The sequence below is a fragment of the Halosimplex yunnanense genome (assembly GCF_054504345.1).
This window is the reverse complement of the sequence record NZ_JBTJEL010000031.1, coordinates 1-110855: the sequence shown is the minus strand read 5'-3', so window position 1 is coordinate 110855 and position 110855 is coordinate 1. Positions and strand designations below refer to the sequence as shown.

The 110855-nt window shown below is 66.0% G+C and carries 120 protein-coding genes; 74 read left to right on the top strand and 46 right to left on the bottom strand.

What is annotated here, in order from left to right; all coding sequences use genetic code 11:
• Nucleotides 1–52 precede the first annotated feature (52 nt).
• The 3 genes from AB2U09_RS06310 to AB2U09_RS06300 form a co-directional block, all read right to left on the bottom strand.
• Nucleotides 53–349, bottom strand: coding sequence for a DUF7410 domain-containing protein (locus AB2U09_RS06310; RefSeq protein ID WP_459191852.1), 297 nt, complete (start codon nt 347–349; stop codon nt 53–55).
• A 19-nt stretch (nt 350–368) separates the two neighbouring features.
• Nucleotides 369–1802: a hypothetical protein gene (locus AB2U09_RS06305; protein WP_459191851.1), complete on the bottom strand. Its 1434-nt coding sequence runs from the start codon at nt 1800–1802 to the stop codon at nt 369–371.
• Nucleotides 1803–1883: 81 nt separating this feature from the next.
• Entirely contained in the window at nt 1884–2579 is a 696-nt protein-coding gene (locus AB2U09_RS06300; RefSeq protein WP_459191850.1) for an SDR family oxidoreductase, read from the bottom strand.
• A 147-nt stretch (nt 2580–2726) separates the two neighbouring features.
• Here AB2U09_RS06300 and AB2U09_RS06295 point away from each other — a divergent pair, with 147 nt between their 5' ends.
• Nucleotides 2727–3821: a phosphotransferase family protein gene (locus tag AB2U09_RS06295; protein WP_459191849.1), complete on the top strand. Its 1095-nt coding sequence runs from the start codon at nt 2727–2729 to the stop codon at nt 3819–3821.
• A gap of 87 nt (nt 3822–3908) precedes the next feature.
• Nucleotides 3909–4172 (top strand): DUF8142 family protein, encoded by a 264-nt coding sequence (locus AB2U09_RS06290; RefSeq protein ID WP_459191848.1) that lies wholly within the window; start codon nt 3909–3911, stop codon nt 4170–4172.
• Nucleotides 4173–4360: 188 nt separating this feature from the next.
• On the opposite strand, the gene AB2U09_RS06285 is transcribed toward AB2U09_RS06290, so the two are convergent.
• On the bottom strand, nt 4361–4654 hold the full coding sequence (locus AB2U09_RS06285) for a DUF3194 domain-containing protein (protein WP_459191847.1): 294 nt from the start codon (nt 4652–4654) through the stop codon (nt 4361–4363).
• Nucleotides 4655–5047 carry a prefoldin subunit beta gene (locus AB2U09_RS06280; protein ID WP_459191846.1) on the bottom strand — a complete coding sequence of 131 codons (393 nt, stop codon included), beginning with the start codon at nt 5045–5047 and terminating at the stop codon, nt 4655–4657.
• A 154-nt stretch (nt 5048–5201) separates the two neighbouring features.
• On the opposite strand from AB2U09_RS06280, the gene AB2U09_RS06275 reads away from it, so the two are divergent.
• The 4 genes from AB2U09_RS06275 to AB2U09_RS06260 all read left to right on the top strand — a co-directional run bounded on the left by AB2U09_RS06275 (nt 5202) and on the right by AB2U09_RS06260 (nt 10468).
• Nucleotides 5202–5417, top strand: a complete 216-nt coding sequence (locus AB2U09_RS06275; protein WP_459191845.1) for a hypothetical protein — start codon at nt 5202–5204, stop codon at nt 5415–5417.
• Nucleotides 5414–5776 carry a hypothetical protein gene (locus AB2U09_RS06270; RefSeq protein ID WP_459191844.1) on the top strand — a complete coding sequence of 121 codons (363 nt, stop codon included), beginning with the start codon at nt 5414–5416 and terminating at the stop codon, nt 5774–5776. The genes AB2U09_RS06275 and AB2U09_RS06270 overlap by 4 nt, the downstream gene beginning before the upstream one ends.
• The gene (locus AB2U09_RS06265; RefSeq protein WP_459191843.1) at nt 5773–9822 is read left to right on the top strand and encodes a MarR family transcriptional regulator; all 4050 of its coding nucleotides are present in this window, start codon (nt 5773–5775) and stop codon (nt 9820–9822) included. The genes AB2U09_RS06270 and AB2U09_RS06265 overlap by 4 nt, the downstream gene beginning before the upstream one ends.
• Nucleotides 9823–9922: 100 nt before the next feature.
• On the top strand, nt 9923–10468 hold the full coding sequence (locus AB2U09_RS06260; RefSeq protein WP_459191842.1) for a hypothetical protein: 546 nt from the start codon (nt 9923–9925) through the stop codon (nt 10466–10468).
• Nucleotides 10469–10474: 6 nt separating this feature from the next.
• Here AB2U09_RS06260 and AB2U09_RS06255 read toward each other — a convergent pair whose 3' ends face one another.
• Nucleotides 10475–10975 (bottom strand): hypothetical protein, encoded by a 501-nt coding sequence (locus AB2U09_RS06255; protein ID WP_459191841.1) that lies wholly within the window; start codon nt 10973–10975, stop codon nt 10475–10477.
• Nucleotides 10976–11451: 476 nt separating this feature from the next.
• On the opposite strand from AB2U09_RS06255, the gene AB2U09_RS06250 reads away from it, so the two are divergent.
• The 30 genes from AB2U09_RS06250 to AB2U09_RS06105 all read left to right on the top strand — a co-directional run bounded on the left by AB2U09_RS06250 (nt 11452) and on the right by AB2U09_RS06105 (nt 35547).
• On the top strand, nt 11452–11640 hold the full coding sequence (locus AB2U09_RS06250) for a hypothetical protein (RefSeq protein WP_459191840.1): 189 nt from the start codon (nt 11452–11454) through the stop codon (nt 11638–11640).
• A 2-nt stretch (nt 11641–11642) separates the two neighbouring features.
• Complete coding sequence (locus tag AB2U09_RS06245; RefSeq protein ID WP_459191839.1) at nt 11643–11915, top strand: hypothetical protein; 273 nt, start codon at nt 11643–11645, stop codon at nt 11913–11915.
• Nucleotides 11912–12307: a hypothetical protein gene (locus AB2U09_RS06240; protein ID WP_459191838.1), complete on the top strand. Its 396-nt coding sequence runs from the start codon at nt 11912–11914 to the stop codon at nt 12305–12307. Before AB2U09_RS06245 ends, AB2U09_RS06240 begins: the two co-directional genes overlap by 4 nt.
• A gap of 15 nt (nt 12308–12322) precedes the next feature.
• On the top strand, nt 12323–13054 hold the full coding sequence (locus AB2U09_RS06235) for a hypothetical protein (protein ID WP_459191837.1): 732 nt from the start codon (nt 12323–12325) through the stop codon (nt 13052–13054).
• A 112-nt stretch (nt 13055–13166) separates the two neighbouring features.
• A complete protein-coding gene (locus AB2U09_RS06230; protein ID WP_459191836.1) occupies nt 13167–14690 on the top strand; it encodes a hypothetical protein in 1524 nt (507 codons plus the stop codon).
• A 9-nt stretch (nt 14691–14699) separates the two neighbouring features.
• On the top strand, nt 14700–16262 hold the full coding sequence (locus AB2U09_RS06225; RefSeq protein ID WP_459191835.1) for an anti-CBASS protein Acb1 family protein: 1563 nt from the start codon (nt 14700–14702) through the stop codon (nt 16260–16262).
• A complete protein-coding gene (locus tag AB2U09_RS06220) occupies nt 16262–17239 on the top strand; it encodes a putative phage head morphogenesis protein (protein ID WP_459191834.1) in 978 nt (325 codons plus the stop codon). The genes AB2U09_RS06225 and AB2U09_RS06220 overlap by 1 nt, the downstream gene beginning before the upstream one ends.
• 49 nt (nt 17240–17288) lie before the next feature.
• A complete protein-coding gene (locus tag AB2U09_RS06215) occupies nt 17289–17663 on the top strand; it encodes a hypothetical protein (protein WP_459191833.1) in 375 nt (124 codons plus the stop codon).
• 2 nt (nt 17664–17665) lie between these two features.
• The gene (locus AB2U09_RS06210) at nt 17666–18262 is read left to right on the top strand and encodes a hypothetical protein (RefSeq protein WP_459191832.1); all 597 of its coding nucleotides are present in this window, start codon (nt 17666–17668) and stop codon (nt 18260–18262) included.
• Between the two features lie 148 nt (nt 18263–18410).
• The gene (locus tag AB2U09_RS06205) at nt 18411–20048 is read left to right on the top strand and encodes a DUF7282 domain-containing protein (protein WP_459191831.1); all 1638 of its coding nucleotides are present in this window, start codon (nt 18411–18413) and stop codon (nt 20046–20048) included.
• A gap of 3 nt (nt 20049–20051) precedes the next feature.
• Nucleotides 20052–20534 carry a hypothetical protein gene (locus tag AB2U09_RS06200; RefSeq protein WP_459191830.1) on the top strand — a complete coding sequence of 161 codons (483 nt, stop codon included), beginning with the start codon at nt 20052–20054 and terminating at the stop codon, nt 20532–20534.
• Between the two features lie 10 nt (nt 20535–20544).
• The gene (locus tag AB2U09_RS06195; RefSeq protein WP_459191829.1) at nt 20545–21699 is read left to right on the top strand and encodes a bacteriocin; all 1155 of its coding nucleotides are present in this window, start codon (nt 20545–20547) and stop codon (nt 21697–21699) included.
• A gap of 5 nt (nt 21700–21704) precedes the next feature.
• The gene (locus AB2U09_RS06190) at nt 21705–22094 is read left to right on the top strand and encodes a hypothetical protein (protein WP_459191828.1); all 390 of its coding nucleotides are present in this window, start codon (nt 21705–21707) and stop codon (nt 22092–22094) included.
• 3 nt (nt 22095–22097) lie between these two features.
• On the top strand, nt 22098–22496 hold the full coding sequence (locus AB2U09_RS06185; protein ID WP_459191827.1) for a hypothetical protein: 399 nt from the start codon (nt 22098–22100) through the stop codon (nt 22494–22496).
• A complete protein-coding gene (locus AB2U09_RS06180) occupies nt 22493–22870 on the top strand; it encodes an HK97-gp10 family putative phage morphogenesis protein (protein WP_459191826.1) in 378 nt (125 codons plus the stop codon). Before AB2U09_RS06185 ends, AB2U09_RS06180 begins: the two co-directional genes overlap by 4 nt.
• Before the next feature lie 2 nt (nt 22871–22872).
• Complete coding sequence (locus AB2U09_RS06175) at nt 22873–23220, top strand: hypothetical protein (RefSeq protein ID WP_459191825.1); 348 nt, start codon at nt 22873–22875, stop codon at nt 23218–23220.
• Nucleotides 23220–23711, top strand: coding sequence for a hypothetical protein (locus AB2U09_RS06170; RefSeq protein ID WP_459191824.1), 492 nt, complete (start codon nt 23220–23222; stop codon nt 23709–23711). The genes AB2U09_RS06175 and AB2U09_RS06170 overlap by 1 nt, the downstream gene beginning before the upstream one ends.
• Nucleotides 23712–23767: 56 nt before the next feature.
• Entirely contained in the window at nt 23768–23890 is a 123-nt protein-coding gene (locus AB2U09_RS06165) for a hypothetical protein (protein WP_459191823.1), read from the top strand.
• Between the two features lie 3 nt (nt 23891–23893).
• The gene (locus tag AB2U09_RS06160; RefSeq protein WP_459191822.1) at nt 23894–25135 is read left to right on the top strand and encodes a hypothetical protein; all 1242 of its coding nucleotides are present in this window, start codon (nt 23894–23896) and stop codon (nt 25133–25135) included.
• 4 nt (nt 25136–25139) lie between these two features.
• Nucleotides 25140–25484 carry a hypothetical protein gene (locus AB2U09_RS06155; protein ID WP_459191821.1) on the top strand — a complete coding sequence of 115 codons (345 nt, stop codon included), beginning with the start codon at nt 25140–25142 and terminating at the stop codon, nt 25482–25484.
• Between the two features lie 86 nt (nt 25485–25570).
• Nucleotides 25571–25738: a hypothetical protein gene (locus AB2U09_RS06150; RefSeq protein WP_459191820.1), complete on the top strand. Its 168-nt coding sequence runs from the start codon at nt 25571–25573 to the stop codon at nt 25736–25738.
• A 24-nt stretch (nt 25739–25762) separates the two neighbouring features.
• Nucleotides 25763–28309 (top strand): phage tail tape measure protein, encoded by a 2547-nt coding sequence (locus AB2U09_RS06145; protein WP_459191819.1) that lies wholly within the window; start codon nt 25763–25765, stop codon nt 28307–28309.
• 2 nt (nt 28310–28311) lie between these two features.
• On the top strand, nt 28312–29757 hold the full coding sequence (locus AB2U09_RS06140; protein ID WP_459191818.1) for a hypothetical protein: 1446 nt from the start codon (nt 28312–28314) through the stop codon (nt 29755–29757).
• The gene (locus tag AB2U09_RS06135; protein WP_459191817.1) at nt 29754–29975 is read left to right on the top strand and encodes a hypothetical protein; all 222 of its coding nucleotides are present in this window, start codon (nt 29754–29756) and stop codon (nt 29973–29975) included. Before AB2U09_RS06140 ends, AB2U09_RS06135 begins: the two co-directional genes overlap by 4 nt.
• Nucleotides 29972–30571 (top strand): hypothetical protein, encoded by a 600-nt coding sequence (locus AB2U09_RS06130; RefSeq protein WP_459191816.1) that lies wholly within the window; start codon nt 29972–29974, stop codon nt 30569–30571. The genes AB2U09_RS06135 and AB2U09_RS06130 overlap by 4 nt, the downstream gene beginning before the upstream one ends.
• 3 nt (nt 30572–30574) lie before the next feature.
• Nucleotides 30575–31798, top strand: coding sequence for a hypothetical protein (locus AB2U09_RS06125; RefSeq protein ID WP_459191815.1), 1224 nt, complete (start codon nt 30575–30577; stop codon nt 31796–31798).
• 44 nt (nt 31799–31842) lie between these two features.
• Entirely contained in the window at nt 31843–32013 is a 171-nt protein-coding gene (locus AB2U09_RS06120) for a hypothetical protein (RefSeq protein ID WP_459191814.1), read from the top strand.
• Nucleotides 32014–32124: 111 nt separating this feature from the next.
• Nucleotides 32125–33684, top strand: coding sequence for a hypothetical protein (locus AB2U09_RS06115; RefSeq protein WP_459191813.1), 1560 nt, complete (start codon nt 32125–32127; stop codon nt 33682–33684).
• Nucleotides 33685–33766: 82 nt separating this feature from the next.
• Nucleotides 33767–34543: an O-methyltransferase gene (locus AB2U09_RS06110; protein WP_459191812.1), complete on the top strand. Its 777-nt coding sequence runs from the start codon at nt 33767–33769 to the stop codon at nt 34541–34543.
• A 530-nt stretch (nt 34544–35073) separates the two neighbouring features.
• Nucleotides 35074–35547: a hypothetical protein gene (locus AB2U09_RS06105; RefSeq protein WP_459191811.1), complete on the top strand. Its 474-nt coding sequence runs from the start codon at nt 35074–35076 to the stop codon at nt 35545–35547.
• Nucleotides 35548–35571: 24 nt separating this feature from the next.
• On the opposite strand, the gene AB2U09_RS06100 is transcribed toward AB2U09_RS06105, so the two are convergent.
• The 3 genes from AB2U09_RS06100 to AB2U09_RS06090 all read right to left on the bottom strand — a co-directional run bounded on the left by AB2U09_RS06100 (nt 35572) and on the right by AB2U09_RS06090 (nt 37932).
• Nucleotides 35572–37356: an ATP-binding protein gene (locus AB2U09_RS06100; RefSeq protein ID WP_459191810.1), complete on the bottom strand. Its 1785-nt coding sequence runs from the start codon at nt 37354–37356 to the stop codon at nt 35572–35574.
• A gap of 83 nt (nt 37357–37439) precedes the next feature.
• Nucleotides 37440–37661, bottom strand: coding sequence for a hypothetical protein (locus tag AB2U09_RS06095; RefSeq protein WP_459191809.1), 222 nt, complete (start codon nt 37659–37661; stop codon nt 37440–37442).
• Nucleotides 37654–37932: a hypothetical protein gene (locus tag AB2U09_RS06090; protein WP_459191808.1), complete on the bottom strand. Its 279-nt coding sequence runs from the start codon at nt 37930–37932 to the stop codon at nt 37654–37656. Before AB2U09_RS06090 ends, AB2U09_RS06095 begins: the two co-directional genes overlap by 8 nt.
• Before the next feature lie 393 nt (nt 37933–38325).
• On the opposite strand from AB2U09_RS06090, the gene AB2U09_RS06085 reads away from it, so the two are divergent.
• Genes AB2U09_RS06085 through AB2U09_RS06065 form a run of 5 tightly spaced genes read left to right on the top strand, consistent with a single transcriptional unit; the run spans nt 38326 to nt 39629 of the window.
• Nucleotides 38326–38514 carry a hypothetical protein gene (locus AB2U09_RS06085; protein ID WP_459191807.1) on the top strand — a complete coding sequence of 63 codons (189 nt, stop codon included), beginning with the start codon at nt 38326–38328 and terminating at the stop codon, nt 38512–38514.
• Nucleotides 38514–38783, top strand: coding sequence for a hypothetical protein (locus AB2U09_RS06080; protein ID WP_459191806.1), 270 nt, complete (start codon nt 38514–38516; stop codon nt 38781–38783). Before AB2U09_RS06085 ends, AB2U09_RS06080 begins: the two co-directional genes overlap by 1 nt.
• Nucleotides 38783–38911: a hypothetical protein gene (locus AB2U09_RS06075; RefSeq protein ID WP_459191805.1), complete on the top strand. Its 129-nt coding sequence runs from the start codon at nt 38783–38785 to the stop codon at nt 38909–38911. The genes AB2U09_RS06080 and AB2U09_RS06075 overlap by 1 nt, the downstream gene beginning before the upstream one ends.
• Nucleotides 38908–39171: a hypothetical protein gene (locus tag AB2U09_RS06070; RefSeq protein ID WP_459191804.1), complete on the top strand. Its 264-nt coding sequence runs from the start codon at nt 38908–38910 to the stop codon at nt 39169–39171. The genes AB2U09_RS06075 and AB2U09_RS06070 overlap by 4 nt, the downstream gene beginning before the upstream one ends.
• Complete coding sequence (locus AB2U09_RS06065) at nt 39168–39629, top strand: hypothetical protein (protein ID WP_459191803.1); 462 nt, start codon at nt 39168–39170, stop codon at nt 39627–39629. Before AB2U09_RS06070 ends, AB2U09_RS06065 begins: the two co-directional genes overlap by 4 nt.
• Before the next feature lie 10 nt (nt 39630–39639).
• Here the strand turns inward: AB2U09_RS06065 and AB2U09_RS06060 are convergent, their stop codons facing one another.
• Nucleotides 39640–40122, bottom strand: coding sequence for a hypothetical protein (locus AB2U09_RS06060; RefSeq protein ID WP_459191802.1), 483 nt, complete (start codon nt 40120–40122; stop codon nt 39640–39642).
• 446 nt (nt 40123–40568) lie between these two features.
• On the opposite strand from AB2U09_RS06060, the gene AB2U09_RS06055 reads away from it, so the two are divergent.
• Both AB2U09_RS06055 and AB2U09_RS06050 read left to right on the top strand, forming a co-directional pair.
• Nucleotides 40569–41579, top strand: coding sequence for a Cdc6/Cdc18 family protein (locus AB2U09_RS06055; protein ID WP_459191801.1), 1011 nt, complete (start codon nt 40569–40571; stop codon nt 41577–41579).
• A gap of 650 nt (nt 41580–42229) precedes the next feature.
• Nucleotides 42230–42469 (top strand): hypothetical protein, encoded by a 240-nt coding sequence (locus AB2U09_RS06050; RefSeq protein ID WP_459191800.1) that lies wholly within the window; start codon nt 42230–42232, stop codon nt 42467–42469.
• Nucleotides 42470–42474: 5 nt separating this feature from the next.
• Here the strand turns inward: AB2U09_RS06050 and AB2U09_RS06045 are convergent, their stop codons facing one another.
• Nucleotides 42475–42744: a winged helix-turn-helix domain-containing protein gene (locus AB2U09_RS06045; RefSeq protein ID WP_459191977.1), complete on the bottom strand. Its 270-nt coding sequence runs from the start codon at nt 42742–42744 to the stop codon at nt 42475–42477.
• A gap of 352 nt (nt 42745–43096) precedes the next feature.
• Here AB2U09_RS06045 and AB2U09_RS06040 point away from each other — a divergent pair, with 352 nt between their 5' ends.
• The 12 genes from AB2U09_RS06040 to AB2U09_RS05985 are packed head-to-tail and all read left to right on the top strand — an operon-like array spanning nt 43097 to nt 48559.
• Entirely contained in the window at nt 43097–43483 is a 387-nt protein-coding gene (locus AB2U09_RS06040; RefSeq protein WP_459191799.1) for a winged helix-turn-helix domain-containing protein, read from the top strand.
• Nucleotides 43483–43878, top strand: coding sequence for a DUF7344 domain-containing protein (locus AB2U09_RS06035; protein ID WP_459191798.1), 396 nt, complete (start codon nt 43483–43485; stop codon nt 43876–43878). Before AB2U09_RS06040 ends, AB2U09_RS06035 begins: the two co-directional genes overlap by 1 nt.
• The gene (locus AB2U09_RS06030) at nt 43878–44294 is read left to right on the top strand and encodes a hypothetical protein (protein ID WP_459191797.1); all 417 of its coding nucleotides are present in this window, start codon (nt 43878–43880) and stop codon (nt 44292–44294) included. Before AB2U09_RS06035 ends, AB2U09_RS06030 begins: the two co-directional genes overlap by 1 nt.
• Nucleotides 44291–44749, top strand: a complete 459-nt coding sequence (locus AB2U09_RS06025) for a hypothetical protein (RefSeq protein WP_459191796.1) — start codon at nt 44291–44293, stop codon at nt 44747–44749. Before AB2U09_RS06030 ends, AB2U09_RS06025 begins: the two co-directional genes overlap by 4 nt.
• Nucleotides 44746–45480: a hypothetical protein gene (locus AB2U09_RS06020; protein ID WP_459191795.1), complete on the top strand. Its 735-nt coding sequence runs from the start codon at nt 44746–44748 to the stop codon at nt 45478–45480. The genes AB2U09_RS06025 and AB2U09_RS06020 overlap by 4 nt, the downstream gene beginning before the upstream one ends.
• Entirely contained in the window at nt 45473–45709 is a 237-nt protein-coding gene (locus tag AB2U09_RS06015; RefSeq protein ID WP_459191794.1) for a hypothetical protein, read from the top strand. The genes AB2U09_RS06020 and AB2U09_RS06015 overlap by 8 nt, the downstream gene beginning before the upstream one ends.
• Nucleotides 45710–45711: 2 nt before the next feature.
• Nucleotides 45712–45999 (top strand): hypothetical protein, encoded by a 288-nt coding sequence (locus AB2U09_RS06010; protein ID WP_459191793.1) that lies wholly within the window; start codon nt 45712–45714, stop codon nt 45997–45999.
• Nucleotides 45992–46306 carry a hypothetical protein gene (locus tag AB2U09_RS06005; RefSeq protein ID WP_459191792.1) on the top strand — a complete coding sequence of 105 codons (315 nt, stop codon included), beginning with the start codon at nt 45992–45994 and terminating at the stop codon, nt 46304–46306. Before AB2U09_RS06010 ends, AB2U09_RS06005 begins: the two co-directional genes overlap by 8 nt.
• Nucleotides 46307–46353: 47 nt before the next feature.
• On the top strand, nt 46354–47775 hold the full coding sequence (locus AB2U09_RS06000) for a hypothetical protein (RefSeq protein ID WP_459191791.1): 1422 nt from the start codon (nt 46354–46356) through the stop codon (nt 47773–47775).
• A gap of 58 nt (nt 47776–47833) precedes the next feature.
• Nucleotides 47834–48052, top strand: coding sequence for a hypothetical protein (locus AB2U09_RS05995; protein ID WP_459191790.1), 219 nt, complete (start codon nt 47834–47836; stop codon nt 48050–48052).
• The gene (locus tag AB2U09_RS05990) at nt 48045–48353 is read left to right on the top strand and encodes a hypothetical protein (RefSeq protein WP_459191789.1); all 309 of its coding nucleotides are present in this window, start codon (nt 48045–48047) and stop codon (nt 48351–48353) included. The genes AB2U09_RS05995 and AB2U09_RS05990 overlap by 8 nt, the downstream gene beginning before the upstream one ends.
• Nucleotides 48350–48559, top strand: coding sequence for a hypothetical protein (locus tag AB2U09_RS05985; RefSeq protein WP_459191788.1), 210 nt, complete (start codon nt 48350–48352; stop codon nt 48557–48559). The genes AB2U09_RS05990 and AB2U09_RS05985 overlap by 4 nt, the downstream gene beginning before the upstream one ends.
• Here the strand turns inward: AB2U09_RS05985 and AB2U09_RS05980 are convergent.
• The 6 genes from AB2U09_RS05980 to AB2U09_RS05955 form a co-directional block, all read right to left on the bottom strand.
• Nucleotides 48478–49791 carry a site-specific integrase gene (locus AB2U09_RS05980; protein ID WP_459191787.1) on the bottom strand — a complete coding sequence of 438 codons (1314 nt, stop codon included), beginning with the start codon at nt 49789–49791 and terminating at the stop codon, nt 48478–48480. The genes AB2U09_RS05985 and AB2U09_RS05980 overlap by 82 nt on opposite strands.
• 143 nt (nt 49792–49934) lie before the next feature.
• Nucleotides 49935–50336, bottom strand: a complete 402-nt coding sequence (locus AB2U09_RS05975) for a DUF7344 domain-containing protein (RefSeq protein WP_459191786.1) — start codon at nt 50334–50336, stop codon at nt 49935–49937.
• Nucleotides 50337–50476: 140 nt separating this feature from the next.
• The gene (locus AB2U09_RS05970; RefSeq protein WP_459191785.1) at nt 50477–53155 is read right to left on the bottom strand and encodes a PAS domain-containing protein; all 2679 of its coding nucleotides are present in this window, start codon (nt 53153–53155) and stop codon (nt 50477–50479) included.
• A 92-nt stretch (nt 53156–53247) separates the two neighbouring features.
• Entirely contained in the window at nt 53248–53505 is a 258-nt protein-coding gene (locus tag AB2U09_RS05965; RefSeq protein ID WP_459191784.1) for a KEOPS complex subunit Pcc1, read from the bottom strand.
• A gap of 6 nt (nt 53506–53511) precedes the next feature.
• Nucleotides 53512–53646: a DNA-directed RNA polymerase subunit P gene (locus tag AB2U09_RS05960; RefSeq protein ID WP_459191783.1), complete on the bottom strand. Its 135-nt coding sequence runs from the start codon at nt 53644–53646 to the stop codon at nt 53512–53514.
• Nucleotides 53643–53924: a 50S ribosomal protein L37ae gene (locus tag AB2U09_RS05955; RefSeq protein ID WP_459191782.1), complete on the bottom strand. Its 282-nt coding sequence runs from the start codon at nt 53922–53924 to the stop codon at nt 53643–53645. Before AB2U09_RS05955 ends, AB2U09_RS05960 begins: the two co-directional genes overlap by 4 nt.
• Before the next feature lie 144 nt (nt 53925–54068).
• Between AB2U09_RS05955 and AB2U09_RS05950 the strand changes: the two genes are divergently transcribed.
• Nucleotides 54069–54608: an NUDIX domain-containing protein gene (locus AB2U09_RS05950; RefSeq protein WP_459191781.1), complete on the top strand. Its 540-nt coding sequence runs from the start codon at nt 54069–54071 to the stop codon at nt 54606–54608.
• A 60-nt stretch (nt 54609–54668) separates the two neighbouring features.
• Here AB2U09_RS05950 and AB2U09_RS05945 read toward each other — a convergent pair whose 3' ends face one another.
• Together AB2U09_RS05945 and truD are read right to left on the bottom strand one after the other, a co-directional pair.
• Entirely contained in the window at nt 54669–55394 is a 726-nt protein-coding gene (locus AB2U09_RS05945; protein WP_459191780.1) for a DUF2103 domain-containing protein, read from the bottom strand.
• 62 nt (nt 55395–55456) lie between these two features.
• Nucleotides 55457–56875 carry a tRNA pseudouridine(13) synthase TruD gene (gene truD / locus AB2U09_RS05940; protein ID WP_459191779.1) on the bottom strand — a complete coding sequence of 473 codons (1419 nt, stop codon included), beginning with the start codon at nt 56873–56875 and terminating at the stop codon, nt 55457–55459.
• 116 nt (nt 56876–56991) lie between these two features.
• Between truD and AB2U09_RS05935 the strand changes: the two genes are divergently transcribed.
• From AB2U09_RS05935 to AB2U09_RS05920, 4 genes are all read left to right on the top strand, one after another.
• Nucleotides 56992–57792: an MBL fold metallo-hydrolase gene (locus AB2U09_RS05935; protein WP_459191778.1), complete on the top strand. Its 801-nt coding sequence runs from the start codon at nt 56992–56994 to the stop codon at nt 57790–57792.
• Nucleotides 57793–57859: 67 nt separating this feature from the next.
• On the top strand, nt 57860–58561 hold the full coding sequence (locus AB2U09_RS05930) for a YkgJ family cysteine cluster protein (RefSeq protein WP_459191777.1): 702 nt from the start codon (nt 57860–57862) through the stop codon (nt 58559–58561).
• Between the two features lie 254 nt (nt 58562–58815).
• Nucleotides 58816–59211, top strand: a complete 396-nt coding sequence (locus AB2U09_RS05925) for a TRAM domain-containing protein (RefSeq protein ID WP_459191776.1) — start codon at nt 58816–58818, stop codon at nt 59209–59211.
• Nucleotides 59212–59470: 259 nt separating this feature from the next.
• Complete coding sequence (locus tag AB2U09_RS05920; RefSeq protein ID WP_459191775.1) at nt 59471–59722, top strand: DUF7123 family protein; 252 nt, start codon at nt 59471–59473, stop codon at nt 59720–59722.
• Nucleotides 59723–59861: 139 nt separating this feature from the next.
• Here AB2U09_RS05920 and AB2U09_RS05915 read toward each other — a convergent pair whose 3' ends face one another.
• The 10 genes from AB2U09_RS05915 to AB2U09_RS05870 all read right to left on the bottom strand — a co-directional run bounded on the left by AB2U09_RS05915 (nt 59862) and on the right by AB2U09_RS05870 (nt 69536).
• Nucleotides 59862–60464 carry a winged helix-turn-helix transcriptional regulator gene (locus tag AB2U09_RS05915; RefSeq protein WP_459191774.1) on the bottom strand — a complete coding sequence of 201 codons (603 nt, stop codon included), beginning with the start codon at nt 60462–60464 and terminating at the stop codon, nt 59862–59864.
• A gap of 214 nt (nt 60465–60678) precedes the next feature.
• A complete protein-coding gene (locus AB2U09_RS05910; RefSeq protein ID WP_459191773.1) occupies nt 60679–61884 on the bottom strand; it encodes an SPFH domain-containing protein in 1206 nt (401 codons plus the stop codon).
• Nucleotides 61885–61998: 114 nt separating this feature from the next.
• Entirely contained in the window at nt 61999–62622 is a 624-nt protein-coding gene (locus AB2U09_RS05905) for an NfeD family protein (protein ID WP_459191772.1), read from the bottom strand.
• Nucleotides 62623–62695: 73 nt separating this feature from the next.
• Complete coding sequence (locus AB2U09_RS05900) at nt 62696–63097, bottom strand: DUF7312 domain-containing protein (RefSeq protein ID WP_459191771.1); 402 nt, start codon at nt 63095–63097, stop codon at nt 62696–62698.
• A 91-nt stretch (nt 63098–63188) separates the two neighbouring features.
• Entirely contained in the window at nt 63189–65306 is a 2118-nt protein-coding gene (metG, locus tag AB2U09_RS05895) for a methionine--tRNA ligase (protein WP_459191770.1), read from the bottom strand.
• 291 nt (nt 65307–65597) lie between these two features.
• Nucleotides 65598–66275: a LiaF transmembrane domain-containing protein gene (locus tag AB2U09_RS05890; RefSeq protein ID WP_459191769.1), complete on the bottom strand. Its 678-nt coding sequence runs from the start codon at nt 66273–66275 to the stop codon at nt 65598–65600.
• A gap of 189 nt (nt 66276–66464) precedes the next feature.
• On the bottom strand, nt 66465–67064 hold the full coding sequence (locus tag AB2U09_RS05885; protein WP_459191768.1) for a YqaA family protein: 600 nt from the start codon (nt 67062–67064) through the stop codon (nt 66465–66467).
• 118 nt (nt 67065–67182) lie between these two features.
• A complete protein-coding gene (gene mfnA, locus AB2U09_RS05880; protein WP_459191767.1) occupies nt 67183–68232 on the bottom strand; it encodes a tyrosine decarboxylase MfnA in 1050 nt (349 codons plus the stop codon).
• Nucleotides 68233–68335: 103 nt separating this feature from the next.
• Nucleotides 68336–69067, bottom strand: a complete 732-nt coding sequence (locus AB2U09_RS05875; protein ID WP_459191766.1) for a DICT sensory domain-containing protein — start codon at nt 69065–69067, stop codon at nt 68336–68338.
• On the bottom strand, nt 69057–69536 hold the full coding sequence (locus AB2U09_RS05870) for a DUF7344 domain-containing protein (RefSeq protein WP_459191765.1): 480 nt from the start codon (nt 69534–69536) through the stop codon (nt 69057–69059). The genes AB2U09_RS05875 and AB2U09_RS05870 overlap by 11 nt, the downstream gene beginning before the upstream one ends.
• 145 nt (nt 69537–69681) lie before the next feature.
• Between AB2U09_RS05870 and AB2U09_RS05865 the strand changes: the two genes are divergently transcribed.
• Nucleotides 69682–70425, top strand: coding sequence for an SDR family oxidoreductase (locus AB2U09_RS05865; protein ID WP_459191764.1), 744 nt, complete (start codon nt 69682–69684; stop codon nt 70423–70425).
• A 15-nt stretch (nt 70426–70440) separates the two neighbouring features.
• Here the strand turns inward: AB2U09_RS05865 and AB2U09_RS05860 are convergent, their stop codons facing one another.
• Nucleotides 70441–71370, bottom strand: a complete 930-nt coding sequence (locus tag AB2U09_RS05860; RefSeq protein ID WP_459191763.1) for a cupredoxin domain-containing protein — start codon at nt 71368–71370, stop codon at nt 70441–70443.
• Nucleotides 71371–71590: 220 nt separating this feature from the next.
• Nucleotides 71591–73912: a phosphoenolpyruvate synthase gene (gene ppsA, locus AB2U09_RS05855; RefSeq protein WP_459191762.1), complete on the bottom strand. Its 2322-nt coding sequence runs from the start codon at nt 73910–73912 to the stop codon at nt 71591–71593.
• A gap of 321 nt (nt 73913–74233) precedes the next feature.
• On the opposite strand from ppsA, the gene AB2U09_RS05850 reads away from it, so the two are divergent.
• Together AB2U09_RS05850 and AB2U09_RS05845 are read left to right on the top strand one after the other, a co-directional pair.
• A complete protein-coding gene (locus AB2U09_RS05850; RefSeq protein ID WP_459191761.1) occupies nt 74234–76006 on the top strand; it encodes an ABC transporter substrate-binding protein in 1773 nt (590 codons plus the stop codon).
• A complete protein-coding gene (locus AB2U09_RS05845; protein WP_459191760.1) occupies nt 76003–76803 on the top strand; it encodes a phosphatase PAP2 family protein in 801 nt (266 codons plus the stop codon). Before AB2U09_RS05850 ends, AB2U09_RS05845 begins: the two co-directional genes overlap by 4 nt.
• Before the next feature lie 33 nt (nt 76804–76836).
• Here the strand turns inward: AB2U09_RS05845 and AB2U09_RS05840 are convergent, their stop codons facing one another.
• Together AB2U09_RS05840 and AB2U09_RS05835 are read right to left on the bottom strand one after the other, a co-directional pair.
• Nucleotides 76837–77754 carry a PhzF family protein gene (locus AB2U09_RS05840; protein ID WP_459191759.1) on the bottom strand — a complete coding sequence of 306 codons (918 nt, stop codon included), beginning with the start codon at nt 77752–77754 and terminating at the stop codon, nt 76837–76839.
• Between the two features lie 512 nt (nt 77755–78266).
• Complete coding sequence (locus tag AB2U09_RS05835; protein WP_459191758.1) at nt 78267–79451, bottom strand: tubulin/FtsZ family protein; 1185 nt, start codon at nt 79449–79451, stop codon at nt 78267–78269.
• A gap of 461 nt (nt 79452–79912) precedes the next feature.
• Between AB2U09_RS05835 and AB2U09_RS05830 the strand changes: the two genes are divergently transcribed.
• Complete coding sequence (locus AB2U09_RS05830; protein WP_459191757.1) at nt 79913–82189, top strand: alpha-amylase family glycosyl hydrolase; 2277 nt, start codon at nt 79913–79915, stop codon at nt 82187–82189.
• A gap of 129 nt (nt 82190–82318) precedes the next feature.
• On the opposite strand, the gene AB2U09_RS05825 is transcribed toward AB2U09_RS05830, so the two are convergent.
• From AB2U09_RS05825 to AB2U09_RS05815, 3 genes are all read right to left on the bottom strand, one after another.
• Complete coding sequence (locus AB2U09_RS05825; protein ID WP_459191756.1) at nt 82319–84085, bottom strand: glycoside hydrolase family 13 protein; 1767 nt, start codon at nt 84083–84085, stop codon at nt 82319–82321.
• A 233-nt stretch (nt 84086–84318) separates the two neighbouring features.
• A complete protein-coding gene (locus tag AB2U09_RS05820; protein ID WP_459191755.1) occupies nt 84319–85377 on the bottom strand; it encodes a TrmB family transcriptional regulator in 1059 nt (352 codons plus the stop codon).
• A 218-nt stretch (nt 85378–85595) separates the two neighbouring features.
• On the bottom strand, nt 85596–86762 hold the full coding sequence (locus tag AB2U09_RS05815; RefSeq protein WP_459191754.1) for an ABC transporter ATP-binding protein: 1167 nt from the start codon (nt 86760–86762) through the stop codon (nt 85596–85598).
• 248 nt (nt 86763–87010) lie between these two features.
• On the opposite strand from AB2U09_RS05815, the gene AB2U09_RS05810 reads away from it, so the two are divergent.
• Genes AB2U09_RS05810 through AB2U09_RS05800 form a run of 3 tightly spaced genes read left to right on the top strand, consistent with a single transcriptional unit; the run spans nt 87011 to nt 90355 of the window.
• On the top strand, nt 87011–88303 hold the full coding sequence (locus AB2U09_RS05810) for an extracellular solute-binding protein (protein ID WP_459191753.1): 1293 nt from the start codon (nt 87011–87013) through the stop codon (nt 88301–88303).
• 7 nt (nt 88304–88310) lie between these two features.
• Nucleotides 88311–89276: a carbohydrate ABC transporter permease gene (locus tag AB2U09_RS05805; protein ID WP_459191752.1), complete on the top strand. Its 966-nt coding sequence runs from the start codon at nt 88311–88313 to the stop codon at nt 89274–89276.
• Nucleotides 89273–90355, top strand: a complete 1083-nt coding sequence (locus tag AB2U09_RS05800; protein WP_459191751.1) for a sugar ABC transporter permease — start codon at nt 89273–89275, stop codon at nt 90353–90355. Before AB2U09_RS05805 ends, AB2U09_RS05800 begins: the two co-directional genes overlap by 4 nt.
• Nucleotides 90356–90635: 280 nt before the next feature.
• On the opposite strand, the gene AB2U09_RS05795 is transcribed toward AB2U09_RS05800, so the two are convergent.
• The 6 genes from AB2U09_RS05795 to AB2U09_RS05770 form a co-directional block, all read right to left on the bottom strand.
• Complete coding sequence (locus AB2U09_RS05795) at nt 90636–90989, bottom strand: hypothetical protein (protein WP_459191750.1); 354 nt, start codon at nt 90987–90989, stop codon at nt 90636–90638.
• Nucleotides 90990–91349: 360 nt separating this feature from the next.
• Nucleotides 91350–92141, bottom strand: a complete 792-nt coding sequence (locus AB2U09_RS05790) for a helix-turn-helix transcriptional regulator (RefSeq protein WP_459191749.1) — start codon at nt 92139–92141, stop codon at nt 91350–91352.
• Nucleotides 92142–92618: 477 nt separating this feature from the next.
• Nucleotides 92619–93707 (bottom strand): segregation/condensation protein A, encoded by a 1089-nt coding sequence (locus AB2U09_RS05785; protein WP_459191748.1) that lies wholly within the window; start codon nt 93705–93707, stop codon nt 92619–92621.
• Nucleotides 93700–97272 (bottom strand): chromosome segregation protein SMC, encoded by a 3573-nt coding sequence (gene smc / locus AB2U09_RS05780; RefSeq protein WP_459191747.1) that lies wholly within the window; start codon nt 97270–97272, stop codon nt 93700–93702. Before smc ends, AB2U09_RS05785 begins: the two co-directional genes overlap by 8 nt.
• Nucleotides 97273–97296: 24 nt before the next feature.
• On the bottom strand, nt 97297–97563 hold the full coding sequence (locus AB2U09_RS05775) for a DUF7518 family protein (RefSeq protein ID WP_459191746.1): 267 nt from the start codon (nt 97561–97563) through the stop codon (nt 97297–97299).
• A 653-nt stretch (nt 97564–98216) separates the two neighbouring features.
• Nucleotides 98217–98684, bottom strand: coding sequence for a hypothetical protein (locus AB2U09_RS05770; RefSeq protein ID WP_459191745.1), 468 nt, complete (start codon nt 98682–98684; stop codon nt 98217–98219).
• Between AB2U09_RS05770 and AB2U09_RS05765 the strand changes: the two genes are divergently transcribed.
• Together AB2U09_RS05765 and gatB are read left to right on the top strand one after the other, a co-directional pair.
• Entirely contained in the window at nt 98626–99570 is a 945-nt protein-coding gene (locus tag AB2U09_RS05765; protein WP_459191744.1) for a hypothetical protein, read from the top strand. The genes AB2U09_RS05770 and AB2U09_RS05765 overlap by 59 nt on opposite strands.
• Nucleotides 99571–99648: 78 nt before the next feature.
• A complete protein-coding gene (gene gatB, locus AB2U09_RS05760; protein ID WP_459191743.1) occupies nt 99649–101139 on the top strand; it encodes an Asp-tRNA(Asn)/Glu-tRNA(Gln) amidotransferase subunit GatB in 1491 nt (496 codons plus the stop codon).
• A 39-nt stretch (nt 101140–101178) separates the two neighbouring features.
• Here gatB and AB2U09_RS05755 read toward each other — a convergent pair whose 3' ends face one another.
• The 3 genes from AB2U09_RS05755 to AB2U09_RS05745 all read right to left on the bottom strand — a co-directional run bounded on the left by AB2U09_RS05755 (nt 101179) and on the right by AB2U09_RS05745 (nt 103987).
• Complete coding sequence (locus AB2U09_RS05755) at nt 101179–101457, bottom strand: hypothetical protein (protein WP_459191742.1); 279 nt, start codon at nt 101455–101457, stop codon at nt 101179–101181.
• Nucleotides 101458–101551: 94 nt separating this feature from the next.
• The gene (locus AB2U09_RS05750; RefSeq protein WP_459191741.1) at nt 101552–102523 is read right to left on the bottom strand and encodes a TIGR03560 family F420-dependent LLM class oxidoreductase; all 972 of its coding nucleotides are present in this window, start codon (nt 102521–102523) and stop codon (nt 101552–101554) included.
• Between the two features lie 18 nt (nt 102524–102541).
• The gene (locus tag AB2U09_RS05745; RefSeq protein WP_459191976.1) at nt 102542–103987 is read right to left on the bottom strand and encodes an MATE family efflux transporter; all 1446 of its coding nucleotides are present in this window, start codon (nt 103985–103987) and stop codon (nt 102542–102544) included.
• A gap of 168 nt (nt 103988–104155) precedes the next feature.
• Between AB2U09_RS05745 and AB2U09_RS05740 the strand changes: the two genes are divergently transcribed.
• Together AB2U09_RS05740 and AB2U09_RS05735 are read left to right on the top strand one after the other, a co-directional pair.
• Nucleotides 104156–105292 carry a hypothetical protein gene (locus AB2U09_RS05740; RefSeq protein ID WP_459191740.1) on the top strand — a complete coding sequence of 379 codons (1137 nt, stop codon included), beginning with the start codon at nt 104156–104158 and terminating at the stop codon, nt 105290–105292.
• A 150-nt stretch (nt 105293–105442) separates the two neighbouring features.
• Nucleotides 105443–108037 carry a DNA topoisomerase I gene (locus AB2U09_RS05735; RefSeq protein WP_459191739.1) on the top strand — a complete coding sequence of 865 codons (2595 nt, stop codon included), beginning with the start codon at nt 105443–105445 and terminating at the stop codon, nt 108035–108037.
• Nucleotides 108038–108224: 187 nt separating this feature from the next.
• Here the strand turns inward: AB2U09_RS05735 and AB2U09_RS05730 are convergent, their stop codons facing one another.
• Entirely contained in the window at nt 108225–108677 is a 453-nt protein-coding gene (locus AB2U09_RS05730) for a Rieske (2Fe-2S) protein (protein ID WP_459191738.1), read from the bottom strand.
• Between the two features lie 418 nt (nt 108678–109095).
• On the opposite strand from AB2U09_RS05730, the gene AB2U09_RS05725 reads away from it, so the two are divergent.
• The 3 genes from AB2U09_RS05725 to AB2U09_RS05715 all read left to right on the top strand — a co-directional run bounded on the left by AB2U09_RS05725 (nt 109096) and on the right by AB2U09_RS05715 (nt 110796).
• Nucleotides 109096–109818 carry a phosphoglycerol geranylgeranyltransferase gene (locus AB2U09_RS05725; RefSeq protein ID WP_459191737.1) on the top strand — a complete coding sequence of 241 codons (723 nt, stop codon included), beginning with the start codon at nt 109096–109098 and terminating at the stop codon, nt 109816–109818.
• A 104-nt stretch (nt 109819–109922) separates the two neighbouring features.
• A complete protein-coding gene (locus AB2U09_RS05720; protein ID WP_459191736.1) occupies nt 109923–110057 on the top strand; it encodes a hypothetical protein in 135 nt (44 codons plus the stop codon).
• A gap of 349 nt (nt 110058–110406) precedes the next feature.
• Nucleotides 110407–110796: a twin-arginine translocation signal domain-containing protein gene (locus AB2U09_RS05715; protein WP_459191735.1), complete on the top strand. Its 390-nt coding sequence runs from the start codon at nt 110407–110409 to the stop codon at nt 110794–110796.
• Nucleotides 110797–110855 lie beyond the last annotated feature (59 nt).

Genomic DNA, 110855 nt, shown 5'->3' with positions numbered 1-110855 from the left:
CGCTGACCGGTCCTCCGGTCGGTTTCGATACGCCGAGTCCCTGTGATCGCCGTCAGGAGAATGTACCGAGCACTGCCATGTAAAGAATGACCGTGGCGGCGTAGATGACCCCGAGCGCCACGACGGCCTTGGCGTGGAAGAGCCAGAGGTCGTCGCGCTCCCGTTCGAGTGCAGCGTCGTAGCGCTCGCGCTCGGCGTCGGTCGGGTCGTGGCGCTCGCCGACGTGCAGGTCGCGGGCGTGTTCGCTCCGGAACGGACACTCGCAGTAGGGGCAGGTCGCCGCGGGCGTCTCGCCGTCGGGGACGGCGGTGTCGCGTGCCGGGCAGAGCGTGGGCGCGTAGTCGGTCATCGGTCTGGAATCTCCCGCCTCAGACGAACGGCGGTGGCGCGTACGGTTGCGTGATCACCCATAGGCTGCTCATCGTGTAAAAGACCATCACCACCACCGAGGGGTACTGGCTCCGGATGGCCGCGAGCACGCCGGGGAAGAGCTCGAACGACAGCGAGTGAGCGACCCAGATGGCGAGGACGTGGCCACCGAGCACGCAGAGGAGCTTCACCGTCCCGAACCAGTCGGGCAGGACGAGCGTCACCGTCGACGGGGGCACGAACGGGCTCGTCGCGACCGCGGCGAGCGCCGGCGCGAGCCCGAGGAAGTAGCCGAGGAAGTGCGCGAGGTGGTAGCCGGCGGCGATGGGGAGCAGGGCAGGTGCGAACCACCGTCCGATGGCCGGCGCGGTGACGTAGGTGTCTGCGGTGTCTCGAACTTTCCGCGCGGCGAGGCGGTAGACGCCGAGAAAGCCCGCGAAGCCGGCGAGGAGGACGCCGGCGTAGACGACCAGCGCCGGGACGCCGAGACCGACGAGCGGTTCGACTCCGGCGGCCCACGTCGGCGTCGCCACGAGTCCGTCGTAGGTCGTCACCCACAGCAGCGCGACGACGAAGGCGACCTCGCCCGGCCGGTCGGGCAGGGGGTCTTCGGTGAGCGCGGTACCGGGAAGTCGGAACGTAACGTTGCCGTTTCCGTCCCACTGGAGCGGGGCGACCCGCCCGTAGGCGGCGAAGACGCGGCTCACGGGGTCGACGCGTTCGAACCACTCATCGCCGAAAGCGACGGCGCCGGCCACGGTCGCGAGCGAGTAGCCGAGGACGACGGTCGCGAGCAGTTGCGGATCCTCCCCCACGGGGCTGACGACTTCCAGGAACACCAGCCCGAGCAGGCCCGCGACCGCCGGCCAGACGCCCCAGCGGTCGGGGAGCGTCCGTTCGCCCGCACCGTCGGCGAGTCGCTCGCGCAGTCGCCGCGCAACCGCGACCGGCAGCGCCCAGGGGGTTACCGCCGACCAGGAATTGCCGACGAGGTACGTCGTCGTCGTGTAGCCGGCCCACCAGCCGACCCAGACGAACAGCAAGGCGAAGTTCTGCGTCGGCGTTCGCGGGCCGACGAACCCCGTCGCGAGGACGAGCAGGAGACTCCCGAAGGAGGCGAGGCTGAGCGCAGTCGAGGCAATCCGACGGAACCGACCGGGCGTCGGCACGGTGAGTCGCCACCAGTTCACGCCGCGCATCGCCTCGTGGTCGGTCAGCAGCGTCGTGAACAGGAAGGAGCCGCCGACGACGATGCCGCCCGTCAGGATCACGAGCCACGTCGGGACCGTCGCCGAGGCGATCGACCCGCCCAGCGACCCCGAATGCGCGGCCACCCGCCCGGACAGCAGGGCGACGACGAGCGCGAGCGGAGCGACGGCCGCGACGCTCTGGCGGAGACCGCGCACACCCGAACTCGACCGAACCCCGTCCATGTTTGCCCACCGTTCCCACGCCAGTGGGATAACTGCTAGTCCCGGAGCGGTCGTGGACCGCCGAGCGCCACCGGCGCCCGTTCAGAGCTTGTCCGTAGTGTTGACGGTGATGTCGGGCAGTTCGACGTGATCCGGTCGGGAGGCGGCGAACAGGATCGTCTCCGCGACGTCGGTGGGGTCGAGCGGCCGACCGTCCCACTCCGCCCAGTCGTTCATCTCGGTCTCGACCGGGCCGGGCATAATTATCGTCACCCGGACGTCCTCGCCGCGCATTTCCTTGCGCAGCGACTCACAGAACCCGTTGACGCCGCACTTCGAGGCCGTGTAGGCGCTGCCCTCTGCGACGGGGTGGCGGGCGTTCATCGAGGAGACGGTGATAACGTCGCCGTCGGAGTCGAGCAGGTCGGGGAGGACGGCGTGGGTCGCGTTCATCACGCCCAGCAGGTTGACTTCGACCTGCTCGTGGAGGTCGTCGAGATCGGCCTCGGCGACCGGGGCCGAGCGGAGCACGCCGGCGTTGTTCACGAGGAGGTCGACGCGACCGAACGCTTCGCGGGTTCGCTCGACGGCGTCCGCGATCGCTTCCTCGTCGGTAACGTCCGCCGGCACCGCGAGCGCGCGGTCGGTCCCGATCTCGTCGGCGATCCGCGCCAGTCGCTCCTCGCGGCGGGCCACGAGCGCGACGTCACAGCCCTCGCGCGTCAGCGCCCGGGCCGTCGCCTCACCGATCCCCGAGGACGCTCCGGTGACGATCGCAGTCCTGTCGTGCAGGTCCATAGCGTTCCTGGCGCCCGACGGCACTTAACGCTCCACCTCGGAAGCCAGTCGCTCCGAAACCGACTCTCTCGTTCGGGCCCTGTCGCCCGTGCTACACCCTCTCACTGCACGGCGCGTTTTATAACGGCCGGTCGTATAGGGCGGGCCATGACGGAGTCGGGAGTGGCGTTCGAGACGGCTGGACTGCGGTCGTATCTATCGGAGGAACTCGGTGAAACGGTCACCGACATCGAAGTGATCCACGACGGCCTCAATCTCTCGCTCGCGGTCTCGACCGAATCGGGGGCGGACGCCTACGTCCTGCGGCGGCCCAACGAGATGCGACAGGCCGACTCGTTCGTCGACGTGACCAGCGAGTACGCCGTGATGCGCCGCCTGGAGGCGAGCCCGGTCCCCGTACCCGAGCCGGTGCTGGTCTGCGAGGACGAGTCGGTGATCGGCGATCCGTTCCTCGTGATGGAGTACCTCGACGGCGAGGTGGTCCCGCTCGGGTCGGGCCTGCCCGAGCGCTTCCAGACGCCCGAAGCGCGCGGGGAGGTGGCGTCGCTGCTGGTCGACGCGCTCGCGGATTTACACTCGGTCGATCCCTCGGAGTTCGCGGACGGCTGCGACCGCCGCCCGGTCGGCGACCAGCTCGACGACGTGATCACTCAGCTCGACGAGGCGACCGCCGTCACCGGGCGGGACTCGCCCGTGCTCCGGGAGGTCGCGGCGTGGCTCCGGTCGAACCTCCCCGCGGAGTCGGAGACGGCGCTGGTCCACGGCGACTTCCGGCCGGGGAACGTGCTCTTCGCGGGCCCGGAGCGCCCCGAGATCGCCGGCGTCGTCGACTGGGAGACGGCGTTCCTCGGCGACCCGCTGACCGAACTCGGCTACCTGCTGCTGCGCTGGCGCGACGACGGCGACCCGACGCCGTCGCTCGACGGGCTGGAAGCCAGCGGCGCGAGCGCGGACACTATCGAGGAGTTACGTGAGACCAACGAGTACGGATTGGCCCCGTTCACGAACCGGCCCGGCAGCCCCAGCCGGCGGGACCTCGTCGAGCGCTACGAGGAACGGACCGGGATCGAGTACGAGAACGACCGCTTCTACCGCGCGTTCGCGGCGTTCATGCTCGCGACGGTCTGGGAGGACATCCACCGGTACCGGGTCGAGGCCGGCGAGGAGTCGGATCTGGTGCCGCACATCGACTACATGGCGGCGGTCGCCCGCAGTATCGCCGACGGGGAGTTCCCGCTGTAGCCGCTGGAGCGCGGGTGGGCGCTGCGGAGTGGGAGGCGTCGCGACCGGGAGCGCGGCGCTTTTCCCCCAGCGCTCCCAACGCCCGGTATGGCCGAGACAGACGAGGGCGGTTACAACCGAAAGTGGGCGGCGCTGGCAGTGTTACCCTTCCTCTCGCTCGGACTGTTCGACGTGGTCCTCCTGCTCGGGTGGGGGCTGGACCCGCTGTGGGGCTTCATGATCCTCCCGCCGATCCTCTTCATCAGCGCGCTGGCGTGGATCGGCTTCCGATCCGGGTTCATCGGCCACCGGACCATCGGCGAGGGCGAGCGGATGGACGACCCCACTGTCGGTGAATTCGACCACGACTGACGAATCTCGCAGAACGCCCGCCCCGCCCGACGGCCCGCTGAGACTCCGCTGTCGACTCCAATATTCGTCATCCGCTACTACGGAACGAGCGAGCGATTCGAGCGGTTCTGCATCGAGTGTCCGAGATACCGAGCGGTTGCTACTGTCGGCACTGCGAGCGTAGCGACACCGGCCGAAAGACCGGCCGGTTACTCCCCGAAGAGGTCGTCGACGGCGCCGCGCGCGGCGAGGGCGGCGTCGTCGGCGATGCGGTCGGGGTCGCCCGACGCGTCGGGCGCGTTGAGATAGACGTCCACTTCGAGGATACCGTCCTCGAAGGTGACGGTGACGTCCAGATCCTCGACCGACGAGCGGCCGAGTCGAGAGAAGACGACGTCCTCGGCGGCCTCGGCGGCGGTCTGGACGACGGTCTCGTCCGACGGCCCGTCCGTCGAACTGTCGTCGCCGTCCGCGTCAGCGGCGGCCGAGTCGTCTGTCGGCATTTACGCGCCGCCGGCGCCCGGGCCCATTCCGCCGGGACCGCCCGCGCCGCCGCCCTGCAGCATGTTCTGGAGTTCGGTCTGGAGCTCCTCGAACTGCTCCTGGACGCGCTCTTCCTGTTTCTCCAGGGTCTGGACGCGGACTTCCAGGCTGTCGACCTTCTCCTCGAGGTCGTCCTGAGCGTCGTCGTAGTCGGTCTGGACGAGCAGCTCGCCGACGCGGCGGTACATGCCGGTGTCCTCGTCGATGTCCTCGAGCTCTTCGAGCGCTGTCTGGGACTCCTGCAGCTGCGTCTCGGCCTGCTGTTTCTGCGCGGCGACCTGCTGGGCCTTCTCCTGTAGGTCCTGCAGTTCCTCGAGCTTCTCCTGTGCTTCGGGCGGCAGATTACCCTGCATGTCTTGCCGTGCGTGACCCGTGGTGAAAAACCCCCGCATTTGACTCGAAATTCGGTGTCAAATCGAAACACGAGCAGAACGCGGGAACGGACGTTTTGGACGATGAGCGGGCGATAAATCAAAGTTCGGTATACTCAACGGGGGGCCTCGCGGCATGACGCGCTCCTACGACGGCGACCCGCTCGACGGGACCGTCCAGTACATCACCGAGGCGCCCGCGTGGCAGGGCGACGGCGAGACCGTCGACGTCGTCGACGACACCGAACTCGGCGAGGAGCGCACCGAGAACGTCCCAATTCCCGACGGCGGTGAGCGATCCGAGGACGCCGACGGTCAAACCACGCTGGACGAGTGGGGGTGGTCGGCGTGACCTCGCCAGATGTCGACGTCGACGAGCTCGGCGATGTCATCCACGTCGCCGCCTGCCCCGACTGCGGTGCGGACCTTCGACTCGAGGCGCGGGACGACCTCCACTGCGAGTACTACGTCGCTATCTGCCCCGACGAATGCTTCGCCGCAGCGCTGCGGGTTGCCGGAAAGCTCGACCTCGACAGCGAGGCCGCGACGCGGCGTGCTGCTGGCTGGTGTGTCCAGTGTCAGGAGCAGATCGTCGACGAGGAAGACGCGGTCGAGGTCACCCACGCCGGCAACGACCATGTCGTCCACGAAGGCGAGTGTCATGAGGCGCATCGCCAACAGCAGGACCGACTGGGAGGTGCGTCGACGTGAGCGACGACGGACTCTCCCTGCAGGAGCGCGTCGAGCACCACCTGGAGCGCAACCCCGACGCCAGCCCCGTCGCGATCGCCGGTGCGCTCGGCGCCGACCCCGCGGCTGTCGCGGACGTCCTCGACGAGGACGTCGACGTCGAGTCCTCCGACTCGACTGACCCGACCGAGGACTGCCCGACCTTCGACGTCGAACCCGGAGTCTGGGCCGACAACGTCGAGGACTACGACATGTGGATGCCGTGGCAGTACCTCGACGGCCGCAAGCAGCCCCACGCCGTCTACGCGAACGCCGAGAACACCATGTCGTGGTCGAACCCCGACCTCTGGCGCTCGGCCGAGAAGGCCCGGATGGCTTGCGCCGACCAGCGTCTCGAAGGCCCGGGTATCGTCCTGCAGCACGAGGAAGACCCCTACGCAGACTGGGCCGACCCGTTCTTCATCGTCGACTACGACGACGTCCGCGATCCCGAGACTGAGGCGGTCCACCCGGTCGTCGCCGAGCACGTCGAGCAGGCCGACAGCTACACCGACATCTCCACGTCCGGGACCGGCGTCCACATCATCGCGAAGGGCTCGCTCCCGGACGACGTGAAGACCATCCCCGGGGCTTCTCTACCCGATCACGATGCCTTCCCCGGCGCCGAGGTCGAGGTCTACGACGGCAAGCGCTACGTCGCGATGACCGGCAACCACGTCGCCGGGACGCCGACCGACGCCACCGAGGCGCAGGACTTCCTGGACGACCTCGTCGACGAGTTCGTCGAGGACGAGCAGCGCCGGGACCCGGCCGAGACGCCCCGTCCCGACGGCGAGGACTGGGAGCCCGAGTACGACGAGGACGACCTCCAGGACCTCGACGAGACGACCGACATCCAAGCCGTGTTCGACGCCTGCCGTCGGGTCGAACCCCGGGACATCCGGCTGCGATCGTCACTCACCGAGGAACGCGCCGACGGCACCAAGTCGTTCGACCCCAGCTGGGAGACGTCCCGCAGCGGGACCCGCCTCGGCTGGAGTCCCGACGTGGGCTGGATCTACCGCAAGGGTGACGTCGGCCTCGACGCCATTCAGGTCGTCGCGCTCGAGGAGCGGATCATCACCTCGCCGCACGAGTACCCCGAGGGGGACGACTGGTGGGACGCCGTCGACGCGCTGCGCGATCGCGGCGCTCGCATCCCTGAGTACGAGCCACCCACGCCGACTGAGGGTGCGACCTCGGGCGCCCCGCCGGAACCGGAGACCTGTGCGCCGCCGGAAGTCGACTTCGAGGAGTTCGACCGCGAAGAGCGGTGGGATGACCTGCAGGGCGACCGCTACGACGAGTTCACCTCGCACACGGGGCCCGTCATCTGGGCCGACCACGCCGGCGCCGGGAAAACCACCAACGCCGGCCGGGCGGCCGCCGCTCGCGACCGCCAGTTCGTCGCACTGTTCGACAAGCACGAGAAGGCCCGCGAGTTCGTCCTCGACGACGCCACGCCCGCCGTCGACTTCCACCTCAAGGGCGGCAACCAGAAGCGCTACGACACCTGCATGGACGCCGACCACGCAGACGAGCAGTGCCCCGACCACCCCGGCGGGGACTGCCCGCACATGTGCCCCATCTACGACCTCGACCCCGACGAGGACGCCCGCCAGCGCTACGAGGCGGTCGTTCAGGAGCTCGGCCCGGTGCAGGCGCACATGATTCTCGACCTACCGGACCACGACGATGACGGCAGCTGCGAGTGGCTCGACCAGTTCGACGAACTCGAGAGCGCCAACCGGGTCGTCGGCGTCCACGAGTACCAGCTGCTGAAGACTGTTCGCGATGGCCGGGACGTCATCGTCGACGAGAGCCCGAGTGCGCTCAAGACCGAACGGACCGTCGACATCGAGGGCATCGCCCGCACGGCGACCGCGCTGGAGGCGATCGCCGACCTGCAGGGGACGCCCGACGCGCTTGAGGAGTTCGCCCGGTTCGCCCGGGAGATCCTCGACGCCCTCGCCGGCGACGAGACGCTCGACAGTCTCGCGGACCTCACGCCGCCCGACGTCGACGCCGCGACCTACTACCAGCCCGTCGACCCCGAGGATCTCCCCGCCGACGTAGACGAAGACGACGTCGAGCAGCGGACCATCCGCGAAGACGTCGGGATGCCCGGCGAGGGCTACCGGACGCGCGAGGAGCACGTCGTCGAGCGCTCACTCGCCGCGGAGACGTTCGCGCAGGCGAAGCTCGCCTACAACGAGACCATCGTCAGTCGGATGCGTCGCGACGAGTGGGACGGTGCCCCGCTGTGCTTCGACTCGCTGCTGGCGGCGGCGGCCGAGGCCGGTGCCGATCCCGATGCCGCACGCCAGGCCATCGCCGTCCCGACGCTGTTGGAGTCCTGTCCCTGGTGCGGCGAAGACCTGCAGGACGACAACGGCGCCCGCGTCTGTTCGGATCCCGACTGTGGCTGGCACGAGGCCGACCAGCGGCTGACCCAGCAGGGTGGGGAGCAGGCCCGGGCCATCGCCCGCCTCGACGTCGACGACGGATCGGTCGCCGGCCTGGACTACTACGCGCTGCCGCTGACGAGTGACCTGCCGGAGAGCCCGCTGGTCCTCGACGCGACCGCGACGCCGGCGAAGGTCGCCGCGCTGTACGACGTCCCCACGGACCGGGTCGTCGTCGACGGCGACGAGCTCCTGGAGAGCAACCTCCACGTCACGCAAGTCCTCGACGGCCAGTACCACGCCGGGACCATCCGGCGGGCTCTCGACGAGGACCGCAAGCTGGCCGAGCGCATCCAGCGGACCATCGACACGGTCGGCGACCTCCACCAACAGCCGTTGTTCATCGGCCCGAAGGCGCTGCTGGAGCGCTTCGATTTCCCCGACAACGGCGAGACGCTGCACTACCACGCGGCTCGCGGGCTGAACCGCGCGGAGTGCGACGCCGTCGTCTGTATCGGCGCCCCGCACCCCGCCGTCGACGATCTCCAGCGCGACGCCGAGCTGTTCGGTCAGGGCACCACCGACGTTCGTGCCGGCGGCGAGGAGTACTCGACGCGCCGAGAAACGGCGCCGCCGGTCTACCGGAAGCTCATCTACGAGGACGACGCCGGCGACGGCCGCGCCATCGCGACGAAGGACTTCTCCGGGCTCGTCGGCGAGCTCTGGCGGGAGACCCGCGAGAAGGAACTCGTCCAGGCGGTCCACCGGATTCGCCCGCTACTGGCGGACACGACCAAGCACGCCTACCTGCTGACGAACGTCCCGACGGAGATCCCCGTCGACGAACTCGCAACGTTCGAGGAACTCGCGGACCCGCTCGAAGCGATGCTCCCGGTTCCCGAAGGCGCGGTCGACCTCTTGGAGGCCGTCCACGATGTCACCGCCGGCGAGGGCCCCGACGGGTTCCGCGCCGGGCAGCTCGTCGAGCGTCGCGACGACGGGGCCATCGCGAACAAAGTCGACGGCTACCACCGACTCGCCCAGCTGTCCGGGCTGGATGTCACTCGGCGGACGGTGTACGACTGGGTCCACGCACTGGAAGACGTCGGCTTACTCACCCCCGAGCGGTACGAACAGCACGCTGGGGTGTCCTACGCGGTCGATCCTGCTACTTTGAAATCGGCGTTATCAGTACTATCCAGTAACGGCGGGTTCAAAGTAGCAGCAACGCGGCGCTTACGTGCGCTACTGCAGGATTCCGCTTCAGGCCTCGACTGGCTGGCCTGGGCACGGGACGTCTTCGACCTTCGCGGGGACATCGAATCGGGGGTGGTACCCCTCCGGCGGGGGTGGCTCAGGGGCGTGACCGCCCCCGAGTCGGGACGGTTCGACGACCTCCCGCCCAGCGCCAGGTACGTCCTCCGAGCTCTGCGAGACGCTGGGGGAGAACTCTCCCGGAGCGACCTCGTCGACGAGCTGTGTCACCGCGAGCGGACGATCACGGAGGCGTTAGATACCCTCGAAAATCGCGGATACATCCTCAGAAACCGCGATTCCGAGGACCTCAGAAAGGTATCCGTGGTTCTCGCGGATGAGCGGACGCTTAACCACTCTCGGGACTGATACAATGGCGACGAGACAGTACCAGACCATTCGGGTACGCCCGCCGCCCTGGACATGGGGATGAAGGGGACCGGCGACCAGCCGTGATTCTCTCCTGACGATGAAAGGTCAACACAAGTTCAGCCCGAGGAGCGGCGCCGAACTCTCCGACGAACGTGAGTACCCGGGGACCATCCCGCTACGGGAGGCTCTCGACGGCTCGGGAGAGCTGACCAACGGCGAGCTCGTCTCCCGCGAGGCGACCGCACTCCAGACCCGCTTCAAGCAGTGCCACCAGCGCCACCACGAGCCCGACCCGGAGCTGTACCTCGCCGCGTGGGAGGCCATCCAGGCACTCCGCACCGACGAGGACTCCCCGACGCCGTGGGACTGCTGGCTCTGGTACGCGCTCGCCGAACGCCTCTATCGCGATGGCTACGACACCGAGTGGATGCTCGCGCACGTTGAGGCTCGCTGCCCGCGTTGCTCGTCGCGACTTCAGTACGAGGCCTCGCCGACGGGGTTCGATGTCGCCCGCTGCGCGACGAAGTGCGGCGCCGACTCGCCGCAGCGGACCTACGAGATCATGACGGAACTCCTCGACCTGTACACCCGGGCGTTCGTCGACGCAGACGACGACCCGATCGAGCGGTTCGAGATCTTCTGAATTCGGTCATGTCTTCATGTTCAAGAGCCCCGAAATCCCGATTTGGTACCAAATCGGAACCAGAAGCCCGACAATACAGAGTATTATAACGCCGACAATAACCTCTTGAGTCCATGACATTGGGGTGTCGATGTAGGCAATCGCACCTTGTAGAAGAGCAGTAAATCCCAAAATACCAGTCAAAAGCGCTACAGCCCGGTTCGTATTGTTTTCGCGCCTTCTTAATTCCCGATGTTGGGCTACCTCAAACCCTTCTGAAGTTATCCTTAGAATCCTCTTCTCTTCGGCGACTTCGAATGTTTCGGGATCCAAAATCTCCTCATGATTCATCTCTACCAAATTTTGGCTCTCCAAGAATCTGATACCCTCTCTAACTTGTTCCGGTTTTAGTCCGGATTCATCGACTAAGTAATCACCTTCTGAAAACTCATTTTCCTTCTGAATCCCGTATGCAGATTCAGCACGGTATAGTGCCCGTAGTACTTGCGCCCAGTTTGGATCGTCCATGCTCAATTTCTGCAGTCTTCACCCAAAGAAGTTGAGGAGTCGACAAAATCGCTGAGAATTGTCAGAGAGCAAACCCCGATGACGCCTACCGGTTACCGGTACCCGGTAGCTCATTCCCGACGCCGAGGGGCGTACCAACGCGAGGCGGTGCGAGGCTCACGAGCGGCCACCCACTGATACGTCGATATCGCGACCTGCAGTTCCTGTCACGACACCTGACACGGGACGTTCGGCTTCGGTTCCGCGGAGTGTCTGTACCCACCCGCTTTCGGCCGCATCTGTCGGCGACTGGCGAGCGACGCGGGGCCTATCAGCCCGGGGACAACCCGGGACGGCCACGCGTTCGTGCCCGGGTTCGATTCCCGACGCCGACCTTTCTGGATGATCCTATGGCGACCAAGAATAGTCCATCACTCTCACAACAGCTTCGAAATTGCAACAGACGCGCCGATCGGCGCTTGAGGGACCACGTAGGGATGAGCTTCCGCACGTTCAAGATTCTGAAGGCAACGACCCAACTCGTCGGGATGATCGGCGGCGTCTACGCGATGGCGCTCGGCGCTGATCCCGAGCTCGCCCTCGGCATGATGACCGTCATGTGGGGCGGCCCCGAGCTCATCGAGGTCGTCCTCGAATCCGGGTCAGACGGGGATGGTGGCAGCTGACCATGCCCCTGATCCCATCCAGCACCGACGAGTCTGAGACCGAGCGCGACGGCCCATTCTCGACGCTCCGGGAGATCCACGCCGCAACCGTCGGCCTGGCCGTCGGCGTCGTCGTCGGGCTGACCGGCCACATCGAGCTGGCCGCGCTGTTCGTCTTCATCGCTCTGGGCGCCAAGCTCGGGTCGGTCGGCCCGCTCGAAGACATCCGCCGGGAGCCCTGGTACGCGCTGGGGCTGTTCCTGGTCGGGCTGGCCATCACGGTCCCGCTTACATGACCGACGTACTCGTTGAGCCAGACGACCTCGCTCGGGAGCTCCGCGAGTACGTCCGCGAGAACCCGGACGTCCGCCACGAGGACTACCGCGACGCGGACAACCCGATCCGAGAGGCTTGCTACGTCCTCTCCGAGGCGTACTTCCACGCTCGCGGCGGCACAGAGAGCAGTCTCGACATCTACTGTCTCTCCTGGTCGGACGTTGACCCGGACTTCGAGGGCACACACTGGTTCCTTCGCGACGACGACGCCGTCATCGACCTGTCGCTTCCGGAGCCTGTCGACGGCGAGGACGTCCCGTGGTCCGCGGCGACGCGCCGGGCGTTCATCACCGGCTACGAGCCCTCAAATCGTTGCGAGCGAGTCCTGAACGCACTCGACATCGACTACTGAAATTCAATCAACCCCATGGACGTCGACGAAGACGAACTCATCGGCAAGCCTCTCGACGAGGTGCCCGAACAGGATCCGACCGACGAGTCCTGCATGGGCCGCCGGTGGGGGAAACAGGACGGAAAGAAGGTCTTCCGCGGCTACTGTGGGGCCTGGCCCGGTAAGGGTACAGACCACGTCGGCGAGGGTCGGTGTGATCGCCACGGGGGCGCCGGCGGCTCTGGTGGTGAGCGCGAAGACGCCGGCGCTCCCGAGGACAACACTAACGCCGTCACCCACGGCGCCTATGCCGACCACAACTCCTACTACAACGAGATCCTCGGCGATAAGATGCGGGAGTTCGTCGACGACGTCTTCGAGGACTACCTGCAGCAGTACCGCGAGCTCCACGGGGAGCCGCCCCTCGGGATCGAGGCCGAACTCTTCAGGATCTCGGTGACCCACGCAAAGGATATCGGCCTCGACCGGTGGGCTGACGAGCGGCCCGACGAGCTCGACAGCGGCCACCCACTCGTCGACAAGGAGACGACGAAAAAGTCCATCACCAACCGATACGGCGAGTCGGAGGTCGTCGAGCAGCGCCGGTACCGCGAGTCGGTGGTCACGAAGGCTCAGAAGCGGCTCAGCATCGATCGCCGGCAGTGGCTGAAGGACCTCGGCCTCCTGGAGGACCCGCAGTCCCAGACAGCCGACGCCCTTTCCGAGCTGAAAGACACGTGGAAGACATCCGCGCAGGGCGGTGGCTAATGAACGACTGCGAGTACTGCGGTGACGCGACCGACCCCGAGGAGATGTGTCGGAAGTGTCTCCTCGTCGTCGTGGGCGCCGCAATCGTCGAGGCGACACCTCGGAGGGCACCATGAGTACACAGGAACTGCCCGACGGCGTCGAGCAGCGCCTGCCAGAGAACTACACGGGGCCGGAGAAGTACTGGCAGGCCGCCGAGGACTGGTTCGGGGTCGCGCTTTCGCCCGAGCAGCGGGAGATCCACGAACACGTCGCCACCCATCAGTACACGCACCTCGAAGGTGGCAACGGCTTCGGGAAGACGTTCGGCATCGTCGCTCTCGCACTCGCGTTCCACAAGCGCCACTACCCGAGTTCGGTCGTCGTGACATCCGGGACGTACGGCAAGCTGAAGCGGACCTTCTGTGCCGACGCCGAGGGACTCCATCAGTCGAGCCCGCTGTTCGGCGAGTGGAAGTGGTCGCCGAACCCGCATATCGACATCGCGGACGAGCCCACGTGGCAGTTCGAGGTCATCAGCCCCGAGGACCCCGGGGAACTCGAGGGCGTCCACAACGACCACGTCCTGGTCATCGTCGACGAGGCCGACAAGAAGGACGTCGACCTGGAGACGCTGGACTCGATGGACTCGCTCATCTCTGACCGAAACGACCGGATGGTCGTCATCTCGAACCCGCCGGAGGACGAAACGAACGCGGTCGCGAACATGGGCGAGATCGGTCTCGAACCCGAGAAGCTGCAGTTCTCGACGTTCGACAGCCACAACGTCCACGTCGAACTCGGGCGTCGCGATGGCGACCGCATCCCGGGCCTGACCGGGCTCCACAAGCTCAAGAAGAAGTGGGAGGCGCACAACGGGGAGTCCTGGCCCGGCTACGACGAGGCCCGGGCGATGTCGCTCCCTGGGAACGCCGACTTCCGGAAGGACCTGAACACGCTGTGGTACCGGCGCTTCGCCGGGATCATGCCGCCGGCGGGCGCGACGAAGAACCGGCCGATCGAGGCCGACCTCGTCACTGCCGGCTACGTCGAGGACGCCAGCGAGTTCGACGGCTCGGGCCCGCGCAACGGGACCGGCATCGACGTGGCCCGCTCGGGCGACCGCACAGTCCAGATCGACGAGAACGACGGCACGCTGACCGTCGAGTACTCCGAGCCCGGGACGGACCATGCCGTGCAGTTCGATCGGATGTGGTCGAACCTGCAGTCGACGCCCGGCCCGCAGATCTCTCTCGACGCGGTCGGGGAAGGGTCGGGCAAAGCCGACGACACGGCCCGCCGATTCCCGAACGTCGACCGCTTCAAGGCCGGCGAGAACGCGGTCCAGTCGGACGAGTACAAAGACCGCTGGACCGAGGGCCTCGTCGAGCTCGGGAAGTGGCTCGAACGCGGCGGCGAGTTCACCGACTCCAGGCTGCGGAAGGAGCTGAAGATCGCCGCCCGGGAGCTGACTCTCTCGGAGACGTACATCAAGAGCCGCGACGAGCAGGTCTACGTCGCTGACCCGAAGGACAACGTCAAGACCCGACTCGGCCACTCGCCGGACCACCTCGACGCGGCGATCATGGCGATTTGCGCGGCGGAGGGGCTGCAGTCTGAGGAAGAAAGTGGCCCGAGCGGGTCGGGGACGTGGTGATTTTCGAACATGACTGACACATACGATTCCGAGACCAGCGAGTCGTCAAGCACCGGCGCCCAGGAAGCGACCGCCGACGCTGCCGGCGACGGTGACGTCCTCGAACTCACCGCCGCCGAGCAGGTCGACCTGACGATGCGGCAGACGCTCGCGGCCGTCCTCGGGGAGAACATCCAGGGCGGCGGCGAGGACTTCGACTACTACGAGGTGTTCGAGTGGGACAAGAACCCCGGTGTCAAGCAGTTCTACTCGCTGGCGCTCCGGAATCCCTACGCGTTCGCGGTCACCTTCTTGCCGGCGTCGACGTCTTGGCGGGAACCCCCGGAGATCGTCGACGACTCGGACGGCACTAACGGCAACCAGACCGAGTTCGAATCCGCGATCGCTGACCTGCAGGACGAGATCGACCTCTGGAACTACTGCAAGCGCGCGGACAAGCTCGCCGGCATCGGCGAGTTTGGCGTCCTCGTGCTCGAGTTCGACGATGTCCAGCAGGGAGATGTCTCCAACGGCGACAACGGGGAAGCGGTCAACACGGATGCGTTCGCGGACCCTGTCGGCGGCGCCGAGCAACTCACTGGCCTGCGCCCGTTCTCCGAGGAGTCGATCGACGACGTCGTCCTCGGCGGGCCGGGCTCGGGCCGCTGGGGCAAGCCCACGGAGTACCGACTCGACCTCTCCGACGAGGACGATCAGGAAGAGGCGACGATCTCCCAGACGGGCCCGGACACGATGCGCGTCCACCACTCGCGAGTGATCCACATCCACTCGGACGTGCTCCTCGACGACGAGGTCCGCGGGATTCCTCGGCAGCAACCCCTCTACAACAACCTGATCGATATCGAGCGGACGCTCGGCTCTGCCGGCCAGCTTGCCTACCGAGCGAGCGCCTGGGGGATCAACGTCAACATCGACAAGGACTTCGACTTGGAGGATGGCGGCGACACGCTCCGGGAGCACCTCCACCGCTGGGAAGTCGGCCTCGAGAACGTGCTCCGGACGCACGGCGCCGACGAGGTCCAGAGTCTCGGCGGCGAGGAGATCGACCCGTCGACGGTCATCGACCCGAACATCGAGGCGATCAGCAGCCAGCCGTACATGCCCCCGCAGTCAGTCCTGAAGGGCAACGAGACCGGCGAGCGCGCGACCACCCAGGACCTCGAGGAGTGGTACGGGAAGATCGGCGAGCGGCGCCGGGAGTTCGTCGAGCCGACGATCGTCCGCGCCCTCATCGACCGGCTGCTGAAGTTCGATATCATCCCGGCGCCGCAGGGGGGTAGCTACGAAGTGGAGTGGACGCCGCTCCACGAGACCAGTGCGAAAGACGAGGCGGAGATCCAGAACACCCGTGCGCAGATGCTCAAGCGGTGGACCAACGGCAACCCGGACGACTACCTCTCGCGAGAGCAGCAGCGCCAGTTTATCGAGGAGGGGCGGTTCCCATCTGAGATGGACGAGGTCGAACGGACCTTCGTCGACGAGTCGAACAACGAGGTCCAGTCGCAGTTCGAGGACCTCGAAGAGAGCGCGGCCGAGTTGATGGCGAGCGCACCGTCGGAGGCTGATGACTGATGGCCCCGAGTGCGACCAGACAGGACGTCCACACCGGCGCCGGCGCTAAGGGTGTGCTGGTCGCTCGGACAGACTCGCCGACCCAGACGAAGACTGTCGAGGAGCGCTACGCGCAGAAGATCCGCGGTGGTTTCCAGCGCGTCAACACGGTCGTCCGGGAGTACGTCGGCGACCGGGACGTCCTCGGCCTCGGCGACGGCGAACTGACGGCCGTCGAGGCCCCGCCCGACTTCTCGTTCATCCGTGACGACCAGAAGGTCTCGGAGTTCCGCGAGTGGGTCGACCAGGCCCAGGAGGACGAGATCCTCGACGTCGTCGGCGAGGGTGAGAACCGGTACGTCCGCCAGGCCTACGAGACGGGAGTTCGAGCGACGAACGCCGACATCCGGCGGTCTGGTGTCGGGGCGCCGGCGACAAACACGGCGGTCTCCCTGCAGCTTCCCGTCCATCAGGACACCCTGCAACGACTGTACACTCGGAACTTCTCGGAGCTGCAGGGGCTGACCGACGAGATGGGCCGCGAGGTCGCTCGCGAGCTCACCGAGTCGATGGCTCAGGGCGAAGGCCCCCGCGACGCGGCGAGGCGCATCACGGACGTCCTGGGGACGATCGAGGACGGAACTCCCCACGGCGCCCAGGCCCGCGCAACGACCATTGCCCGGACGGAGACGCTCCGGGCTCGACATCTCGCCGCACAGGAGCAGTACCAGCGCTTCGGCGTCGAGCTGGTTGAGCCACTGCTGGCGCCGGACGCTTGTCCGCAGTGCGTGGCGGTGGCCGCCGATGCGCCGTACGGGGTGAGCGAGATTTCGAGCATCTGGCCGGTCCATCCCAACTGCCGCTGCTCGGTCACCGTCTACACGGGCTCGGCAGAGGCGACGGCCAGCGCCTACCGCGTCCCCGTCGAGACGGCGAAGACGCTGGCGGCCAGCCCGGCGCCGATGACCCCCGACCGACTCCACGCGACCGGCGCGTGAGGGGCGAGCCCAGCGGCTGGACCCACTGACTCTTTTCAACTTCAGACCGATGACACAGAGCAAATCTCACGACACGATCGAGCCCCGCGACCAGACCGGGGAGAGCATCGTCGTTCGACAGCGCGGCTCGACGAGCGCGATCCTCTACCGATTCCTCAGTACACTCGACGTCGATGTCCACGTCACGCTCGAGGCGACCGACGAGATAGACGGCAAGAGCTTCGCCGAATCCGAAGCGCTGCCCATCGGCGGTGAGCCTTCTGACCCGGACGCCAACACGAAACTAATCCCGGCCGGGGACTCAACGACGCAGATCGAGTCAACGCTGTTGACCGAGGGTTGGCCGTGGCTTCGGTTCACGATCACACCACAGTCGACCCCGACGTCGGGCGACTTCGAACTGCGGGACATCAAGAACTTCTGACCATGACCGCAGACAAATACCGCCAGCCGGGAGATGCCGACAAGCATCTCGCCGATTGGCGCTTCAATTCCGCAACGGGCAGTGCGCTCACCACAGAGAGAACGGATATTGGGGGCGTCGTCAAGGAGAAGCTACAATCGGACTCGGCAGCCGAGTTGAACACGGGGCTGTCGTTCCAGGCCATCGATAACTCATATCCGGCATACGACCTCGTCGTCGTCGCTGAGGGTGTGTCTGATGCGTCAGACCTGCTCATGACGCTCAACGGCAAGTCGTATTCGGACTCCTACGAATATCGGAACAGGACGAACAACAACAACCAGACCGGCCAGTCCCACTGGAAGGTCGGGGACATCCGCGGGACGCCCGCGGGATGGCAGTGGGGGACGATCACGATCACGAACCGTCCAAACAACAATACGTCTCGGTTCGGGATGATCGCAGATGTTGCTACGTCGGATAACACCATCCCGGGCTACGCTGGGCGCCTCGATGCTGACGAGGGCCTCAGCTCCATTGAACTGTTCCCGGAATCCGGGATGAATGCCGACGGGGAGATACGCGCAGTGTTGCAGGGTCGAACAATCGAGGAGAGTTGATGCACGAGCGGAACGTGCGAGAGATAACCAGTAAGTAGCTGGTTACTACATCTGCCCCTTCTGAGGGGCCTGAAACCCGGCCGATGACCCTCACCCGACATCCACCGCGACAGCGGTGAGAGGCGAGGATCCGGGCCGACTGCTCACGATGACCAACGACAATCATGACCTGCGGGTGTCGGCTCGGACAGCCCGGCTAACCGCAGGTTCGAACGACGAAGACGAACCGCCCTATCGCTTCTCGGGCGTGGCGGTCGCCGCCGGCGATATCCTCCACATGGACGACGGGACGCCGGTCCTCTTCACGGAAGACGAGCTGAAGAAGGCGGCCGAGACACAAGCTGGCGAGCCGCTCACCAAGGACCACCCTGCAGATGAGGATGGTCGCCCCGTCTACCCCCCGCCGACCGACGAGACCGTCGGGAAGGTCCCCAAGGCGGGCTGGCTCGATAGCCAGCAAGCCGTCGGCTACGAGGCAACCGCGCATGACGAGTCGATCGCCCAGGGCGTTCAGGCCGGCAGCTACGAGGTGTCGGTCCACCCGACGTTCGAACTCGGGGCGAAAGACGAGAAGACGGGTGCGTACAAGGCGAAGAACATCACGTTCCGCGACCTGTCGATCGTCTCGAAGGGGGACTCGCCGTCGAACACAGCGGAGTGGGGGCCTAACCAGGCGCTCGCGTCCTACACGCAGGGGACTGACATCGGCGCCGAGCTGACCGCAGCCGACGGCATCGACGACGTCGACGATCCCGAGGGGCTGGTCGAGAAGCTCGCCCGGAAGTTCGGGATCATCGGCGACTCGGGCGACAGTCGCGGGGCAGTCTGGTTCAAGGACCAGACCAGCGACGGGACATCCGTTCGCGTCGACGAAGCCCGGTTCGCTGATGCCGAGTGGCAGCTGGCCGCGCACCTGGAGGGCGACGACTTCCCGAACATCGGGCCCGGGCTCGGACCTGCCATCGGGTCGAGCGACGTCTACGACGGCGGGAAGGTCGCGATGGACGCGACGGTCCCGTTCGACGACCCGCTCGACGAGGACACCACGGTCTACGTGGTCCTCCACTACGCCGGCGAGGGCGGCGAGGTCCTCGACCCGATCACCGCGGCTGACGGCGCATACTTCTACGACTCGGCGTTCGTCGGCGTCGCGCCGGACGGCGCCGAAGTCACGGCCGAGGAAAGTACAGGCACGGAGACGACGGGGGCGGAATCCTCCACGGATGCGGATCATGACGGTTCCAGCAACATGGACAGCAACACTCGAGAGCAGTACGTTCAGTTCCTGACCGCCAACGCCGGCTTCGCCGAGGAGTCGCTCGAGGCGATGGATGACGACGTGCTCGAACAGACGTACGAACTCGCTGCCGACGGCGCCGCGGACGATGCAGATGCCGACGGCGGCAGCAACGACGGCTCGGACGACCCGGATGGCGGAGGCCAGACGCTCGGTGACATGACCGTCGACGAGCTCGGTGACGCGCTGCGCGATCAGGGCTTCGTCACGCAGGATCAGGCCGGCGACCTCGTCGAGGAGGCGCAGGCCCAGGCCAGCAAGCAGCAGAAGGTCGACGAGATCATCGCGAAGGCCGACGACTACGACAAGGGCGATCGCGAAGATCTCCTCGCGTCGGCCGACGCGCTGGTCGACCGCGAGCACCAGCGGGTCCGCGGCGAGCTGACGGCGCAGCTGCCGGGCTCGGCCGGCGCCGGCCCGAGTCTCACGGCGGGCGCGGGTTCGGATGCCGACGCTGACGACTACGGTACCGGGGTTCAGGAGGACTAACTCATGATCGCACAGAACCAGTCCGTCATCGCACAGGTCAACGGCTCAGAGAGCTACGTCGACGGGAGCGCGGATGGTGCTATCCTGCCGGGGACTGGCGTCGAGTGGTACCGCGACGCCGACGGCGATGTCCAGGTCCGGCAGGTCGGTGCCGACTCGAAGACCAAGCGCGTTGCTCGCGAGCAGCGCAACCCGCCGCGCAGTCTCGGTTCGGCAGGAGAATCGCCGCTCGACGACCCCTACGACTCGGGCAACGACCTCGAAACCGTCGGCTTCCGGCGGCACGACCGGGCCCGACTCCGGAAGAGTTCCAACGCCTCGGCCGACCCGACTGACGCCGAAGCGGCCTGGGACCAGAACGGGAAGATCACGGACGCAGGTGGGACCGTCGACGGGACGAACTCTCCTTCGGAGTTCGTCGGGCGTGTCGTCGAAGAGATCGCCCGTTCGGGCGAGGACAACCTCCTCGTCGTGGAGTTCTACTGAGGTACCTGACATGAGTGCAACCAACGTCTCTACTGAGACCAAGTGGTCGAAGAGTGTCGAAAATGACCTGTCGCTGACCGCCCAGAAGGCGCTGTTCAACCCGGTACCCAAGGTGCGGGAGCAGGCGCTCCAACAGCTCCGCGCGGAGTCGCCCTTCAGCCCGGAGCAGTGGGACCAGCTCGACAAGGCAACCGGTGTCAAGAGCACCAACCCCACCGCCGAACTGACGGCGGACTCGACGCTGGAGGTCGACTCGTGGGCGCAGTACGCGGACATGGTCCTCAGCGACCAGTTCGTTCAGTCGACCGTCGTTGATCAGCTGATCGGGGCTGGCTTCGTCGCATCGAGCGACCTCTCACGGTACGCACACTTCTCGCCGATGAGCGGGACCCGTCTCGAGGGTACGACGTCGATGAACCTGCGAACTCGCAGCGAGCAGGAGATGACGGGCCATGCCCTCGATGGCGTCCCGCTCCCGATGGACATCGTCACCTACCAGATCGACGCTCGTGAGTTCCAGAACGCGCAGGCGTTCGGCGAGAGCTTCGACGACTCGGTCGGAACTGAAGCGCGACAGGCCCTCAACCGCCTGGAGCACAACAAGCTCTGGGACGGCTGGGGCCCGGACGTCCAGACTGAGCGCGGACTGCTCTCCGTAGACGGGCTGGACTCGAACATCAACGAGATCATCCAGGCCAGCACCTCCACCGGCTGGATCGGTGATGCTGCCGGGATGCTCGACGACATCGACACGCTCCACGACTCGATCGAAGACCAGTCCGACGTCGTCGACGAGGACGACGTCCCGCTGGTCAGCGAGGTCGGTGCGTGGCTGTTCGTCCCGCGGGCGATGTGGGGCGAGTTCACCCGCGAAGACTATGAGACCGAGCAGGCCGACGAGACGGTCCGCAACCGCATCGAGCGGAAGTACGACTACCTCAATATCGTCCCGGCGCCGCGCCTGAACTCCGACAGCGTCATCATGATGCTGGACGACCCGCGGTACTTCCAGATCGTCAACGCCCAGGGCGTCACCAACACCAGCTGGGAGTCTGACGGCGGCGCCGCGCTGAACAACCGCCTCATCAGCTCCCGGACGCCGTTCATCCGCACCCAGCCCGACGGCATCTCGGGTATCACCCGGATGACCGGGATCGACGCCTGAGGCTCATGACTGACACCGTACCCGTCCGCGTGACGGACGGCGACGTCTGGGTCGACGGCGATCATCTCACGCTCGGTGACGAGACCGAGATCCCCTCCGTGGTCTACGAACGGATCTCTGGCTCGTTCGCCCGCCTCGACGAGGCCGCCGGGGACGACGAAACCGAGAGCGCGGAGGCCCAGAGAGAAGACGCGAGCAGCGAGGCCTCTGACATCGCCGAGGACGACCTCGACCCACACCCAGAGGACCTCACCGTCGACGAACTCGAAGCCCGAATCGAGGACGTCGACGATGTCGACCTCCTGAGCACGATCCTCGACGCGGAAAAGGCGTCTCGGAATCGAACCACGGCAACGGACGCCATCGAGACCCGCATCCGCGAACTGGAGGACTAAGCCATGCCCACTGCCTCGGCGGACGATGTTCGTGTAGAGGTCGACACGTATCTCGACGACACGGACATCGAGGGTGCCGACGGCGATCCCGATGACGACGGGATCCTCGGACGCATCGAGCGAGACATCGACCGAGAGATGGACGCTCCGCCAGGTGACGGGACAGACGAGCGGCGGGACCTGGAGGCCGTACTCGCGGCGCTATTCATCGCGACGACCCGGGACCGTGCAGAGTCGAAGGCCTCGAGCGGACGGACGTCCGCTACGTACGAGGAGTCGGTCGTCGACCAGCTCCGCTCCCGGGCGAAACATCTCGGCGCGCCAGACTCGCTCGCCGGTCTTTCGGGCACCCGGCGCAATGCGTCGATCACGGCGCCGGACGCCAAAGGCTGGTCGCCATGAGCGGCTGGGGGACGACCATCATGGGCCTCGACGCTGTCTTCGACCTGTTCGAGGAGATCAAGGTCCAGTACGACGGCGGCTCGGTCTACGTCGCCGGCCCGACGGTCGACTACGCGGTCCACAACGAACTCGGGACGTCGAAGATGGAGGCCCGTCCGTTCATGCGCCCCGCCGCGGAGCGCGTGCAAGCCGATCCCGAACGGTACGCCAAGCAAATGGCGTCGACGCACGGTATCGATATCTCGACCGAGGAAGGACTCGTGAAGGCGCTCGCGCTGGCCGTCCAAGACCAAGGCAAGCGGATTGCTGACCAGAAGGACATCCGCGACACCGGCAACCTGATCGCGAGCATCTCAATCCAGAAGGTACAGTAGCCATGCACGGACCAGCCCAGCGACTCATCCAGAAGCAAGGGACGGAGTACACCGTCCAGAACGCCAGCGGTGGCGGCGGCCGGGATGTCCCCAGCTACTCAGACGACGGGACGATCGTCGGCGTACTCGAACAGCGCGGGATGCCCCGCACGGTTCAAGACTCCAGCGGGACCGACGTCGAGGCCGACGTCGAGATCCGTGCTATCCCCGACGGGGTGACGCTCCGGGAGGCCGGCAGCGCGGACGGCTATCCGACGAAGCTGGTCCATCCACAGGGCCAGACCTACCGAGTCCTTGCGACGTTCCCCGAAGACTCCGGCGTGACCGTGCTAACGGTGGTGCGTGACTGATGGTCGACCCCAAAAGTGACCTCGTCGGCTACCTCCGCGCCAACGTCGACCCGTCGGCCATCCCAGTGCCGTTCACGAACGCCGACGACATCGTTTTTGCAGACTACGACGGCGGCGCCGGCCCGTTCCCACAGGTCGCGGTCGTCTCGAAAGACCCGGTCGTCCCCGGCGGCGGGCAGACGCAGGCGACGGGGATCGACCCGACCGGCGCCGGGCCGGTCCAGGATGTCATCTATCTCGTGCAAGTCGACTGCTGGGGCGGGCCGGATGACGCCGACGTCTACGCGAACAACGGCAGTCACCCGGACGTGGTCGCGAACGAGCTCGGCGAGGAGATCGCGGCGACCTGCCGCGTCGGGAGCGTTGGCGCGCCGGACGGTTACGAGTGGATGTTCGCGGAACCACCCACCGAGGCCGACGACACGGACCAGTCGCCGACCGAGCACCGCGATATCGTGACTGTCCGGATGAAGGTCACGTACGCACCCTGACCATGCGACTTACAACTACGAATCCCGCTCTCCGGGAGTTTTACGACGACGACTTGATGGGCGAACGCTACGACCCGCCCGGAATCACGTTCCACGCGACTGGAACGTCTCAGGAAGTCGCCGAAGACGTCGGTGAACGCCTCGTCAAGCACTACGACGACATCGAACTCGCAGAGTAACACATGAGCACGACAGCAAGTGATACCCCCGAATCTGGACAGCTACCCGGGCGCTACGAATGGGTGGTCGAACCCGCGCGCGGCGAAGTACCGGCAGATCCCGACTGGAACGTCGCATCGGACGTGATGCGGTCGTTTGAGGCCGAGGCTGGCGCCTCGCTCGGCCGGCAGGACGCCCTCGGAACGCCCGACGCCGTCGACCACAACCGAGCAATGGAGGAACCCAGCCTCTCGCTGGGATACGACCTGCAGCGCTTCCCGGTCGACACCAACGGCGACCCGCAGGACCCGTCGGCGTACGGGATCCTCCGGGACGAGTACAACCGACTCGAGGGCACGCTCCTCTGGGTCAGCCGGCGCGAGTACCCCGGCGGTAACGACGGCGCCGGGGTCCGTGAGTACACGGTGGTTCGCGGCGCCGCGGTTTCGTCGGTCTCACCGACGCTCGACCCGAGCGGTGAGAACCCTATCTTGATGGAGCTGGAGCACCAGCCGTTCAAGGTTCGCTCCTACAAGATCCATCAGCCAAGCTCGGGCACGACGCTCGACATCGTCTCGGACTCGGCGAACGACTCGATGGACGTCACGATCGAGGACGAAGGCGCAGCAATGGCCGAGACGGTCTCCCTCAACGGGACGACGACGGTCACGACGACCTCGTCGTTCAGTGATATCGACGCCATCTGGCTCGCGGACAACCCCGAGGGAGACATCGAGATCACCGACGGGTCCGGCACGACCCTCTGCGAGATTGAGGGTGGCCTGACCTACAGCGACGATGATCAGCCCGTCGATGGCGACCGGGGTGTCCCAGCACTCGGCTCGGGATCACACGCAACGGAGATCGGCACCAGCTTCGAGCACTTCGTCGGCGACCGCTTCGAGCGGCCCGTCGGGGAAGCAATCCGGCCGCGCGTCAACAGCGCGAGCTGGACGGTCGAGAACGACATCAACACGTCGGCGCTGCATGACACCCTCGCCCCAGCCATCGACGAAGGCAGCCGGACGGTCTCCGTCGAGGCAGACGTCGCCGGGGAGTACGTCTCTCACGACTCGATGATGGAGTCGCTCCAGAAGGTACAGCACGACCTCGAACACGAGCTCTCTGGCGGAGTCTTCTCGTTCAAGAACACGACTCCGACCGACTCGGCATCTCGGACGGCGGAGTCCGACCAGGGCGTCGCGTCGATGTCGGAGACGCTCTCGGCATCGGGAGACCCGGCTATCACCATGAGTACGAACTAAATCTATGAGTGAGTACGGACTCCCGGATATCCGGGACAAGGACGGTGAACTGCAGGCGGTCGAACACACCTACGAGTGGAACGGCGACGACGTCACGATCAAGCTCATCCCGCCGACCATCGCCGAGTACGAGTCCTACGAGGACCTCGGCGATGAGGCCGGCGCCGGCGAGCTCCAAGAAGTCGTCGACGATCATCTCGAGAAGCCCGAGATCGCGGGCGAACCAACGACAGCCGAGCTCCTCTGCTACGTGCACGGCATCGTCGACTACTGCAACGGCGGCGGTGGCTTCGCCGGTGAGGTCCAGGAGGAACTCGACCAGCGCCAGGACGCCGCCCCGGGAAACTGACCGAGACCGAGTCCCGAGCGTCGTTCATCTCGTGGCTGCACGCTGAGACGAACTATACCTTCAACGGAGATGCACCGATAGCGGGCTTGACGCCCGCCGAAGCGGACACACTACTTCTCGGGCATCTCGTCCGACAGGAGCAACGACAAGACAGGACTGGGACGTCGGACCCGCTCCGCAACCGCAAGCGCGAACTCGAACAGGGCCAGCAGCAGGCGCGCCAGGAGATGCTCGCCGACGCCGGCTTCCACTGACCTAACACTCACGACTGATTTCTCATGCCAGCAAATCCCTTCAGTAGAGACCCAGCCGTCACCGTCGGTGTCGGCGCCGATACCGACGGGTTTAACGACGAGATCGACGGCGCGACGGAGAAACTCGGGACATTCCGGATGGCCGTCGGCGCCGCCGGCGCAGCACTCGGGGCGCTCGCGACGGGCGCGCTCGCGAAGAGCGCCAGCGCCGCGGCGAACTTCGAGGAGGCGATGGTCGAGGTCGAGAAGGTCACCTCGCCGGAGACGGCCGAGAAGATGTCCGACTCGATCCAGGACCTCGCGACGGAGATCCCGCTCGCGCAGGACGAACTCGCTGGACTAGCCGCCGACGCTGGCCGGTTCGGCGTCACGGGTCCGGAGAACATCGAGAACTTCACTGAGTCGGTCGCGAAGATGGCCGAAGCGACGGACCTGAGCGCGACAGAGGCCGGCGAGTCGCTGGCGCGCCTCTCGCAGCTGACGAACACGCCCATCTCCGAGATCGAGAACCTCGGGTCGGTCATCAACTCGCTGTCGAACTCGATGGCGACGTCGTCGCAGGAAGTCGTTGACTCGATGATGCGATCGTCCGCGGCGCTCTCCCAACTGGGCCTGAACCAGCGGGAGATTGCGGGACTGTCGGCCTCGCTCAACGAGGTCTCCGAATCCTCGGAGCGGGCGGGCACGCGACTCCGTCGTCTCAGTCAGGAGCTGATGAACCCGAAGAAGATCGGGGACATCGCGGCCGCCCTCGGGATGACCCAAGAGGAGTTCGTCCAGATGCGGAAGAACTCGCCGAACGAGCTCATCACGGAGATGGCCTCGGCGATGGGCGAAGGCGGTGAGACGGCTGACGCACTCCGGCAGGCGCTCTCGACGACGTCGAGGCAGGCACTCGGCGCGCTGTCCCAGAACCTCGAAGGTGCTGCTGAAGCGCAGGAGACGGCAAATCGTTCCTTCGAGGAAGGGACCAGCCTGCAGGAAGAGTTCGACGCGGCGACGGACACGTTCAACGCGCAACTGCAGCTGACGAAGAACCGCTTCCGGAACCTCGCCATCGAGGTCGGGAACGTTCTGCTCCCGCCACTCTCGAAGCTGCTGAAGCGGTTCAACGACCTGATGTTCTCCAGCGACTCGCTGGTGTCGTCGCTGACCGCTGAACAGAAGGCCTTCGGGCTGGTCGCGATGGCAATCGGTGGCGCGGCGACGGCGGCCGCGTCGTTCCTGCCGGTCGGGAGCGCGCTCGCGACGACATTCACCCTCTTGACTGGCCCGGTCGGCGCCGTCGCGGCGGGACTCACCGCGTTCGGCGTTGCGTACCGCAGGAACATCGCCGGGATCGGCGACAAGACGAACAAGACGGCCGGGAAGTTCCTGACTGCCGTCCAGCGCGTCAAATCCACGCTGAAGAGCCAGTTGATCACGCCGTTCCAGACGGCCGGGTCGCAGTCGAGACAGACGCTCTCGGAAATCCGCAGTGAATTCCAGCAGTCGACGAAGATCATCCGGACGGCAGTCAACCGGTTGACCAATGCGGTCTGGACGAACGGGTTCCAGCCGTTCCTGAACAATCTCGACCGGCTCTGGAAGGCGCACTTCGCCGGCGAGGACGGGATCGTCGCGAACGCCCGGACTGCGATGAACGCGCTCTGGGGGAACGTGATCCGGCCGGTTCTCAATCTGATTCAGGCGGCCTGGAACAGGTTCGATGACGACGTCATCAGGATCGTCAGGGGGCTGGTCGGGACGCTCCAGACTGTCGTCTCGGTCGGCCTGAACAACCTCCTCGGGACGGTCAACATCATCCTTGACCTCCTGTCCGGCGACTTCGAGGGTGCCTGGGAGACAATGGTCGAGGTCGGGAAGACGAACCTTAAACTGATTGCAGAATGGCTCGGTGGATCTGGGAAGACTCTCATCGGCGGCGCCATCGGACTCATCGTTTCCGCGATCAAGGCACCATTCGAAGAGCTCTACGACTGGCTCATCGGAAACTCGCTGATCAAAGACCTCATCAACGACTCCGTCTCGTGGCTGGAGAAAACGGGCAAATCGCTTGCTAAAGGCGCTTTCGAGACGGTTACCGATGGAGTCGAGAAGGGGGTTGATTATCTGATCGGGACTGGTGAAGGAACCCTGTACGGTGATGCGAAGAGTGCTCTTAGGGATATCATCACGTACATCGAGGACGACGCGACGTCGGACATCAAGAGCGCCATGACGTCGATGTTCGATGGCCTGGGGAGTGCAGCTTCAAACGCCTTCGAGGATGCGTTTAACAGCAGCATCCCAGACCAAGTATCCATCCCGTCGACGACCGTCGCCGGAAAGAAGATCGGCGGTGGATCGATTGACCTACCGTCTCTCGACACTGGTGGCTATATCGAGAAGAGGGGACTCGCGATGCTCCACGCCGGCGAGCGGGTCGTTCAGGCTGCCAAAGTCGACCGCGACGGCGGTGGTGATGATGGACCGACCATCCACGTCGAGAAGATCGAGGCATCGAGCTACGAGGAGGGTCGAGCCGCTGGACGTGGTCTCCTGGACGAAGCGGAGAGCCACGGACTCTAACGATGCCACGGACAGTCGCCGACGCCGAGCTCGAAGTCTACGCCGCCGACAACGGGACGGACTCCCCCGACGTCGTCATCCCTGGAGACGATATCCAGCGGGTCAAAACCAAGCGACGGATCGGCGCGCTCAAAGACACCGGCTCGTTGGACCTCAGCAACACGCACGGAAAGTACGACCGCGAAACACTCACGACCGGAGACCGCCTCGTCTGGCGGACGCGTCTTGAGGGCGAGGCCAGTCTCTCGGACCGCTGGACTGCGATCGCTGGCGTGCCCGAGCACTCGTTCGGCGCGGGGACGCAGCGAACGATCAGCGTCTCGCTGACGGACTTCGTATTCGGGGTACTCGACTGGCGTCTCGTCTACAACTCGTTCGAGTCGACACCCATCTCCGGGTCACCGGACGCCATCCTCGAAACGCTGCTCTCGAACAAAGCACCCGAGATCGGCCAGTCGCAGATCCAGTCCGTCGGGACGACCGCGAACTACTTCTCCAGCGGGACGTCGTTGTTCGAAATCGTCGGCGACCTGCAGACCCTCAGCGACGCCGTCGTCTACAACGATGGTCGAGATCTCGTCTTCCGCCCGTTGGGCGACATCACCACGCAGTGGCAGCTGCAGCGCGGCCGGAACGGCGACATCCGAACCGGGAGCGTCAGCGGGGCCGATGATGACCTCGCGAACGTCGTCCGCGTCGACGGAGGGACATCGCAGGCCGTCGACGACGAGCAGACGACCCAGAGCAACTACACGACGGTCACGACGTCGTCCCGATTGACTCACCAACTCTCGACGCGGAAGTCGGAAGTCGACCGCATCGAGGTCTGGACGCGGACTACCGGGTCTGGTGAACAACTTACCGTCCGACTTCAGAAGGACGACGGCGGCGCGCCGGTCGCCCCGTCGGACCAGCAGTCGGACATTGTCAATAAGACGCTTGACTCGACGTTTCTCGCCGACGATGGGTACACAACGTTCATCTTCGCGTCGCACACGCTACCTGAGTCGAATCCGTGGGTCATCATCGAGACAGACGGCTCAAGCGGACAGGAGATTGGCACCGACGGCAGCGGCGCACCTGCGTACCGGGCGTACTTCCCGTACCCATTGGATATCCGTGCTCGCGCCGGCGGTAGCATCGACGAGTACCGGCGCCGGGAAGACCGTATCCGTGACGATGAACTCGAGACGCTCGCCGCTGCACAGGACACGGCCGAGGCAGAGGTGGGCAAGCGGGGCGCCCCGCGATTGACCATCTCGGCGCCAGCGCATTCGGTCCGGGCGCACAACCTGACGCCCGGGGACGCAGTCGATGTCGACTGGCCGCGAGAGGGCGTTCAGGGCCCCGTCGTTTGTACTCAAGTTCAGGAGACCCACTCGGCCGGCAGCAACCGCCTGGAGACGACTCTGACGTTCGAGCAACAGTCCACACTCCGACAGACATGACCGATGATCCACTCCGCGAGGTGGTTCGCCGCCTCCGACGACAGTCGAGAGATCTGGAGCGCCTGAAGGGGGCGAACGCCCGCGACGGCGCCGTGAACATCCTCCGGCGAGTGACTGGGACCGCTGAGGCCGACGACACAGTGACCACCACCGTCGAGAGCTCCGGCGGCTTCCAGTGGGACCAAGGGAGCTGGGACCAGGACCGATGGGAGCCATGATCCAGAGACGGATCAGCTGGCTGCTGGATCGACTCCCCGCGGGGCCGCTCCGGCGGCGAGTGTCCTCAAGCGCGGCGGTCGCTGGGGAAGTTGACCTCGCCGTCTGGGACGTCTCCACGCTCCGCGAGGAGATCCCGGACTGGGACGACCTCGACCAGACGGAGAAGGTCGCCCGGCTTCAGGACCTTGACGTCGAACCAGAACAGCGGGGCCACTCCCGGAACACGGTCAACGACGACTGGCACGAACACGTCGTCGACATCCTCGACCGTGGGCAAAACCCCGACGCGGTTGAAGCAAGCCACTTCGCGGTCGGGACGGACAACACGGCGCCCACGTCCGGGGACGACGGGCTCGGAGGCGAGGTCTACCGCAGTTCCGTCGCGACGACGAGCGACGACGGACGCGACCTCACCGTGACGTGTTTTCTCGACAGCACCGAGGCGAACGGCCACTCACTCGTAGAGATGGGGCTGTTCACCGGCCCCCAGAGTAGCGGCGAGTTGCAGTTGAATCACGCGCTCATCGATGCGATCAACAAGACCGACGGGAAGGTCGCCACCCTCATCGTCACCCTGCAGTTCCGGAGCGTCTAACTCATGACAGATAAGGTAAACCCCACACTCGACGGCAATCCGTCGTCACAGCAGACGGCGGCGGCGATCCGCTTCGCTGGCGGTTCGTCCGACGGCTGGATCGTTCCTGCGGGCAGCGACCCTGCGAACATCGCGACGGACGACGACGTCATCGACGAGACGGCGCTGAACGCATTCACGGGGTCTCACTCCTCGAGTTCGTTCGACGTCACCGTCGACCCGGGACAGGCCTACGTCGGCGGTGCGTGGCTCGCCCGGGACATCACGACGACCGTGACGCTCGACGCGTCGACGGTAGACCAGACCGTCTATGCCGGCTGGGACGTGACGTCGTCGAACACGGTGCTCATCGGCACCGCCTCGGAGTTCGACCCTCGCGACCCCCGACTCCCGCTCTTCGACTTCGATACGGACAGCAGCGGCGTGACTGCCGTCACGGACCGCCGGAACCTCGACGGCTATCGCATCGCGAACGACGTCGTCGAGGGGCTGCTGAACCTCGGAGACGCCGCGTTCAGCGGCTATCCGCTGGACTCTGAGGACCTCTCGAACGCGGCTGTGACGCAGGCCAAGATCGCGGCCGGCGCCGTCGGGAGTGGCGAAATCGCGACTGGCGCTGTCGGGAGTGACGAGATCGCGACCGACGCCGTCGGGAGTGGCGAGATCGCGACCGGCGCTGTCGGGAGTGACGAAGTTGAAGATGGGTCGGTCGGGCAGGGAGACCTCGGGTTCGACCCGGCGACGCAGACCGAGCTGGACAATCACGAAGCCAACTCCTCTGCACACCACGCGCGGCCTGGATCAACGCAAACCACGGGGATATCGGGGGGCTACATCTCGGATCAGGTTTCGGATGAAGCGTATCGAGATGGCGACGACAGCACGCGGGACCAGCGGGTGCAGGACGCGGACCCGCGCGACGCAACTGAGGAGTTCGAGGTAGAGTCACGCTACGCCGATGGGTTCCGGATGCTGTGGGCGACTGGCGGCGGCGTCGATCTTGAAGAAATCGAGGTCCGGCGGGATGGTACGTGGGTGACGATTGCGACTCCAGGAACGTCAAATAGCTCCTCGAGCTGGGACTCGTGGACATTCAACGAGGGCCAAGTCGATAAGCTCCGATTTCATGTGTATTATGTCGGGTCAGTAGACGGCACGGGGCACTTCTCGATTTTCGAGTTGGAGCTACACACCGTCGCGCTGCCCGAACATAGTCACCAGATATGAGGCGAGAGCAACTAACACATGAAAAGCTGGATGCACTGTTGCGGATGATCAGCGAGGATGGCGTGACGGCGTCGGGCGAGGCGCCGCCACCCGAGTACATCGACGAGATCCGAAGCGTCGCTCAATTAGGGGACGCAGAGAAGATCGCGGTCGCCCACTGCCGCGGCGTCGACGCTTCTGACGCCCTCGATGAAGTTGGTCCCGGACAGGAATAAACGATACCGGCGGAATCCGGTGCGACCTTCTCGGTAGTGAGTTCAGGCAGCGCTTGGCCGACGGCGGCGTCGACGAGCAGCTTCCCACCTCGGATCAGCGGACACTAACCCATGACCCAGTGGATTCAGAGTACCAACACGAAACAGGACGGAACGCCAGTAACGCGCGTCATCAAGATCCCGGAGATCGACCAGGAGATCTGGTTCACCGACAACGCCTACGCCGAAGTCCCGACCGACATCGCGGAGATTCTGGCGGACCAAATCAACACGATCACGAAGGTCAGCGAGCCGAGTGACCCCGGGACTTACTACGGCGATGCCGGCCAGAACACACAAATCAAGCTGGTCATCGCGAACGGGGCGTTCGATAGTCTGACCGCCCGTGTGGTGGACGCGGATTCGGTGAGTACGTGGGAGGTGCAGCACAATCCCATCGAGGAGAACGACCCCGGAGTGAACTCTCGAGATGTGGTGTCGACCGAAGCGATGGACCTGTACGTGGATGCAACAGCTGGGAGTGACGACGCTGAGGGCACGGAGTCAGATCCGATCAAATCACTGAAGGAGGTATTCCGACGCCTCCCCACCATCATCCAGCACCCGATCAGTGTCTATTTCGCCGACGGAACGTACGATGCAGCATTCCTGACGGGGATGCACATAGTAACGAGCTGGAAAACAGCTGCTGGTGGACCGCTCCGGTTCATCGGCAATACAGATACCCCCTCAAACGTCGTTTTCGGTGGTGGTAAACGGTTCAACCTGCAAATTCAGGGTAACGCGCCCCACCGCACTGGATTCGAGGGGATCCAGTGGGAGACCCAAATTGACGGATACAATTCTAACTTCTACGTAGAGAACTGTCACATCCACTCAACCACCGACGACAATCAAACCGCTGTAGGAGTCGGGGGTTATCAGTGCCACATTCGGGTGGTCAACTCGACCTTTGGTGGCACGACGGAGTACGCGTTTGCGCCGAAGCAAGGAACCAACATCGAATACAAAAACTGCGACGGGTCGGTTAGTACGTCGCTGGTCTACGCTGTTGGATCAGGCAGGGTGAGCGGGATCGGATCGAACACTATCAGCTATCCGGACTTTGGAGCGAGCAACGCCAATGCCGTCACGCACATCAAAGAAGGCGGCGTACGGAGCGACGTCGCGTACGAGTTCCGCGACTCTGAGAACGAGATCAACGACTGGGAAGTCATCGACAAGTTTCTCGACGATGGTGACCGGTCGACAGCCGCCTCGTATCAGGTGACTGGGCTCTCCGATTACGACCTGGTCAAATTCGAGTTCAGGGCGGGATCGTCTGATGGTGGCCCTCTGACGATGACTGTTAACGAACTTGCGGATGGGGCATACGACTACGTGCTCCGTGACCCGGCGGATTACAGTACCACGCCTTATTCCAGCGAGAACCAATGGGTTCTCGGCGATGGGAGTCTCGACAAAGGAGTCTCTGGAGAACTCATGCTCGAGACATACGATGATGCAACATTCACAGTTTCCCATCTCCCCAACCCGGCTGTAAACATCAGCTCGCCCGCTCACCCGTTCCTCGATTGGGCAGCGCGCACAGTAACAACGCAAGTAAATTCAGCAGAGTTTGACATCTCTGGCGGGAATCTCGAAGTCACTGCTAAAGGTCAGCGACGGTAATTCGCGGAGAAGCTACCAAATCTCCACCGAGTTACCTGCATTTGACCAACAAATCTAACTGTTTGATACACGGAAGGGGTGTATGAATCAGGGTGTGTATGATCAACTGCCATGGTTTTTAAAGCCAGCAGTGAGGAAAATTTATCAGACTATCTGGCCGACTCGCTTCTCAAAACTCAAAGACGAATGTAATGGAATGCTCTCGGAAGAGGTGTATGAAGAGCTCTACCAGAGCGCGAAAGCAACTCAGAAAGGGAACATCGTCGAGGTCGGAGCAGCCCACGGAGCCGGGTCTATCGCGCTCGCACTGGGGTTAGAAGACAGTAACCGGGATGGAGAGGTTATTACGGTTGAAAAGGGCGAAGGCGGGTCTCGATCTAAATATGGGTCGAAAGAGGACAACATCCGGATTCTGGAACAGAACATCCGGGAGTGGGGGGTATCTGACCGAATCCGTGTTCTCCCCCAACACCTGGATGGGGAGTCTGATCTACCGGCGCCGATCGCCGAAGCGCTCCCCATCTCAGTACTGTGCCTTGACGCAGACGGGAATCTTCACCGAGACTTCGAGCTCCTGTATGATCATCTCCTCCCGGGATCGATGGTGATTATAGACGATTACTCTCCTGAAAAGAACTACCACCCGAAATCCGAGCGTTACCCGCTTGGTGGTGGGAAAAACTACCGGACCTTCTGCTACGCAAACGCGCTCATCGATGAGGAATACCTGACGCGGTACAGGCTCATTGATAATACGCTATTCGCTGTAAAACCGTACACCGATCCTGAATACGAACTCGATCCGACTGTCGTCGACCAGCACCTTGAGCGGACCAGGGAACAACTAACAGGCGGATAGCTGCCCCGCCCCCTCGGGGCAGGCCATCCGAAGGATCGTCCAGCTTCTCGAACTGCTCCTCCCGGTCCATAGCCACTGCTGTTGGTCAGCGTGTTGTAACCAGTCGCCAAGTGGACTGGAAGTGAATCTACTTTCAGTCCAAGCGATCGTCAAGCGATATTAGAGCGATATTATGATGATACCGAGATCATATCTTCCCCAAACGATTACATATATTCCGCCCCTTGGGCGATAGTAACGGAGGTGATGAAGGCAATGTCACGACCACGAGATGACAAAGGGCGGTGGATCTCAGATGACAAAATCGAGGCGAGGCGGTTCAAGAAGCTGGCTTTCGCGGCCTGCCTCGTTGCAGTCTTCTTCGCGGCCAACGGTGGCCTATAGAGCCACCATGCAGTCTTTCTGTACAACGGAGTGGCCTCTCAGTTCCTAGAAGGGAGTTTCAAAGACGCGGTTAGCTGCGTCCGAGGGCGATACCGGAGACTTTCAGTGCGGATAGCTATAAGGTCGACTGTCAACCAACGTAGTATATGGATGAAGTAGGGCAGCTAGCAAAAGCAGAATTTGAATCTGCTGCGAAGCAGATTCGGGGTCTGAGTGAGGAGAACTTCACCAACCTGTTTGAGGATTTCTTCGTTCAGCTCCTCGACTATAACCCCGATACAGATGCTTTTATATTCCAATTCGAACTCGATAAAGAAACTGGTATTGACAGATGGCGGATGCAGCACCTCGACTTAACAGCGGAAGGCGACATCTTTGAAAAGCAGAAGTACAGGACTCAATTTGAGGAGCGGGATAACGAGTTCAATAATGCTCTCGGTATTAGCACAGTAAACTTCGATATCGTTCAGGTGGACATCTCTCCTGACGATTTTCAGCCTCTTCTGCTCAAGACTTTCGAGAAAGGCGTGGAACATCCAACTCCAGGGATTCTGGTTACTCATCCGGAAGGTGGATTTAGAGTCGAAGACAGCGACCTACACGTCACGTCAGTTCCGTAGTCCACAGACTCAAACGTCACTATCTCAGAGGCCTTCCATCACAGCCTCGGCCTGCTCTCGGCGCTGCTGGGCTTCCTTGATCTCGGCGACGCCGTTGAGGTCGAAGTCCACCTTCGCCGGCGACTGCTGAACGCGTTCGAGAACGCCGAGAGTCTCCAGCGTCGACGCGGCCTTCGACACGTCGGTCGTGGTCGACACGCCGAGTCGGTTAGCAACTGTCTCGTAGTCCACGGGACCGTCCTTCTGGACGATCGATGCGACGACGCCCTTGACATACCGGGGTGACGCGCTCGACTTTTCCTTCGCATCCTCGATGGCGTCCTGAACGACCGGCTCGTCGATGAAGTCCTGGTAGTCGGTCGGGACAGTAACTCCATCCTCTTCGGCGGTATCGCGAAGCCGCTCGTTCTCCGCTTCGAGGTCGGCGATCCGTTCCTGCGCGTCCGCGAGTTCTGCGCGCAGGTCTTCAACCTCGTCGCCCTGGCCACCGGCGGCAGCGCTGGCAGTCTCGTTCACGTCCACACCGAGCACGTCACGGGCCTCGTCCAGCTGCTCCTCGATGCGTTCGGCCTGCTCGACGCGGTCCTCGTAGGACCGGAGTCGCTCGAGCTCGGCTTCGAGGCCGTCACGCTCCGCCTGGACGTCCGCCAGCTCCGCCTGCAGGTCCTCGACGTCATCGCGCAAGTCGGCGATCGTCTCGTTCTTGGTCGCGAGCTTCTCTTCCCAGTCGGCGGGGACGTCCTCGGCTGTACTGGTGCCGTCATCGGCGCCGTTCTGGAAGGCCTCCGCCATCTGCTGGGCCGCCTCGGCGATGTCCTCCTGGTTTTCGAGCTTCCGTTCGAGTTCTTCGATCCGCTCGTCTTTCTCGTCGATCGTCGCCTCCAGCTCGGCGATGCGGTCCTGCCGACGGGAGTGCTGCTCGGAGATCTCTTCGAGTTCGTCGACGAGGTCCTCGCCGATGCTCTTGAGCTCCGGGCGGTCGACGTCGTCGAGGCCGGGCGTCGCGCCGGCGTCGAAGGTCTCCTTGCGGCGGAACTGCACGCGCTTGACGTCGACCTCTGACCAGTCGGCCTGGACGAACGCCTCTCCGTCATCGAGCCCCTCGACAGCGTCGGCAGTGTCGCGGTCGACCACGCGGGCGACGACGTCGGTGTCGTTATCCCAGGTGAGCCGATGCCAGACGAGCAGATCGGCTTGTGTGATGAAGTCCTTCTTGACGTTCGCAGGGCGCTGGGAGAGGCCGGCGATGCCGAGGCCGTGTTTCCGTCCTCGCTTGGCGACGCGGATGAGCATCTCGCCGACGTCGTCAAGGCCGCCCTGCTGGGGCAGGAACTCGTGGACCTCCTCGACGAGCATGATGAATGGCAGCCGGCGGTCCTGCTCGCGGACGAACAGTTCTCGCGCGACTTCGGCGACGAGTTCGTCGACGACGTTCTGGTCGACGTAGCCGGAGACGTCGAGGATGATCGGGACGTGCTGGTCGAGTGCGAGCTCTGCGAGTTTGCCCGCGTGCTCGGGACCGACCTGCAGGTCGCAGCGGTCGGTCGCGCCAACGTGGAGGATCTCGTAGGATTCCTTCAGGCCGTAGTACTCGCCGTCGACGTCGACGACCAGAAATGGGTGCTGGCGGTCGAGGAGTTCCTCGGCGATGACGCTCGCCGTGTTGGACTTGCCCGAGCCGGACTTCCCGGTGATGAACGCACGCCCGGTGAGGATGTCCTCGACCGGTAGGGTGTAGTGCTCGCCGGTCTCCGTCTCGCCGACGACGATCTCGCGGTCGGCCCGGTCGGCTGGGGCGGATTCACTCATCGCCATTCTCGCCCTCCTGGTCCCCCTGGATCAGCTCTCGGACCTCGTTCGGCCTAACCTCGGGGAACGGGTAGTCGTCCTCGTCAGCCATCGCTGACCTCCTCGTCCCGCAGCTGGTCGACCTCGTTCGTCAGTGCCCGCTCCAGGCTCTGGAGCGTGTCCGCCGACTCGAGGAGTTGGTCGTGCTTTTCGCCGTTGAGGGCCGGCGCCGGGATGCGCTGGACCGCAGCGATCGCGTCGCGAATGCCACCGAGGGCTTCTTCCTTGCACTCGATGTCCGAGAGTGGTTCCTGGTGGTTACTCATCGTCGGCCTCTCGGGGATCTGAAACGAACTCGTAGCTGCCTGAGTCGTACTTGTTTTCGAGATGTCCCGCCAGCGCGAGTTTCTGGATCCGGTTCTGGACGGTCTGGCGGACCGGGTCCCCCAGCTCTTCGAGCGTCCCTCGGTCTTCGAGAGCCCGGTACACCTCCGTCGGGGTCGCCTTCCCCCACGGACCGCCGTCGCCGCGGCCCTCGACGAAGTAATCGAGGATCGCCGCGTACAGCGGGTCAACGTCGTCTTCCGAAAGTGTCACTGGTATCTGGTTGCTCATACCGTTGCTAATAGCTAACGCACTCTTGTGGCAAAAAGCTTGGTCATATGCCGAGTCAATACAATTGCTAATAGCAATTACTAAGTGACTGGCAGTATGATCTACAGGTAGAGGCGCCGGGTGCCACAGAAAGTGGCCCGCTGTTGGAGCAGCGGACCGGCGCTTCGGATCCCAACTATGAGCCGAAGCATGCAGGCGTCCGATACGGACGCCAATGAAGGTACCGACGACGGCCTTCCCGCTGGGTGGGACCGCGTCAAAGAGGACCAGCTATCTCACCTCGAATGCGCCGTGTTTGAACACGACACCGGACTCCGAGTTAGCGTCGAGTCGATGTCTCGGCCGGACCAGATGTCGAATCCACGGACGGCGTCGATGGACTCAGGCTACATCACTCGCGTCCGCGATGGCGTCGGGGCCAACCTCTGCCCCGAGCTCTCATCGCTGGACGTCGCCCGCGACGCCGCCCGGGAGTTCGTGGAGACCTATCCCGACGGCGAGTTCGAGATGCCCGACGATCGCGAACGCCACGCCGGCGGCCCGATCGACTGGAGGGATGAGTGATGTCGCCCAAGACGCTTCGCGTCAACGGGAAGGACCTCTCCACGTTCGACGAGTACGACGGAACCGAGGTGCGTGCGCAGTCACGCCGACTGCTCGCCTACGACGACGCTGTCCGCGAAGTCGAGGAGGGCGGCGGCCCGGACCTGACGGTCTGGTTCGATAGCGACACGCAGGCGGTCAACTGGGAAGCGCCGGATGGGTTCGAGATCACTCGGGTGTCGACGTTCGAGAGCGGGTCGATGGGCGTCTGCCTGGAAGGTGAGAACTGATGGGCAAGTGGTCCGACGTCGACGAGTCGCGCATCTGGCGAGCGCTCGTCGTCCAGGAGTTCGGCGACATCGACGCCCTCGATTACCTACAGGCGCGGTCTCGAGCTGACGACGGGAGGGTCGCATGACTGACGCGCCGGAAATCGACTACGAGTTTGTCGACCAACACTCGCGGCGCCGGCGCGTCCGGTTCGTCCGCGAGGAGCCCGGTGGCTGGTCGCGCATCGAGGAGCAACTCGACGACGGCGAGTGGCGGCCGCTCGGCGGCGAAGCCGTCGCTGCCCTGGAGGTGAGCGTCGACGCTCGTGCGACGGACGCAGTCGAGATCTCGCCGCCAGATGACGAGGCGGCGACCGCCATCACGGGCCCGGAGGCGGTCGACCGATGAAGGTGACGCGCGAGGACCTCGACGGCACGCAGGTCCAGCGGTTAGTCGTTACCGACCCGCGAAAGAGCAACCACCACGTCGGGGAGGTTGCTGGCTACATCTGTCCCGAATGCCTGCAGGCCGACGAGACACTCTCGCAGATTTATCACAACGAAGATTGCAGTCTCGCCGGCGAGCACGGCCGTGACCATTACGACGAGCTCGTGCCCGACATCCCCGGGCGGCCGACGCCGGAGTTCGACGAGAGTCACCCGATCACCGTGGTCGAGTGTGCCGATACTGAGGGGCGGGGTGGCCTCCACGAGGGCGAAGTGCTCGCCTTCCAGTGCGAGTGCGGCAACCTCGACGAGGACCTCTTCGAGGTCGTCCACGACGAACGGTGTGAGCTCTCGGATAACCCGGGACCGCTGACGGACCACGACGACGTCCACGTCTCACCGCCGTCACAAGAAGGCTGACCGTTCGATTTTATTCCATTTCCAACGTCCACGACCCATCCGCAGTGACAGCTACGTAGCCCAGATCCGCCGGTCGGAACGTCGTCTCGCCTTCGAACTCGCCAATCTCGTTGAAGACGACCTCGGGAGAGATGCCTTCGAGTGGGAAGACCTCGACGATGAAATTCTGCTCGCCATCATGGCTTCCTGAAGCGGTATGGCTCGACCCGCTGAACTCGAACGGGCCGAAAACATCCGGACCGTCACCGTCGAACGACTGCGGAAGAGAGTCGCCCGACTGGGGCCGCGGCTGGCGGAGGGTGATGTCCCAGTCGCCGTCGGCGTCGACGTCCAGCTGGTAAGTACCGCCATCGACTAACTCGGCCGCGGCGCCGTCGTAGTCCCCGATGTGATTGATCACGATCGTGTCGAACTCACCCTCCTCGGGAACTAACTTGACGATGAAGTTTTGCGACCCTGAGTGCGTGGCCTCGACGATCGTCAGTCCGCCCACGATATCGACATCATCGTGAACTGCCTGCCCTGACCCGTTGAACGTCTGGTCGGGGACCGGCGTCGCAGTCGGTTCCGGGGTGGGACTCGGTGTCGGAGACGGTGTTTCGGTGGGAGTTTCCGTCGGTGTTGGTGTGTCCGCCTCGGTCGGTGTGGGCGTGGCAGTGCCCCCACTGGAATCTGTGTTCGCCGATGTCGAAGTCGGGGACTGTGTCGGCGTGCCACCATCGCTGCCATCACCGTCGTCACCGCCGGCTGTCTCCGTACCGTCGCTCCCACAACCAGCGAGCCCGAGAGCTGTCGCGGCTGAACATGTCGCGAGGAACTGTCGCCGATTCATAGATTCAGGTTGGCGTCCAGTTACTAAGGTGTAGCCCTCTGCCACATCGGATCCATCGGATCCCTCCCCGTCGATTATATTACCCCCTGCCGGACATATCAGAAGCCATGCTGACGAAGCCGGAGGTCCTCGACGAGGACGCCGTCCCCGAGCACGAGCTCGTGGTCCACCGGCAGGATGAGATTCGCCGTCTTCGCCGCACTATCACGGGCGAATCTGCCGGGATTGCCTATCTGTTCGGCCCGCCCGGGACAGGGAAGACGATGTGTGCGCGCCTCGTCGCCGATCACCTCTCACCTCCAGGTCATACCCGGTCGGTTCACGTCAACTGCTGGGACGACCACGATCGCCACGGCGTCCTCTTCTCCGTCGCCGACGGGCTGTGTAACACTGCAGTCCACCGCCAGTCGACCGGTCGAGGGACGCTGACCGACCTGATCCACGACCTCGACGACGCCGACCGCTGGGTCATCTGCGACGAAGCCGACCAGCTACGGGATAAAGCCGTCCTCTACACGCTGTTCGAATCCGAGTTGAACCTCATCATCATCGGCAACTCCGAGGACGACTTCTTCTCCGGGATGGAAGAGAGACTGCAGAGCCGACTCGCAGTCGGTCGGCGCATTCAATTCCCGGCCTACTCGGCAACCGAGATCTCGGCTATTCTCCAGGCCCGAGCGGATGCAGCGTTCTCGTCGCGGTCGGTGATCAGCGACGGACAACTCGACTGGATCGCCGAGCGTGCGGAGGGTGACGCTCGAAAGGCCATCCGCACGTTGCGAGAGGCCGCCGAACTCGCCGGCGAGCACCGGCGCGACCGGGGCCGGTACGTCATCACCGAGAAGGACCTCCGAGACGCGCTCCCCAGGGCCTTTCGCGAACTACAGCGAAAGGCGTGGGACCAACTGCACGACCACCAGCAGACGCTGTTCGAAATCCTTCGCGAGCATGGTCCGCTCTCCCCCGGCACGCTGTACGAGCGCTACGAGGGTAGTGTCGACGAACCCCGGGCGAAGCGGACGGTCCGGAACTATTTGAGCAAGATGGAGCACTACAACTACGTCGAGGCCAGTGGGGCGAAGCAGTCGCGAACGTGGGACGCGATCCCGTTCGAGTAGCCCAAAAGAGTACGGATAAGAGTACTACCTCCGGCACGCTTTTGCCCTACCAATCCAACAGGTTGGTTGGCGTGAAGATCTCCGGAGGTCGCTTCGCGGCCGCCGAGTCGTGCAGCCGAAAGTGAAGGCGACTCAAGATGACGGACGACGCTGCCACTACCATCGTCTGTGGCACTGTCTTAGTCTTAGGGGGCCATCCACTGGGCCAGGGATTAATTCTCCTTGGGCTGGGGATGTCGCTCAACCGGGACTAAAACTACCGGTGGCTCTCCACCGGTTCCATTCATTCGCGGAAAGTGAAGGCGACCCAAGGTGACGTTTGCTACCGGTGGGTCAACCGGTTACTCAAGATGACCAGGACGCTCCCACCCTACAGCACGATTTCTCGTGACTGCGGCGGTGGTTGCCCAAACATGGTCAGATATCTCGGGATCACGGCTTGCTGCCGCGTCCATCTGAGCATCATCCCTACGACGCAATAAATTAGTTGGATTCTTCCAACAGTTCAACCCACTCAACTTTCTATCGAACTGGAGATTGTCGCTACGGATCCGGTAGAATCGCCAGACGTGACCGATTTGACCCCGCATCGGATCCATCGGATCCGACCCCATCACGCCTTTTCCCGGGGGTTGCGTACGCAAGTCTGTATGCCAGACACGATGCACACCTTCGACGGGACCGAAGTCGACGTCAAGCACGTCAAGCCGCTCGCGAACGGCGGCGCTCGTCTGGACGTCGAACACCCCGACGGGCGGAAGTGGCGACTCGACGTTGACCGCAACGGCGAGTCCGAGATCGTGACCAGCTGGCGTGACGGCGAGCTCGCCGACCTGGAGATCCCCGAGTGGCTGGACGCGAACCTTCAGCAAGTCGCGAAACCGGCGTGAAAATGTCAGGAGTCGTCGGTCGAATCGGCTTCAAGCGTCGAAGCGTCGAGTTCCTCGTCCAGGTAAGCCAGGCCTTCGTCGGTAATTCCGTACAGGCCTCGGGAGATGCGGTGAAGCAGTCCATATTTGGCAAGGACCGGACACCGGTTTCGGGCATGGCCCGCAGAGGGGCCACCCAGATCCTCGATCGCCGTCGGCGTGAGATTACCATACTCCCGGATGAGTTCGAGGATCCGATCGTCTGTAGGGACCATCCAGTCCGCGTCCTTCCGCATGTCGTCAGTTGGGTCAGTTGCAACCACCATACGAGTACTGATTAATGATAAGTAATGGCTACTCGTCTATAAACACTTGTCCCGGATCGTCATACACTGACTAATCGTCAGTAATCTATTTCAACTTGGCACCATAATCCGTTGTTGACCTCGGGCCTTTCGGCCAAAAGCCGACGTGTCTCCAGCACGCCGGGCCCGGGTCGACCTCAGCACGAGGTTTCCGGACATGCGACAGAAAGAGCACACGGCCCTTAATAATAGGGCCCATGAACGCGGCATAGTCGACCGTGCAGACGGTCGTGATAGTAGCGACTCGGCATCCGAGTCCACGAGTAAGGGTTGTGCAGGGGCAGTGCCCCCGGCAGGTGATCAGTCAGGACTCTCCCGGGAAGAGGGTTCTCACCGACTACTCACCGACGGGGGCGGGGTAGTTGCGGATTCGGAGTCGGACACGGACCAGACCGACGCACTAAGCTTCCTCATTTCATCGAAGTACCGCTGCGCCGTCCTCGACGCGCTTCAGGACGGCGCCGCGACGCCGTCGACGATCGCCGAAGAGCAGGACGTCGGGATCGCCCACGTCTCGCGTGCGCTCCAGCGCCTGCGCGAGCGCGAGATCGTCGAACTGCTCGTCGACGACGACCGAAAGAAGGGCCGGCTGTACGGCCTGACCCGCAGTGGGTCGTCCCTTCTGGACGAGCACATCGACACCATCGAGCGCAACGGGGGCGGTGCCTGATGTTCGGCATCTCCCTGTTCGGTGAGACCGACGAGGACGAGGACGTCGACGACGAGCTCCCCACGCCCGACGTGGGCGTCGACACGCTGTTCGAGGCGCTGCGGAACGAGCGCCGGCGCCGGGCCGTCCGCTGGGTCAACGAACTCAACGCGGTCGACCTGACGGACCTCGCGGAGACCGTCGCCTGCGAGGAGTACGACTGCAAGATAGCGGACCTGACCGGCCCGCAGCGCAAGCGCGTCTACGTCTCGCTGTACCAGACGCACATCCCGAAGCTGGAGCAGATGGGGATCGTCGACGTCGGCGACGACCAAGAGGTCCAGGCGACCGCGGCGACCGAGGCCGCCGTCGAAGTGGTCGCGACCGCCGTCGAAGTCACGGGAGGCGATGCCTGATGTCCGACGACATCGACGGTGGGGCACAGGGTGCCATCGACAACGACTTCGACGACGCCGAGCGGACGCCCCGTGAACACCTCCTAGCCGAACTGGACGCCGTCGGTGCCGCCACCCACGCCGGCATGGGCGTCGGCGACGTCGCTATCGACCTCGTGACGCGCCAGCCGCTCATGATCGTTGGCAAGAGTGCGGACACGCTGGTCGAGCACTACGAGCGCGAGGATTTCGACCTCGCGACGTACAAGCAGCATCCGTTCCTGCCGGTCCGCGTCGACGACCCCGTCTTCGAGTGTGTGTTCGTCGGCAGCGTCGACGACCTGCACTCGTTCAGCAACACCTACGACTACCCCGCGGGGCGGCTCGCCAGGGTTCCGTTCGAACTCGCTGTCGATGACGGAGGTGACGGCCGATGACGGTCGACCCCAAGCGCATCCAGCAGGACATCGACTGGGACCTCGACCGCCTGCCGCTCCCGATCGGGGAGCGCGCCAGCGACGCGGCGCTCGACCGCCTCGGCGAGTGCGAGCCCGACCAGCGACCGACCGTCCTGCGGGTGCTGGCCGAACTCCGTGGCGACGCTCCTGCAGGAGCGGCCGACGCGAACGACTACCTGCGTGCGGCGAAACACGCCGGCGGCGACGTCGCGATCGTGACGTGGTCGTCGACGGGAGCGACTGCCATCCGGTGGGACCCCGAGACGGAGCGCTATCAGGTCGCCGGCTACTCGCATCTGGACAAGCGCCTCGGCAACGAGCCCACGTTCGTCCAGCACTCGACGCGCGGGCAGATCAAGGACATCCTCGGGTCAGCGCCGCAGGTGGTCATGGCCGAGGAGACCGACCTGCTGCCGGGAGGTGACTCGGCGTGACCGAGTTCATCGCCGAGTGCGAGCAGTGCGGCGTCCTCGAGCGCGGGGACTTCGAAGACGCCGGCGACGCCGTCGAAGACCACGACCAGTTCCACGACGTCGAGGTCAAGCGCGTCGCGACCGACGGAGGCGAACAGCCGTGGGCTGTCGAGTGTCAGGATTGCGACTTCGGCCGACAGTTCGAGACCGGGACCGTCTGGAAGACGCCAGAAGACCGTGCGGCCTCGGCCGCTGGCGGCCACGAGGGCGCCAACCCAGACCACGAGGTCGTCGCACGCTCGGTCGCCATCGCGACGGACGGCGGGTTCGACTACGTCCTCGTCTCCCGGTACAAGACCCGCGGCGTCTACCACGACCCCGACCCGGACAACCCGGATCAGCCCAACTGCCAGTGTGCGGACCTGGCGACTCGGGAGTGGCAGCGCCGGAGCGTCGAGACGCTCTCCGACCGCTTCAGCTACTGCCAGTACTGCGACCCTGGGGAGACCCCGGCGCCGAAGAACAACGATGGCGGCGAACTCGCCACGCAACTCCGTGCGATGTCGACCGACGAGTTCGACGACCAGGTCGCGACCGACGGTGGTGTCGACCAGGCGTTCGCCGGCGACGACGGTCCTCACAAGTGCGACCTGTGCAGTCAGGTCTTCGACGATGTCGGCGAACTGGAGGACCATGACTGTCGACCACCGGACGAGGTCCTGCTGGACAACGGTGGTGGTCGCGATGCCTGAGGACGCGAAAGCGGCTATCGACCGCTACGTCGACGAGCGCGACGAACGTCGTCCCGGTCACGACGTCGCGGCAGTCCCGATCGAGGACGACGTCGTGCTCCTCTGTCCCGAGGATGACCTGACGGTTCGGAGCACCGACGACGAGAGCGTCATGCGGGTCGACATCGATTCGGAGGCCTTCGCGATGGCTTCGAGCGACGACGCTGTCGACCTGCAGGAGGTGCGGTGACGATGGAGGGCGACAGTTTCAGCAACCCGGTCTGGTTCCGGGAAGGCGGCGAGGGACTCCCGCCAGATCCGACCTTCAAGGAGAAACAGGAGTCAGACGAGGAGCTGTACACGCACCTGTTCACGTGCGTCGGGTGTGGCCGCCGACTCTGCAGCCCGCCCGGTCCGCCATCGGACATGGAGTGCGGGAACTGCGGCGGCGACTACGTCTGCCACGAGTTCGACCCCGAGCAGTACGTCCGGATCCGCTGGTATAACGACTCCCGAGAGGAGGCCGATCGCGATGAGTGACTCTGTACCATCCAGAGGCGATATTGATCTATTCGCGGGCGAGAAGCGCGTCCACGAAATCAAGCTCGCACGCTACGGTGATCACTCGTCTCACGAGCACGAACTAACGGTTCTGGTTGCCGCTGAGTCGGAGAAAGAGGCAGCAGTGAAAGCGTGCGATTTGCAGATAGAGGAACGCCCAGAGTGGCATACTGAAGAAACGAGTTGGTTGCACGCTGGTAGCTCGCCAGTAGATAGCGCGGAGTGGAGACAGTTCATCGACGAGACTCAGGACGGCGTTTTGTTCGGTTCGGAGGTTCCTGTATGATTCGTTCACTACGCACGGCCAGTGAGCACACGGGGGGTGTTCAGTAGATGGCGAGCAAACTGTCTCCCGCAGACCTGGAGGCCGTCCAGGAGGCCGTCGCTCTCCTCGACGACACCGAACTCGACGTTGAGGGACTCGGTGAGGTCCGCCGGACCAAGCACGGGATCGCTTGGGAGATGACCGTCCGGGCACCGACCCGCTACTCAAAGCTCGGTACCGAAGAGCCAGCTGACAACGTCGGAGAGGAGCTCACCGACTTTGAACCGACCCCCCACGAAACCGTCGACGAACTCGAGGAAGACACCGATCACGACAGCCGCGACGAGGACGTCATCCCGACGTTCGACGAGGTCAGTGAGGACGACGAGCCCGCAGTCGAAACAGAGGGGGATGCCGACAGCGAGTCGGGCGCAGACGACGAGACCGCCGAGACCGAGGAGTCCGGCGACGACGATGACCGAAGCGGCTCGGACATCGTCGAGGACTGGGCTCGTGAGCGACTCGACGCCGGTGAGGAAATCCACGCGACCTCCACGGAGATCGCCGACAACCTCGGCGTCGACGGGCGGGCAGTTCCGTGGGGCCTCAAACGGCTCGACGCCGAGATCGAGAAGGTCGAGAGCGACGAGCCGAGCGAAGCCTCGACGTGGGTCGTCACGGACGACGAAGACGAAGGCGATGACGGTGAAGATGACGAGAACGGCCTGTGGTGCGGGGTTTGCGGAGAGGGCGTCTTCTCGATGGCCGCCGACGTCGAGGAGCACCACGAAGACGTTGGGCATCCGGGCGACCCCATCGCGAGCGCGAGCGATCCCGCCGAGGGCGATCTGGTCTCGCCATCTGACGACGAAGACACGGAGTCCGACCCCGAGTCCGACGCACCCGACGACGGTGCCTGCGGCCAAGAACACGGGAAATGCGCGTGCGGGGCCGAGTTCGACAACAGCTTCGCCTACTACATCCACCGCACCGAGGACCACGGCGTTCCCCAGGCGGCCCTCGGGAACCTTCAGCCGGGTGAGTTCGAGGAGATCGTCTCCGCGGCCGAATCTCTCAGTGATATCGTCGACGAGATGGACTGGAGCCGAGAGCGCGTCATGCGGGCGTTCGGCGTATACGGTATCGCTGACGTCATCGGCCCGAGCGATGTCGAGATCTCCGACCTCACCGACTTCGAGTTCGACGGTCTCGTCGACGATGTCGAACCAGCTGCCAACGAGTCCACGACCGAGTCAGAGAGCACGGACCCCATCGAAGAGCGCGGCCTCGACCGAGACGCGGTGATCGAGGCGCTCGAAGGCGCACAGTCGGTGTACCACGTCGCCCGGGACCTTCCCGGGACTGACCGCGACGAAGTCCGGGACCTCCTCTCGGACCTCGACCTGCTGGAAGAACTGGAGTCTGGGTCAGCGCGGCTCCAGTATGCGGATATCGAGCATCTGGAGAAGGGGGTGCGTGCCCGTGCTTGACCGCCTTCGCGATGCGTACCGACGCTGGAGAGTCCGGCGCCGGCGGCACAAGCTGGTCATGGCCTACGCGAAGGTCGGTCGGTACCGCCACGACCTCGGTCCGGGCATCTCGCCGCTCCTGTACGCCTACGACCAGATCACCAGCGAGGGTCTCATGATCGTGGTCGAGACCGACGGCGAGCAGGAACTCGTGTGGCGGTGGCCCGAAGGAACGACCGACGTCCAGGGCGACGGACCGATTCGAGAGACGATTCGGCAGGTGGTTGGCGATGATTGAGCCCCTCGCCGACCCGGCGCCGTACTACGACGTCGAGTGGCTCGACTGCATCCGCTGCGGGGGTAACGGAGAGCACGTCGAGTGCTACGACGATCTGTGTCACGCTGCCGGACACTGTATGCACGGGGACAACCTGTGCAACCTCTGCGAGGGTATCGGGCTGATCACCGAAGAGCTAGCCGAGCGCTGGCGCCGTCGCGACGCCTTCGAGAGCGTGACGGCGCCGGACGCTGACCTGCGAGCTCGTGGGAAACTCCACGCCGCTGCTCGCGACCGCCGACAGGAGGCTGATGCTGCATGAGTCAGACGACAAGGAAGGTGAGTGAGTTCGTTCCGGGTGAGACAGATCCCGAGCAGTGGATCCGCGAGCACCGGGACCTCATCGAGCGCGAGGCGAACAGTGACGCTCCAGACGCCTGGGTGTTTCAGTCCTTCCTCGACTCGATCGACGAGGACGACGGCGACGAGTCAGGCGAGACTGACGACGAGGGAGGTGTCTCGGCTTGACCGAGGCGGCTGGGGTCGACGTCGAGGATGCCGACGCCCTGCGTCCGCAGCGAGACACGCTCGGGGGCACGGACGTCCTCGATGCCGGACATCATCGACTGGCGGGCGGACTGCTGGCGCTCGCGCGCCTCTTTCGTGACCGCCTCGCCGCAGTTCGGACACCACCGCGCCGACGGGGAGACGGGTTCGCGGCAGTTCCCGCAGCGCTTTCGTTCCCGGGAGAGGCTTTCGTCGTCGTCGACGATGCCGGCGCCGGCGAAGATCTCCTCGTTCATCTGCTCGGCCGTGACGTGGACGTAGCGCTGCCACATGTCCGTGTCGAGCGACCACTGGACGCGGTGCTGGATCTCCTGTTTATCGTACCCTTCGCGCCACATCCGAGTGACCGCCGAGTGTCGGAAGTTGTGGGGGTTGACAGGTTTGTCGACGTCCGCGCGGTCGGCGAGTGTCTTCAGGATGCTTTTGAAGCGCGACGGGGAGAGGGCACCGTCCTCCTCGGCGACGGGGCCGCACTCGTCGAACGTGTGGAACAGTGCCGCCTCGGGCTCGTCGGGCCGGGGGTGGGAGTGGTTCAGGTACACCCGCAGCGACGCCTTCGCGTCGATGATGGGGTATGGCTGGATCTTCGCGCCCTTCAGGCCGATGGCGTTGCGGTTCGGCGTGTACGTCGCTCGGTCACCGTCGAGGTCGACGTCCTTGACTCGGAGCGACCCGGCGAGAGTGAGTCGAGCGCCGGTGTCGGCGAGAAACTCGACCAGCGCCTGGTTGCGAGGCCGGCGGGCGGCCTCGACGAGATCGGCGACGTCGTCCTGCGAGAGCATGTCGGCCTCGTCGACGGTCTGCTCCTGCTGGTCGGGCTTGTCCGGGTCGAAGTCTTTGACCCACTCCTCGCCGCGGTCGGTCGCCCACGTCGAGAGCGCCGCCTGGTAGTTGTAGACGGTGGACTCGCTGGGCTGGCCGCCGCGACCGATGGAGTCGTCGCGACGGATGCGGAAGAACAGCTCCTGGACGTCGTCGAGTTCGAGCTCGACGAGCGGGACGTCACTCCACTCGGCGAGGCGGCGGAGTCGGTTGGCGTACTGGCCGAGGCTGGAGACGGCGAGGTCGCCGTCACGAGCCCGGAGCCACGAGCGGATGGCGTCGTGGTCGTCGGGATGGATGTCGGCTTCGGCGAGGCGCTGGAGCGCGTTGTCGTACCGACGGCGGAACCCACTGAAGTCGTCGGTTGGCATGAGCGAGCAAAGAGAGTCCTCTTTCATAAAGCAATGGTACGAAAAACCCCCGCTTTCCGGTCGGGGCGGCGACCGGTTCCCGGTCGGTTCGACCGCGAATCGCCAAGCACCGCCGAGCGGCCGAGCGAGCGGGCTGGTGGCCGCTACGCGCAGCGGCCGTCGACTTCGGTGATGTGTTCGAGCCACTTCTCGACGGTGGGCTGGCCCCAGTAGCGGACCGTGCCCGAACGGTCGTCGTAATCGACGACGCCCGCTGCGTCGAGTCGCGGCAGGTGCGTCTCGGTCAGTTCCGTCGCGAACTCCTCGTGCGTACGGCCGTCGGACTCCCCCAGCCCCGACGGCTCGCAGGCCGCGAGCAGCATCGCCAATTCGTCCACCGTCGCAGTGCTCACGTCGGTCTCGCGGAAGAACTGGCAGACTTCCCGCCGCCGCCAGTCTGCGAGCGCGTCGAACACCGTATCGATGTACGGCCGGTCCCCCTCTGATTCGTCGTGGGTCTGTGTACCACCGTGGTCTCCATCTTTCGACCCTGTCCGTTCACTCATACCCGTCTACCTATCCGTTGCCTGCTCTCCACCAAGAATATCGACCCTAGAAGCCTAGGGGTAATGTTACTGCATTCACCTGTCGTCGATCGATCATGTGATCCAAAGACTGCCGTTCTCGCCGTAGTGGGGGGGATAGATCAGGACTCGAACATCGCTTCGAGGATGCGTCGGTGGCCCTTGCGGAGGTGCTGGAGGAGCGTGGTGGAGGCGATGTCGAGCGAATCGGCGAGGTCCTCGGAGTCGGCCTCGCGGGGCCACTCGTAGTAGCCGTTGTAGTAGGCGGTCTTGAGCACGGCCCGCTGGCGGTCGGTCAGGCGAGTCCCGATGTCGCCGTGGCTGTGCCACCAGGGCGCGTCGGTCCGGCGCTTCTCCCGTTTGGCGGCCAGATCGACGGTCGGGAACTGTTCGTCGAGCGCGTCGGTTATCTTCCGGACGTCGGCGTCGGCGGGCGCCTCCACGTGCATGTGGCCGACGCCGTCCTCGACGACGCCGCGCTCGCCGCGCGCGCCCGCATCGGCGAGGTGCTGGAAGATGGAGTCGGACAGGGTCATCTCGAAGTGGGGGCCGTCTTCGCCGTCGAGCCGGCGGATCCGTTCGAGGTTCGGCAGCGAGTGCGCGACTGACTCGCCGATCTCCGGGTCGGCGCCCTCGACGGTCAGGTAGCTGAGGACGCGGTTGTCGCCAGTCCGGACCGCGTGTTCGATCTCGAAGCGGCAGTCGTGCTCGCGGCTGGCGACGGTGAACGGCGTCTCGCCGCGGACCTCGAACTCCAGTTCGAGGACGCTGTCGGCCTCGATGAGCCGGCGATACTGTGCCGCCGAGAGGGCGAACCCGACGACCTCGCCCAGCGTCTCGAAACCGTTGATCTCGCGGCAGCTGAAGGCGTTGGGTCGGTCGGCGTACACCGCGAGCAGCCCGTGGGTCGTCGACCCGTGGATCAGCGGCACGGCGGCGATCGACTGGAACCCGTTCGCGAGCGCGGCTTCCCGCCACGGTTCGAAGTCGACCTCCTCGCTCACGTCGTGAACGACCTGTACCTCGCCGGTGCGGTAGGCCTCGCCCGCGGGGCCGACCCCGCAGTCGCCCCCGTCGACCGAGATGGTGACCTCCTCGAGGTACTCCTCGGCGCCGCCCGCCGAGTAGTCCGGGTGGACCTCGCCCGTCCCCGGCTGGCGCTGTCCGATCCACGCGAACTCGTAGAACTCCGACTCGCCGAGCCTGTCGCAGACCGTCTCCTGGATCGCCTCGCTGGTGGTCGCGCCGGCCAGCGCGCGCATGCTCTCCTGGACGAGCTCCTGGATCTCCGTCAGCGTCTCCAGCTCGTCGCGCTGGCGCTTGAGTCCCGTGATGTCGCGGGCGATGCTGACTGTCCCTTGCACGTCGCCGTCCGGCCCGTGGTACGGCGCGAGCGTTAGCTGGATCACCGTCCCCTCGCCGTCGGCTCCCGGCGTCTCCTCGACTACGCGCGCTCGCTCGGTCTCCAGTACGGCACGGCGATGCGCCTCAACGCGCTGGGCGAACGCGTCCCGGAATATGTCCTCGGGACCCGCGCCGACGACCTCCTCGCGGTCGCCCGCCGTCACCTCCAGCATCGCCTCGTTGACGACCTGATAGCGCCCGTCCAGGTCCTGCATCGCGATCGGATCCGCGCTGCTCTCGATGACTGCCCGGAGTTCCTGTTCGCGCGCCTGTAGCGCCTCCTCGCGGCGCGTCCGATCGGTGATATCGATCGCGACCGCGATCGCGCCACCGTCGGCGTCCCTGGGCTCGACGGCCGTGTCGATCTCCGATCCGGAGAGCGGGTCGATACAGACCATGTACGTCCGATCGTTGATCGTCTCGGTCACGGAGGCGGTCTCCCCGTCGAGCGCCCGCCGGAATCCATCGACGACGTCGGGACAGGCCGACTCCACGGATTCGATCGGTTCGCCGAGGAGGTCCGAACGTCGACACTCGAACGCGTCGAAGTCCACGCCCTGGCAGTGGTCGACCCGCCCGTCGGCGTCGACGACGACCATCATCACCGGCAGGTCGTCGAGGATGGTCGCCAGGCGTTCTCGATTGGTCGCGAGCGCCTCGCGGCGCCGCTCGCGCTCGGTCACGTCGCGGACGGCGTTGACGACGCCGACCACCTCGCCGTCGCGCTCGATGGGGCGCATGCGATTCTCGACGACGCCCCGTCCGCCACTCAGGGACACCTCCGCGGTGACGCGTTCGTCGTCGGACTCGCCGGCGAACAGCGCGCGGAGCGACCGGATACCCGCGTGAAAGGCCTCGTCGTCGACGATATCGAGCTCCCGCAGACAGCCGATGTCTCTCCCTTCCACGTCGTCGGTCGGGACGCCGGTGAAGCGGGTAAACCCCTCGCTCGCGACCCGGATCCGGAACGAGCGGTCGACGACGTAGACGCTGTCGGCGGCGGCGTCGACGCTGGCCTCGTAGAGCGCGCGGTCGTCCTCGAAGGGGCCGGTCGGCTCCGCGAGCGTCGCGACGACGGCGCTGACGCTCCCGTCGCGTTCGACCGGCCGGACCGCGACGGTCGCTTCCCGATCGGTCGACGCGATCTCTGCCCTGCCCATCGTCTCCTCGCCGGTCTCGACCGCGCGGGCGAGCGGGTCGCTGGCGCAGTCGACGAGATCGGCGAATGAGGCGTCGGAGGCCGCGTCCGATTGCTCGACCGCCTCGGCGAAGGCACCGTTGCAGTCCAGGACGCTGCCCGACGGGTCGCAGACGGCGGCCGGGCCGTCGACGGCGGACAGCACCGCCGTGACGAGCGGATCCGCGCCCTCGTCGCGACGCTCGACCCGTTCGCTCACGCGTCCCCCACCGGCACGTATTCACGACCCATAGCTACTGGGAGTACGATACTGCACGCAGGTCCATAACTTGTTGGCCTGAGACCGCCCGATCAGGCGTCGGCGCGCGGCGTCGCGTCCGCACAGGACTCGGCGACGGAGACGAGCGACAGCCAGGTGTTACAGCCGGCCCGCAGCGCGACGAGGTCGCTGGCCGTGACGGTCACGGTCACGGTCGTGCCCTCGCGGTCGAGACTCGCGGTCGTGCGGTCGCCCTCGATGTCGCCGACTTCGACGCCGACGCTGCGCTCGACGCGGCGCGCGTGCTCGGCGTCGGTGTAGTCGAATTCGAAAACGGCCTCGTGGTCCACGGCTCGTTACCGGACGTCGACTTCCTTGATGTCGCGGCTCCGCTCTTTCAGGAGCACGCGGTGGCCGCAGTACGGACAGCGGACGCCGCCGTACTCGTCGAGTTCGACGTCGCGCTTACAGCGGGAACACTTGTAGCTCATTCTTCGTCGTCGTCGGCGAGCGCCGCGCGGATCGACCGCGTGACGGTCCGGCCGCCGGGAGTCGTCGGGCTGTACGCGCCACCGGTGAAGGTGTGGCCGCAGTAGCCGCACTCCCAGATACCGGTGCCCTGGCGGTCGACGCGGTCCTCACCGCAGTCCGGGCACTTGTGTTCCTCGTTCATCTCGCCCTCGATCTCGGCGACGCGGCGGCGGGCGACGCGGCCGTACCGCGCGCCGAATCGCCCCGCGCTCCCGGTTCGTCCCTGCTGTTCAGCCATAGTATCGCATTGTCCGGCAGTGGGCCGTATAAACCCTGCGAGTCCGGCCGGCCGTCCGCCAACCGATCCCACACGTTCGGCGCGCGTTGCGGAAGCGTTGCGGCGAGCGCAACGCCCTTCCCGGGCCCGTTCGACGCGGTTCGCATGGGCTGGACTATCGAAACCGAGCGCGTCACGCACTGCCCGACCTGCAGCGGGTCGCTCGGTGAACGTGAGACGAGCGACGGCACCCGCCCGTACTGCGAGGCCTGTGACCTGACGGTCTACCGCAATCCGGTGCCGATGGGGCGGGCGACGGTCGTCGACGGCGACAGCCTGCTGCTCGTCGAACTCGGCGTCGGCGAGGACGCCGGCGAGTGGGCGCTCCCCGGCGGCCGACTCGAACACGGGGAGTCCCCCCGGGCCGGCGCCGCGCGCGAACTCGAAGAGGAGACCGGACTCTCGGTCGCGCCCGCGGATCTAACGCTCGTCGGCGACGGGTTCCTCGAGTTCGCCGAGACGACGATGGTGTCGTTCAACTACGCGGCGCCGGCCGATACAGCGACTGGCGCCCTCGACGCCGGGTCCGACGCCGCGGACGCCCGGTTCTTCTCGCGCCAGGCGCTCCGCGACCTCGACGCGCCGTTCCGCGCCTCGGGGCGCGAGCAGTTGCTGGCGGCGCTCGACAGCGTCGGAACGAACTGAGTAGTTGGCCGCAGTTCCGATCGGCACCGGCCGCAGTCGCCGACCGCCACTGGGCGTCGGTCAGTCTTGCAGGTCGGCCTCGCGCAGGGCCTCGTTGAGGTCCTCGCGGACGACCTCGCCGAGTTCGCGCTCGCGTGCGGTCGTGACGATGCGGTTCTCCTGGACGGAGGAACCGTCGCGGATGAGCAGACGGACGTTGCCGTTCTCGCCGGCGCGGGTGGCCTTCGCGCGGACGCCCGAGCGTGATCCCGACCCGCCCGCGTCGATGGGGCCGGGGATGATCTTCTTGACGTGCGGGTGGCCGGCGACGGTCTGGATGGCGCGCTGGCCGGCGCGACCCCCAACGAGGGTCGAGTGCGACCCGCCGATCTTCTCGCGGGGCGCCGTCTCGACGACTTCCAGCGGTGCCTCGCCACGCCGTGAGAGCACCGCCTCGATGGGGTCCTCGGCGTCACCGATGCGGTAGAACTCGTGGTGCAACTGGCCGCGGACGGCGCGCAACACGTCGCGGTCGCCGGTGGCGTACACCTCCTCGGGCCGCTTGCGACGGACCTCGTCGGCGACGAGGCCGGCGAAGTTTCGCAACTCGATGACGCCCGTCTCGTCGCCGTCCTCGGGGGTCGTCGTCACCTCGCGGACGCCGACGACCTCCTCGTCGACGAGCGTGGTGACGCGGGCGCGCTCGCGCTCCAGTTCGAGGACGACCGCGTCGGCGTTCTCGGAGCGACAGACCAGGCAGTAATCGCCCGGCCTGTCGAGCGGCGAGCCGCAGCGCCGACACTCCATGTCCGAATGGTTTCCGGTCGAACGGCAAAAGCGGCGCGGAACGGCGAGTCCGTGCCGTGTGATCACAGGTCGTCGGGGTCGCTCTTGAGGTACTCCCGGAGGACGACCGTCGCGTAACTCCCCTTCGGGAGTGCGAACGCGAAGGAAAGGGCGCCCGCGCTGCCGTCTGCCGGCTCCCCGTTCTCGTCGCGGCGCTCGACGGACAGGTCGGTCCGCAGGAGTATCGCCCGGCGCGTCCCCTGTGAGTCGAACTCGTCCGGCAGGTCGAAGTCCGCGGGGGACAGGTCCAGTTCGTCCAGCACCTCGCGTTCGATCTCGCCGGGTTCGCCGTCGGCCAGTTCAGTCTCGGTGCCGACCAGCGGCGCGGTGACGAACGCCCGGCCGCGCTCGCAGTGGCGGCGGACGATCCGCAGGCGGTCCTCGGTCACTCGCTGCGTCCGGTCGGTGTCGGGGAGCGCCAGGTCGTCGGGAGCGTCTGAATCGCTGAAACACACCACGTCGCCGGCGACCGGTTCGTGAAAGGGCAGCCCTTGCTCCAGTCGCTCGGAGAGGATCCGGTTGAAGGCGTACGACTGGGCGGCGTTGACGAACAGCCGCTGGAGGTTCGAGGGGACGGCTTCGAGCGCGGCGCGGTAGTCCTCGTCGTCGAGCGACCCGTCGCCGTCTTCCAGCCGCTCGACGAGGCGGTGACACATCGACCGCTCGTAGCCGAGCCGTCGAGGCAGTCGGTCGAGCGCGCCCGCCCAGTCCTCGGTCTCCTGCACGTACGCTCGGGCTTCCTGCGTCGACTCGGGTTCGCGGTCGGCGGGGTTGCCGACGTATGCCAGCACCGCCCCTTTCCAGTTCCCGCGGACGATTTCCAGTCCCACCTCGTGGGTGACGGGACGCTTGCTGCCGAAGCGCTGCTGGCCGAAGTAGTTGGGGACGCCGACGGCAGCTTCCTGCGGGAGTCCGCCTTCGCCGTACTCGCTCTCGTCGCCGGTCGCGAACGCCCGCAGGTCGTCGGTGACGGCGGCGGCGCGGTCGGGGGAGTCGCTGTCCCGAACGACGATCTCGAAAGCGTTGCCTGCTAGATCGCCGAATAGGACGGGTCGGCCGGTCCGCCCGAGGAGGTCGATATCGGCGTCGCGGATCTCCACGTCGCGCAGGTCCTCGGGGTCGGCCTTCGCGACGGAGAACAGCTGCGTCGTGACGGCGTGTTTGTCCTTCGTTCCCGCCCACGAGACGCGTTCACGGGAGATACCCAGACGGTCCGAGAGTTCGGAGGCGAAGTCGTTGGTGTCCCAGCCGCGCAGCGTGACGCGGGCGAGCAGGTGTGGGTAGCCGCCGGGGTCGGCGTCGAGCGGTTCGGGGTCGAACGCCTCGACTTCGGTGACGCGGAAGTCCTCGGGGGAGTTCCGGAGGTGCCCGCCGACGCCGGGCGCGTCGCTGACGTAGTAGTCCATCCCGACCGCCCGCTCGACGGGGTGTGCCTCGCGCATCTGTTAGTCGTCAGTCGCCCGGGCGCGAGTAAATGCCTGTCGACCCTCGCGGTTGGCCGTCGCCCCGTCGCTCGCCGCCGAAACCGACACGTGGCCGGCGCCCCTCTGTGGGGTCGATGGAAGTCACCCGGGTAGACGTCGCGGTGGCGACGCGGGCACCGACAGGTGAGACCGCCGCGTACGTGCTGGGGTCTGACCCGGCGCTGCTGGTGGACCCGCCCGCGCAGTCGGACGAACTCGACGCGCTCGCGGACGAGCGATCCGTGGGTCACGTCGCGGTGACGCATCACCACCCGGACCACGTCGGCGCGGTCGCGCGCTACGCCGAACGCTGCGACGCGACGGTGTGGGCACGCACCGGGCGCGCGGCCGCTTTCGAGGAGGCAACCGGGATCGAGCCCGACCGGACGTTCGCCGAGGGGACGCTCGTGGAGACCGGCGAAGGGACTGTCTGCGTCGTCGACACGCCGGGACACGCGCCCGAACACGTCGCGTTCGTCGCCGGAGGCGGCGGGAGCGATACTGTCCTCGTCTGCGGCGACCTCGCGGTGGCCGAGGGGAGCGTCGTCGTCGGCGCGCCGGAAGGCGACATGCGAGCGTACGTGAGTTCGCTCCGGCGCGTGCACGCGATGGCGCCCGACCGACTCCTCCCGGGGCACGGGCCATCGGTCGAAGGACCTGCCGTCTGCGCGACGGCGACGCGGCTGATCGCCCACCGCCTCGACCGCGAGCGGCGCGTCCAGCGGGCAGTCGAGGGCGGCGCCGAGACCGTCGCCGAGATCTGCGACGACGCGTACGAGAAGGAGCTGACCGGCGTACGCGACCTCGCCGAGGCGACGGTGCGCGCCCACCTCGAAAAACTCGCCGTCGAGGGAGCGGTCCGGTGGGACAGCGAGCGAGCGCGGCCAGTGGCGTGACTGCGGGCTGGCGGAACCCACCGATCGCTCGCGACGTGCTTTTCCCCGTCGGTCCGATACCTCGCGTATGGAGAGTCTCGAAGCCGAACGCGAACGGGCGGCCGACCTCGACGTGGCGGAACTGGCCGACGCCATCGAGGCCATCGGCTTCGAGTGTACGCGCTGCGGCGCCTGCTGCAAGGCGGTCGAGGGGTGCGAAAGCGACGAGTCCGACGAGCGCGAGGGCGCCGAGACCGAGGGCCACGACCACACAGCGACGGTGTTCCCCGACGAGGTCCGAGCACTGCAAGAGACTGACGACTACGACTGGCGCGACGTTGCCAGACCGATGCCCTACGGACTCATCGAGGGCGAGGACGGCCCGCAGGGGGAGACCTTCGAGTGGGCGCTCCAGACCGACGACTGCGGCGACTGCCGGTTCTACGCAGAGGATGACGGCGTCGGCGCCTGTACCGTCCACGGGGACCGCCCGCTGGTGTGCCGAACGTACCCGTTCAGCGTCGCGCTCGGCGGGACGAGCCAGCCGATGGGCGAGGCCGTCGACGAAGAGGGGATGGTCCGCGCCCACGAATGCGAGGGATTAGGTCGAGACATCTCCCGCGAAGAGGCCGAAGCGCTCGCGGAGGCCCTCAAGGAGCGTGCGATCCGGGAGATCGACGAGGCCATCGCGGTCCGGGACAACTACCGAACGGTCGAGCGCGACCCCGGCGAGGTCGTCGTTCACGACTCCGAGGGCGCCAAGCGACCCGACGGGACGAAGGTCGAGTAGCTGACGAAACGGTGCTGTGGCAGTGGGTGGCGCAAGCGGTGTGGCGCGGTAGCGGTGCGGTGGCGGGGCGGTCTGGGAGCATCGGGCGCCATAGGCGGTGGTTCACCGAATTCGCGCTCCGCGCGAATTCGGCTTTTTCGCCCACGTTCCCGCAGCGCGCCTGCGGTGCGCGAGGCAACCCGGTCAGCAGAAAGGTGGTGTGGCATTGAAATTTATAAAAGAGGCCTGCAATGTCCAGAATGGAGGTCTACATCGTGGAAATCTCAGATAAACTGCTGTGTCTGTTCAGTGCGGACGTATCGGACGACGGTGACCGGTACGTCGTAGAGGTGCCGCGGCGGGAGATCGAGACTGGGTCTATCGAGCCGGGGGAGACCTATCGCGTCGCGCTCATCTCGTCTGACGTCGAGCGAACGACCGAAACGGACGAGGACAACGTTCCGTCCGAGCCCCAGCCACCGGTCGAGGCCGGTGAGATCCGCTACGTCGAGATCGAGGACATCGGCAAACAGGGCGACGGCATCGCGCGCGTCGAGCGCGGCTACGTCATCATCGTTCCCGGAGCCGACGTGGGCGAGCGCGTCAAGGTGGAGGTCACCGAGGTCAAGTCCAACTTCGCCGTCGGCGAGATCATCGAAGAGGACCTGTAGTTCTCTCCGACCCTTCTCCGACCCTTCCTGTTGACTCATCCTCCAGCAGCGGGTCCGTCCGTGATTGCTGCCGAGGCTGGTCCGACCGCAGTCACTCGAGGGAGTGGTACGACCGGTTAACTAACGGCACCAACGGGGTACCGCGAGGCCAGCGTAGGCCCTCGTTATCGGTCGGTCAGTGGTCGATAATCGCAGGACCGCAGCGGGTTTTACCGATCGTACCAAACCCGCTTTAGGGAAACGGTACTTCGGTGGTAGTATGAGCGCGACCACTGCGAGCGCGACCGGCGACCAACTCACCCTGACGGAGAAACAGCGACGGATCCTCCAGTACCTCCGCGAGAACGCGGACACCCAGACGTACTTCAAGTCGAGACTCATCGGCGAGGCGCTCGACCTGTCGGCCAAGGAAGTCGGTTCGAACATGACGGCTATCCAGAACAGCGACGCGCCCCTCGACGTGGAGAAGTGGGGCTACTCCTCCTCGACGACCTGGAAAGTCACCGCCTGAACGGCGGGCACGCGGTTTCGCGCTTTTTCGAGACCTAGCGACGAGTCGATCCTCCGTGGCCACACCCGATCGCGGCTGCGGGCGTCGACACCTGCCGCTGTGGGGTCACATTCTAGATATCGACGACCTGCCGGTCAGGTCAGGGATCGTAGGAGACGATTTCGTCGGCGTCGGCCGCGAGCGACGCGGCCTCGGGACCGAAGGAGTCGGCGTGCTGGACGAGTAGCAGTAGCAGCGTCTCCGGCCGTTCGAGTTCGTAGCCGTCCTCCCGGGAGAGGAGGCCTGCGTCGTCCAACTGGCTCGCGTACTTGCTGACGGTCGGGGCGGAGACGCCGAGTTCGTCGGCGAGTGCGGTCCCCGAGGCGTCGGGCTCGCGCAGGAGCGCGACGACCATGCCGCGGGGGGTGTCCCGACGGAGGTAGCCCAGCGCCACCTGCTCGAACTCGGAGAAGCGATCGGCCGGGAAGTACCGGCGGTACTCGCCGTCCTCGCGGCTCTCGACGGCGCCTTCGCGCTCCAGTCGGCGGAGGTGGTGCTGGGTTTCGCCGGTGCCGAGTTGCAGGTCGTCGCGGATCTTCGAGAAGTGCGCGCCGGGTGTCGCGGCGACGTACCCGAGAAGGGCGTCGGGCGCGTCGCTCTCACTTTCCCTGGCGAGGCCGACGAGCGGGCTGGTCGCGCCCAGCGCCGCGAAGCGCCGGAGCGTCGCCCGCTTGCTCTCGTCGACGTCTCCCCCTCGAGTCATTATGGGCTTTTTGGCGACGGGGTGATAAAACGCCTTCGCCTGTTCGGCAGGGTCCAGACCGATCCCCCGAGCGGGCCTCAGGCGGTCGAAATCGGTCGTCTCAGCGAGAGGGTGATACGAAAGGGAGAACCGTGTCGTAACTATCCGGTTCGGAGTCGATCAGAACGGTGCGGAGGGCGCGGACGGTCGCCGCGATCGTCCGGACAGGGTCGGCTTACTCCGTCTCGGTTTCGGGTTCTCGTTCGCCGTCGGCGCCGTCGCTGCCGGGGCCGCCGACCGGGCTCCCCGACGGATCCATGTCGGAGTCCATCTCCTCGATGACCTCGTCGGGGTCACGGATGTTCGTGGCGTCCTTACCTTCCTTGATCGCCTGTGCTTCCTGTTCCATCTCCTCGACGTCGACCTCGGCTTCCTCGTCGATCTGGCCCAGGATCTCCTCGATGTTGTCGAGGCCGATGAGTTCGCGCGTCTCGGCGTCGAAGTTCAGGCTGTCGAGTTCGCTCTCGCCGTTGGCCTTCGCCATCTCGTTCACGTCGCTGCCGGAGAGGTGTTTGCCGTAGCGGCCGACCAGCGAGGTGAGTTCCTGGGGCATGACGAACGTCGTCGACTCGCCCTGGCCGATGTTCTCGAGGGTCTCCATCCCCTTGTCGATGATGGCGCGTTCGCCCATCGACTCGGCGGATTTCGCGCGCAGGACCGTCGAGATGGCGTCACCCTGCGCCTCGAGGATCTGCGACTGCTTCTTACCCTGAGCGCGGACGATGTCGGACTGTTTCTCACCCTGTGCCTGCTCGATGGCGGAGCGGCGTTCACCCTGCGCTTCGAGGATCATCGCGCGGCGTTTGCGCTCCGCGGACGTCTGCTGCTCCATCGCCTGCTGGACGTCCTTCGAGGGGTTGACCTCGCGGACCTCGACAGACTCGACGCGGATCCCCCACTCGTCGGTGGGCTCGTCGAGTTCGCGGCGGATCTTCGCGTTGATCTCCTGGCGCTTGTTGAGCGTGTCGTCGAGTTCCATGTCGCCCAGCACGGCGCGGAGGGTGGTCTGGGCGAGGTTAGAGACGGCCTTCTTGTAGTTGTCCACTTCGAGGAACGCCTTCTTGGCGTCCATCACCTTGATGTACACCACGGCGTCGGCGGTCACCGGCGAGTTGTCGCGGGTGATCGCTTCCTGTCGGGGCACGTCGAGCGTCTGCGTCCGCATATCGAACGCGTAGGTCTTCGAGACGAACGGCGGCACGAAGTTGATGCCCGGTTCGAGGAGCTTGCGGTACTCCCCGAAGACCGTCAGCGCGCGCTTCTCGTAGGCGTTGACGATCTCCACCATCTGATAGACCATCACGACCGCGAGCAGCAGCAGTATCACTGCCACGATCGGGAGCGCCCCAGCGAGCCCTTGCAGCACTGTTGCGGGGATCATGCGTTCGAAGTTAGCCCCACCCAAAGAAAAGTGTTGGGTCAACGACCACAGATGAAACGCCGAATAACCGTGCCAGCGCGGCGGTTTCCGGAGACGGCCGCCACCGGTGGTCGATCAGGCGGGGTCGGTCTCGAACTCGCGGTCGGGGTCCTCGTCGCGGTCGGCGCCGCTCGCTCCGTCGGCATCGGCGTTTCGCTGCCGTTCCCGGGCGAGTTCGCGGTCGATCTCGTCGACCCCGCCAGTGAGCGGTTCGACGGTGACGACGTTCCCCCCGCCGGGGTCGACGACCATCACCTCGGTCCCTTCCTCGATCTCGCCGTCGACGCTCCTGGCGCGGTAGTAGGGATTGAACCCGCCCTCGTCGAGTTTCACCTCGCCGCCGGTGGAGGTGATCCGCTCGGTGACGCGCCCCATCGCGCCGCGCAGCGAGTCGGAGTCGCTGGTCTGCTCCTCGCCCTTGCCGCCGTAGAAGTCGAACTGGCGGTAGACGTAGAAGGTACCCGCTCCCGCCGCGAGGACCAGCCCCGCGAGGATAATCGGCGCGGCGACGCCCAGTCCCGGCGGGAGCAACAGGCCGACCAGCCCGGCGACCAGCAGGGCGACGCCGAGGACCATGAAGTGCGCGCCGGGAGCGAACGCCTCCGCGATGGTCAGCGCCGCGCCCGCGAGCAGGAGGAACAGCGGGAGGTTCGACCCGATCCACGACAGGACCGAAGTCTGCCCGATCCACTCGATCATACGAGAAGTTCGGACGCCGCCCCGAAAACACTTCTGCCCGTCGGGGTCTGCGGGCGAACGACGGCAGTCCCGGTCAGAATCGCACGTAGATCGCGTAGACGATCCCGGTCACGGCGGCGACCGCGAGCGCAATGGCGCCGACGGTCGTCGGCGTCAGCGGCGTGACGATGCTCGCGAACACCAGCAGGACGAGCAGCGCACCGGCGGCGACGAAGACGGCGCTCTCCAGCTCCGGCGTGTCGGACTCGACCGGCACGTCGATGTTCACCGACCCGGCGACGTTGCCGCCGTCGCCGTTCTCGGCGTTAGTTTCGCCGAAAGCAACGGTCGGGCCGTCGCCGTCGTCCCCGACCGTCTTCCCCCAGCTCTCGCTCTCGTCGGCCTCGCCGTTCTCCGCGTCGCCGGCGTCGTCGCCCACCTCGTCGACCGAGAAGCGCCACTCCTCCTCGTCGTCCGTTCCGGCGTCGTCAGCCATGCCCGGCCGTAACGGGCCGGTGGCAAAAGGGCTTGCCGTCGGCGACGGCGTGGTCGGCGTCGGATCGCCCGCTCCGGGACCGGCGACCGCCCTACCGGATCTTCGTACCGGGCTCGGCGTCGCCGTGGGTCGTCAGCAGGTCGGCCTCCTCGCCGGCGGCCAGCACCATGCCGTTGGACTCGACGCCGAACAGCTCGGCTTTCTCCATGTTCGCCAGCAGGACGACCTTCGTGCCCGGGAGCTCGTCGAGGTCGTGGAGCTGCTTGATGCCGGCGACGACCTGCCGGGTCTCGACGCCGATGTCCACTTCGAGGCGGGCGAGCTTGTCCGAGTCCTCGATGGGCTCGGCGGACTCGATGCGCCCGACGCGGATGTCGATCTCCTCGAAGTCGTCGAAGCCGATGCGCTCGTCGGCGAGGGGTTCTACGTCCACGTCACCCTCGTCGGCGTCCGCGGCCTCGTCGCTTTCGGTTCCGTCGTCGTTACCGCTCTCCTCGCCGTCGTCGGCGACTTCCTGTACGCGGTCTTCGAGCTTCTGGTTGAGTTCCTCGACGCGCTCGTCTTCGATCTTCTCGAACAGTTCCGTGGGCTCGCCGAAGTCGGCGGGCGGCGCTTCGAGCGCGGCCGCGGTCGTGACGTCGGCGACCGACCCGTCCTCCTCGAGCTGGTCCCAGAGGCGCTGGGCGGTGTCGGGCGTGGCCGGGTAGACGAGGACGGCGACGGCCTTGGCGACCTGGACGCAGTCGCGGATGACCGGCGCGGCCTCGTCGTCGTCGAGGTTCCACGGCTCGTGGCGCTGGATGTACTCGTTCCCGAAGCCCGCCAGGTTCACCGCGGCCTGGGTGGCCTTCCGGACCGAGTAGTCGTTGATCGCGGTCTCGAACTCGTCGACGGCCTCCTCGATGCGCTCGCGGACCTCACTGGAGATGTCAGTGTCGGGCGTGCCGCCGAAGTTGCGCTCGGCGAACAGCAGCGAGCGGTAGGCGAAGTTACCGACGTTGCCGACGAGTTCGCCGTTGACGCGCTCGGCGAACCGGTCCCAGGAGAAGTCGATCTCGTCCTGGAAGCCGCCGACAGTGGTGAGGTAGTACCGGAGCGTGTCCGGGTGGAACCCCTCATCGAGGAACTCCCGCGCCCAGATGGCGCGGTTGCGGCTCGTCGAGAAGGCGTCGCCGTCGAGGTTCATGAACCCGCTGGCGACGACCGCGCGCGGCTCGTTGTAGTCGGCGACGTGGAGCATGGCCGGCCAGAAGATGGTGTGGTGCTGGATGATGTCCTGACCGATGATGTGGATTATCTCGCCGGAGTCGGGCGAGCCCGCCTCGACGCCGACCTCGTCGGCCTTCCAGACCGATTCCCAGTCGTACTCGTCGGTGCCGACGCGCTCGGTGTACTGCTTGGTCGAGGCGATGTACTCGATGGGCGCGTCGACCCAGACGTAGAGGACGAGGTCTTCCCCGTCCTCGCCGGGGTAGTCGAAGCCCCAGTCGAGGTCGCGGGTGATACACCAGTCCTGGAGGCCGTCCTCGATCCACTGGCGTGGCTGGTTGCGGGCGTTGGAGGTGCCTTCGAGGCGGTCGAGAAAGTCCGAGAGGTAGTCGGCGAGCTCGGAGACGCGGAAGAACTTGTGCGTGCGCTCGCGGTACTCGGCGGGGTTGCCCGAGATGGTCGAGACGGGGTCCTCGATCTCGCCGGGCTCGAGGTGGCGGCCGCAGCCCTCGTCGCACTCGTCGCCGCGGGCCTGGGCGCCGCAGTAGGGGCAGGTCCCCTCGACGTAGCGGTCGGGCAGCGGCTGGTCCTCGGCGGGGTCCCAGGCGACCTTGATCTCCTGCTCCTCGACGTAGCCCTCCGCCTCGAGGCGCTCGACGATCTCGTAGGTCAGTTCGCAGTTGGTGTCGTCGTGGGTGTGGCCGTAGTTGTCGAAGTCGATGTCGAACTTGGGGAACGTCTCCTCGTACTGCTCGTGCCACTCGAGGGCGAACTCCTCGGGATCGATGCCTTCCTCGATGGCCTGGACGGCGATGGGGGTGCCGTGCATGTCCGACCCGGAGACGAAGGCGGTCTCCTGGCCGAGGGTGCGCAGGGCCCGCGAGAGCACGTCGCCGCCGACGTACGTCCGCAGGTGGCCGATGTGCAGGTCGCCGTTGGCGTAGGGCAACCCGCAGGTTACGACCGCGGGGTTCTCGGTGGGGAACTCGTCGTGGCTCATACTATTCGATACCTCCAGTCGGCTCTTTAACGCGGTGATTCGGTGTCATCGTTGGTCCGTCGGATCGCGGTTGCTGTCTGGAAGCGGTACGTGGCAGGCCGGCGTTTCACCGGTCGCGTCGGACCGGAGGTCCGCTGTGGGGTATGAGCCCACCGACGACGACTGGGTCCACCCGGCGCTACTGGGAGAAGCGCATGCGCATACGGCCGGGCGGACCCGCGTGGAACACGGTCGAGAGTTGTCGCCCGCCGTGAAAAAAGTTCGTCTTCGACGGGGTCGTCGAGATCCGGTTCAGTCTTCGACCGAGACGCCACCGAACAGTGCGAACCCGGTGACGACGAGGTCGACCTTGTCGTGCTCCTCCTCGCGGCGGGGGCGCTCGTCCTCAGCGGCGCCGAACAGGGGAAGGACGTCGATCCGGACGTTCCAGTCCCGCGGGACGATCACCTCGACGCCGCCGAACATGGCGTTGGCGTTGACCGTCGCCGGCGGGTGCTCGACGACCGCGTCGCGCAGGTCGAGTTCGACCGCGCCGAACGCGGCGGTCAGGTCCGCGCCGTGGAACGCCTTCGAGGTCGACCGTTCGGTCCGGCCGCCGAACACGGCGACCGAGGTGAGGAAGTCGGACTCCCTGGCCACGACTCGGGCGCGGTACTGCCCGAGGATCAGCGAGAGCCCGAAGAGGACGATCAGCACCGGCCACAGCGAGAAGACGGTGTCGGCCGCGAGGTAGTCGAGCGCGACGAGTTGCCAGCCGCCGGCGACCAGCACGACCATGAGGGGACCGACGACGTTGCGGAACCCGCTGGCGACGATGGCGAACAGGCCGATCAGGACGAACAGCGTCGGGACGTAGACGAGCAGGCGCGCCGTGTCGTAGACGCCGGTCGTTCGAGCGAGCAGTACGAGGCCGAGGAGCACGACGACCCCGCCGACGAGGAGCTGTGAGGTGACGCGACGGTATTCCATACTACAGATTCGTTCGGTGACACGATAAAGATAGCCGAGGCAGAGACCATCACGCAGGGAGGGCGGTACCTTCTGTAACGGACGCCGCAACGAACCGGCGCTCTGGCCGTCGCCGTGGGCCACTACGAGGAGATCTCGCCGAACGCACCGCCGGGTGGTGGTGCCAGCGGGTCGCTGCTTCGGTGGGGATCACAGGCTCGCGACGGCGCCCCGGAAGAAGAGGATCCAGACGAGGAAGCGGCCGACGCTGCCGACGAAGGTGGCGGCGGCGAACTTCACGTAGTCGTCTTCGAGGACGGAGAAGGCGTAGACCGAGAGGGTGTCGGGGAAGGCGGGGACCGACAGCGCGAGCGCGAGACCGGCATAGCCGTACTTCTTCGAGAGCTGGACGACCTTCGACTGGGACCACTCGATCACGTCGAACCGGGAGCGGCGCAACGCCCGGACGACGGGACCCGCCTCCTTGGCTTCCTGCCCGATGTGGAAGGCGAAGACGCTGCCGGCGGCCTTCCCGACGCTGGCGACGAGGACGACGATCGTGAGGTTCGCCCACAGCGGTAGCCCCAGTCGGAGGTGGTTCGCGAGGGGCAGGACGATCTCCGAGGGCAGCGGGAGGATGAACGTGATGAGAAAGGAATAGACGGCGATGACGAGCAGGCCGACCGGCCCGGTCGCGGTGCAGACTGCGTCGATGACGATTCCAACGGACCCGTCGCTACAGGCACCACCCAGCAGGAGTGCGGGGACCTCGACCGGGAGCACAACCGGCGGTAGCGCCGGGGGTGTCATAGGCTTTCAGGTTTCCGCCACGGAGTCGAGAAACCCTGTCGGATCGTGGGGATGGCGCGATGCGAACCGGTATCAGTGCCAGTCCGGAACCCGGATCTGTGCCGATTTTGAACAGGGATCAGTACCAGTCGAGGTCGGCGACGAACGACCGGAGCATCGACCGGGTGACGTGGGGCATGCAGACGACGCGCATCTCGCCGGCGCCTGTCTTGGTGACCCGCCAGCCGCGCGAGCGCAGTTCCTCGGTCATCGGCACCGAGAGATCGGCGGCCACCAGCGGCAGGACCGGGTCGACGACCTCGTGGCCGCGAGCGGCCAGCTGGTCGGCCAGCCACTCCGCGTTGTCCATCGAGGTTCGGTACTGTTCGCGGTAGCCTTCCGGCCAGAGCGCCTCCATCGCGGCGACGGCGCTGGCGACGCCTGCTCCGCTGCGGGTACCCGTCAGCGTCACCTGCGAGGTCGATTCGAGATACGGCGTCCGGATGGCGAGTTCGTCGAGTAGCTCCCGAGAGCGGACCATCAGGCCGCCCGCGGGGATGGCGGCTTGCCCCATCTTGTGGGGGTCGATGGTCATGGTGTCGATGTCGGCGTGGCCGAAGTGCCACTCGTGGTCGGTGAAGGGGAGGACGAACCCGCCCCAGGCGGCGTCGACGTGACAGAGGGCGTCGACCTCGTGGGCGATGTCGGCGAGTTCGGGCACGGGGTCGACGTAGCCGTACTCCGTCGAGCCGGCGACGGCGACCACGCAGATCGTGTCCTCGTCGACGAGCCGGGCCATCGCCTCGGGGTCGGCGCGGTGGTCGGTCGTCGGCGCGGTCCGGTACTCGACGCCGAGGATGTCGGCAGCCTTCGTGAACGAGAAGTGGGCGCTGGTCGGCGCGACGACGTTGGGGTCGTCGGTGTCGGCGCGGTTGCGGGCGATCCGGATCGCCTGGATGTTGGCCTCCGTCCCTCCGCTGGCGACGTAGCCCGCGGGGTCGGGGTAGCCGGTGACCTCGCCGAGGAGTTCGACCGCGCGCTCTTCCAGCGCGGCGACGCTCTCGTAGGTCCCGGGGTCGCCGGGGTTGGTCGCCAGGAATCGCTCGGCCGCCTCCCGAGCCGCGGGGTGTGGTTCGGTACACATCGACGACAGGACGCGCTCGAAATCCTGCGGCTCGGCCAGCTGCATACCCGATTGCAAGGTTGGCAGTCGTTTAGCAGTTGCGCTCTGGAGCGGGCCAGTCGAGCGTCCAGACGCGTTTCGTCCCGAGCGCGGAGTCGTGCGGTCGACCTTACCCGGCGACGCCGTCGAGATACGTCGTCAGCTCGTCGACGACGTCCCGTTCGTAGGTGAGGACGCCGGTGTACTCGCCCGAGTCCAACTCCTCGGCGATCATCGCGCACTTCGCGTCGTCGTCGCCCGCGCCGTCGAACGCGACGACCCAGAAGTCAGTGAGATCGGATCCCTCGTCGAGTCGGACGGCCACGCCGTCGACGGCCGGGGGATCCCAGTCCGGCGCGCCGAAGACGGTCGCGCGCAGTTCCGTCCGATCGACCAGTCGCTCGTAGACGGGCAACTGCGCGCGAAAGGCCGACAGCGACTGGAAGGAGGTGTAGAGGTTCCCTTCCCCGGTCCGGAACGCCCGGTCTTCGATCTCCCGGGCGGTCGCGAGTAGGTGGCGTCTATCGTCCATCACGAAGGTCGTCCCCGCGAGCAGTTCGACCAGATCGCGAAACGCGGACTTCCGGGTCGATACGTTCCACGGCATCCCGCTGTCGGGGTCGCGCAGTTCGCCGAACGCGGCCGCCGAGATGGAGCCGAGGCTCTGTCCGTCGACGTTGACGGTGAGGAATCCCTCGGACTCGGGGACGGGGAGGTACTCGTGGGCCAGTTGGACGTCGAACCGTTCGAGGAGCGGCTGCAGGTCGGCGTACGGATCCGGGCCGTACGTCGTGACGGTCTTGGTCGGCCCGCGTGCGCGGTCGCGCAACTCGCGCAGCGGACGCTCGCTCTCAGCCGCCATCGTCCACTCCGGACCCCGGGCTGGTCGATCCCTCGCGGTCCCGTTCGTCGAAGCCTGGAACGCCGTCGCAGCCTCGACACGCCTCCGATTCGGATCCGACGGCCGCGAGTACCCCCTCGACGTCGAGACGAGCCCCAGTGGTGTCCGCCTCGAAGGCCGCGTCGACGATCTCGTCGGCGCCCGGTGAACACTTGACGAACGCGACGCTCCCTGCGTCCGGCTCGTACTCGACCAGCCCCGCCGAATCGAGCGTCGGCAAGTGGACGTGGTGGAGTCCGGCGCGGACGCTCGTCCGGTCGACCGACTCGTTCGGCCCCGGCCCCGCCTCGATCCACCCGGCGACGAGGTCGACGAGCCGGTCCACCGTCGCCGTCTCGTGTTCGCGGAGATAGTAGCAGACGATCCGGCGATCTCGGTGCGCGAGCGCGTCGAGCAGACGCGAGGTACGTTTCGTGCCACACTCTGTCATGATTCACGATCGTCTCGCTGCGCTGAAGAGTCTATCGGCGTCGGTGCCGATAGTATCGGACGCCGGTCGCGACTCCGGTGAGACCCGTCGCGTCGACGACCACCGACTACCGACACTTATAGTCACGACCGTTCTATCGAGTTGCATGTCACCCGATCAGTCTCTGGACGGCGATGCGGCGATCGTCACGGGCGCGAGTTCCGGCATCGGCGAGGCGACGGCCCACGCCCTCGCCGAGGACGGCGCCGACGTGGCGCTGGCGGCTCGCCGCGAGGAACGGCTCGAATCCATCGCCGCCGATCTGGAAGACGCCTACGGCGTCGAGACGCTCACCGTGCCCACGAACGTCCGCGACGAGGAGGCTGTCGACGCGCTGATCGACGAGACGGTGGAGGCGTTCGGCGGGCTGGACCTCCTCGTGAACAACGTCGGCGTCGTCGCCGGCGAGGGCGTCGACGACCTCTCGACGGAGGACTACCGCACGATGATGGAGGTCAACGTCGACGGCTACTTCTTCGCGACGCGCGCGGCGCTGCCGCACCTCCGCGAGTCGTCCGGTACTGTCGTCTTCATCGGCAGTTTCGCCGGGCAGTACCCCCGCCCGTTCAACCCCGTCTACGCGGCGACGAAGTGGTGGGTCCGCGGGTTCGCCAAAAGTGTCTCCGCCGACGTCGGCGAGGACGACGTGGCCGTCACGACCATCAACCCCGCCGAGGTCCGCAGCGAGTTCGCCAGCGAGAGCGGCGAGTCCTTCGAGGACCGCTTCGAGGAGGGCGAGGTCTCGGAACCCACCGAGATCGCCGACGCCGTTCGCTTCGCCGCGCGACAGGACCCCTCGATGGTCTCCGAACTCGACCTGTACCGCCGCGACAAGCTCACCTTCTTCTGAGGCCGCCGACCTCGTTCACCCTCCTGATTCGGTCTCCGTTTCGGTTCCGAACCCGCCGCCGGTCTCCGTCCCAGTTCCCACAGTGTCGGTTTCCGTCTCGGTCTCCCCGCCGGGCGTCGCGGTTCCCTCGCCGTCGTCCCGGTTCACTTCGAGATCCTCCCACTGGACGGTCCCCTCCTCGACGATGGCATCGGGGGCGAGCGCGGGGTCGGTGAGCGTGACGCGGGCGAGCTCCGCGGGGCCGGCCCGCGGCGCCGGGAGCGCGTCGGCGGATTCGGTCTCGAAGCGCGGGTCGGTCTCGTCGCCGACCACCACGCGCATCGCCATCCCGTAGATCTCGTGGGGCGAACAGAACAGGTCGTAGACGCCCGGTTCGTCGAAGGTGAGCAGCCAGTAGTCGGGAACCGGACCCTCGTCCTCCGTTCCGGTCGCGGTCTCGGTCTCCATCGGCGTCGTGGCCTCGCCGCCGGGCGTCTCCGTCTCCATCGACTCGCCGCCCTCGGGAGCGGGTGGTTCGGTCATGTCGTCGGGGATCGAATCGGGGCGATAGCCCATGATCGGCGAGGAAATGGGGTCGACGCCGATCGGGACGCGCCGCTGCATCCCGAACGCCGGGTGGTACGAGACGACGTTGTGGTCGGGGCTCACGAAGTCGAACCGGACCACGTCGCCGGGCTGGACGTGCAGCCCCGTCGGCTGGTAGAAGAAGTCGGCCGGCCGCTCGGGGTCGGTCGGCGGCCCCCGGGTCGTCGTCTGGACCCGGTGGACCGACCCGACCGTCTGGAGGCGGTCGTCGTTCTCGACCGCGGCGGCGTCCACCTCGCCCGTCGCTTTCCCGTCTCGACCGCTGACGACCGCGGTTCCGCCGAGCGCTGCGAGCACTGACCCCGCACCGACCGCTTTCACCACGTCCCGCCGCGAGGATTCGAGCCTGTCTGGTGTCATTGCAGCCGAGACACCGGCAGTCTGAGACTTTGTTATCAGCGAACTATCCTGTTCGGCCCGTGGACAAGTGAGCGCTACTCAGAATAGGACGATCGGACGCGTCGCTACCGGCTCGACAGGCCGAGATTTCGACCGGTCTCGGTCGCGATACGGTGGAAAACGATGCATGAATCGGCACCGCGGCAACGACTGTCGGCGGAAGGGAGTCGGGGTTGTCGGGTCAGCGCACGTTGTCGAGCAGGAGCTTCTGCTCGACGCGCTTGACCTCGTGCTGGACGTCGCGGACGGCGTCGATGTTCGCGGAGATGGAGGTGACGCCCTCGTTGACGAGGTGGTCGACCATCTCCGGCTTCGAGGCGGCCTGGCCGCAGATACTGGTCGAGACGCCCTTTTCGCGGCAGGTCTCGATGGTCTCGCTGATGAGCTTCAGCACCGACGGGTGGAGCTCGTCGAAGCGGTCGGCGACGCGCTCGTTGTTGCGGTCGACAGCGAGGGTGTACTGGGTGAGGTCGTTCGTGCCGAACGAGACGAAGTCGATGCCGGCGTCGGCCATCTGCTCGACGCCGAGCGCGGCGGCCGGCGTCTCGATCATCACGCCCCAGTCCTGCTTGTCGGGGTCGATGCCCGACTGTTCCATGAGTCGACGGGCCTGTAGCACGTCCTCGGCGTCGTTGACGAGCGGGAACATGATCTCGACGTTGTCGTAGCCCAGCTCGAAGAGTCGGCGGAACGCGGCGAGTTCGTACTCGAACAGCTCGGGGCGGTCGAGGCTCCGACGGATGCCGCGGTAGCCGAGCATCGGGTTGTGTTCGGCGGGCTCGCTCTCGCCGCCCTCGAGCTGGCGGAACTCGTCGGTCGGGGCGTCGAGCGTGCGCACGCGGACGGGCCGGGGGTAGAACTCCTCGGCGACGCCGCGGACGCCGTCGACGATCTCCGCGACGTAGGCGTCCTCGCCGTGGTCGTCGATGTAGCGTTCGGGCGTCTTGTTCGTCGAGAGGATCATGTGCTCGATCCGCAGCAGGCCGACGCCGTCCGCGCCGGTCGCGGCCGCGCGCTCGGCGGCGTCGGGGATCGAGACGTTGACCTTCACCTCGGTGGCCGTCATGGGCTTGACGGGCGCCTGCGGGCGGACCTCCTCGACGGGTTCGCGCTCGTCGGCGCCGGTCGAATCACCCTGTTCAACGGTGCCCTTGTCGCCGTCGATGGTGACGACCTGCCCGTCGTGCAGGCGCTCGGAGGCCTGCTCGGTGCCGACGATGGCCGGGACGCCGAGTTCGCGGGAGACGATGGCGGCGTGGCTGGTCATGCCGCCCTCGTCGGTGATGATGCCAGAGGCCCGCTTCATCGCGGGGACCATGTCGGGGGTCGTCATCTCGGCGACGATGACGTCGCCCTCCTCGACCTTGTCGAGGTGGTCGAGTTTCCGGACGATCCGCGCCGGGCCGGACACCCGTCCGGGGCTGGCGCCGATGCCGGAGAAGACGACGTTGCCCTCGCCGCTCGATCCGCCGCTGCCCGACTGGGCGGCGCTCCCGCCGTCGGCGACGCCGGCGATGTCGTCGACACCGTTGGAGGTGCCGGGGACCTCCTCGGCGTCCTCGTCGATGGTCGTGATGGGCCGCGACTGGAGGACGTACAGGTCGCCGTCGGCGATGGCCCACTCGACGTCCTGGGGGTCGCCGTAGTAGGACTCGATCTCGTCGCCGAGGCCGACGAGCCGATCCAGTTCCTCCTCGGAGAGGACCTGCTCGTCGCGTCTGTCCTCGGGGACGGCGCGCTCGATGGTCTCGCCGGTCTCCTCGTCGCGGACGTGCATGACCTTCTTGGTGGCGACGGTGGCGTCGCGCAGGTCGCCCGTCTCGCGGTCGAGGACGTACTTGTCGGGCGAGACGGCGCCGGAGACGACGGCCTCGCCGAGGCCCCACGCGGACTCGATGATGGCCTGCGGCGCGCCCGTGGTGGGGTGGCTCGTGAACATCACGCCGCTCTTGTCGGCGTCGACCATCAGCTGGACGACGACGGCGATGTTGACGACGTCGTGGGAGAAGCCCTGCTCCTGCCGATAGTAGATCGCTCGCTGGGTGAAAAGCGACGCCCAGCAGTCGCGTACGCGGTCGAGCAGTCCCGAGCGCGTGACGTTGAGGTAGGTCTCCTGCTGGCCGGCGAACGACGCGTCCGGGAGGTCCTCGGCGGTCGCCGACGAGCGGACCGCGACCGACGCGTCCCCGTCCTCGACGTCGTCGTAGGCCGCGAGGATCTCCTCGCGGATGGACTGGGGCATCTCGGTCTCGCAGATGAGTTCCTGTGCCCGCTCGGCAGCGCGCGCGAGCGCCTCGGAGTCGTCGACCGAGACGTCGACCGCCTCGAACAGTTCCTCGTCGATCCCGGTCTCCTCGATGAACGACCGGTACGTCTCGGCCGTCACGACGAACCCGGGCGGCACCGGCAGGCCTGCCGATGTCAACTCGCCCAGGGATGCGCCTTTACCACCGACCGAGTCGAAGTCCTCGGCCGTAATGTCGTCCAGCCAGAGTAATGCCATGACCGTGTCCGTATTGTCGCCCAGGACTGCCAAGAACTTTCCGGCCCGAAACCCAATAAATAGCTTGCGTTAAGGGGGTAACGGGGCCGTTTTCTGGAATATTGTTTCGGATGCGAGTACCTGTCGCCCAGTCGCATGGGTCGAGGGCTCACGGCCCACCCGCGCCAGTCCGCGTTCGACCCGGCGTGTAGCGACGGGTTATTCGATCCGGTTGACGAGTTCGCCGGGATTACCGGCTCACGGTCGCGAGTAAGCGTCTCTTGATGTCAATAGTGACCACAGGAGACTAATACCCCGTCCCCCAACGCTCAGAGACGAACGATGACAGGAGGGGGAGAGGCTTCGCAGGCCATCGACCGGCGGTCGGTGCTCGTGGCGGCAGCGACGCTGGCCGGGACGAGCGGGTGCGTCAAGCGGACCCGCAACGTCATGGCACGCGACCCCGCGAGCCAGGTGTCACTGCGGATCCTGACGATCCCGGTCGACGCGAACCCCTACCCGTCGCGTATCGCCCGCACTCTCGCGTCACACCTCCGCGCCTGCGGCGTCGACGCGAACGTCGAGCCGATGGGGCCGGAGGCGCTGTACCGGAGCGTCCTGCTCGACCACGACTTCGACATCTACGTCGGCAAGTTCCCCCGGACCGACTGGCGCGACCCGGACACTCTCTACGCCCTCTGTCACTCGGTGTACGGCGGCGAACCCGGCTGGCAGAACCCCTTCGGGTACACGAACCTCGCGCTCGACAGCCACCTCGAAGCTCAGCGGACGACCAGCGGCAGTGACCGGCGACAAGCGGTCTCGGACGCCCAGTCCCACCTCGCGGAGAACCAGCCGTTCACGCCGCTCGTCCTCCCCGACGCACTGGGCACGCTGCGTACCGACCGGTTCCACGGCTGGCACGGCAGTCCGATGGACCCGCTGGTCCTGCTCGGACTCACCCCGGCCGACTCGGCGATGGCGCTGTCGCTGGCGACGACGGACGGGCGGATCACGGGCAACCGCAACCCCATCGCCGCGGAGTTCCGCGCGCGCGGTACATTCGTCGATCTGCTCTACGATCCGCTGGCACGGCACGTCGACGGCGTCCTGGGACCGTGGCTGGCCAGCGATCTTGACGTCGACGACCGCGGCAGCGAGCCGGAAGCCGAAGTGACGCTCCGCGAGGACCTGTCGTGGCACGACGGCGAGGCGCTGACCGCCGCGGACGTGGCCTTCACCTACGAGTTCCTCGCGGACACGTCGCTCGGCTCGGCGGACAGCCCGATCCCCGCCTCGCGTTACCGGGGCCGCACTACGCTCGTCGACGAGGTGACCGCCGTCGACGACCGGACGGCGCGGATCGCGTTCACCGAGGCGTCGCCGGTCGTCGCCGAACGGGCGTTCACGGTGCCGCTGCTCCCCGAACACGTCTGGTCGGATCGGACCGACACGGCGAAGGTCGCCGGCGTCGAGACCAACCGGACGATGACGGAGGCGCTGGCGTGGAACAACCCGCGGCCCGTCGGGAGCGGCCCCTTCGAGTTCGAACGGGCGGTCCCCAGCGAGTCGCTTCGCCTCTCGCGGTTCGACGACCACTTCCTGCGCGAGGACCCTTCGGGGCTCCCGGACTGGTTGTCCGGCGCGCCGGCCTACGAGGAGATCCGGCTGAGCGCCGTCGGGTCCGACGACTCGGCCGTCGAACTGGTCGCCTCGGGCGACGCCGATGCGACCGTCGCACCGCTGGGGGCGGCAGTCGTCCCGCGTATCGGCCGCGAGTCGGCGCTGGACCTCGTGAGCGACCGCTCGCGGGCGTTCTACCACGTCGGCTACAACGTCCGGACGGCCCCGCTGTCGAATGCCCGCTTCCGGCGCGTCGTCGCCCGGCTGGTCCACCGGTCGAACCTGGTCGACACGGTCTTCGACGGGTACGCGCGGTCGGCCGAGAGCCCGCTCGCGGGCACGGGCTGGTACGATCCTGACCGGATCCCCGACGACGTCGGTCCCGGCGACACGTTCGTCGACGACAGTGGCGACGTCGACGTCGACGCGGCGAAAGCGGCCTTCGTCGAGGCCGGATATCGATACGACGACGGCAGCCTCCTCGCCGAATGACGCTCCTCCCGGTACTCACGAAGGTGGTCGCCGTCAATCTCGTCGCCGTCGGCGTCAGCGCCGTCGCGCTCGTCGGGCCCGGACGCCTCCGGGCGGCCGCGGCCGGACTCCCGGACCGGCTCCGAGACGTGGCCACGCCTGTCGGCTTCCTCGCGGCCGTCTTGCTGCTCAACAGCGTCGTCCGCGAGCCCGTCACCGAGGTCGCCTGGCTCATCGGGATCAACATCACGCCGCTGATCTACGGGATCGAGGGCGACTTCGTCCCGTGGCTGCAGTCGATAGGGTCGCCGGCGCTGACGACGCTGTTCTCCTACGCGTACGTCTACGGCTACGTGTACGTCCTCGTCTTCCCGCTGATCGCCTACGCGGCGCTCGACGACACGCGACCGCTGCGCAAGCTCGCGGTCGCCTACAGCGTCAACTACTGCCTCGGACTGGTCTGTTACGTCCTGTTCGTCGCCTACGGCCCGCGGAACCTGCTCGGCGGCTCCGTCGAGTCGCTGCTGTACACCCACCACCCCGAGTTCCAGTTTCTCACCAGCCGCGTCAACTCGAACACGAACGTCTTCCCGTCGCTACACACGTCGCTGTCGGCCACGGTCATCGGCGTCGCCTATGACACGCGGGAGGTCTACCCGGCGTGGTTCGCCATCGCAACCGCTGTCGGCCTGTCGATCATCGGCGCCACGATGTATCTCGGCATCCACTGGGCGACCGACGTCGTCGCCGGCCTCGTCCTCGCGGCCATCGCCGTCGGCACCGGCCGGTGGTACGTCCGCCGAGGTCGGCGGAGCTGAGCGTCGCGATTCGGGAGAGAGCAGAACAGCCGCTCAGGCCTCGATGATGTCGTCCTCGTCGCTCTCGGGCACGGTGAGATCGCCGTCCAGCGCGGCGACAGCCTGTCCGCCGACGCGCGGTGCGGTCTCGCCTTCCTCTCCCTCGCGAGTGTCGACCAGCACGCGTCCCGGTCGGTCGCGGAAGTGGCCCTGTTCGAAGACCAGCGGGTCGTCCTCGTCGAGCGCGCCCTGGTAGCGCAGGTACGACCCGACGGCGCCGCTGGCGGTCCCGGTCACGGGGTCCTCTGGGATGCCCGCCAGCGGGACGAACGCCCGGCCGTGGAGCGTCGCCTCCCGTTCCAGCGTGTCGAAGGTGAACGCGTAGAGCCCCTCGGCGTCGACCGATTCGCACAGTTCCTCGACGGCCGGGAGGTCGGGTTCGATGGCGGAGAGCTGCTCGAAGTAGCCGACGGGGACGACGAGGAACGGGAGCCCGGTCGACGCGCGGGCGATCGGCAGGTCCTCGCCGACCTCCGAGAGCGCCGCCACGTCGAGGCCGAGGGCTTCGGCGGCTTCCTCCAGCGAGACGTCTACCTCGCGGACCCTCGGCGGAGACTGTGTGAACCAGACAGTGCCGTCCGGTTCGATCTCCACGTCGAGCGTGCCGACGTTCGTCTCGACGGCGTACGTGCCGCTCTCGACGACCGCTCGGTCGTACAGGGAGGCGAACGCCGCGACCGTCGCGTGGCCGCAGAGGTCGACCTCGCGCTCGGGCGTGAAGTAGCGCAGGCGGCGGTCGGCCTCGTCGCCGGGCAGGACGAACGCCGTCTCGCTCGCGCCGAGTTCCGAGGCGATGGCCGCCATCTGGTCGTCGGTCAGATCGGCGGCCTCCGGGACGACGCCCGCGGGGTTGCCCGCCATCGGTTCCGTCGTGAACGCGTCGACGATCTGGACGCGCCGCGTGTCTGTCATATCTCAGTTTCTCGGCCACCTCCCCCATAAAGACGCCCGCTCGGATGGACTGGATTCGACCACAACGATGTGAGTCGCGTCGACTCCGACCGCGCTATCGCTGGGACCGCAAATAGCCTGAAAGCCCCCGCTCACTCCGTTCGCTCCAGTGCTTACGTCGCGCGTCTTCCCGGAGCGAACACCGGGAGAGCAAAGCTCTCCCGAGCAATCGGGCGGCAAGACGCCCGACGACGGCCCCTTTCATTTCCACCCGTCTCTGCTGGTCATCAGTCTATTCGGGAGGGAATGAAAGGGGCGACGCGTTCGACGAACCCCGGCGAAGTAAGCACCGCAGGAGTGAGCGAAGCGAACGACGAGGAGCACAGCGAGCCGCGGGAGTCGAACGCGTCGGGGCTTTCACGCTGTTCGCAGTCGCAAGTTCGTTCCCGCGGTCGGCGTTCCCGGAAATCGCTTCAGGACCGTCTGCAGACTCTCCAGAAATACCGACAGCGCGAACCCCAACACCAGATCTATCAGATCGGGTCGAGTTCGCCGTGGTCGTCGGTGATGAGGTCGTTGATCTCGTCCTCGCGGGTGTCGGCCTGCTGCTGGATGTTGGACTTGGCGTCGACGGCCTGGTCCTGCAGGGCGTCGATGCGGTTGACGTCGGTGACGTTCGAGAGGAGGACGGCGACCGAGAGCCGGTCGGCGCCCGCTCGGGGGTCGTCGCCGGCCAGCACTTCGACGCTGTCGGTCTCGCGTTCGAGCCACTCGCGGGCGCGGCGCAGGCCCTTCTGGGAGAACTCCGAGGGCGGACCGGAGACGACGACGAGCGAGCGCTCGGCGGAGTCGATCTCGGCGGGGACGGTCAGTCGGGAGGTGACGGCCTTGCGGACGAGGCCGTGGACCTTCATGGTCAGGTCCCCCTCGTCGGGGCCTGACTCCTCGTGACCGTTGGTAAAGCGGTTGATGAGCCCCTTCTGCTCGCGGGTGTGCGACTCGACCTCGGAGGAGGCGAAGGCGATGGAGCTGACGCCGCCGGTGGCGAGCGTGCGTTTCACGTCCGAGGAGTCCATCGCGGCCTCGGAGATCTGCGAGCCGTCGAGCTCGCCGGCGGCCAGCAGGGTGACGACGCGGCGAGCGATCTCCTCGTTGGTGCGCTCGTAGCCCATCTCGACGGAGTCGCCGTGCTGGCGCCAGGTGTCGTTGTCGAAGCAGATGAGGTTCTCCGTGGCCTCGGTGAAGGAAGTGAGCGACCGGGCGGCGTTGAACGCGGCGCGGCCGCCCTCGTCGGCGCTCGGGAGGATGCCGAGGCCGTAGACCGGCTCCGCGTAGCGGTCGTGGAGCGTCTCCGCGATGACCGGTGCCCCGCCGCTTCCGGTGCCGCCGCCGAGGCCGGCGACGACGAGGAACCCGTCGATGTCGTGGATGGGGACGCCGTCCATCGCGCGTTCGATCTCCTGGTGGTCTCGGCGGGCGATAGACGCGCCGACTTCGGGGTCGGCACCGGCGCCGCGGCCCTTCACGCGCTGGTCGGTCTGCCCGATGAGGATCCGGTTGTTCCGGGGGACGTGGTCGAGTTTGGCGAGGTCGATCTCGGCGGAGTTGACCGCGAGCGCGAACCGCCACAGCGACCGCCCCGTGTTCGCCTCGTAGGCGAGCAGTTTGTCCACGACCTTGCCCCCCGCGTTGCCGAATCCGATGACGGCCAGATTCATAGATTGCCGTGAGTCGTCAGCTGTAGTAACTATTCACCGCTTTCATCGGTCTCCGCTGGCACAATAGCCACTTACTCCGAACGGACGAACCGCCTGACGTGACGGGGGTTCGTACGGTATAGGCAGGCATATCACAACTAATCGAACGGCTATCTCGGCCCCCGCCGTCGAACGTCGCGCTTGCCGTGTCCCCTCGGCCGAACACCCCGGCCAGCGATGCCGTGAACGGCACCCGGTCGGATCCGGTTTCGTTCGACCCAGCCCTGCAACTGCCTCTCGGAAACCACGACGCGCTCGGGAACGGGATGGTGGGGGCAGTTCGTCCCTGACCAAGCGATCCGACGAGCGGGGCTAGCAACCACAACGTCGGCGGCCTCGAGCCCACGCCCAGACTATAGATCAAATATCTATTGTATAATTGCCAAACACTTTTCCAAGTCCATCATGATACTAAATGTGTGATGAAAGATAACATCACAGATGGTGGCAGAGGTGCGACGACGCGACGCAGCGTGCTGAAGGCGATTGGGGCCACTGCAGCGGCCGCGGGCGTGAGTCAGCCCGCGGCGGCGGATGTCGGTCACCACACGCTGGCAACCGAAGACGGCCGTCTCGGCCCGGTCACGCCGCGGGACACGGTCTATCAGATTTTGACCGACCGGTTTTACGACGGCGACCCGGACAACAACGACTTCTCGGATTTCGACTCGTCGCTGTACGACGGCAGCGGCTCGGATCTCAAACTGTATCAGGGCGGTGACTGGCAGGGGATCGTCGACAAGATCCCGTACCTCGAGAACATGGGCGTGTCGGCCGTCTGGATCTCGGCGCCGTACGACAACCGCGAGAGCAAGATCGAAGACTACCAGGACGACGGCACGGTGGACGTCTGGACCAGCTACCACGGATACCACGCGCGGAACTACTTCAGGACCCACCGATTTTTCGGCGGCATGCAGGAGTTCTACGCGATGCGGGACGCCCTTCACGACAGCGGGATCAAGCTCGTCATCGACTTCGTGTCGAACCACACGAGCCGCTGGAAGAACCCGACGAAGAACAACGAACCGGAGGAAGGGCAACTGTACGAGCCGGACACGGACTCGGACGGCAACTACGTCTTCGACGAGAACGGGGACGCCGTCGGGGAGAACCTGCTTGCGGACCCACACAACGACGTGGACGGCTGGTTCCACGGGATCGGCGACCGAGGCGGTGACACGTCGAAGTTCGGCTATCGCCACAAGGATCTGGGGTGGCTCGCCGACTTGGCCCACGAGAACGGGGCTGTCGTCGACCACCTGGAACGCGCGACGACGTTCTGGAAGGCGCAGGGGATCGACGGCATCCGTCACGACGCGACCCTTCACATGAACCCCGCCTTCGCGAAGAATCTCAAGACCGCCGTCGACAGCGCACAGGGCGGCCCGATCACGCACTTCGGCGAGTTCTTCATCTCTCGACCGGACCCGAAATACGAGGAGTACCGGACGTTCCCGGACCGGACCGGCATCAACAACCTCGACTTCGAGTTCAACCGGGCGGCGACCAACGTCTTCGGTCGCTTCTCGGAGACGATGAGCGACTTCGGTGAGATGCTGCTCAAGACGCACGACGATTACACGCACGAACACCAGACGATCACCGCCGTCGACAACCACGACATGACCCGGTTCCGGTACATCCAGCCGGACGATAAACCGTACCACGCGGCTATCGCCGCGCTAATGACCTGTCGGGGGACGCCGAAGATCTACTACGGGACCGAACAGTACGTGAATCCGGGGACGGACGGCGGGAACGCGGGCCGGCTGTTCATGCAGACCGACGCCGCCTTCGACACGTCGACGACCGCCTATCAGCTGATCAGCGACCTCGCGCAGCTGCGGGAGGACAACCTCGCGCTGCCCTACGGGACGACGAACGTCCTCCACTCGACCGACGACGTGATCGTCTCCGAGCGGCAGTTCTACGACCACGTCGTCGTGACGGCGATCCACCGCCAGCCCGACCAGTCCGAGAGTGTCCCCTCCGTCGAGACGACCCTCCCGGACGGGACCTACGACGACTACCTCTCTGGCGACCTCTACGGCCAGGGGATCTCCGTCGACGGCGGTGAACTCGACTCGTTCTCCCTCGGCGGCGGCGAGGTCAGCGTGTGGGAGTCGCGCCCCGACCTCGGGAGTGCTCCCAAGGTCGGGACGATAGTCAGCACGATGGGGCAGCCCGGCGACACCGTGTACGTCTACGGCGCAGGGCTTGACGGGGACGTGACGGTCACGTTCGACGGCACGCCCGCAGACGTCGTCTCGAACAGCGCCACGCAGGTAACGGCGACGGTCCCCGACGGCCCGACCGGACTCGTCGACGTCACGGTCGAGAAGAACGGGCAGACGAGTAACGCCGCGACGTACGACGTCCTCTCCGACGAACCGGTGCAGGTCATCTTCCACGTCGAGGCGGAGACCGCTCCCGGCGAGACCGTCCACGTCGTCGGCGATCTGCCGGAACTGGGGAACTGGGACGCGCTGGAGGGGAGCGAGTCGTTCATGAACCCGGACTACCCGGAGTGGTTCCTCCCGGTGAGCGTCCCGAAGGACACCGCTTTCGAGTTCAAGTTCGTCAAGATCGACGAAGACGACAACGTGACGTGGGAGAGCGGGAGCAACCGGAGCTACACGTCACCCACTGATTCGGCCGAGACCGACGACACGCCGCTCTACGACTGGCAGAGCTAGCGGGAACCGAACGGCAGTCGGCGCCAGACAGTCTGCGCCGGCCGCTCGACTCGATCTTCTTTCGACCGATACCGTCCGGGCGTCCGTCCCTCGGATCCCGCGGTGAGAAGCTGCTGCCAGGGAATCCGGCTATCGCCAGACGGCACCCGACTGTCCGGCCAGTTCGACCGACGAACCGTCCCGAACGGTCACGTCGGCGTGGGTCGTGAACAGCACCGTTCGGTCGTCGGCGTCACCGCTCATCTGAACGGTGGTCGGGGCGTCGCCGCGGTTGACGGCCACGGTGAGCGTCTCCTCGGGCGTGTCGGCGGCGCGACGGTAGACGACGACGTCGTCGCCACATCGGTCGCGGGAGAACGTGAGCGAGCCGCGGCGAAGCGGCCGGTTGTCCGCCCGGAGGGCGACGAGGTCGGTCACGTACTGGTGGAGGTCCCGGTCCTGTCGCTCCTCGTCCCAGACCATCGGTCGGCGACAGTCGGGATCGTCGCCGCCAGTCATCCCCACCTCGTCCCCGTAGTAGAGACACGGGGTGCCACGGAAGGTCAGCAGGAACAACAGCGCGAGCCGAACCGTCCGCTCGTCGCCGTCGTAGCGGTGGCGGATGCGTGCGGTGTCGTGACTCCCGAGCAGGTCGAACAGGACGTCGTTGACCTGATCGGGGTACCGGGCGAGGAACCGGTCTACCTTGTTTGCGAACGCCTGGGCGTCGAGCGACTCGTCGCCGAGGAACCCGTCGACCGCGTACATGAACGGGTAGTTCATCACGGCGTCGAACTGGTCGCCCCGGAGCCAGGGCCGGGAGTCGTGCCAGACCTCCCCGAGGACGTACGCGTCGGGATCGACCGCTTTGACTGCGGCACGGAACTCGCGCCAGAACTGGTGGTCGACCTCGTCGGCGACGTCCAGTCGCCACCCGTCGATCCCCGTCTCCTCGATCCAGTGGGTCGCCACGTCGATCAGGTAGGATTTGACTTCGGGGTTCTCCGTGTTCAGCTTCGGCATGTAGCTCTCGAAGGCGAACGTGTCGTAGGAGGGCCGCGGCTCGGACTCGATCGGGAATTCGTCGACGTGGAACCAGTCGACGTACTCGGAGTCACGGCCGTGTTCGAGGACGTCCTGGAACGGTTCGAACTGCCGGCCGCAGTGGTTGAACACCGCGTCCAGCACCACGCGGATCCCGCGGTCGTGTGCCGCGTCGACCAGTCGAGACAGCGTCTCCGCGTCGCCGAACTGTGGGTCGACCTGCTCGTAGTCGGTCGTGTTGTACTTGTGATTCGACTCCGCGGCGAACACCGGCGTCAGGTACAGCGCCGTGATGCCCAGATCCGACAGGTAGTCGAGGCGGTCGATGACCCCCTGGAGATCACCGCCGAAAAAGGAGTCGCGATCCGGGCGGCCGCCCCACTCCTCGACGTCCTCGGGGTCGTTGGTGGGGTCGCCGTTGGCGAACCGCTCGGGGAAGATCTGGTAGAAGACGGCGTCGGACACCCAGTCGGGCGGGTCGATCACGTCGCTGGCGTGGAGGAACGGGTACTCGAAGTAGTGTAGCGATCGGTCGGTCCCGGCGGTCGGCAAGTCCTTCTCGTCGGCCGACTCGAAGCCCCACTCGGTGAGCCAGAGCGTCTCGTCGCCGGCGGTGAGACGGAACGCGTAGCACAACCGTCGGGTTTCCGGCTGGACTTCGGCCTGCCAGTAGTCGAACTGAGCGTCGCGCCGGACGACGCGCATCTCGACGCGATCGCGCGTCGGCCAGTCGAACTTATCCGCGACGAGAAGCTCACACCCGTCGAGGTTGCCGCGTTCGCTTCGCAGCCGGATCTGGATTGTCTCCTCGTCGACAGCGTACGCGAAGTTGCTCTTCGATCGATGTGTGACCGCCGCTCGACTGACCGTCATCTGCGCCACTCCCCGCCGCCCGTGCTGGTTCGCGCGGATTCGTCCGTCTGCATCGTCTGCCGACGCGCGGCGCTCGGCTAAAAGATTTTTGTATTATTTCATCACTCTTATCCAGCGGCTGACGACCGTAGATACCGCCGGCTGTCGGGTCAGCGTCGAACGGCAGGAAACGGGTCGTGGCGTCCAGTCCGTCCCGCACGACGAGGGGAATCGCCGGCTACCGGAGACGCGAGTTACGCTTCGGTGAGTGTGACGGCGTCTTTCGCTTCGAAGTCCTCCAGCATCGCACCGGGTCCGCCGACGGTGACGCGTCTGTTGTTCGTCTTCACGACGAGGGAGTTCTCGACCGGGAAGTCGTTCGTCGCCGGTTCGACGAGTCCCTGATGGGTACCGATCACCGTCCCCTCGATAGACGTACGGTTCTCGGTGTCGCGACACGAGGTGACGGCGGCCTCGACCCCCACCGGACGGTCGTCCCGGAGGTGCAGGGTCGCGTCGAGGACCGCATGCCGGAAACAGCCGTGTTCGGCCGGTAGCGGTCGCGGATCGTCGACGTACGCCTCTGCGGCCATCGGCCAGTAGTTGCCGAAGAACGAACCGGTCAGGACCGGGACGATCTGGCGCTGTGCGAGGGAGATGGCGCGGAGGTCGGAGTTCGAACGGGTCATCATGTCGACCGGTGCCACGACGGCGTACTGCTGGTCGACGGTCAGCGTGAGCGGCGTGATCTGGTCCCAGGTCCGAACGAGGGTCGCGATGCCCGCGAACGCTTCGGCCTCGAGCGCGTCTGCCGGCACGTCGCTGACCAGTACCATCGCGAGGACGCCGCGGTCGACCGCGGCCCGCAGTTCGTCCTCGATCTCCGGCAGCTGTTCGTGGGAAATCGAGAGCGTGATCTCGTTTTCGGCGTCGGCGATCAACGAGCGGATCCGCTTGATCATCGTCCGCCGTGACTTGACGACGTCGAACTGCTGGAGAGTACGCTCCGTGTTCGAGTGTCGCTCGGACAGCGCCGGCTCCATCTCCGACAGTTCCTCGGTGAGGAGTTCGATCACTTCGTCGGGGTCGCGGGCGCGGATCTTCGTCGGCACGACGTGGTCGTCGACGTCGACGAACCCGCGCTCTTCGAGGGCTTCGCTGATGCTGTAGACGTAGCGCTTCGAGACGCCGGTCGCGTCGGAGATCTCGCTCGCGGTCACCTCTCCCTGTTCGAGCACCGTGAGATACGTGTCTACCTCCTTTTCCGAGAGCCCGAGTCGCATCAACCGCTCCGAGAGCGTCGCGTCGTCCATACGCCGATCACCTGCTACTCACTTAATTAACTCCCTGTCTCGAGCGAGACCGCGGACCGCCGAACCGGCGATGGCGTCCCGCAGACGGGGCGCAGTCGCCGGTACGTATCTTAGTGGTAATAATTCAACTCATTCCAATATCGCGGCCTCAGAGAGAGGCGAGCGCCGTACAATGCGACGAGCGAGGGACCGTCCGTCGCCTTCGTCCGCGTGTCGGGTCACTCGGGGGACGAGCGCGCTCGGCCGGGTGGGGAAGCCGACGGCGCCCGGTGGTCGTCCTGATACCCCTCCGAGAGGACCGATGCGCCGTCCGTATCGAAGAGGTGGATGTCCGACTCTTCGAACTGGACGCCCACGGTGTCGCCCCAGGTCGGCTCCACGTCGGCGGCGACCCGGGCGATGAACGACTCTCCCAGGTCGAGATAGAGGTAGTTGTCGCTGCCGACCGGTTCGACGACCTCGACGACCGCCTGGATATCGTCGTCGTCAGGGTCTCGGTCGACGGTGACGTTCTCGGGACGGATGCCGAGTCGTGCCGCCGAGAGGTCTGCGCCGGCAACCTGTCGTGCGGTGTCACCGCCGAGCGTGTACGTAAACCGGTCGTCGTGCGTCAGGTGGGCCCGCTCGCCGTCGACGGTGACGTCGACGTCGAGCACGTTCATCGCCGGGGAACCGACGAACGTGCCCACGAACTCGTTCGCGGGGTTCCGATAGACGTGTTTCGGCCGTCCGGTCTGCTGGAGGACGCCCCCGTCGAGGATGGCGATCCGGTCGCCCATCGTCATCGCCTCCTCCTGGTCGTGGGTGACGTAGATCGAGGTCGTCCCGAGTTCTTCCTGAAGCCGCTGGATCTCCGTCCGCATCGTCGTCCGGAGCTTCGCGTCGAGGTTCGAAAGCGGCTCGTCGAACAGGAACACGTCCGGGTCGCGGACGATCGCACGTCCGAGCGCGACGCGCTGTTTCTGTCCGCCCGATAGCTCGCCGGGCTTGTCGTCTAGCAGCTCCTCGATGCCCATCATCGACGCCGTCTCCCGGACCTTCTCCTCGCGTTCGTCCGCCGAGAGATCCGTGCTCATCCGGAGTCCAAACGCCATGTTCTGGCGGACTGTCTTGTGCGGGTACAGCGCATAGTTCTGGAACACCATCGCGATATCGCGGTCGCGGGCGTGGACGTCCGTGACATCCTCCCCATCGACGTAGATGCTCCCCGCAGTGGGTTGTTCGAGCCCGGCGAGCATCCGCAGCGTCGTCGACTTCCCACACCCCGACGGTCCGACGACCGTGACGAACTCCCCGTCTGTCACGTCCAGCGAGAGATCGTCGACGGCGACGATTCGGCCGTTGTCGAATTCCTTTCGGAGAGACTCTACGCGAAGCGTTGCCATGTACCTCGACTGACGGGAAACGTGATAATAATTCTTTGGGAACAGTGAAGTAAGATTTCGCAGTCCTTTGTTCTAGGTGGGAGCGATCCGACGTACCGAGTTGATCGTTCGTCTCTGGAATCGGATGGCGATGAATATGCGGTATTTAGGGGGTTATACCCTGTTTTCGAATCGTACTTCCTACGTGATCGTTCCTGTTGAATGCGAAGAATTAAGTCATGAAGGATTATTACCTCATTCGTACATCCATGGCACTCGACCGCAGGAAGATGCTGAAGCGAATCGCCGGTTCGGGAACGATCGCGGCGGTCAGTGGCTGTATCGGCGTCGAACAACAGGGTACCGATGGGGGTGGCGGCGAGGACGGCGGCCAGAGCAACGGCGGCCAATCCAGCGGCGGTACGGACACGGAGACGCGGGAGGGCGCCGGGACGGCGACGGCGTGGTACGGGCTCTCCGATACCGAACTCGCCCTTCGCGAGGAGGCAATCGCGGCGTTCAACGAGCAGTCCCATCACACGGTCGAGGGCGGGAACATCGCGGAGATGCAGGACCGAACGACGAGCGCCATCCCCGCGGGGCAGGGGCCGCAGACGTTCCAGTGGGCCCACGACTGGGTCGGCGACTACTACGAGCGTGGGTTCGTCGTGGACCAGAGCGACGAGCTGTCGGTCGGGCTCGACCAGTTCACCGACGCAGCGGCGAGCGCCGTCCAGACCGACGACGCCGTCGTGGGACTCCCCTTCTCGGCGGAGACGGTGACGCTGATCTACAACGCGGACATCGTCGACGAGGCGCCGGAGACCTTCGACGAGATGGCGTCGGCGATGGCGGACTACCACGACTCGAGCAACGGGCAGTACGGGTTGGCGATGCCGTTCGACCCCTACTTCGTCAGCGGAATCGTACAGGCGTTTGGCGGCCGCTACTTCGACTCCGAGAGCGATCCGGTCGTCGGTCTCGACTCCGAGGAGACGATCCGCGGATTCGAGTTCCTGGTGGACGAACTCGTGCCGTACATGCCGAGTGACCCGGGTTTCGAGCCCCAGCAGGCGACGTTCGTGGAGGGGAACGCGGCCTTCGCGGTCAACGGCCCCTGGTATCTCGCGGCGCTCAACGACAGCGACGTCGACTACGGGGTGACGACGTTCCCGTCGATAGACGGCAACGAGTTCACGCCGCTGACCGGGATCAAGATGTGGTACTTCTCGAAGGCAACGGCAGCGGGGGACGCCGCCGCCCGGGCGGGCCGGGAGTTCGTCGAGTGGTTCGTGACCAACGAGGACCACCTCCTCACCAGAGCCGAAGAGCAGGGCCACATTCCGGTCCTCTCGCGTCTCGCCGGGAGCGACGACCTGCCCGGTCCGGTCAAGTCCTACTCGAAGGCCGTCGACCAGGGGATCCCGATGCCGACTGACCCGCGGATGAGCGACGTCTTCGCCGCGATGGAGGAGCCGGTCGTCCAGATCTTCAACGGCAGTCAGAGCCCGGCACAGGCGCTCAGGGGGGCCGCTGAAGAGGCCCGAAGTAACTGGGAGTAGTTGGGGTATGAGCACGGTATCACGCCTCTCGCGCCGGATCGAGCAGACCCCGGTCCTCGACAAGGAAGACTATTCGCTCCTGTTCGTGCTCCCAGGGCTGTTCGTGTTCGCAGCGTTCATGTTATTCCCCGTCCTGTATCTCGTCGGGCTCTCGTTCACCGACGCGGCGCCGGCGAATCTCTTCGCCGGGGAAGGGACATTCGCCGTGTTGACCTTCGGCGAGGCGACGTTCGTCGGCCTCCAGAACTACGCCGACGTGCTCTCCGACCCCGAGTTCTGGAACTCCTTCGGTGTGACGTGGCTGTACGTCGCCACGAGCGTCGTCCTGAAGCTCGGTCTGAGTATCAGCGTCGCCATGGTCGTCACCAGCGACCGGGTGCGCGGTCGGCGACTGATGCGCTCGTTCATCATCCTGCCGATGGGGCTGCCGGCGATCTTCACGATCACCGTCTGGCGGTCGATGTTCAGTTCCGCGGACTTCGGGCTGATTAACCAGCTTCTCGGGGTGTTCGGTGCCGAGCCGGTCGCGTGGCTCTCGACTCGCTGGCCCGCCTTTTTCGCGTACAACGTCACCGAGATGTGGTTGGCGTACCCGTTTATGGTGATTATCACGGTCAGCGCCCTGCAGGACGTACCGGAGGAACTCCACGAGGCAGCGACGGTCGACGGGGCCGGCTTCGTCGCCCGGTTCGTCCACGTTACCCTGCCGTCGATCAAGCGACCGGTGCTGTTCGCGTCGATCCTGACGGCGGCCGGGTCGTTCCAGCAGTTCCTGATCCCCTTCGTCTTCAACCAGGGGGGACCGGCGAGGGCGAACGAACTCGTCGTCGTCTACGGGTACAGGGAAGCGCTGTCGTTCTCGAAGTACGGCCGCGGGGCCGCGGTCAGCCTCATCGCGGTCGCGTTCATCGGCGTGTTCATGTGGATCAACGTGAAACGCGGGAAACTCGCTGACGGGGTGTCCGACGAATGAGCCTCCTGTCCGCGGTCGGCCGCAAGCTCGTCGAAGACACGAAGAACGCCCTCCGTACCCCGGTGGAGGTAGTCCGAGACGTCAGGTACACGGTCGGCGGCGTCCGGAGGGGCGAGATTCCGCCGTCCGAACCACTGAAGACCGTCGGCGCGACGGCCGGCGCACTCGTGATGGTGCTGTTGTTGCTGTTCCCGGTCTACTGGATCTTCCAGGCCGCGCTGTCGGGCACCGGTGCGTCGCTGTACTCCTCCAGCGGGCTCTCGCTGTTGCCCGAGGAGCCGACGCTCCAGCCGTTCATCTGGGTGCTCGGGGATTTGATCCTTCCCGCCTACCGGGTCTCGATCAACGTCCCGTTGACCGACCTGGCGCTCGTGTTTCACACGCCCCAGATCACGCTTCTCGACGCGTCGGCGCACGGAGTCACCAGGCCCTCGCAGTTCAAACACTTCTTCTGGAACAGCATCACGGTCGCCGTCCCCACGGTGATCATCGCGATGTGTCTGATCGTGCCGGCGTCGTACGCGCTCTCGCGGCGGACGTTCATCTTCCGGCGGAAGATCCTGTTTCTCTACGTCCTGATGACTCAGGTCGGCGGGGGACTCGGAATCGCCTTGCTGATCGGGCTGTACGCAATCTACGTCCAGTTCGGCCTCAACGACAGCAAACTCGCGCTTGCAGTGTACTACGCGGCGACGGCGGTCCCGTTCAACACGTGGCTTCTGAAGACCTACATGGACGGGATCCCGGTCTCCTACGAGGAAGCCGCCGTCGTCGACGGGGCGCCGCCGTGGCGCGTCGTGACGGAGGTCATCATCCCACTCTCGACGGCCGGACTGGCGACGGTGTTGATCTTCACCTTCCTGACAGGGTGGACGGAGTTCGTCGTCGCGCAGACGCTGCTGACGACCGAGAACTACACCCTCCCGGTCGGTCTGTTCGCGCTGATCGACGAGTACTCGATCCCCTGGGCGCGCTTCTCGGCGTTCGCGCTGACCTTCGCGACGCCGATCATGCTCGTCTACCTGTTCGCCCAGCGGTACATCGAAGGTGGACTCTCGTTCAGCGGCATGGAAGGGTAACGCGAACACCCGCCGTCCCCCGTTTCAGTCGGCGTTCCAGTCAGGTCAGTATCCGCTCGGGCGAGCGCGGACGTGCCGAACGTGGACCGACGACTCGCTGCTCCGGTGCGCTTGACCGGCCTCGGAAAGGCCGTGACCGCGGCGGTACAGTCACGGACCGTGTCGGTCGTTTTGATATCGCTGCTGCAGCCGGCGTCCTGAAGCTGTCCAACTCCGTAGCGGCATCACGCTACTCGGCTCCAGAGCCGTCGGTCGAGGTCGAACCGCAGAACGACGGCGATCAGGCCCAGCGAGGCGGCGGCGCCCACGGGGAAGACGGTGCAGCGCCCGCCGCGTCGTCTGGGACGTACAGTACAGCCGGAACGAACAGCAGTGTGAGCAGTACGGCGGAGACGCTGGCGACCCTCGATCGGACCCGGAACCCGTCCGTCTCCAGCGTCGCATCCGTGATTCGATCGGATGCGATCAGTGACGCTGCCCATGCGACTGCAGCGGGGACGACGTACGCCAGCACTCCCGCGAGAAACAGTTTCGGGTAGAGACTCGGGTACAGCGGCAATACCGCGCCCAGTACGAGCGCGTAGAACGCGACCGAAACGGCTCCGATCGCGACGTTACCCGTCCGCGATTCCATGACGAGTCGATACGCGTCCTCGTCGCTTCAATGAAACCCTCTCTACACTCCGGACCGCTTTGCTGCATCGGCCGCTACGTCGGACTGCGACGAGCGAATTCGCGCGTCGCTCGAAGATCTCCGCCCTCGTGGTCGGTCCGTACGCTCAGCGGCGTCGCCGCGGCCGTCCGTCGTCGTGGACGTATCGGAGCGCCCCGTAGTACCGCTCGGCGTCGAACTCCCGGTCGCGCTCCCGAAGGCGCTCGCGGATCGTGGCTGGAGTCATGTTCGACGTTACCATACACCACTCGCGGCGATAAACGTTTCGCCGTTGCCGTGTCCGGGAACGTCAGACGGGAGGAAAGGGAGAAATCCGTCGAATCAGCTCTCGGAACCGCTGTCTTCGGGGAGCGAGTCGGCCTGCCGCTGGAACCGTTTGATCGTGTCTCGCGCCCACGCGAGCGCGTCCGCATCGTTGGTCTCCACGAGCGCTCGGGGGGTACCCTCGTCGTCGACGCCGATCTGGACGAACTCGTCGTCGAAGATGCCCACGAAGTAGGGGATCTCACCGCCGTACCGCAGGAACGTGGGTTCGGCCCGGGCCTGCAACTCGCGGAACAGCGGCAGGTAGTTCTCGTCGGTCCGGAGTCGCTCCGCGACGCCCGGATCGACGACGAACTGGTGGTCCGCGCCGTCTTCGATGATCCGTTCGTGAGCCGTCTCGACGGCGTGTAGTCCGACTAGCGGGAGCACCCCGCGAACGTGGTCGGCGTGCTCCAGCGCGTGGACGTGACGGTTGACCATCGCCCACGGATCGCCGGGTTCGGGCGTCCAGAGGTCGGCATCGGCCAGCGACCGCAAGTCGAGATCGAACGACTCGGGGGACGTCCACCGGAGGAACGGCTCCAGTGCGACCGCCAGTTCGGTCCGCTCGACGAACGAGTCGAACTCGTCGACGAGGTGCTCCCCGAGGGCCGTCAGCGCGTACGTGCCGTCGGCGTACTCGACCAGATCGGCCGCTTCCAGTTCGCGCACCGCACGGTCCAGCGTCGATCGCGGGAGGTCCTGCTCTCGGACGAGGTCCCGTTTCTCCCGGGCGTCTTCCCGGAGCGCGGCGACCAGTCCTCGGCGTCGTCGCAACAGATCGACCAGTTCGGAAGTCGTTTCGTCCATATCGGTCCCGTCCGGTGGCTCGAAACGGTGTCCATGTGTGGTGTATTGCCCCGTAAAAAACCACGTGCCGGAAATCCGGCGAGCGGGGGCACTCTCGGTGCCTGCTCTCGCAATATCTGCCTGAATAGCCCTATTTTTGATCATCCACCGTTCCGTGGGCGAGTTCCCGGACGGTAGCGTAAGGGATCCGAACGGTCGAGTAGGAACTTGACACGGAGCGGGTGTGTACCGACGGTGGCCTGCCCCCTCGAATCGACCGAACGCCCGGGTGGACGCGGTCGCGGCTCGCCGCGGCGGCGACGGCGCGTTCGGCTCGCGTACCGTCGCCCCGTCGACGGAGTCGGGTCGCGATCACGAGGACGCCGAGGGGAGTGCCTCTGACATGGACGCGGGCGCCGTCTCCCGTTCCTGTGTCTCTTTGCGGTCAGATCACCCGGATCGCTTTCTCCGCGGCGATATTACGGCGAGAACTTCGGGTCAGTCGGCGATCGCTTCTTCGGAACTGGTCGCGGCGTTGGGGTCCTGAATCCACAGGTCGCCGAACATGTCGTCCTGGTTGAGACGCACGTGGCCGCGGTGGGCCAGGAAGAGCAGACCGAGGAAGGTGAGGACTCGGGATCCACCGGTTTCGGCGATCTCGCGGTAGAGCACCTCGTCGCGGCCCTTGTCGTACTGCTCGCGCAGCGCGTCGTGGACGTCGTCGATGATCTCGTCGACGTGTTCCTCGTGGGCGGTGCCGGTCACGTCGGAGGCGCTGGGTTCCTCGTCCATCCGCATGTCGTCGGCGGTGCGGTAGTCCAGCTCCTGGGTGCCCCGCTGGAAGCCCGCCGGCGAGTCGCTGGTGTCGTACTCGCGTGACTCCTTCCACCAGTTGTCGCGCTCGGCCTCGCGCAGGTCGCGGACGAGTTCGTCTAGCGTCTGGGGCATCCCGCGGGCGCGCCGGCGCTCCAGCCGCCGGTCCATCTCCGATTCCAGCGCGGTGAAGGGGTCGGGCCCCTCGAAGCCGTCGTCGGCCATCCCGCCGCCCTGCTCCCAGGGCTCCTCCCACGGCTCTTCTTCCTCCTCGTCGCCGTCGTCGAGCATCGCGTCGCTTTTCATCCGCAGGAGGACGCTCGCGTAGAACAGCGCCCGCCCCGAGGTGCGCAGGTCGCCCTCGTCGAGGCGGTCGAGGAACTTGTCGGTCACCGCGACGATGTCGATGTCCCACGGGTCGATCTCACCGTCTTCCGCGAGGTTGACGAGGACTTCGACCGGCTCGACCGCTTCGTCATCGTCGTCGGCCTCGCCGGAGGCGGTTTCGGCGTCCTCGTCTACCGTCGGGTCTGGCTGGCCGTCGACCGACGGATCGCCGGTAACGAGTTCGCCGGATTCGTCGCTATCGGCCGACTCCCCGCTCGCGGCGTCGGATTCACCGAACAACCCACCGGCGTCCTCGCTCGGCGGGTCGCGGTCCTCGTGACCGGCGATGTTCAGCGGGATCGCTTCTTCGCCGCCTTCGTCAGTCTGCTCGCGGCTCGCTTCGCTCTCCGCTCGCTCTTCCGAGTCGCTTCGCGACTCGCTAGTCATCCGCGGGCACCCCCTCGGAACTGAGGTCGATGCCCGTCACCGCGCTCACGTTGTCGCCCTGCATCGTCACGCCGATGGCCCGCTCGGAGCGTTCGAGCATGGCCGAGCGGTGGGAGACGACGACGAACTGCGCCTCGCCGGCGAGTTCGTCGACCATCTCGCCGACGAGGTCGGCGTTCTTCGCGTCGAGGAACGCGTCGACCTCGTCGAGCGCGTAGAACGGCGCGGGGTTGTGCCGCTGGATGGCGAATATAAAGGCCAGCGCCGTCAGCGACTTCTCGCCGCCGGACATCGCCGCCAGCCGCTGGATGGGCTTGTCGGCCGGCTGGGCCTTCATCGTCAGCCCGCCGTCGAACGGGTCCTCCTCGTTCTCGAGGTGCAGGTGGCCGGTCCCGTTCGACAGGCGCTCGAAGATGTCCTGGAACTGCTCGTCGATGGCGTCGAACGACTCCATGAACGTCGCCTTCTTGTTCTCCTCGTAGCGGTCGATCCGGTCGCGGATCCCCTCCGCTTCCTCGACGAGCGTCGCCTTCTTGTCCTGCAGGTCGTCGAGCTCCTCCTCGACCCGATCGTACTCCTCGATGGCGAGCATGTTGACCGGCTCCAGCTTCTCCATCTCGCCTTCGAGCCGCTCGATCTCTGACTCGACCTCGTCGTGGTCGGGGATCTCCTCGGGATCGTAGTCGCCGACCGCCGCTTCGAGTTCGTCGACCTCCCACTCCAGGCGGTCGTGCTCGTCGCGCAGCTCGTCGAGGTCACTCTCGACCGCGCTGACCTCCTCACTCATCTCGTCGCGCGCCGCGCGGGCCTCCTTCAGCTCGTCCTTGAGGTCCTCGCGCTCGTCCTTGAGGTCGGTGAGTTCGGCCTCCAGTTCGGCGACGGCCTCCTCTTTCTCCTCGAGGACTTCCTCTTTCTCGGCGATCTCGTCCTCGAAGCCCTCGATGCGCTCCTGGTGTTTCGCCTTGCGGTTCTGTGCGCTCTCGATTTTCTCCTGTAGGTCGTCGATGGCGTCCTCGGCGTACTCCTTCTCCAGTTCGAGTTCGTTCAGCTCGCCGTCCAGATCGTCGATCTGGTCCTCCAGATCGTCGATGGCCGCGTTTATCTCGTCGGCCCGGCTGGTGAGGTCGGGGAGTTCGGAGTCCTCGACCTCGGCTTCGAGCTCGTCGATCTCGGCCTGCAACTCGTCGATCTCGGCCGTCTTCGCCTCGATGTCGGCCTCGATCTCGTCCATGTCCTCGGAGACCTCGTCGCGCTCGGCCTCGATCTCTTCGAGGCGCTCGCCGAGGTCCTCGATCTTCGTCTCGACTTCCTCGCGCTCGCTTTCGCGCCGCTCGATGTCCGTCTCGATGTCCCGGACTTGCTCGGCGGCGTCCGATTCCTTGTCGCGGGCGTCGTCGAGGCGGTCCTCGACGTCCCGCAGGTCCTCGCGGACGGACTGCCGTTCGTCTTCGAGGTCGTTGATCTTCGCGGCGATCCGTTCGAGCTGGCCCTCGCCGCCGGAGAAGGAGTAGCGGGTCCCCTTCGAGGAACCGCCGGTCATCGCTCCGGACTTCTCGACGAGGTCACCGTCGAGCGTAACCATCCGGAAGTCGCCCATGAACTCGCGGGCGGTGTCCATGTCGTCGACGACGAGCGTGTCGCCGAGGACGTAGGAGAACACGCCCGCGTACTCCCGATCGTAGTCGACGAGGTTGGCCGCGAAGTCGACGACGCCGTCGTGGTTCGGCACGGACGGCAGCGAGCGGTTCTGCATCTGCGTGATCGGCAGGAACGTCGCTCGCCCCGCGCCGCGGGATTTCAGGTAGTCGATACAGCGCTGGCCGATGCTGTCGTCGTCGACGACGACGTGGGCCAGTCGCCCGCCGGCGGCGGTCTCACAGGCCACGGCGTACTCGGGGTCGACGCCGCCGAGCTGGCCGACCGTCCCGTGGACGCCGTCGATGCCGGCGTTGAGGATGGTCGTCACCGCGCGCCCGTACGAGGAGTCGCCGTCCTGTCCGGCTTTGGCCTCCAGTTCGGCGTACTCCTGCTGTTTGGCCGTGAGGTCGTCCTCGATGTCGTCGAGGTCCTCCTGTAACTCCTTGCGCTCTTCTTTCAGGTCGGAGACGACCTCGGCGATGGTCGACTGGTTCTTCCGGGCCTTCTCCAGTTCGGCTTCCAGGTCGTCGATCTCGGCCTCGATCTCGGGGATACGCTCCTCTAAGTCCTCGATCTCGGCTTCGGTCTCGCGCTGCTCGTTCGAGCGCCGGCGGGCCTCGTCGAGCAGGCGGTCCTGCTCGCGCTGGAGGTCGTTCTTCTCGGACTTGCGCTCCTCCAGTTGCGCCCGCTTGTCCTCGAGTTCCTCTTTGACTTCCTCGAACTCCTCGCCGACCTCGTCGATGCGGGCCTGCACCTCTTCGAGTTCGCTCTCTTTGTCCTGCACGTCGGCCTTCAGTGAGGATTTGGAGACCTTCGCCTCGCGGATGTCGGCTTCCAGGTCGTCGATGGTCTCCTGCTTGCGGTCGATCTCGACGAACGCCTGTCGGCGCTCGTTCTCGGCGTCCTCGATGGTCTCCTCGGCCGATTCGATCTTGTCTTCCAAGCGGGAGATGTCGCCTTTGACCTCCTCCATCTCCCGTTTGATGGCGAGTTGCTCGTCCTCGCCCTTGCGCTCGATCTCGGCGTTGAGCTCTTCGAGTTCGCCGTCGAGTCGAACGACCTTGCCCTGTCGCTCGTCGAGTTCCACTTGTAGCTCTTCGAGTTCGTCCTCGAGTTCGCCGATCTCGGCGGCGACCGACTGGAGGTCGTCGCGCTTGTCCTCCAGTTCGGCGGCCTTCCGGTAGCTCTCGTACTCCTGTTTCTCGTCGCGGAGGTCCTGATACTCCAGGGCGGTCTCGCGCTCGTCGGAAAGCTGGTCGAGGCGGGTCTCCTTCTCCTCGATGCGGAGTTCGGCCTCCTCGATACGCTCCTCGACGACGTCCAGTTCCTCGAAGGCCGATTCCTTCTTCTGGTCGAACTCCGCGACGCCGGCGATCTCGTCGATGATCTCGCGGCGGGCGCCGGCGGTCATGTTGATGATCTCGGTCACGTCGCCCTGCATGACGACGTTGTATCCCTCGGGGGTGACCCCCGCCTGCGCGAGGAGATCTTGGATGTCCGAGAGGTTGACCGAGCGGCCGTTGATGTAGTAGTAGGAGTAGTAGTTGTCGTCGGTCTCTTTCACGCGACGGCGGATGGAGATCTCGTCGACGTCGCCGACGTTCTCGGTGCCGGCGGCGGTGACGACCTGCGACCGGTCGAGGGTACGGTCGCTGTTGTCGAGGATGACCTCGACAACGGCCTCGCGTTCGCCGTCGATCTCGACGTCGCCGTCGGCGTGACCGGGGTTGTAGATGAGGTCCGTCAGCTTCTCGGCGCGGATGCCGGAGGTCCGGGCCAGTCCGAGCGCGAAGAGGACGGCGTCGATTATGTTGGACTTACCGGAGCCGTTGGGGCCGCTGACGGTCGTGAAATCCTCGTAAAACGGGATGCGAGTCTTTCTGCCGAAACTCTTGAAATTGTCAAGGACGAGCTCTTTGATGTGCATGGTCGCTCGCGGTAGAGTCGTGGCCTACGCGACGATGATGTCGCCCGGGCCAGTCTCCGTGCTATCATCTCCGTCGGTATCCTCGGTTTTAGTCCTATCGGCCTCGCTTTCGTCTGGAGATTCCGACGTGTTCAGCGCGTCTTCGGAGGTGAAGCCGGTGTCCTCGTCCACGGCGTTCTCGAGTTCGCGCAGGCGAACCTTGCATTCGACGAGCTCGTCCGTCAGTCCTTCGACGGACGCCTCGAGTTCCTTGACGCGTGATTCGAGTTCCTCGACTCGGTTACCGCACATATCACTACGACCGGACTCCCGTATGATAAACCTACGTCAGACATTCCCCCCGAACCTGATAGGTACCGCCTACCCGCGGCGTGATCCGACACCGTTCGACCGGGGTCGCGCTCCGAACGGCCGCCGAATCGATGTTTGAGTACTGCTCCCGCTCATTGACGCGGGTCTAGCTGACAGGTGTGGACAACAGGCCGATAGTTGCAGTGGCGGCGCTGATCGTCCTCTCTGGCGGTGCCATCATCGGGGACTGTGAGTCGACGGCGACGCCGGTCGATCTCGGTGAGGCGGTGAGGTAGGCGAACGAGACGGCGAGAGAGAGCCTGTCAAGGTTCCCGACCGCTGCACCCGCGCCGACGCCGGTTGGCGACCTCGAACCAGTCTCGGCGCTGTGGTCGTTGCCGCCGCGCGTCGAGGCGGACGCGGAGTGGCGACTAGTCGGACGCGCCACCTCGCTGGTCCGCGGTGACAGCATACCATTCATATATAAAATGTTTTCAATTGGTAATGTGTTCTCCCGATATGGGTCGACGATTTGCCGCCCTCGCAGTCGTTGGATTGGTCCTCCTCGCGGGTTGCAATGCCTTCGGTGGGTCGCAGACGGCGACGCCGGAGCCGAACGACGGAGTCACTGACGCACCGACAGCGACGGATGCTCAGCCAGACGATGGCAGCAACTCGCCGACCGCGACGCCGACGGCGGTGCCGACCACTGCCGCCACCGACACCGAGGGATCGGCGCAGACGGCGACGCCCTCTCCGACGCCGTCGTCGGGGGCAACTGATGCGCCGACGAGTCGGACAGCGTCGCCGTCGGCGACCGCATCGTCGACAGCGGTGGCAACTCCCACGGCGTCGCCCACACCGACTGCGTCACCGACGCCGACGCCGACCGCGACGCCTACGCCGACCGGGACACCGACGCCGACCGCGACGCCTACGCCGACCGCGACGCCTACGCCGACACCGACGCCGACCGACGAACCGGTGGTTGACGACGATACGCCGACACCGACGCCGAGACCAACCCCGACGCCGGCCCCGGGCCTCGACCCGCTCTCGTCGATGTCGCTGCCAGAGGGCGTGTGGACGGAAGTTGTCGAACCCGAAACGCTGACGGACACGTTCGAGGACCGGCTCTCGGAGGTCCCACACCGGATCGACCTGACCGTAGAGAACTCGACGGGGACGCTCCTCGCGCATCACGGGAAGAACGACAGCGACGCCTCGCTCACGACGGTGTACGCGGGGACCCCATCTGAAACGACGGTCTGGGTCGGGCCGAACGAAGCGGGGATATTGCGCAACGGGAAGACGTGGTACCTCAACGACCGGGCGGAGTTGCGGGACATCACGAAGTACTTCGCGGACTCACCCGAAGGGACCATATCGAACCACGTCGAGGCCGTCTCGTGGGAACCGATCGGTGTCAGACCGACCGACGAGGGAGAGCGCGTCGTCCTGAACGCGAGCAGTCTCGATACCGACAACGTCCCCGGTACCCAGGGTGACCCGGACGGCGTGCGTGGAACCATCGACGTGGCCAGCGACGGTCGCATCGTCAATGGGACGATCACGTACACGGTCGACTACGGGGACGAGACCGACACACGGACGGTGACGATTCGAACGGAGAAGGCCAGCGGCGATATCGTCTCGAAACCGGACTGGGTGTCGGACCCGCCCCAGATGACCGCCGACGCCACGGACGGCGACAGACTCATCGAACTGTCGTCGACCGACGGCCCGGCCATCGAGGCCGGCACGCAACTGTCTATCAACGATACAGACTGGGACGGGAGGCTCGGGAACGTCACGCTCGACGAGCGAGTCGGTCCCGGTGAGAACGTTTACATCTACCGGACCGAAGAGAACGGTACCGCGACGTTCCACGCCAGTGTCGGCGAGCGCCCGACGCTCCCACAGAACGCCACGGCGTTCACGGAGGACGTGACCGTACGCGGCCGAGTGGACCAGTACATCTTCCAGGCTGGCGTCGAGATCGAATAGCCCCCAGACTATTCCGACGCTTCGCGTGGCTTTCCGCGGGTCGTTAGCCTTTAGCCGGGCCGTCACGAATCGCGGGTAATGACCGCACAAGCCGTCGAGACGGAGGATCTGGCGACCGTCATCGGGCTGGAGGTCCACGTCCAGCTCGAGACGGACACGAAGATCTTCTGCGACTGCTCGACCGACGTCGGCGACGACCAGCCCAACACCCACACCTGCCCGGTGTGTCTCGGCCTGCCCGGCGCGCTCCCGGTGCTCAACGAGGGCGCCGTCGAGGCCGCCGTCAAGGTGGGCAAGGCCATCGACGCAACCATCCCCGAGGAGACGACTTTCCACCGCAAGAACTACTACTACCCCGACCTGCCCAAGAACTTCCAGATCACCCAGTACGACGCCCCTATCTGTGCCGACGGCGAGCTGGAGTTCTCCGTCGAGGGTGAACGCCGCTCGGTCACGATCAACCGGGCACACCTCGAAGAGGACCCGGGCAGCCTCCAGCACAAGGGCGGGTCCATCGACACGGCGGATTACACGCTGGTCGACTACAACCGCGCGGGCACGCCGCTGATGGAGATCGTCACCGCACCGGACTTCCGCTCGCCCGACGAAGTCCGCTCGTTCCTCGCAAAACTCACCGAGGTGCTCGAATACCTCGGCATCTTCGACGCCACCCGCGACGGCTCCCTGCGCGTGGACGCCAACCTCTCCATCGTCGACATGAGCGAGGTCGACGGCGAAGACATCAACGCGTCGACCCTGGAAGACGCCGACCCGAACCGCACCGAGGTCAAGAACATCTCCAGCCACAAGGGCGCAGAGAAAGCCCTCGCGTACGAGGAGACCCGCCAGAAGAACGCCATCCAGCGCGGGCGCGCCGTCGAGCAGGAGACCCGCCACTGGGACGAGTCCAAGGGCGTCACCCTCTCGATGCGCTCGAAGGAGGAGGAGAAGGACTACCGCTACTTCCGCGAGGCCGACCTGCCGCCGCTGCGCGTCAGCGACTGGAAGGAACGGATCGACATCCCCGAACTCCCGGACGCCCGCCGCGGGCGCTTCCGCGAGGAGTACGGCCTCAACGAGGAGGCCGCGGACAAACTCACGAGCACGAAGGAGGTCGCGGACTTCTTCGAGGACGTCGCCGAGCAGTTCGACCCCGACCTGGCCGCGACGTGGGTCGCCGACGAGCTACTGGGCGAGCTGAACTACCGCGACATGGAGATCACCGACGTCTCCGGCCGCTTCGACGAGATCGAGCGCCTCGTCGAACTCGTCGCCACCGACGAGATCACGACCAAGAACGCCCGCGAGACGGTCCTCCGTGGGATGCTCGACGACGGGGACGCACCCGACGACATCGTCGAGCGGGAAGGGCTAGGCAAGACCAGCGGCGACGAGATCCAGGACGCAGTGGTGGAAGCCATCGACGAGAACCCCGACGCTGTCGATGACTATCACAACGGCGAGGGCGGCGCCATCAACTTCCTCGTCGGTCAGGTCATGCAGAAGACCGGCGGCTCCGCCGACCCGGGTGACGTGAACCAGCTACTCCGCGACGAACTGGACGGATAGAATCGAGGCGAGCGGGCCGCGTTCTGATGTTGGGCCACGCTACGACTCGCGGACGTACGCGGCGACGGCTGCGACGAGTATCCCGAGGACGACGAGGTAGAGACCGATCGCCGGGACGGAGGGGCCGAGGCCGTTTTCGGTCTCACCGCCGAGGACTGTATAGCCGATCAGTAGCGGGACGTAGAGGACCATCCCGGGGATCCGGAGGACAGAGGGTTCGACGTACGCGCGGTAGAGCGCCATCGGGACGGCGAGTAACACCGTCGCGACCACCGCATCTCGGAGGAAGACCGCCCGGCGGGGACTGATCGATACCATACCGCTGGAACAGAACGGTGTGGTAAGTATCTTCTCGAAGAACAGACAGCCGTCGTGACCGCCGCGCTCTTTGCTACTTCAGAGACTCGTGGGGCTATACTGCGTCCATCACTTCGTCGACGAACAGCTCCACGGTCCGGCGGTCGTTCGCGGGGACCATGAGCGTGAACGTGTCCACACCGACCTCGTCGAACCGCTCCAGCCGGCGGGCGACTTCGGCGGGCGACCCGACGGCGCCTCGGCCTTCGTCGCGCGGCGTCGGTCCAGCCTCGGTCCGCTCCATCAACTCCTCGTAGACCTCGTGGGCCTCCTCGCTGGATTCGCGGATCACCGTCCGGTTCCCGACGGTCTTCGCGATGGCGTCGTAGTCGGTGCCGAGGTCGTCGCAGTGGCCTTCGAGCACGTCGAGCTTGTAGTCGATAGTCTCGGGGTCGCCCGATGGCACGTTCCAGCGGTCTGCGTACTCCGCGGTCGCCCTGAGCGTCAGTTCCTCTCCCCCACCGCCGACGAGGACGGGGATCTCGTCGGGCTTCGGTTCGCAGTAGAACCCGTCGATTTCGTAGTGTTCGCCCGCGTAGGAGACGGGCGAGTCCTCGGTCCACATGGCGCGGCAGATCTCGATGGTCTCGCGCATCTGCCTGTTCCGCGTTTCGATGTCGGGATAATCCAGATCCATCGCGTCGTACTCGTCCTCGTACCAGCCGGCACCGATGCCGAGCACGGCGCGCCCGCCGGAGACGTGGTCGAGTGTGGCGAGAGTGCGGCCGAGATAGCCCGGGTTCCGGTAGTGCGGACAGGTGACGAGGGCACTCAGTTCGAGGGACCCTGTGGCCTGCGCGATGGCGGGCAGGGCCGTGTAGCAGTCGAGGAACGGTTCGTCGCGCTGGCCGACGAACGGCAGTTGCCAGACGTGGTCCATCAGCGAGAGCCAGTCGAACCCCTCGGATTCGAGCCACTGGGCGCGTTCGACCGTCGACTCGATGGCGGGCCGGTCGGGCTCGTCCGGGTAGTCGAAACTCGCGTGGTGGTAGCCGAAGTCCATGTCGGCGATGCGGGCGGAACCCACTACAAGATTGGTCTCCCCTCAGTCCGTTACGGGCTCCTCGCCCTCTCTGCCGTCGCCACCGACCGACTCGCCCACTGGCGCGTCACCGGCGGTTCTCTCGCCCTCCTCGTCGATGACGGCGTCCTTCCAGCCGCCGCGGCGGAACCACGCGACGCCGACCACGAACGAGGCGATGGCGGAGACGGCCATCGCCCACCAGAGGCCGTTCACGTCGACGGGCGTGATCTCGACCGGGTCGAGGACGACGGCGTAGGCGAGGACGAACGCCACGGGGACCCGGAAGATCCATCGCGAGAGCAGCGAGAGGACGAACGCGACGGTCGTCTTCCCGGCGCCGCGGAACCCGCCCTGGATGACCATCAGCCCGCCGAAGAACGCCCAGAAGGGCGCGATGATCCGCAGGAGCGTGACCCCGGCGTCGATGACCGCCTGCTTGCCGATGAACACGCCCATCGCGATAGCGGGGAAGGCGTAGACCAGCCCGCCGACGGCGAAGAGGACGGCCATCGCGCCGCCGGTAGCCTTCCACGTGACGTTGGCCGCGCGGTCCGGTTGTTCGGCGCCGAGGTTCTGGCCGACGCCGGTCGCGGCGGCCTGCCCGACGGCGCCCGACACGGTCCACGAGACGGACATGAGGCGGAGACCGATGCCGTAGGCGGCGGTCGCCACCGCGCCGAAGCGGGCGACCAGCGCGGCGAAGGTGACGGCCGCGAGCGAGCGCGTGAGCCCGTCGAACGTCGCGGGGTAGCCCACGTCGATCAGCCGGCGGAGGATGGCCCAGTCGGGGGTCAGGTCGCCGAGCCGGAGGCGGATGCCCCACCCGCCGTCGACGAGGATGTACAGGCCGATGGCGGCGGCGACGCCCCGGGAGATGAACGTCGCGATGGCCGCGCCCTGCGCGCCGAGGCCGAGGAACGGTCCCCAGTCGAGGATGAACACGGGGTCGATGACGATGTTGAGGCCCGCGCTCGCGCCGACGAGCCACATCGCGGTCTTCGTGTCGCCCGCGGCCCGCAGCGACGAGCGGAAGACGAAGAAGAGGAAGGTGAAGGGAATGGCGAGGAAGACGAACTCGATGTAGGCGATCGCGGCGTCGAACACCGCGCCCTCGGCGCCGATCAGCGCGACGAGTGGCTTCCGGACGACGAAGCCGAAGGTCGCGAGAAGCGCGGCGACGACGAGGGCGAGCAGGACCGACTGGGCGACGGTCCGCTGGGCGCGGCGCTCGTTGCCGGCGCCGATGTGCTGGGAGACGACGGCGTTGGTCGCGGCGGTCAGCCCCATCGCGACGGAGATGAACAGGTACGCCGTCGGGAACATCAGGGAGACGGCGGCGACGGCCTCGGCGCTGACCCGGCCGACCCAGAACATGTCCGCGAGGTTGTAGGCAGTCTGGAGGAGGTTGCCGGCGACCAGCGGCCAGGCGAGCCTGAACAGGCGCGGCGTCACCGCGCCGGTGGTCATGTCCACGCGACTCTCCGATTCGCTCACTGTCCCCGTGGAGGGACTACCCGTCCCTAAACGTATTCGTCGCGGAATCGCCGACGTGGGTCGACCGCCGTCGGCGCGTGAACACCGGCTTTCGACTCGCGTATCAGAACGTCCTTGACCGTCCGGCCCCGACCGTCGACAATGACACTCGGACAGGCGCTCGGGGGGTTCGCGCGCGGGTTCCCTCGCGCTATCGATGCCGTCGTCGCCCACAGCGGGACGACCCACGCCGGGACGCCCCACTGGGTGCTCGGCGCGGTCACGGTCCTCGGCATCCTCGCCGTCGCGGGCGGCTGGTCGGCGCTCCGGGACGCCGACCAGTCGGGGCGGCTCGGCGTCGCTCTCTTCTCGGGCGGCGTCGTGCTGGTCATCGCGGGGACGATCGGTCTCGTCGAGGTCCAGATCACGCCCGGCGACACGCCGAACTGGACGCGCTGGTTCCCCGTCGTCAACGCCGTCTCCGCGAGCCTGCTCGCGCTCGGGAGCCTCGTCGTGGTCCGGTGGAAGTGGCCCGAGCGGCCGCGGTACGTCGGCCTCGGCCTCCTGCTCGCGGCGTGGATCGGCTACCCGGCGCTGATGCCCAACGAAGGTCTGTATCACCCGTTCGGGTACCTGCTCGCCGCTGCGGTGCCGGTCGCCATCGGGTACGTCCTGTGGCGCGACGCCGGCGATGCGTTCCCGCGCGTCCTCGCCGGACGGGTCCCGCTGGTCACCGGCGCCGTCACCTTCGTACTGTTCGCCGTCTTCTACGCGTTCTCGGCCGGGACGGTCTCGATGAACCCCGACGTGACGGCCGACATGGCCGGCGAGGGATTCGTCACGTCCTATCAGGTCGCTTCGCCGCTGGTCTACTGGCCCGCGGTCGAGTTCTACTTTCCCGCGATCCCGCTGTCCGGGTACGTCTCGGTCGGCTCGCTGTTGCTCGTCGGCGTGCTCGGCGGCCTCGTCGCTGCCAACGCCGCGCTCGCCGCCCGCCAGTGGACGACGGGCGGGGCCATCGAGTCCCCGCGGGCGATGATCGGGACGGTGACGACCGCCGGCGCGACCGCCTGCGGCTGCTGTGCGCCCGCCGTCTACGGAGCCGCCGGCGCCATGTTCGGCGCGGCGGCCACGCCCGTCTACTGGGCGTTCATGGATCCGTCCTCGCCGGTCGGCGGCCTCTTCTTCGCCGCGAGCGTCCTCGTGTTAACCGGGAGCGCGATCCGAGCCAGTCACGAACCGGCCTGCCAGATCCCCCGCGAACCCGAGTCGAGCGGGACGGCAGAACAGGCCGCTTGAGTAGTCCATCGCGCACGCCCACGCGTGACGCGACCGCGCTCGATCGCACGCACACGCTCGCTGTCGGCCGATTTCGCCCGAAACCTTTAGGGCGGGGACACGCCTATCGGCTTCCATGACCGACTCCCGCGGACCCGGAGGTGGCTCTCGGTGGAGCTGATAATCACCGAGAAGAACAACGCCGCCAGACGGATCGCCGAGATCCTCAGTGACGGCGGCGCGAGCACGACCCAGCGCAACGGGGTCAACGTCTACCGCTGGGGGAACACGCGCTGCGTCGGCCTCTCGGGCCACGTCGTCGGCGTCGACTTCCCCGAGGAGTACTCCGACTGGCGCGACGTCGAGCCGGTCGAGCTGATCGACGCCGACATCGTCAAGTCGCCGACCCAGCAGAACATCGTCACCACGCTGCGACAGCTCGCCCGCGAGGCCGACGAGGCCGTCATCGCGACGGACTACGACCGCGAGGGCGAACTCATCGGCAAGGAGGCCTACGAGCTCATCCGCGAGGAGACCGACGTGCCCGTCAAGCGGGTCCGCTTCTCCTCGATCACTGAACGGGAGGTCAAGAACGCCTTCGCCGAACCCGACGACATCGACTTCGACCTGGCCGCCGCCGGCGAGGCTCGCCAGATCATCGACCTCGTGTGGGGCGCCGCGCTCACGCGCTTCCTCTCGCTGTCGGCGCGACAGCTCGGCGAGGACTTCATCTCCGTCGGGCGGGTCCAGTCGCCGACGCTCAAGCTCATCGTCGACCGCGAGCGGGAGATTCAGGCGTTCGACCCCGAGGACTACTGGGAGCTGTTCGCCGACCTGACGAAGGACGGCGACACCTTCGAGGCGCAGTACTTCTACGACGACGACGGCAGCGAGGCCGAGCGCGTCTGGGACGAGGACGACGCGACGGAGGCCTACGAGCGGCTCCGCGAGGCGACGAGCGCGGAGATCACGACCGTCCGCCGACGCACCCGGACGGACAACCCGCCGGCGCCGTTCAACACCACCGCCTTCATCTCCGCCGCGGGCTCGCTGGGGTACTCAGCCCAGCGTGCGATGTCTATCGCCGAGGAGCTGTACACCACCGGTTACATCACCTACCCGCGGACGGACAACACGGTCTACCCCGACGATCTGGACCCCGAGGAACTGCTGGACGAGTTCGTCGCGACGCGGGAGTTCGGCGACGACGCCGAGTCGCTGCTCGATCTGGAGGAGATCGAGGCGACCGAGGGCGACGACGAGACGACCGACCACCCGCCGATCCACCCGACGGGCGAACTCCCCGACCGGGGCGCCCTCGACGAGGACGAGTGGGAGATTTACGAGCTCGTCGTCCGCCGCTTCTTCGCGACGGTCTCGGAGGCGGCGACGTGGGAACACCTCCGCGTCGTCGCGGAGGCGAAGGACTGCAAGCTCAAGGCCACCGGCAAGCGCCTGCTCGAACCCGGCTACCACGCCGTCTACCCCTACTCCTCGGCCAGCGAGTCGTTCCTGCCGGCCGTCGAGGAGGGCGAACACCTCGACGTGACCGACGTCGAACTCGAGGCCAAGCAGACCCAGCCGCCCCGCCGGTACGGCCAGTCCCGGCTCATCCAGAAGATGGAGGATCTCGGACTGGGGACGAAGGCGACGCGACACAACACCATCGAGAAGCTCTACGACCGCGGGTACATCGAGTCCGACCCGCCGCGGCCCACCTCCATCGCAGAGGCGGTCGTCGAGGCCGCCGAGGACTTCGCCGACCGCGTCGTCAGCGACGACATGACTGCTCAACTCGAGCAGGACATGTCCGCCATCGCCAGCGGCGAGGCGACGCTCGACGACGTGACCGAGGAGTCCCGGGAGATGCTCGAACGCGTCTTCGAAGAACTCCGGGAGTCCCGCGAGGACATCGGCGACCATCTCCAGGAGTCGCTGAAGGCCGACCGCCGGCTCGGCCCCTGTCCCCAGAGCGACCACGACCTCCTCATCCGCCAGAGCCGACAGGGATCGTACTTCGTCGGTTGCGACGGCTACCCGGACTGTCAGTACACGCTCCCGCTGCCGAACTCGGGCGAGCCGCTCGTCCTCGAGGAGTCCTGCGAGGAGCACGGGCTGAACCACGTGAAGATGCTCGCCGGCCGGGACACGTTCGTCCACGGCTGCCCGCAATGCAAGGCCGACGAGGCCGACGAGAGCGAGGACGAGGTCATCGGCGTCTGTCCTGACTGTGGCGACGAGGAGGGCGGCGAACTCGCGATCAAGCAGGTCCGGTCGGGCTCGCGACTGGTCGGCTGTACCCGCTACCCCGACTGCGACTACTCGCTGCCGCTCCCGCGGCGCGGCGACATCGAGATCACCGACGAGTACTGCGACGAGCACGACCTACCCGAACTGGTCGTCCACAGCGGCGACGATCCGTGGGAACTGGGCTGTCCCATCTGCAACTTCAAGGAGTACCAGGCTCGGCAGGCGGTCGACGACCTCGAAGACCTCGACGGCGTCGGCCCCGCGACGGCCGAGCGTCTGGAGACCGCCGGCGTCGAGGCGCCGCAGGACCTCCACGACGTCGATCCCGAAGTCCTCGCGACGGAGATCCAAGGGGTGAGCGCTGGCCAGATCCGCGACTGGCAGTCGCAGGTCCCCGAACCCGAGACCGATTCGGACGACGACCCCGACGACGACGCGGGCGCCGAGTCCGACGCCGACGCGGAGGACCTCATCGACGGAGCGAACGCCGCAGACGAACGCGCAGAGGGCGACTAGAACTCACTTTTTCGCCTCGGGTTTCCTCGGTCGCCGGAGGCGACCTGCGGGAACGGCGTAGCGGTACGCCGCCACGACATTCGGTCGCGGGACGGCGGCCCGCGACCCACTCGGCGAAGAATCTCGGCCAAAAAGCCGGACGACTCGCTCGTTTCACTCGATCGCGTCCGGAGACTACTGGCGCAGTTCAGAATCCGATGTGCGACGTGGATCCGGGACCGCTGTCGCCGTCGTCGATTTTCCCCTCGTGGCCGAACGTGTAGTCGTCGTCGACGAGATACACCTCGCCGTCTTCGACGGCCACGTCCACGTCGGGGAGCGTCGTTCCCGCCGCTTCGCCGTTGTCGCAGTCGCCCGAGCAGGAGTCGAAAAACGAGCCGTGTTTCGGGCAGATGATCTCGCCGTCGCGCATGGGGACGCCGCGGCCGGTGTCGAACCGCTGGGACTCGTGGGTGCAGCGGTTGATCCACGCGGCGACGCCGCGGTCGCCTTCGCCCGCTGCCGGTTCGGTCTCTTCGGGGTCCTCGCAGGGGACGACGATGACCTCCTCGTCCATGTCGAACTGGTCCAGCGCCGTGAACGTGTACGACCCCTCCTCGTAGACATCTTCGACAGTCGTCAATCGCGCGCCGTCTGCCATACCACGCGCATAGCACGGCCGAGAAATAGGTCTGGTGGCACTGGTGTGGTCGTTCGAGATGGCGCGCGCTGTCGCGAGTTTCATCTCGCGACGGAGTCGTGCGAGGGATGAGCATCGCAGGCCGCAGGCCGAGAAGCGCAATCGGTTGGGGAGGTGTGTGGCTGTTTGCGGTCGTAGTGCTGTGCTGTCCCTGGCGGACTGAAAGGGCGAGGCGGGCTCGCGTCCAATTTAGTCGCCTGAGCGGGCCACTATCCGTGCGGGCGTTGCCGAGAGCGCGGATATCCCGCTCAGCGACCGCGAGCGCGTCGAGGGCTTCCAACGCCCGGTGTATCTCCGCGGGCGAGGCGACCGAGATGCACACATCTCGATCGCGCCCCTATCCGAAGCGGTTTTACCGCCCGGTGAGATGTGTGGGAGTATGCAGAGGCCGTGGGACGACTGGGACCACATTCTGAAGGTCGACCCGGACAAGGATCTCGTCGACGGCGAGACGTTCGCGGACGTCGTCACCTGTGGGACGGACGCCATCGAGGTCGGTGGCACCACGGGCGTCACCGAGGAGAAGATGGCCGAGGTGGTAGACGCCTGCGCCGAGTACGACGTGCCGCTGTACGTCGAGCCGTCGAACCCGGCGAACGTCGTCTACCGCGACGGCGTCGACGGCTACCTCGTCCCCGAGGTGCTCAACGCCGGCGACATCGCGTGGATCACGGGCGTCCAGAAGGAGTGGGTCCGCATCGACGACGACATCGACTGGGAGCGCACCTACACCGAGGGCTACATCGTGCTCAACCCCGACTCCGCCGCCGCGACGCTCACCCAGTCCGACTGTGATCTCGACGCCGAAGACGTGGCCGCCTACGCCGAAGTCGGCGAGCAGATGCTCGGCCAGGAGATCATCTACACCGAGTACTCGGGCACGTTCGGCGACCCCGAAGTCGTCGCCGCGGCCGCCGACGCGCTGGAGGAGTCGGCGCTGTTCTACGGCGGTGGCATCCACGACTACGAGTCGGCGAACACGATGGCCCAGCACGCCGACACCGTCATCGTCGGCGACCTCGTCCACGACGAGGGCGTCGACGCTGTCACCGAGACCGTCGAGGGCGCGAAAGACGCCAAAGCGGCGACGCCGACCGACTGAGGCGCGGTTCTCGCGGCTCTTCCATCGCGGTCTCCATCTCGACCGTTCCCCACCGACGCAAGGTTGAACTGCGTCCGGTCCCGCGTTCCGAATGGTGTGCTACCATGTGCCACGAATATACCTCCCGCGTCTGGGACCGTGACCGCGACGAGGCGGAGGCGGAGGAAGACCTGCCGGAGTACCTGAACGAGGACGGCAGCGACGACGTGGAAGTCCTCACCGACGGCGGCGACGAGTAAGCGACTCGCGGAATTTTTTCGGGATCGCTCACGACGGTCCGGGCTCAGAACACGGCGTGTTCAAGGAGTGAACCGAGCAGCCCTGCCGTCGGGAGCCCTGCGGCTGGGCGGTGCTCAGGCCGGTCTCGCCCTCGGGCAGGTGGTCGCCGATGGCGGACTGCAACACCACGTTGCCGTCGTCTCCGGCGGCGACGAGTTCGCGTATCTCGATTACCTAGGCTGGTGCCCTCGCCCAAATCTCTCGACGGCAGTAAAAACAACTAAGACTGCTATTGTGAGTGACTCTCTCGAGTGTACGGATGTCAAAAATTAAATGACATTATCCTGTGATACTAACAATCAGTGAATCATGGCTAACGAGGGTTCCGTAACAAACCGACGAACGCTCCTGAAAGCCGGGGTCGTTTCGCTCGCTGGAGCAACGGCGGGGTGTTCCAGTTCCGACGACCAGCCGGATCTGGATATCGAAGATGTCTCTATGACGCTCACAGATATTCCGAGGATAATCGCAACCATGGTAGTGACCAACGACGGAGACGGTGTCGGAAATCCCACGGGGACGGTCAAAGTCGAACGCGAGGGAGAACTCATCGGCAAAAAGGAACAGAAGATGACCGTGATCCCCCGGAGCGAAAGCGTCCTCGAAGGGACATTCAATTTCCCCGACTACGATCCGGACGCGACCTACACCGTTTCGGGGACGATACCCGGCCACGACTGGGTCACTGCGGGCGAGTGAGCCGCCGCCCGAGCGTGTTCACTCCTCGCCGAACCCGCTGTAGGGGTGGACGAACTCGT

Bases quoted from the DNA above. Each gene is read 5' to 3' on its own strand.
- AB2U09_RS06200 (WP_459191830.1), top strand. From the start codon at position 20,052: ATGATCGCACAGAACCAGTCCGTCATCGCACAGGTCAACGGCTCAGAG.
- AB2U09_RS06135 (WP_459191817.1), top strand. From the start codon at position 29,754: ATGACCGATGATCCACTCCGCGAGGTGGTTCGCCGCCTCCGACGACAG.
- AB2U09_RS05800 (WP_459191751.1), top strand. From the start codon at position 89,273: ATGAGCCTCCTGTCCGCGGTCGGCCGCAAGCTCGTCGAAGACACGAAG.
- AB2U09_RS05725 (WP_459191737.1), top strand. From the start codon at position 109,096: ATGCAGAGGCCGTGGGACGACTGGGACCACATTCTGAAGGTCGACCCG.
- AB2U09_RS05785 (WP_459191748.1), bottom strand. From the start codon at position 93,707: ATGACTAGCGAGTCGCGAAGCGACTCGGAAGAGCGAGCGGAGAGCGAA.
- AB2U09_RS06010 (WP_459191793.1), top strand. From the start codon at position 45,712: ATGGAGGGCGACAGTTTCAGCAACCCGGTCTGGTTCCGGGAAGGCGGC.
- metG (WP_459191770.1), bottom strand. From the start codon at position 65,306: ATGAGCCACGACGAGTTCCCCACCGAGAACCCCGCGGTCGTAACCTGC.
- AB2U09_RS05850 (WP_459191761.1), top strand. From the start codon at position 74,234: ATGACAGGAGGGGGAGAGGCTTCGCAGGCCATCGACCGGCGGTCGGTG.
- AB2U09_RS05795 (WP_459191750.1), bottom strand. From the start codon at position 90,989: ATGGAATCGCGGACGGGTAACGTCGCGATCGGAGCCGTTTCGGTCGCG.
- AB2U09_RS06295 (WP_459191849.1), top strand. From the start codon at position 2,727: ATGACGGAGTCGGGAGTGGCGTTCGAGACGGCTGGACTGCGGTCGTAT.
- AB2U09_RS06105 (WP_459191811.1), top strand. From the start codon at position 35,074: ATGGATGAAGTAGGGCAGCTAGCAAAAGCAGAATTTGAATCTGCTGCG.
- AB2U09_RS05875 (WP_459191766.1), bottom strand. From the start codon at position 69,067: ATGGCGGCTGAGAGCGAGCGTCCGCTGCGCGAGTTGCGCGACCGCGCA.
- AB2U09_RS06155 (WP_459191821.1), top strand. From the start codon at position 25,140: ATGAGTGAGTACGGACTCCCGGATATCCGGGACAAGGACGGTGAACTG.
- AB2U09_RS06050 (WP_459191800.1), top strand. From the start codon at position 42,230: ATGCCAGACACGATGCACACCTTCGACGGGACCGAAGTCGACGTCAAG.
- AB2U09_RS05955 (WP_459191782.1), bottom strand. From the start codon at position 53,924: ATGGCTGAACAGCAGGGACGAACCGGGAGCGCGGGGCGATTCGGCGCG.
- AB2U09_RS05990 (WP_459191789.1), top strand. From the start codon at position 48,045: ATGATTGAGCCCCTCGCCGACCCGGCGCCGTACTACGACGTCGAGTGG.
- AB2U09_RS05915 (WP_459191774.1), bottom strand. From the start codon at position 60,464: ATGACTCGAGGGGGAGACGTCGACGAGAGCAAGCGGGCGACGCTCCGG.
- AB2U09_RS06300 (WP_459191850.1), bottom strand. From the start codon at position 2,579: ATGGACCTGCACGACAGGACTGCGATCGTCACCGGAGCGTCCTCGGGG.
- AB2U09_RS05715 (WP_459191735.1), top strand. From the start codon at position 110,407: ATGGCTAACGAGGGTTCCGTAACAAACCGACGAACGCTCCTGAAAGCC.
- AB2U09_RS06140 (WP_459191818.1), top strand. From the start codon at position 28,312: ATGCCACGGACAGTCGCCGACGCCGAGCTCGAAGTCTACGCCGCCGAC.
- AB2U09_RS05840 (WP_459191759.1), bottom strand. From the start codon at position 77,754: ATGACAGACACGCGGCGCGTCCAGATCGTCGACGCGTTCACGACGGAA.
- AB2U09_RS05910 (WP_459191773.1), bottom strand. From the start codon at position 61,884: ATGATCCCCGCAACAGTGCTGCAAGGGCTCGCTGGGGCGCTCCCGATC.
- AB2U09_RS06205 (WP_459191831.1), top strand. From the start codon at position 18,411: ATGACCAACGACAATCATGACCTGCGGGTGTCGGCTCGGACAGCCCGG.
- AB2U09_RS05720 (WP_459191736.1), top strand. From the start codon at position 109,923: ATGTGCCACGAATATACCTCCCGCGTCTGGGACCGTGACCGCGACGAG.
- AB2U09_RS06030 (WP_459191797.1), top strand. From the start codon at position 43,878: ATGTCCGACGACATCGACGGTGGGGCACAGGGTGCCATCGACAACGAC.
- AB2U09_RS06160 (WP_459191822.1), top strand. From the start codon at position 23,894: ATGAGCACGACAGCAAGTGATACCCCCGAATCTGGACAGCTACCCGGG.
- AB2U09_RS06195 (WP_459191829.1), top strand. From the start codon at position 20,545: ATGAGTGCAACCAACGTCTCTACTGAGACCAAGTGGTCGAAGAGTGTC.
- AB2U09_RS06260 (WP_459191842.1), top strand. From the start codon at position 9,923: ATGAAAGGTCAACACAAGTTCAGCCCGAGGAGCGGCGCCGAACTCTCC.
- AB2U09_RS05755 (WP_459191742.1), bottom strand. From the start codon at position 101,457: ATGGTATCGATCAGTCCCCGCCGGGCGGTCTTCCTCCGAGATGCGGTG.
- AB2U09_RS06075 (WP_459191805.1), top strand. From the start codon at position 38,783: ATGGGCAAGTGGTCCGACGTCGACGAGTCGCGCATCTGGCGAGCGCTC.
- AB2U09_RS06235 (WP_459191837.1), top strand. From the start codon at position 12,323: ATGGACGTCGACGAAGACGAACTCATCGGCAAGCCTCTCGACGAGGTG.
- AB2U09_RS05960 (WP_459191783.1), bottom strand. From the start codon at position 53,646: ATGAGCTACAAGTGTTCCCGCTGTAAGCGCGACGTCGAACTCGACGAG.
- AB2U09_RS05825 (WP_459191756.1), bottom strand. From the start codon at position 84,085: ATGACGGTCAGTCGAGCGGCGGTCACACATCGATCGAAGAGCAACTTC.
- AB2U09_RS05865 (WP_459191764.1), top strand. From the start codon at position 69,682: ATGTCACCCGATCAGTCTCTGGACGGCGATGCGGCGATCGTCACGGGC.
- AB2U09_RS06065 (WP_459191803.1), top strand. From the start codon at position 39,168: ATGAAGGTGACGCGCGAGGACCTCGACGGCACGCAGGTCCAGCGGTTA.
- AB2U09_RS05820 (WP_459191755.1), bottom strand. From the start codon at position 85,377: ATGGACGACGCGACGCTCTCGGAGCGGTTGATGCGACTCGGGCTCTCG.
- AB2U09_RS05835 (WP_459191758.1), bottom strand. From the start codon at position 79,451: ATGAATCTGGCCGTCATCGGATTCGGCAACGCGGGGGGCAAGGTCGTG.
- mfnA (WP_459191767.1), bottom strand. From the start codon at position 68,232: ATGCAGCTGGCCGAGCCGCAGGATTTCGAGCGCGTCCTGTCGTCGATG.
- AB2U09_RS06280 (WP_459191846.1), bottom strand. From the start codon at position 5,047: ATGCAGGGTAATCTGCCGCCCGAAGCACAGGAGAAGCTCGAGGAACTG.
- AB2U09_RS06310 (WP_459191852.1), bottom strand. From the start codon at position 349: ATGACCGACTACGCGCCCACGCTCTGCCCGGCACGCGACACCGCCGTC.
- AB2U09_RS05810 (WP_459191753.1), top strand. From the start codon at position 87,011: ATGGCACTCGACCGCAGGAAGATGCTGAAGCGAATCGCCGGTTCGGGA.
- AB2U09_RS05870 (WP_459191765.1), bottom strand. From the start codon at position 69,536: ATGACAGAGTGTGGCACGAAACGTACCTCGCGTCTGCTCGACGCGCTC.
- AB2U09_RS05945 (WP_459191780.1), bottom strand. From the start codon at position 55,394: ATGGAGTGTCGGCGCTGCGGCTCGCCGCTCGACAGGCCGGGCGATTAC.
- AB2U09_RS06210 (WP_459191832.1), top strand. From the start codon at position 17,666: ATGACCGCAGACAAATACCGCCAGCCGGGAGATGCCGACAAGCATCTC.
- AB2U09_RS06000 (WP_459191791.1), top strand. From the start codon at position 46,354: ATGGCGAGCAAACTGTCTCCCGCAGACCTGGAGGCCGTCCAGGAGGCC.
- AB2U09_RS05845 (WP_459191760.1), top strand. From the start codon at position 76,003: ATGACGCTCCTCCCGGTACTCACGAAGGTGGTCGCCGTCAATCTCGTC.
- AB2U09_RS05765 (WP_459191744.1), top strand. From the start codon at position 98,626: ATGTCGCTGCCAGAGGGCGTGTGGACGGAAGTTGTCGAACCCGAAACG.
- AB2U09_RS06175 (WP_459191825.1), top strand. From the start codon at position 22,873: ATGCACGGACCAGCCCAGCGACTCATCCAGAAGCAAGGGACGGAGTAC.
- ppsA (WP_459191762.1), bottom strand. From the start codon at position 73,912: ATGGCATTACTCTGGCTGGACGACATTACGGCCGAGGACTTCGACTCG.
- AB2U09_RS06120 (WP_459191814.1), top strand. From the start codon at position 31,843: ATGATCAGCGAGGATGGCGTGACGGCGTCGGGCGAGGCGCCGCCACCC.
- AB2U09_RS06275 (WP_459191845.1), top strand. From the start codon at position 5,202: ATGACGCGCTCCTACGACGGCGACCCGCTCGACGGGACCGTCCAGTAC.
- AB2U09_RS06220 (WP_459191834.1), top strand. From the start codon at position 16,262: ATGGCCCCGAGTGCGACCAGACAGGACGTCCACACCGGCGCCGGCGCT.
- AB2U09_RS05950 (WP_459191781.1), top strand. From the start codon at position 54,069: ATGGGCTGGACTATCGAAACCGAGCGCGTCACGCACTGCCCGACCTGC.
- AB2U09_RS06305 (WP_459191851.1), bottom strand. From the start codon at position 1,802: ATGGACGGGGTTCGGTCGAGTTCGGGTGTGCGCGGTCTCCGCCAGAGC.
- AB2U09_RS06230 (WP_459191836.1), top strand. From the start codon at position 13,167: ATGAGTACACAGGAACTGCCCGACGGCGTCGAGCAGCGCCTGCCAGAG.
- AB2U09_RS06215 (WP_459191833.1), top strand. From the start codon at position 17,289: ATGACACAGAGCAAATCTCACGACACGATCGAGCCCCGCGACCAGACC.
- AB2U09_RS06110 (WP_459191812.1), top strand. From the start codon at position 33,767: ATGAATCAGGGTGTGTATGATCAACTGCCATGGTTTTTAAAGCCAGCA.
- AB2U09_RS06285 (WP_459191847.1), bottom strand. From the start codon at position 4,654: ATGCCGACAGACGACTCGGCCGCCGCTGACGCGGACGGCGACGACAGT.
- AB2U09_RS06240 (WP_459191838.1), top strand. From the start codon at position 11,912: ATGACCGACGTACTCGTTGAGCCAGACGACCTCGCTCGGGAGCTCCGC.
- AB2U09_RS05730 (WP_459191738.1), bottom strand. From the start codon at position 108,677: ATGGCAGACGGCGCGCGATTGACGACTGTCGAAGATGTCTACGAGGAG.
- AB2U09_RS05900 (WP_459191771.1), bottom strand. From the start codon at position 63,097: ATGGCTGACGACGCCGGAACGGACGACGAGGAGGAGTGGCGCTTCTCG.
- truD (WP_459191779.1), bottom strand. From the start codon at position 56,875: ATGCGCGAGGCACACCCCGTCGAGCGGGCGGTCGGGATGGACTACTAC.
- AB2U09_RS05805 (WP_459191752.1), top strand. From the start codon at position 88,311: ATGAGCACGGTATCACGCCTCTCGCGCCGGATCGAGCAGACCCCGGTC.
- AB2U09_RS06245 (WP_459191839.1), top strand. From the start codon at position 11,643: ATGCCCCTGATCCCATCCAGCACCGACGAGTCTGAGACCGAGCGCGAC.
- AB2U09_RS06190 (WP_459191828.1), top strand. From the start codon at position 21,705: ATGACTGACACCGTACCCGTCCGCGTGACGGACGGCGACGTCTGGGTC.
- AB2U09_RS06100 (WP_459191810.1), bottom strand. From the start codon at position 37,356: ATGAGTGAATCCGCCCCAGCCGACCGGGCCGACCGCGAGATCGTCGTC.
- AB2U09_RS05930 (WP_459191777.1), top strand. From the start codon at position 57,860: ATGGAGAGTCTCGAAGCCGAACGCGAACGGGCGGCCGACCTCGACGTG.
- AB2U09_RS06225 (WP_459191835.1), top strand. From the start codon at position 14,700: ATGACTGACACATACGATTCCGAGACCAGCGAGTCGTCAAGCACCGGC.
- AB2U09_RS05890 (WP_459191769.1), bottom strand. From the start codon at position 66,275: ATGGAATACCGTCGCGTCACCTCACAGCTCCTCGTCGGCGGGGTCGTC.
- AB2U09_RS06080 (WP_459191806.1), top strand. From the start codon at position 38,514: ATGTCGCCCAAGACGCTTCGCGTCAACGGGAAGGACCTCTCCACGTTC.
- AB2U09_RS05935 (WP_459191778.1), top strand. From the start codon at position 56,992: ATGGAAGTCACCCGGGTAGACGTCGCGGTGGCGACGCGGGCACCGACA.
- AB2U09_RS06005 (WP_459191792.1), top strand. From the start codon at position 45,992: ATGAGTGACTCTGTACCATCCAGAGGCGATATTGATCTATTCGCGGGC.
- AB2U09_RS06180 (WP_459191826.1), top strand. From the start codon at position 22,493: ATGAGCGGCTGGGGGACGACCATCATGGGCCTCGACGCTGTCTTCGAC.
- AB2U09_RS06125 (WP_459191815.1), top strand. From the start codon at position 30,575: ATGACAGATAAGGTAAACCCCACACTCGACGGCAATCCGTCGTCACAG.
- AB2U09_RS06170 (WP_459191824.1), top strand. From the start codon at position 23,220: ATGGTCGACCCCAAAAGTGACCTCGTCGGCTACCTCCGCGCCAACGTC.
- AB2U09_RS05985 (WP_459191788.1), top strand. From the start codon at position 48,350: ATGAGTCAGACGACAAGGAAGGTGAGTGAGTTCGTTCCGGGTGAGACA.
- AB2U09_RS05830 (WP_459191757.1), top strand. From the start codon at position 79,913: ATGAAAGATAACATCACAGATGGTGGCAGAGGTGCGACGACGCGACGC.
- AB2U09_RS06145 (WP_459191819.1), top strand. From the start codon at position 25,763: ATGCCAGCAAATCCCTTCAGTAGAGACCCAGCCGTCACCGTCGGTGTC.
- AB2U09_RS06165 (WP_459191823.1), top strand. From the start codon at position 23,768: ATGGGCGAACGCTACGACCCGCCCGGAATCACGTTCCACGCGACTGGA.
- AB2U09_RS06035 (WP_459191798.1), top strand. From the start codon at position 43,483: ATGTTCGGCATCTCCCTGTTCGGTGAGACCGACGAGGACGAGGACGTC.
- AB2U09_RS06095 (WP_459191809.1), bottom strand. From the start codon at position 37,661: ATGAGTAACCACCAGGAACCACTCTCGGACATCGAGTGCAAGGAAGAA.
- AB2U09_RS06250 (WP_459191840.1), top strand. From the start codon at position 11,452: ATGAGCTTCCGCACGTTCAAGATTCTGAAGGCAACGACCCAACTCGTC.
- AB2U09_RS05740 (WP_459191740.1), top strand. From the start codon at position 104,156: ATGACACTCGGACAGGCGCTCGGGGGGTTCGCGCGCGGGTTCCCTCGC.
- AB2U09_RS06015 (WP_459191794.1), top strand. From the start codon at position 45,473: ATGCCTGAGGACGCGAAAGCGGCTATCGACCGCTACGTCGACGAGCGC.
- AB2U09_RS05920 (WP_459191775.1), top strand. From the start codon at position 59,471: ATGAGCGCGACCACTGCGAGCGCGACCGGCGACCAACTCACCCTGACG.
- AB2U09_RS06070 (WP_459191804.1), top strand. From the start codon at position 38,908: ATGACTGACGCGCCGGAAATCGACTACGAGTTTGTCGACCAACACTCG.
- smc (WP_459191747.1), bottom strand. From the start codon at position 97,272: ATGCACATCAAAGAGCTCGTCCTTGACAATTTCAAGAGTTTCGGCAGA.
- AB2U09_RS06055 (WP_459191801.1), top strand. From the start codon at position 40,569: ATGCTGACGAAGCCGGAGGTCCTCGACGAGGACGCCGTCCCCGAGCAC.
- AB2U09_RS06085 (WP_459191807.1), top strand. From the start codon at position 38,326: ATGGACTCAGGCTACATCACTCGCGTCCGCGATGGCGTCGGGGCCAAC.
- AB2U09_RS05745 (WP_459191976.1), bottom strand. From the start codon at position 103,987: ATGACCACCGGCGCGGTGACGCCGCGCCTGTTCAGGCTCGCCTGGCCG.
- AB2U09_RS05775 (WP_459191746.1), bottom strand. From the start codon at position 97,563: ATGTGCGGTAACCGAGTCGAGGAACTCGAATCACGCGTCAAGGAACTC.
- AB2U09_RS05975 (WP_459191786.1), bottom strand. From the start codon at position 50,336: ATGAGTGAACGGACAGGGTCGAAAGATGGAGACCACGGTGGTACACAG.
- gatB (WP_459191743.1), top strand. From the start codon at position 99,649: ATGACCGCACAAGCCGTCGAGACGGAGGATCTGGCGACCGTCATCGGG.
- AB2U09_RS06290 (WP_459191848.1), top strand. From the start codon at position 3,909: ATGGCCGAGACAGACGAGGGCGGTTACAACCGAAAGTGGGCGGCGCTG.
- AB2U09_RS05995 (WP_459191790.1), top strand. From the start codon at position 47,834: ATGGCCTACGCGAAGGTCGGTCGGTACCGCCACGACCTCGGTCCGGGC.
- AB2U09_RS06255 (WP_459191841.1), bottom strand. From the start codon at position 10,975: ATGGACGATCCAAACTGGGCGCAAGTACTACGGGCACTATACCGTGCT.
- AB2U09_RS06185 (WP_459191827.1), top strand. From the start codon at position 22,098: ATGCCCACTGCCTCGGCGGACGATGTTCGTGTAGAGGTCGACACGTAT.
- AB2U09_RS05905 (WP_459191772.1), bottom strand. From the start codon at position 62,622: ATGATCGAGTGGATCGGGCAGACTTCGGTCCTGTCGTGGATCGGGTCG.
- AB2U09_RS05860 (WP_459191763.1), bottom strand. From the start codon at position 71,370: ATGACACCAGACAGGCTCGAATCCTCGCGGCGGGACGTGGTGAAAGCG.
- AB2U09_RS05885 (WP_459191768.1), bottom strand. From the start codon at position 67,064: ATGACACCCCCGGCGCTACCGCCGGTTGTGCTCCCGGTCGAGGTCCCC.
- AB2U09_RS05980 (WP_459191787.1), bottom strand. From the start codon at position 49,791: ATGCCAACCGACGACTTCAGTGGGTTCCGCCGTCGGTACGACAACGCG.
- AB2U09_RS06025 (WP_459191796.1), top strand. From the start codon at position 44,291: ATGACGGTCGACCCCAAGCGCATCCAGCAGGACATCGACTGGGACCTC.
- AB2U09_RS05815 (WP_459191754.1), bottom strand. From the start codon at position 86,762: ATGGCAACGCTTCGCGTAGAGTCTCTCCGAAAGGAATTCGACAACGGC.
- AB2U09_RS06045 (WP_459191977.1), bottom strand. From the start codon at position 42,744: ATGCGGAAGGACGCGGACTGGATGGTCCCTACAGACGATCGGATCCTC.
- AB2U09_RS05790 (WP_459191749.1), bottom strand. From the start codon at position 92,141: ATGGACGAAACGACTTCCGAACTGGTCGATCTGTTGCGACGACGCCGA.
- AB2U09_RS06115 (WP_459191813.1), top strand. From the start codon at position 32,125: ATGACCCAGTGGATTCAGAGTACCAACACGAAACAGGACGGAACGCCA.
- AB2U09_RS06130 (WP_459191816.1), top strand. From the start codon at position 29,972: ATGATCCAGAGACGGATCAGCTGGCTGCTGGATCGACTCCCCGCGGGG.